We start from the raw sequence: 115,343 nt of genomic DNA, 5'->3' as shown, positions 1-115,343 counted from the left end.
GCTGGCCCTTGGCGCGGGCGGCCGGGGGCGACGGCTGCAGCCGGGAGACGTCGAGCCGGAGCAGCGAGGTGACGACGGCGACGAAACTCGCGGCGTTGAGCAGGAAGCACACGCCGAGTCCGCCGGCCGCGATGACCACACCGGCGACGGCCGGGCCGATCATGCGGGAACAGGAGGCGAGAACCGACTGCAGGCTCACGGCGTTCCGAAGATCCTCCGGCCCCACCAGTTCGAGCATGAACGACTGTCGCGCGGGATTCTCGAAACACTGATTGAGGCCGAGCAGGATCGCCAGGACGTAGACGTGCCACAGGGCCACGGTGCCGGTGACGACGAGCAGCCCCAGGATCAGGGCCTGGACCCCCATGAGTGACTGCAGCCCGATCATGAGCCGGCGTTTGTCGGAGCGGTCGGCGACCACACCGCCGTAGGGACCGAGCAGCAGCATCGGCACGGTCTGCAGGGCGAGCACGATACCGATGGCGGTGGCGGATCCGGTGAGCTGCAGGACGAGCCAGGACTGTGCGACCGTCTGCATCCACGTACCGACCAGGGAGACCGCCTGGCCGCTGATGTAGAGGCGGAAGTTGGGCCCGCGCAGGGCCGCGAAGGTCTGTCCTCGGATGTCGTCGAGCACTGTCACGGATGCGCCTCCTCGCTGGGGGTGGGTCCCGAGTCGGCGACCCGCTCCGACAGTGCTTCGAGCGCGGGCAGCGCCGCGTGGAGGATGTCGAGGTGCTGTTCGCTCAGGTCGGTGAGGTGACGGGCGAACAGGGCGGTGCGGCGTGCGCGCAACTCTGCGGACAGAGCGGCGCCGGCGGGGGTGATGTGGACACGGACGACACGCTTGTCGTCGACGTGGGGGGAGCGGGTCAACAGCCCGTCTTCTTCGAGTTTGCTCACCATGCGCGAACACATGGTGGGGTTGAGCCCTTCGATCTCCGCGAGTTCGCGGACTCCGATCGTCTCGTGGCGGGCGACGGTCGTGAGGAGGGCCGACTGCGAGCGCGTCAACCCTTCCTCCGAGGCGAACATGCCCATGCGGCGGGAGATACGTCCGATGGCGATACGCAGACGGTGGACGTCGTCGGCATCGAACGGCGGAGTAGCGGATCGAGGGGTGTCGTCCGTGCGATCGGACATGGAACCACCTCCGAGAATTATTTGCTTATCGGCAAGCATACTCCTGTCGCGCATGCGGAACACGTGCCCGGAGGGGTGATCAGCGTCGCACGGGGTCCTGGATCTCGCCGGTCACAGGCCGGCGGGGCCGCCGTCGCAGGGCGATCATCAGGCCCGCGGAGATCAGCAGGGCCGTGCCGCCCGCGACCGGTCCCAGGAGGGCGCTCTGCGGGAACAATCCGTCCGCCAGCATCCAGGCCCCGAAGCCGAAGAACAGGGCGGCCGCTCCGAAGCGGATCGCGTTCTCGGGAAGATGCCGGCCCAGCACGGCGCCGGCGATGATGGCCAGTGCGTCGGCCGCGACCATGCCCACGGTCGAGCCGATCCATACTCCGGCCCAGTCGTTGTCGGCTGCGAGGGTGATGGTGGCGAGCATCGTCTTGTCGCCGAGCTCCGCGAGGAAGAACGCCGAACTCACGGCGAGGAAGGCAGAGCGCGCGACGCGTCCGGCCTTGGACTGCTCGTCGTCGTCGAGGGAATCACCGCGCAGCGTCCAGGCGCCGAAGATCAGGAAGGCGATGCCGCCGACGATCGAGATCGCGGCCGCGGGGATCGCAACTCCCAGATAGTGACCGACGGCCACCGACACGAGATGGACCACGGTGGTGGCGAACAGGATTCCGGACAGGACGACCCACCAGCGGTAACGCAGGGCGAAGGTCATCGCCATCAACTGGGATTTGTCGCCGAGTTCGGCGACGAAGATGACGGCGAACGACAGGACGAGTGCGGACCACACGGGTGTTTCCTCCTTCCGGATGGAGGAAACGGGGCTTCCTCCGGACGCCGGACGCACGGTGCGTCGGGCGGCCGAAGGTCTCGCCCACCGGATGCGGATCCGGTCCGCGGGGCCGGGTGATGCCGTCTCGGGCACCGCCAGTATGTCGACCCTGCGATTGGGGGCTACTCCCCTTCGCCGACGACAACGTTAGTCCAGCGAACCGAATTCTGTAAAGGCAATGCTAAGTTTCGGAGAACCGAACTCTCGCTCGCGGGGCGGCCTCACGAGGCGAGCAGCATGGCCAGAATCGCGGTGTCGGGATCTCTGCTCGGATCGACCCCGACCTTGCTGACCAGCGCCGTCACGGTGCCGTCGGGCTCGGCCTCGACCCACGCAGCCCGGTGTTCGAGGCCCAGATGCGGAATGCCGGGCAGCAGTACGCAACCCGACGCGGCACCGGCGTTCTCCGGCAGCGACGGCGTCGTCTCCGACGGCGGATGCAGCATGATCAGCGCCGGCGGCTGATGTTCCGCGAACCGGCCCGGCTGCACGGCCCGCTCGCCCAGCACCGTTCCTTCGGCGAGCACGAGCCCGACCGTCCCGGGTTCGGGATCGTCGGGCAGCTCCTCCTTCACCCCGAACACCGTCGACGTGGGCAGCAGTCCCGGCAACGACGCGATCCGTACCGTCATCGCCAGCACCTGCGCCCACTCCCGGGTGGTCGCGGGCCATCGGCCCGAGACGACGAAGCCTCGCAGCGACCCGTCGGAATGGAATGCGGACAGTTCGATCCGGCTGTGTTCCTCGGCGTTCATCCCACTCCTCCCTCTCGGTCGGTAAGGGGAGAATGCCCGGTTCCGTCGTTGGCACACAAGAGGTGCCGAGTGCCAGTTACCCGCCGTCGCCGATCCGGACCCGCACGATCGCGCCCGTCCGGTCGCGCACGGCGACCTCCGGTCGCCAATCCGAGGAGCTGCACACGAGCAGACTGTCCCCGTCCACCGCCACGGCGTACGGATGGGCCACCTTCACCTCGTCGGTGATCTCGCCCTGCATCGAGACCCGCAGGACCCGCCCGTCGAACGGCGAGGCCACCCACACCCCGTCCTGCGAGTCGATCGCGATGCCGTCCGGGAAGACCGTCGAGTCGAACTCGATCAGGACGCGACGGTCGGTGAGCGATCCGTCGTCCGCGACGGTGAACGCGGTGAGCCTGCCCGGACGGGACCGGGTCTCGGCGACGATCAGGGTGCGTCCATCGCCGGTCGCGACGATGCCGTTGGCGAACTCCAGGTCTTCGGCTGCCACCCGCACGGAACCGTCGGGCTCCACCAGAGCCAGTGCGGCCGGGCGAGCGGGATCCGGGGGCGCACTCGCGTCGCCGTAGTTGCCGACGTACGCGCGCCCCTGCGTATCGACGAACATGTCGTTGAGATGCCAGGTGGCGACGTGCGACAGGTCGGCGTGTTCGACGAGACGGCCGTCGGATTCGAGACGCAGCACCGTGCGGGGCACTCCCGCCGCGATGAGCAGTCGCCCGTCGGGGAGGAATCCGAGACCGGCGGGATGCCCCTCGACGCGCGCGACGACCTCGGCGGAGCCCGTCGCCGGATCGAGGCACAGCACCTCGCCGGCGTACACATCGGAGAACCACAGTCGACCCGCGCGCACGCGGGGACATTCGGGAAAGGCCAGGCCGTCGAGCAAGGTCTCGGGAGTACTCATGGCCGTACCGTAACGGGGCTCACACGGAACGCATGCCCCCCGACCGTTCATCGGGAAAGTGAGGACGGACCCGCAGACGACGAGGGGCGCCGGTGACCCGGCGCCCCTCGTGACGGTCCTGCCTACCTGTCGATCTAGACGATCAGACCGGAGGTGGCGGTGCGGGCACGCTCGAAGCGAGCCTGCACGTCGGCCCAGTTGACGATGTTCCAGAACGCCTTGACGTAGTCGGCCTTGACGTTCTGGTACTGCAGGTAGAAGGCGTGCTCCCACATGTCGAGCATGAGCAGCGGGGTCAGGCCCATCGGGATGTTGCCCTGCTGGTCGTACAGCTGGACGATGATCAGGCGCTGCCCGATCGAATCCCACGCCAGGATCGACCAGCCGGAGCCCTGGATGGAGTTCGCGTTCGCGGAGAAGTGATCGCGGAACTTGTCGAACGAGCCGAACGCGTCGTCGATCGCGGCGGCGAGCTCACCCTCGGGCTTGTCGCCGCCCTCGGGGGAGAGGTTCTGCCAGAAGACGGAGTGGTTCGTGTGACCACCGAGGTGGAAGGCGAGATCCTTCTCGAGCTTGGTCGCCTGCGCCGCCATGGTGCCGTTCTCGCGCGCCTCGGCGAGCTTCTCGAGCGCGGTGTTCGCACCGGCCACGTACGTCGCGTGGTGCTTGGAGTGGTGCAGCTCCATGATCTTCGCCGAGATGTGCGGCTCGAGCGCTGCGTAGTCGTAGGGCAAGTCCGGAAGTGTGTATTCAGCCACGAAGGGTCCCTTCTTCAGCGGGCCGACAAGCCCGTGCAGTTATTGCGTACCGTTTCGGGTTTCCACCCAAAACCATAAGTACACCGTCCGCAACAGCGGCCGTCATGCGGACGTGACCGCCCGACGGCCGGATCGTGCGGTCCCGGCCACCGGGGGGATCCCCGGCAAGCAGCTTCCACCAGCGGGAACAGGCACATATCGGGACCATCGGTAACGACCGCGTGAACGGGACCTTAACATTGGCGCGTGTCTCGGCCCTTCCTGAACGAACCGACACGCGGGGCCGACGCACCGCGTGTGGAACTGCCGGGCGTCGACGTCCTCCGGTTCGTTGCGGTCGCTGCGGTGCTGTATTCGCACATCGCCTTCTACCTGATCGACGACCTCGGCACCGGATGGTGGGGCATCGATCTCGTGTACGAGGTGTTCGTCGCAGGCGCCGGGCTCAATCAGCACCTGTCCTCCGTCGGTGTGTCGGCCTTCATGATGCTGACAGGACTGCTCATCACCCGCTCGGCGATCCGCCAGGACCGCGGAAAGTTCCTGATCGCCCGGGCCGCGCGGCTCCTGCCGGCCTTCTGGGTCTCGATCCTCGCTGCGATCGTGCTCGTGCGGCTCGGGATCAACGGCATGTTCAGCGGGCACACCACGGTCTCGAACTCCGAGGCCTTCCTGTCCTTCTTCCTCGGCGCCTTCTTCCTGAAACCTCAGGTCATCGTGCTGGGCGTGACGTGGACACTCGCTGCCCAGATCTCCTTCTATCTGTGGTGCGTCGCCGGGAGGTCGCTGTTGCGCAGCGCTCCGGTGGCGGTGCCGATGCTCGGTGCGGTGCTGTGCATGCTCGTGCTGCTCTACAACCTGTACGTACCCGAGCCGTACGCGGTCCCGTTCCTGTCGAAGATCGCCTCGACCCTGCCCACCTTGTTCCTGGGCCAGATCGTGTACCTCGGCTGGGCCGGGTTGATCTCCCTGCGCGCGGTGATCGTCGCGCTGCTCACCCAGGTGTCGGTGATCGTGATGGCCACGGACATCCACGTCTACTGGGCGGGCAGCCGGTATCTGTGGACCGTCATGGTCGTCTTCGCCGTCGTGGTGCTGGTCGCCCGTTACGACGGCCGCTTCGCGCGTTCGGGACTCGTCGTGTGGGTCGCGACCCGCAGCTACTGCATCTACCTGACGCACACCCTCGTGATGTACCGGATCTACGAGAACACGGTGGGCACCGTCGGCACGACCGCCGCCGTCGCGCTCCTGGTGCTCGGGTGCGGACTCGTCGCCGAAGTGCTCTATCGCAGCGTCGAGGTGCCCGCCGCGAGGTGGATCAAGAATCGTTGGCTGACACCGAAGCCGGTCGCGGCCGAGGAGCGGGCTGCCGCGATGACACGCGCGTAGCATCGGGTCATGTCCTGGTTCGACGACATCCTGGCCCGTGCCGGTTCGAAGTCGCAGATGGTGGGGCGCGAGGACGCGCTTCCCGGTCGCGCCGAGCCGCTCCCTGTCCCCGAGACGCACTACGTCAACGGCCACCGCATCGTCCCGCCCTTCCCCGAGGGGCTGCAGACGGCGGTCGTCGGTATGGGCTGTTTCTGGGGTGCGGAGAAGGAATTCTGGCAGCTCGACGGCGTGTATTCGACCGCCGCGGGATATGCCGGTGGTTACACGCCCAATCCCACCTACGAGGAGGTCTGCTCCGGCCGGACGGGCCACACCGAGGTGGTACTGGTCGTCTTCGATCCGAAGGTGATCGGTTACGACCGCATCCTGCAGCAGTTCTGGGAGAACCACGATCCCACCCAGGGTATGCGGCAGGGCAACGACCACGGCACCCAGTACCGCTCGGCGATCTACACCTACGACGAGACGCAGATCGAGGTCGCCGAGGCCACCGCGGAAGCCTTCGGCAAGCGACTCGCCGAGGCCGGCTACGGCGAGATCACCACGGAGATCGCGCCGCTCACGCAGTTCTACTACGCCGAGGGCTACCACCAGCAGTACCTCGCGAAGAATCCCAACGGGTACTGCCCCGTCCACGCCACCGGCGTGAGCTGCCCGGTGGGTCTCGGCGCCTGAGCCTGCGCTCACCGCGCCCTCTGTGATGCGGCGCATGTGAGATGGGTTGGTGTGCCTTGAACTTCCCCGGAGGCGCACGCATGCTGGAAATCGGGAGACTCCAGCGGGGGAAGGGCGGCGTGCCGAGATGACGACGAGGGCGGGATACCTGCGTCGCGTACGACGAGGTCTGCGCAGGCACGATCCGCTCGTACGTCGCACCGACCGGATCGAGGCGCGATGCGTCACGTTGCTGGTCGCCGTGATGGTGATGCTGATTCCCGTCGCCCTGTGGGTGTCGGCCACGATGTGGGACTCCCAGCTCGAGCAGGCCCGCGCGGAGGCCGCCGAGCGCGTCACCGTGACGGCCGTCCTCGACGCCGACGCCCGGAGCAACACCACCGGATGGGGCGAGACCGTGAACATCGCCGTCGCACCGGCGAGCTGGGACTGGGGCGACGAAGAACGTCACGCCTCGGTGCAGGTCGACCCCGGCGCGACCGCGGGCACCGAGCTGGAGGTCTGGGTCGACGCGCGTTCGGGCGACTACGCCCGGCCCCCGCTGACCACCTCCGCCGCGAAGTTCACCGCAGTACTGTCCGGTGTATCGCTGTGGACGTTCTCGGCCGCAGCCGCATCGGGTCTGTTCGCGCTCGCACACTGGCGGCTCGAGGTGCGGCGCAGCCGCGAGTGGAGCCGGGAGATCGAAGCGTTCCTCGGCTCCACCAGCAGCTACTGAAATGTCGCGCTACAGGTCGGCGATCGCGGGCATGACCTCGTGGGCCACCAGTTCGAGATGGTCGAGATCGGCGAGGTCGAGGACCTGCAGGTAGATGCGCTGTGTTCCGGCCTGCGCGAACGTCCGGATCTTGTCCACCAGCTCCTGCGGGGTTCCCGCGAGCCCGTTCTCGCGGAGCTCGTCGACCTCACGGCCGATTCGTGCGGCGCGCCGCGCGATCTCGGCCTCGTCCCGGCCGCAGCACAGTACGAGCGCGTTCGAGTAGGTCAGGTCCTCGGGGTCGCGTCCGGCTTCCCGGCAGGCGGCGCGCACCCGGTCGAACAGGGTCGTGGTCTCCTCGACCGATTTGAACGGCACGTTGAACTCGTCGGCGTAGCGCGCCGCCAGGGCCGGCGTGCGCTTCTTGCCCGCACCGCCCATGACGATCGGGGGGTGGGGACGCTGATGCGGCTTCGGCAGCGCGGGCGAGTTCTCGATCCGCACGTGCGTGCCCTCGTACGAGAAGGTCTCGCCCTCGGGCGTCTCCCACAGGCCGGTGATGACCGCGAGGTACTCCTCGAGCCGGTCGAATCGCTCCTTCAGGTTCGGGAAGGGGATGCCGTAGGCGCGGTGTTCCTCCTCGAACCAGCCCGCGCCGAAGCCGAAGTCGACCCGGCCGCCACTCATGGCGTCGACCTGCGCGACGGAGATCGCGAGCGGTCCGGGATACCGGAAGGTGGCCGAGGTGACGAGCGTGCCGAGACGGATCGTCGAGGTGTCCCGGGCGAGACCTGCCAGGGTGATCCACGCGTCGGTCGGCCCGGGCAGGCCTTCGGCGTTCATGGCGAGATAGTGGTCGGAGCGGAAGAACGCGCCGTAGCCGAGTCGTTCCGCGGCCTGCGCGACGGCGAGGAGGTCGTCGTAGGTGGCGCCCTGCTGGGGTTCGGTGAAGATGCGCAATTCCATGACCCGATCATTTCAGTGTTGCCGTCCGCCTGCCTCGCGGGTGCGCGACGAGAGGCTGTGAGATGTCTCGAGTGTGATTCCCCATGCGTAGATGGGCCTGTTGATGAACCTGTGGAAACTGTGGATAACTCCAGCGGTTGGGATTCCTGGGGAGGGCGGTGACCGGTCCGCAGGTCCCACAGGGAAGGCCGGATCGAACCGACCACGCCCACATCGGTTCACACAGCGTGCCACTATTGATGCGTGAGCTTCTCCGACGTGCCCACCGTGTCGGTCGACCTGGTACCCGGCCTCTCCGACGAGGCCGTCCTCCTCGACGTCCGTGAGGACGACGAATGGGAACTCGGGCACGCACCCGGCGCGCTGCACATTCCCCTCGCCGACGTACCCGCCCGCATCGACGAGATCGATCCCGATGCGGAGATCTACGTCGTCTGCAGGCAGGGCGGTCGTTCCCTCGGCGCGGTCGAATATCTCGCCCGCATGGGATACGACGCGATCCAGGTCGCGGGGGGCATGGTGGCGTGGCAGAAAGAGGGACTTCCCCTCGTGTCCGAGCGTGACGACCCGGCGAAGATCTATTGATGTCGGCCTACCAGATCTGTGTGCGCTGTGAGAACCGCTGGCCCGTGACGTACCAGTCGCGACAGTGGTGCCCGGCCTGTCGCGGTGTGCTGCTCTCACCCGTCGCTCCCGACGGCTCGGTTCCTCCGGAGCGACGCAATTTCCGGTGGGTCGCACGGCCCGCCGGGGGAGAACTCTCATCCGGAACGCAGCCGCGTCCGCGGCGGCGCTCGATGTCCGACCCGCCTTCCTACCGTGATATGCCGCGCTGGGGGCTTCTCGATCCGCCCCGGGCGGAGGACGACGAGCCCGACAGAGCCGACACCGCCGCCGATCTCGCACCCACACTGCTCGTCGGCACCGCGGTGGTCTTCGGGCTCGCAGCGGTCGCCGAGGCCGTGCGGTACGGGCTGCTGCTGTTCAATCGCACCCGGCTCGTCGATCCGCTGGCGCTCGCGATATCGGATGCGGCGGTGTGGGCGACCCAGGTGGTGGGCCCGGTCGTCGCGCTGGCCGCAGCGGTCGCCTCCGGCTTCCGTCTGCTCGCTCTGCGCCGGCGCGTCTACGCAGAACGCGGCCTGGCCGACTCGCGCTCGCCGCTGTCCGTCCTGGCCGGCGTCGTGATCCCGGGAGTGAATCTGGCGATGCCGGGTGTGTTCCTGACCGAGATCGGCAACCACGATCCCCGCCTGCTCCGCGCGATCCGCACGTGGTGGGTGCTCTGGGTGATGAACGGGGTGCTCGCCGTCGCGCTCCTCGCGTGGCGTCAGCGCGACACTCTGCAGGCTCGTGCCGACGGTGTCCTGTTCACCGCGGTCCTCGCGGCGCTCGGGGCGGTCGTCGCACTCGCCACTCTGCAGGTGCTGCGCCTGTTCGACGGGGCCGACCTGTGGGGACGGCCGTTGCGACGTCGCCGGTTCACCTACGCCACCGGCCCGGCATGGGCGCCGATCGCGCCCATCGTTCCGGCCTCGACCGGGCGCGACGCACAGGACGAGCCGGGCACCGAGCGCAGCGAGCAGGTGGATACCGAGCACAGCGAGCAGGTGGATACCGAGCGCAGCGAGCAGGTGGACACCGAACGACCCGACCGGGTGGTGACGTCGTGACGCGCAGCGTGTATCCACGTGTCGTCGCCCACCGCGGGGCGTCCGCCGCGCTGCCGGAACACACGCTCGGTGCATACGAACTCGCCTTGAAGGAAGGCGCCGACGGCGTCGAATGCGACGTGCGGCTCACCCGCGACGGGCACCTCGTGTGCGTGCACGACCGCACGATCGACCGGACGTCGACCGGCACCGGCGTCGTCAGCGAGATGACCCTCGAGGAGATGGCGCAGTTCGACTACGGACGGCCCGGGGAACCGGCCGATCTCCTCACGCTGCGGCAACTGCTCGAACTCGTCATGGACTACACGAGTGTGCCGGTGAAGGTCTTCGTCGAGACCAAGCATCCCGTCCGGTACGGCGCGCTGGTGGAGACCGCCTTGCTCGCCGAGCTCTCCCGTTTCGGTCTCGCCACCCCGGCTTCGGCGGATTTCTCGCGGGTGGTGGTGATGTCGTTCGCGGCCGGTGCCGTCTGGAGGATCCGCCGCGCGGCGCCGCTGCTGCCCACCGTGCTGCTCGGGGAGACCTCGCGCTACCTCCGGGGGAGTGCCGCCACCACGGTCGGCGCGACCGCCGTGGGGCCTTCGATCGAGACGCTGCGCGAACACCGGGATCTCGTGGACCGGGCCGCCCTGTCCGGCCGGGCCACCTACTGCTGGACGGTCGACGATCCCGCCGACGTCGAATTGTGCCGCGAGCTGGGCGTCGAGTGGGTCGCCACGAATCACCCCGGGCGCACCAAGTTGCTGCTCGACGCAGCCCTCGATCGCTGAGCCTCCGCCCGACCTCGAGGTGGTGACGCGGGGCGGAGTGTAGGTTGACGCCGTGGCGAAGAAGAGCAAGAGAAACAGCGGACCCAAGCCCGGCAGCAATCGCGCCGCCAAGCTCGAGCAGCGACGACTCGAGCGGGAAGCAGCGGCCGCCGCGACGTCGCGCCCCTTCGAAGGACTCGCCTTCGAATGCGATCTCGTGGCCCTGCGCGAGTTCGTGCCGTCCGCTCTCGCGGAACTGTCCGAGACCGAGGACGGCCGCCGTATCGTGGGCGCGACGATCCTCCCCGGTGGCGTCGCGGCACTGGTCCGCGAGGAGGACGGCAAACCGGTCGCCTATGTCGGCCTGCAGCTCGCCGCCGGTTACGGTCCCGATCCGGCCGGTGAGCTGGCTGCGGCCATCCAGTGGGCCCACACAGCCGAGCCCGGATCGTCGCTGCAGGTCGCGACGGTGGACAACGACACTCCGCCGCTCGCGGATCTGATCGATCCCACGGTTGTGCCCACGATCACCGTGCATCAGGACTTCGACTGGTGGATTCCTGCCGGTGTCGAGCCGAGCGCCGAGATCGCGCACACCGTCAAGCACGCGAACGAAGCTGTTCTGCCCTCGGCGCGGCTCGAAGGTGAAGGCCTGCGCGGCGCGTGGTGGGTCGATCCGGGCGAGAAGGCCCACCTGCGCTGGGTGCGTCCCGAGGACGAGGACGAGCTCATGGCGGCGTTGTCGCGCGTGCATGCCGCAGGTGGTCTGCACCTCGGCGAGGGCTCGCGGTTCGCCGGTTCGTTCCGGACCCACGGACTGCTGGTGCCGGTGTTCGATCTCGACCGTGAGAAGCACCCGGACGAGTGGGTCGCTCCGACGATCGAGTTCGGGCAGCGCCTCGAGGCGGCACTCGCGGTGGACGAGCCGCTCACGGCGGCCGAGCGCCGGTCCCGGGACGGACTGCGCAGCCGCCAGGTCACCCTGCGCTGACCGGTCGGTACACCACGGCCGACGAGCACGAAGGCCACCTCCTGCACGAGGAGGTGGCCTTCGTCGTCCCGGGTGGGCTGTCCCGGATGCGGAGGGTCAGATGGTGCCGCCCGCGGCGAGCGGGGCGTTGCCTCGCGGTTCGCGCGGCTTCGCATTGAGCTCACGGGCTACGAAGTCCTCCAGGTGGAAGAGGTTGTCGCCGGCGCGTCCGGCCACCGTGAGCAGGGTCGTCATCGTCGCGACCTCTTCGACCTGTTCCTGCAGGAACCACTGCATGAACTGCTCACCGAGATAGTCGCCCTCCTCGCGTGCAGTGCGGGCGAGCTCGACGATCTGGTCGGTGACCTTCTTCTCCTGGGACAGTGCCAGCGCGATCGGCTCGCAGGCGTCCTCGAACATCGACTGCACCGCGTCGACACCCGTGAGGTCGACGGCCATGTCGCGGTCCAGGAAGTACTGGACGATCATCATGGCGTGGTTGCGCTCCTCGACCGCCTGCGCGTAGAAGTGCTTGGCGAGCTGCGGGAGGTCGGTGTTGTCGTAGAAGACCGCGATGGCGATGTACTGGTGCGACGCCGTGAACTCGTTACGGATCTGGTCGTGCAGCAGGGTGTGGAACTTGGTCTTGGTCATTTCGCCCATCGTCGTCATGATCACGACGTTAGTGCAGGTCAGCGGGCTTTTCATCCAAGCATTGGCTACCCTCGCACTTCGTAGCCTCGGCTACCCTACGGAATATTCGGGCAGCCTTCCCCAAGATCGAGGGCGGTTCCGGGTGCCCGGTCACGGTGCCGGCGCGAGAAGTTCCGGCGGGATCGGGTCGCCCTGCGAGATCGCCTCGAAGAAAGGCACGGCCCGCGCGCGATCCCACAGCAGGACGTTACCGATGCCGTAGACGTCGTCGAATCCGCCCACCGGAACCGTCGCCGTGACCGTCTCGCCGCGCATCGCCCACGCGAGTCGTGCGAGATTCCACAGGTGGTCGCCGTCGTCGACGCGCAGGGAGGCGGCGGCACCCGACATCAGCGACCACAGGCGGAAGGGGTTGAGGAAGGTTCCGGGGCTTGTCGCCTTGCTCAGCAGCGCCGAGAGGAACAGCCGCTGGTTGTTCATGCGGTCCAGATCGGCGAGAGGTGTGGCACGGGTACGGACGAAACCGAGCGCCTGGGCGCCGTCGAGTTCCTGGCATCCCGGTTCGAGGGTGAGCCCGGCGAGCGGGTCGTCGATCGGGTAGGGGACGCAGAGGTCGACTCCGCCGACGGCGTCGACGATCGAGGCGAATCCTCCGAAGCCGATCTCGGCGTAGTGATCGATGTGCACGCCCGTGGCACCTTCGACGGTCTGCACGAGCAACTGCGGTCCGCCGAGCGCGAAGGACGCGTTGAGTTTGTCCTGCCCGAAGCCCGGCACGCTCACGTACGAGTCGCGAGGCAGCGAGATCATCGTCGTGGCGCCTCCACCGGGCGGGATGTGCACGAGCAGCACGGTGTCGGTGCGATCGGCCCCGACCTCTCCGCCGGTCGCGAGTTCCTGTTCCTGCTCGGGAGTGAGCCCGACGCGACTGTCCGAGCCGACGAGCAGCCAGTTGGTGCCGCGGGTGTCGGCGACGCGGCCGTCGTAGTCGGCGAGCGCGTCGACACGTGCGAGCTTGCCGTCGAGGTAGACCAGACTTCCGCCCAGAACGAGGACGAGCACGACCAGGACCACCGCCAGGCGCTGCAGGATGCGCCGGGCGCCCACGGGTCGCCGCGGAGCGGGTCGTGGCGCGGTGGCGGGAGGACGGCGAGGCGGTCGGGGCGGCGGCGTCTTCCCGCCCGGACCGCGACGGCTCGGAGCAGGTCCGGCGACGCGTTCGGGGCGTTGGGTCGGGGCCCAGTCGCGTCGTGGTGGCGGCGGTGGTTGCTGTCGGGCAGGCCGGGAATGCCGGTCGGGCCGGTAACTCGGCGTCGGTGCCTGCGACCATGCCTGCGGTGGCTGCGGGCGGCCGTCGCGCCGGAGGACCTGAGTGCCCTCGGGGGATGGCGGCATCGGGCGGGGCCGGCGCGGGGGTTCGGCACCGCGTGGGGCGGGCCGTCCGGGAGGAGGGCCCTGCGGGGGAGTTCCCTGCGGTGGCCGTGGCCGGTTGCGAGGGTCGCGAGGGTCGCCGTTCACCTGCACAACTCTACGGTCAGGGCAGCCACGACACCTCTCCCCTCAGTGCCTGATAACCCACGAAGGCGACGGTGTCGATGAGAGCGTGGGCGATCACCAGCGGCCAGAGCTTGCCGGTGCGCTGCCAGTAACGCCCGAAGATCAGGCCCATGACGACGTTGCCGATGCCCCCGCCGAGTCCCTGATAGAGGTGGTAGCTGCCGCGCAGCAGCGCGGAGGCGAGCAGCGACGAGTTCTCGGACCAGCCGAGTCGGCGCAGGCGCGTGATGAGATAGGCGACGACGAGGATCTCTTCCGCCCCGGAGTTCGCGATCGCCCACAACACCTCGGTGGGCAGACGCCACCAGTAGTCCTCGAGCAGGCTCGGCGCGACCGTCAGATTCAGGCCGGCGGCGCGTGCCGCGAGATAGAAGGCGAGACCGGGGAGTCCGATCAGTGCGGCGAGGCCGATGCCGGGCAGCAGGTCCCGGCGGAGTCCGGGGCGGGCGAGGCCGGCGATTCGTGGACCGATTCCGCTGCGCCACAACAGGTACAGGCCCAATGCGCCCCAGGCGAGCAGTCGCACGATGCCGAGGAGTTGTCGTGCGAGATCGATGAATTCCTGGGACGAGCGAGGCGTGTTCAGCGCGACGGTCTGATCCGCCAGCGGTTCCGGTGCGAGCGCCGCCTCGAGCAGGGACAGGATCGAGGAGAGCCCGCTCAGGCCGAAGGTCACGAGCAGAACGATCGTGATCTCGATCCACACGGCACGGCGGGCGGCGGGGTCGAGGGGTGGCTCGGGAGTGCGCGGGGCGGGCCGGAGCCAGTCGCGGAGGGACGTCACCGAAGTGATTGTGCCGGACGGAGGCTGGGCAGGGGTTCGTGCCGGGGACGGTGTCGTGAGCATATCGACTTGACACATTTGCTTGTGACCCATCACACTCGGTTCACCCGACCGATCGATCGCTCGGGTGCGGACGCGGACCGGGAGGTCGGGGGAGGAATCTGCACTGGCGTCGATCCGGACGGGTTCGGGGGGGTATCTCGGATACGCCCCCGCATCGCGGGAGCCGAATCGGAACGATCCATCGCGACGCGCTGTCGGGGACAGTGTGCCGCTCATGCGACCCGAAAGTAGGGACATGAACATCGAAACATCCGAAAAGAACCACGTGGCAACCGATTCGGTGACCCTTGCATCGAAGAGGAAGTCTCTTCTCGCCAGCTCAGTGGGGAACATCCTCGAGTGGTACGAGTGGAGCGCCTACGCGGTGTTCGCGCCCTTCATCGCCGCAGCGATGTTCAACAGCGACAACCCGGTGTCGGCGCTGCTGTCGACCCTCGCGGTGTTCGCCGTCGGCTTCCTGATGCGCCCCCTCGGCGGCATCGTGTTCGGACGCATCGCCGACAAGCGTGGTCGCAAGTTCGTGCTCGTCACAACCATGCTCATGATGGCCGGCGGCAGCCTGGTCATCGGTCTCATGCCGACCTACACGTCGATCGGGGTGTGGGCCTCGGTGATCCTGCTTCTCGCCCGCGTGGTGCAGGGCTTCGCCCACGGTGGCGAGTCGGCGACCGCGTACTCCTACGTGAGCGAGATCGCCCCGGCACATCGCCGCGGCATGTGGGGCAGCGTCGCGTTCGTCGCCATCTTCGGTGGCTCCGTGCTCGCCTACACGATCGGCGGGGTGGTCACCTCCACCCTCTCCGAGAGCGCGGTGGGCGAGTGGGGATGGCGCGTGCCCTTCCTCCTCGGTTTCGTTCTGGCGCTGTTCGCGCTCTACCTGCGGCGGAGTATGGAGGAGAGTGAGGTCTTCCACGCGCAGAACGATGCGGACGACGAGCCGCGCATCCCCCGCAAGGTGGTCGTGCGCGCGGTCCTGCTGATGATCGGCATGACCTCCGGCGTCACGGCAGCGCACTACACCTGGACCTCGTACGTGTCGACCTACGCGATCACGCAGCAGGGCATGAACGCCGACACCGCCTACTGGATGCTCGTCATCGCCCAGGTGATCGCGCTCGTGTCGCTGCCCTTCTGGGGACTGCTGTCCGACCGGATCGGCCGGCGCCCGATGCTGGGTACGTTCGCGGTCCTCATGTTCGCCCTGCAGATCCCGCTGACGTCGATGATCACCTCGTCCGGCTGGACGTTGCTCGTGGCGACCACGATCGCTCTGCTCATCGTGTCGATCCCCGGCGCGATCCTCTCGTGCACCCTCTCGGAGAGCTTCCCGACCCGCCTGCGTACCCAGGCGATCGGATTCGCGTACTCGTTCTCCGTGGCGGTCTTCGGTGGTACCGCGCCCTATCTGAACCAGTTGCTGACCGGATGGGACATCGGCTGGGTCTTCGGGGTGTACATCATGGGCCTGTGCGTCGCGACGGGCGTCGCGTGCCTGATCATGAAGGAAACGAAGGGCATCGACCTGCAGAAGGTCTGAGCGGAACGGTCAGGTGCGGGGAGGCAGGCCGTTGCGGAACGGGCATCCGGCGAGCATGCGCAGTGCGCGGCTCAGGGCCGCGGGGTCGTCGACCGGCTCGTGGAACGGGATCCGCACGTCGTGGTCGTCACCCTCGGACTCCACCCGCAGGCGCAGGCCGTAACGGTCGAGGCCGAGAGGACGGACCCGTCCGCTGCGGTGTGCGGGCGGGAGCCGTCGCGCGATCTGCCGCACGATGTCGCCGTGGTCCTCTTCGAGGTGCCGGAGCCAGCCGGTCTCGAGGGCCGCGAACGGGTCGGGGGCGGCGTCGAGGACGTCGGCGATGTCGACGGCCTCGGCGCCGGTGGTGTCGGCGGCCACGACGGAGTCGAGGGTCAGGCACAGGAGTTCGGAGCGGTGCCCGACGTCGAGGAGTTCGGGGTGGGGCAGGATCTCCGCGATCTCCGCGGCGAGCCGGCGTGGATGGTGGACCGCCTGCAGAGTGCCACTGAGCCAGATGAGCGAACGCACGGGATTGCGCAGCAGGATCGGCGAGTGGTCGGTGAGCTCGAGCATCGCCGGGACGCCCGTGCTTCCCGCCTGCCGGGCGAGTGCGACGGCGAGGCTGTCGTCGGCGACGACGACGGCGACCTGTCCCTCCTCGCGGAGGTGATGGACCGAGGTGGGGATCGGCTCGCAGCCGTCGACGGCGAGTTGCGTGGTGTCGGCGCGGATGAGGGCGGTGCGTACGCGTTCGGCCGTGGTCGGCGCCGGGACGACGGGTGTGGTGGTCTGCATTCCGACCCTCCTTCTCAAGTAGGTGAGGCAAACCTAAGTCATGGTGACGCCGGTCGCAAGGGGTCCGGGGATAGCCTGGACCGGTGCCGATTCCTCTGCCCCTCGGAATGCCGCCCTCCCGCGACGAGCCGCGTGGGCTGCTCGACGCACTGCTCACCCGTCGGCACGACACTCTCGCGAGTGCGCTCGAGGTGAGCGGCCGCATGCTCGCTCCGCCGATCGTTCCGGCCGCCGCCGTGACGGCTCCGCCGAAACGTGAGCTCGTCGTCGAACTCGACGCCTCGGCGGAATTGCCCGCTCCCTCCGGCTGGCGGCCGCTGCGATATCAGATCGACTGTGCGGCAGAGGATCTCGAGAACGTTCTCGCGGTGGTCGCGCCGGCTCCTCTCGTCGTGTACGCGCACGTGCCCGATGCCGCGCTCGCCGACGCCGCCCGTGCGCTCACCGAGGTCGGGCACATCCCCGGTCTCACCTCCGGTCGGGGCCCGGACGCCGTCGCCGATTTCCTGTCCGTGCTCGCCCACGCCGACACCGGCTACGCCGCGCGGGCGGACGGTGCCGCCGACCTGGTGGCCCTGCTCGCCGCGACCGTCGCGGCACTGAGCGGGTTCGATGTGCGCGCCGCACTCGCGGCGCCCGACACCGCCCGCCTGCGAGGGCTGATCCCCGACGCGGCCGCCGCAGTACGGGAGATCCTCCTGACGGTCGAGGTCGACGACCTCGACCGTGTCGTCCGCGAGCTCGAGGCGCTCGATCTCACCGGCGGCTGACGCCCGTCCACGTCGACCCGTCGCCCCGTCGTGTGTCGACGCGGGTTCGTGCGGACTTCGCCTTCCGGCAATGCGCGATGCGTAATCTCGTACACGTGCCACGTATCGCTTTCTTCGGCCCGACGGGGACGTTCACCGAGATGGCCCTCGACCGCTTCGAGAGCCTCGGTGCCTTCGACGTGCTCACGGACGGGTCCGCGGACCCGTCCGTCGAGCGGATCTCCGCGGCCGGCCCGCCGGCTGCCCTGCAACTGCTGCGCGAGCATCGCGCCGACGGGGCCGTCGTCCCCATCGAGAGCTCCGTGGAGGGTTCGGTCCCGCCCACGATGGACGCCCTCGCTCTCGGGCCGCGACTGCAGATCGTCGCGGAAGTCGAGCTCGACATCGCGTTCACGGTGGTCGCCCGCGAGGGAACCACCCGGCAGCAGGTCCGCACGATCGGTGCCTATCCGGTGGCCGCGGCGCAGGTGCGCCGCTGGATCGAGGACCACCTGCCCGGAGCGGAGGTCGTGACGGCGGCCTCCAACGCCGCCGCCGCCGAGGACGTCGCCTCCGGCAAGGTCGACGCTGCGGTGTCCACCGCGCTCGCCGGGCAGCGACTGGGCCTGTCCGTACTCGCCGACGGTGTCGCCGATTTCGAAGGAGCCCGCACCCGGTTCGTCCTCGTGACCCGGCCCCGGCCGGTACCGAAACGCACGGGCGTCGACCGCACCTCGATCGTCCTGCAGCTCCCCAACGAACCCGGTTCCCTCGTGCGGGCGATCACCGAGTTCGCCACGCGCGGAATCGATCTCTCGCGGATCGAATCACGTCCGACCCGCAGGGAATACGGCACCTACTTCTTCCATCTGGACTGTGTGGGACACATCGACGACGCGCTGGTCGCCGAGGCTCTGCAAGGACTGCACCGGTTCGCGCAGGTGCGATTCCTCGGGTCGTGGCCGGCGGTCTCCGAGCACGGCGTCCCGCCGGTGTCGGACGACGAGGATGCGCGGTGGCTCGAAGGGCTGCGGCGCGGAGAGGATCCGCAGTGAGCGGCAGGTTGATCCTGGCCCGGCACGGCCAGACGGTGGCGAACGTCGCCCGCAGGCTCGATACGAAACTCCCCGGGGCGGAGTTGACCGATCTCGGAGTCGAGCAGGCCCGCACCCTCGGGAAGAGGCTCGTGGACCGCGCGCCCACGCTGCTCGTCGCGTCGCAGGCGCTCCGTGCCCGGCAGACGGCCGATCACGCCGCCCCCGCTGTGGAGCTCGAGACGATCGTCCGCGAGGGTGTGCACGAGGTGCAGGTCGGCGAACTCGAGGACCGCAGCGACGAGGAGTCGCACCGGTTGTTCATGAAGGTCTACGAGGAATGGCACAGCGGTGACCTGCGCGCGCGGGTGCCCGGGGGCGAGTCCGCGCTCGACGTCCTCGATCGGTACCTGCCGGTGGTGGAGTCGCTGCGCAGCGATTACCTCGACGCCGGTTCGGGTGACGTCGTGGTCGTCAGCCACGGTGCCGCCATCCGGCTCGTGGCGGCCTATCTCGGGAAGGTGCCGGGCGGTTTCGCCACGGCCAACCACCTCGCCAACACCGAGACGGTCGAACTGCGGCCGGTGGCAGGAGGGGGATGGGACTGCGTGCGCTGGGGTTCCTTCCTCGCGCCCTTCCACGACACCGAACACGGGGGTGCCGACGACCCGATGGGGTGATACCGCGCACCTGGTGCTCCTTCGAGCACGAACCGTACGGGTATCCTCGGGGCGTCCGTGTGAAGTAACGATCGGTAGGTAGGTGCGGTTTCAAATGGGTGCTTCGAGCGACGACGCCGACACCCTCACCGACGGTGGGGCGATTCCGGACTGGCGCGTCCTCGAGCCGATGCAGCTGAGCCCGATCCTCACCGCCGCCCTCGACGCATTCTACGAAACCGGCTTCCACGGCACGTCCGTGCGGGAGATCGCCCGGCGTGTCGGCGTCACCGTCCCGGCCCTCTACTACCACCACGAGAACAAGGAAGGGCTGCTCATCGCCCTTCTCGAGTTGTCCACGAGCGACGTGCTCTCCCGCGCTCACGCCGCCGCCGAGGACGCCGACGGCGATCCGGTGCGCAGGCTCTCCAACGTGATCGAGGCGATCGTGCTGCGCATGACGATGCGTGCCCGTCTCGCCGCGCTCGAGGGGGAGGCGCGCTATCTCAGTCCGGAGAACCGTCAGCGCTACCGGGCGGTCCGCAAGGGCGTCGAGCGGCTGGTGCGCGAGATCGTCGAGGAGGGCGTCGCCGCGGGTGTGTTCGACGTCGACGATCCCGCAGAGACGACGCGGGCCCTGCTCGGCATGTGCCAGTCGATCCCGCGCTGGTATCACGCGGAGGGCACGCTCAGCCCCGAGGCCGTCGCGCAGAAGTACGTGCGGATCGCGCTCAAGACCGTCGGGGTCTGAGACCGGTCGAAGTTCAGCGGCGGTCGAACCAGGTGACCTGTGTGCCGTTGCTGAACTCCTCGCGGGCGGTGACGTCGAATCGCGTGGGGACGAAGTTGCCCGACAGCGCCGGGATGCCGTCGCCCGCGATCACCGGATAGCTCTTGAAGATCAGCCGGTCGATCTCGTCGACCAGTTGCCCTGCGATGTTGCCGCCACCGCAGAGCCAGATATCGAGCCCCTCTTCCGCCTTCAGCTTTCGGACCAGCTCGACCGGGTCGGTGTCGACAATCCGAACCTGCGGATCGTCTACCGGCGCGAGAGTGCGGGACACGACGTACTGCTGCATGTGGCTGTACGGGCTCGTGAGTCCCAGCGAGAGACCGGGTTCGTAGGCGCCGCGCCCCATGATCACCGTGTCCCATTCCTTGTTCGGCGTGTCGACCGGCATGCCGACCTGTTCGCGGAGCGCGGTGGGAACGGCTTCCGGATATCTCGCGCCCATCGCCGCCGCCATGTCGTCGCAGATCGGGTAGAAGTCGTACTCCCCGTTCGGGCCGGCGATGTAACCGTCGAGGGTCACTGCCACGTAGTAGACAAGCTTTCGCATCTTCGACCACCATTCGTAGTACTATGACTGAAGTGGTTCGAAGGTAGTACTACAGATGGAGTGGTGTCAAGTGGTCAGGACGAATCCGGAACGACGAAAGGTCTTGCTGGATGCCTCGATCGAGGTGCTCGCACGCGACGGTGCTCGCGGTCTGACCTTTCGGGCCGTCGACAAGGAGGCCAGGGTACCGGTCGGGACCGCCTCGAACTACTTCGCCAACCGTGACGAGCTGCTCGTCCAGGTGGGGCATCGCTACTACGAGCGACTCGTGCCCGCCGAGGACGTTATGGCACGCTCGCAGGGGCCGCAGACCCGCGAATCCATGACCGAACTGATGACCGAGGTCGTCGACCGGGTCTCCCGGTTCCGCACCGGTTATCTCGCCATCCTCGAACTGCGGCTCGAGGCGACCCGGCGCCCCGAACTGCAGGAACTGCTCACCGAGCGCGTGCGCGCCGATCTGGATTTCAACATCGACAACTACCGGGAGTCGGGATTGCCCGGGGGTGAGGATGCCGTCGTGCTGCTCTATCTCACCCTGAACTGGCTCATTCTCGACCGCCTCACCCTCCCCGGAATCTTCGACGACGAACGCGCCGCGGCATTGGTGCGGACGGCCGTCGAACGCGTGATTCCTGCCGAGTCCTGACGGACTTCGGTGGATCGATACCCGCTGAGCGGGCCTCGATCCACCGAGATACGCCGCCTCAGCGACGGAAGTTCGCGACGCGCTTCTCTTGGAAGGCCGTCACCCCTTCGGCGAAGTCCGGTCCGCCGAGCAGGACGAGCTGACCTTCCCGCTCCCGCGCGAACGCACTGTCGAGTTCGGTGAGCGTCGCGTCGTTGATCGCGTTCTTCGTCGACGCGAAGGCGCCCGACGGTCCGTCGGCGAGCCGCTGCACGAGAGTTTCCACCGCGCTGTCGAATTCGTCGTCGGGCCAGACCTCGGCGATGAGGCCGGACGTGAGCGCCTCGGTGGCCGGAAGCCGTTCGGCGAGCAGGGCCATCTTCAATGCGCGTGCGCGACCGACGGACGCGGCGACCAGTGCGGAGGCTCCGCCGTCGGGCATCAGCCCGATCCGCGTGAACGCCAACAGGAAATAACCCGATTCCTTCGACACGGTGAGATCGCATGCGAGAGCCAGGGATACACCGACCCCTGCGGCCGCACCGTTGACCGCGCCGACGACGGGGCGGGGAAAGGCGCGGATCGCCGCCGCGGCTCGGTTGGCGGCGTCGATCGTGTCGGCTCTCGGGGGTGCGCTCAGGTCGCGACCGGCGATGTCGGCGCCCGAACAGAATGCGCGCCCGGCGCCGGTGAGCACCGCGACGCGGACGGACGTGTCGCCGGCGTACTTCTCGAATGCGTCGGCGATCGCCACGAGGGTCTCGGTCTTCACGGCATTCATCCGCGTGGGCCGGTTCAGGGTGACGCGCAGGACACCGTCGTCGACGGTCGTGTCGACTCCGGGCAGATCGTCGGTCATGTCTTCTCCTAGGATCGGGGCGTGAGATCGAGCGCGACCTTGCCGGTCGCGGAACGGTTCTCGAGCGAACGCAGTGCGGCGGCTGCGTCGTCGAGGGGATGGAGAGCGGGTTCGGGAACGATCAGTGCTCCCTCGCGCAGCAACGGCTCGAGCACCGCCCACTGCCGGGCGGGATAGTCGGGGACGGTGCGGAGGTATTCGCCCCACCCGGCGCCGACGACCGAAATATTCTTGAGCAGAAGGCGATTGACCTTCACCGTGGGGATACTCCCGCCGGTGAATCCGAGAACCACGGCACGCCCGCCCGGAGCGAGACTGCGCAAGCTGTCGGTGAAGCGGTCTCCGCCGACCGGATCGAGCACGATGTCCACTCCGCGACCTGCGGTGAGCTCGAGGACGCGGTCCTTGAAGCCGTCGGCGGGGACGGTGTGGGTCGCGCGGTTGGCCTTCGCCACCGCGGCCTTCTCCTCGGTGCTCACCACTGCGATCGTCTCGAGTCCGAGAGCCGCTGCGACCTGGAGTGAGGCCACGCCGAGTCCGCCGGCGGCGCCGTGGACGAGGACGGTCTCCCCGGGCCGGTAGCGGGCGCGCTCGTCGAGCGCGAAGTGCGCGGTGAAGTAGTTCATGAGCATCCCGGCAGCGGCGGTGAGCGAGACGCTGTCGGGCAGGGGGAACACCAGCTCCTCGGGAAGCGCGACGGTCTGCTGCCACGCTCCGGCGACGGACAGCACCGCGACGCGTTGTCCGGCGGTGAGGGCGCTGCCGGCGGGCGCGCTGCGTACGATGCCGGCGCCCTCGGCGCCGAGGGTGCAGGGCAGGGGCCGGATCGTCTGGTACGCGCCGGTGGTCTGCAGCAGGTCGGGGAAGGACACCCCGGCGGCATGCAGATCGACGACGACGAGCGAGCCGTCGGTCTCGGGTTCGGGGATGTCGGCCACCCGCACCGCGGCGGGGCCTGCGTGTTCGATCAATTGTGCTGCGCGCACGGGCGTCTCCCTCGATCAGGTTCGTGGTCCATCACTATCAGAGTCGTTTAGCGTGCGCTAGCTCTCCGACACCATTGACCGAGCGTTAGGTCCGTGGTAGAGCTTTTAGCGATCGATAAGTACGCCGCTCGGGGATATCTCGTCGCCCCGCCGCTGCACCTTTCGAAAGGAACGTCATGACCAACGCTGTCATCGTCGACGTGGTCCGCACCGCGGTCGGGAAGGGCAAACCGGGGGGCGCGCTGTCCGGTACCCATCCCGTCGAACTCCTCGCCCACGTCCTGCGTTCGCTCGTCGAACGCAACGGCATCGACCCCGCCCAGGTGGACGACGTGATCGGCGGCTGCGTCGCGCAGGTCGGCGAGCAGTCACTCAACATCTCCCGCACCGCGCTGCTCGCCGCCGGCTTCCCCGAGTCGGTGCCCGCGACCACCATCGACCGCCAGTGCGGGTCGAGCCAGCAGGCCGCGCACTTCGCCGCCCAAGGCGTCATCGCGGGCGCCTACGACATGGTCATCGCGTGCGGTGTCGAGTCGATGAGCCGCATCCCGATGGGCACCGCGACCCTCGGCAAGGACACCCACGGCCCGAGCGTGCGCGCCCGCTACCCCGAGGGGCTGGTCAACCAGGGCATCTCGGCCGAACTGATCGCCGCGAAGTGGAAGTTCGATCGCGACACCCTCGACGCCTACTCCGCGCAGTCGCACCAGCGCGCGGCCGCGGCGATCGCCGCCGGGCACTTCGACAAGGAGATCGTCCCCATCGAGGTGACGAACGCCGCCGGTGAGCAGGTCCAGCACACCGCCGACGAGACGGTGCGGGCCTCGACCACCCCCGAAGGACTTGCCGGCCTGAAGCCCTCCTTCTACACGGAGGAGTACGCCGCCCGTTTCCCCGAGGCGCAGTGGATCATCACTCCCGGCAACTCGTCGCCGCTCACCGACGGTGCGTCGGCCGCGCTCATCATGAACGAGGAACTGGCGAACAAGCTCGGCCTCACGCCGCGCGCCCGCTTCCACTCGTTCTCCGTCGCCGGTGACGACCCGGTCTTCATGCTCACCGCTCCGATCCCCGCGACGCAGAAGGTGCTCGCCCGTGCCGGCCTGAGCATCGACGACATCGACGCCTACGAGGTCAACGAGGCCTTCGCGCCGGTGCCGCTCGCATGGGCGCACGAATTCGGCGCCGACCCGGCCAAGCTCAACCCGTGGGGTGGCGCGATCGCGCTCGGCCATGCACTCGGCTCGTCGGGCACCCGCCTGCTGTCCACCCTCGTCAATCACCTCGAGGCCACCGGCGGACGCTACGGCCTGCAGACGATGTGCGAGGGCGCGGGCATGGCCAACGCGACCATCATCGAACGCATCTGACCCACAACCACTCTCGAAAGGGTAGTCAATGATCGTCAACGACAGCGTCGCCGTCGTCACCGGTGGTGCCTCCGGCCTCGGTCTCGCCACCGTCAAGGCCCTGCTGAACGACGGGGCCCAGGTCGTCATCATCGACCTGCCGTCCTCGAACGGTGAGACCATCGCCAAGGAACTCGGCGACCGCGTCCGCTTCGTCGGCGCCGACGTCACCGACGAGGCCGCCGTCACCGAGGCGCTCGACGTCGCCGAGTCGCTCGGCCCGCTGCGGGTCGCGGTGAACTGCGCCGGCATCGGCAACGCCATCAAGACCGTGAGCAAGAAGGGCGCCTTCCCGCTCGACGCGTTCAAGAAGGTCGTCGACGTCAACCTGTTCGGCACGTTCAACGTCATCCGTCTCGCCGCCGAGCGCATCGCGAAGACCGAGCCGATCGACGGCGAGCGCGGCGTCATCATCAACACCGCCTCCGTCGCCGCCTTCGACGGCCAGATCGGCCAGGCCGCGTACTCGGCATCCAAGGGTGGCGTCGTCGGCATGACCCTGCCGATCGCCCGCGACCTCGCGTCGCTGCTCATCCGCGTCGTCACCATCGCGCCGGGCCTGTTCAAGACCCCGCTGCTCGGTTCGCTGCCGGAAGAGGCCCAGGCCTCCCTCGGCCAGCAGGTGCCGCACCCCGCGCGTCTGGGCGACCCGTCCGAGTACGGTTCCCTGGCCGCGCACATCGTGTCGAACCCGATGCTCAACGGCGAGGTCATCCGCCTCGACGGCGCAATCCGTATGGCGCCGCGCTGATCCTGCACCATCCGTGAGAGGAGGGGGTCGATGACGACCCGGGCATTCGAGGCCGAGGAATCCGGCACGCCTCGTGCGGACGTACAGTCCGCGGATTGGCGTGAGTTCCAGCCTCTGGGGCTCGACCCCATCCTCGAACACGCGCTGGAAGCGTTCAGCGAGAACGGCTTCCACGGCACCACCGTGCGCGACCTGGCCCGCCGGGTCGGCGTGACGGTGCCTGCGCTGTACTACCACTACGAGAACAAGGAAGCCGTTCTCGTCACGCTGCTCGACGCCGCCGTCCTCGACCTCATCGACCGTGTGTCGGCGGCGGTCGCGGACGGTGGCGACGATCCGGTCGCCCGCTTCGTCAACGCCGTCGAAGCGATAGTCCTGAACATGACCCACCGCGCACAGCGTTCGGGACTGGATTCCGAAGTGCGCCATATCTCCCCGGAGAACCGTCGAACCTACGCCGCGACTCGCAAGCGTCTCGAACTGATGATGCTCGACCTGGTGCGCGAGGGTGTGGAACAGCAGGTGTTCGATGTCGACGACGTCGATGAGGCCGTGCGAGCACTCCTGGGGATGTTCCAGTCCATCGTCCGCTGGTACCAACTCGACGGACCCCTCACCCCCGCACAGGTCGCGCAGCGGTACATCGTGATCGCGCTGCGAATCGTGGGGCACGATCCGACCACCTGACACCCTCCGAACCATCTCCATCACAAGGAGTCCATGCCGTGCTGACCACCGCCTTCACCGAAACCTTCGGCGTCCGCCATCCCATCGTGCAGGGAGGCATGCAGTGGGTCGGGCGTGCCGAGCTCGTCGCCGCGGTCGCCGAAGCCGGTGCGCTCGGCATGATCACGGCCCTGACGCAGCCGACTCCCGAGGATCTCGCGAAGGAGATCGCCCGCACCCGCGAACTCACCGACCAGCCGTTCGGCGTCAATCTGACGATCCTGCCGGCGATCACCCCACCGCCCTACGAGGAATACCGCCAGGTCATCATCGAGTCGGGTGTCACGATCGTCGAGACCGCAGGCTCGAACCCGGCGCCGCACCTGCCCGACTTCCACGCCGCCGGAATCAAGGTGCTGCACAAGTGCACCAGCGTGCGCCATGCCGTCAAGGCGCAGGAGATCGGTGTCGACGGCATCAGCATCGACGGCTTCGAATGCGCCGGGCATCCCGGTGAGGACGATGTCCCCGGACTCGTGCTCATCGCCGCCGCAGCAGAGAAGATCACCATCCCGATGATCGCCTCCGGCGGTTTCGGTGACGGTCGGGGTCTCGTCGCGGCACTCGCGCTCGGGGCCGACGGCATCAACATGGGCACCCGTTTCATGTGCACCGAGGAATCCCCGATCCACCGCACCATCAAGGAAGCCATCGTCGCGGCGAACGAGACCGACACCGAACTGATCTTCCGCCCGCTGCGCAACACCGCGCGCGTCGCGAGCAACACCGTCAGCCGCGAGGTCGTCGAGATCCTCGACCGCGGTGGGAAGTTCGAGGACGTACGCGAACTCGTCGCCGGTGCCCGCGGTCGTCTGGTCTACGAGAACGGTGACCCCGAGGCGGGTATCTGGACGGTGGGCACCGTGCAGGGCATCATCCACGACATCCCCCCGGCGGGCGAACTCGTCGAGCGCATCGTCGCCGAGGCGGAGAGTCTGATCGCAGAGCGTCTGAGCGGCATGATGTCGCGCGTGAACGCATAGGAGAAGCCATGAAACGCACCCACTTCGACGACGATCACGAGGCGTACCGGGAGACCGTGCGCGAATTCCTCGCCCGCGAGATCGAACCGAACTACGAGCGGTGGGAGGAAGAACGTCTCGTCGACCGGTCGGCATGGATCGCGGCCGGCAAGTCCGGCATCGTCGGCCTCGGAGTTCCCGAGGAATTCGGTGGTTCGGGGGTGACCGACTACCGCTTCCGGCATGTCGTGCAGGAGGAGATCGCCCGGACCGGCACGACCTCCTTCGGTGCGGGACTCGCCCTGCAGGACGACATCACGATCCCGTACATCCTGCACCTCGGCACCGAGGAACAGAAGGCCCGCTGGTTGCCGAAACTCGCCACCGGCGAACGCATCGGTGCCATCGCGATGACCGAACCCGGTGCCGGATCCGATCTGCAGGGCGTGAAGACCACCGCCGTGCGCGACGGTGACGACTGGGTGATCAACGGGCAGAAGACGTTCATCACGAACGGCATCCACTCGGACCTCGTCATCGTGGTGTGCCGGACCGATCCGAGTGCCGGCTCCAAGGGGCTCTCCCTCGTCGTCGTCGAGCGCGACACGCCCGGTTTCGGCCGGGGCCGCAAGCTCCACAAGGTCGGGCTCGCCGCACAGGACACGGCCGAGCTCGTATTCGAGGATGCACGCGTTCCCGCGGAGAATCTGCTCGGTACCGAGGGCCGCGGGTTCGTGCACCTGATGGAGAATCTCCCGCTCGAACGTATCGGGATCGCCGTCAGTGCGATCACCTCCGCGCGTGCGGCCTACGAGTGGACCGCGCAGTACGTCTTCGAGCGGAAGGCTTTCGGCCGGGCGATCGGCGACCTGCAGAACACCCGGTTCGTGCTCGCCGAGATGCTCACCGAGATCGAGATCACCGAGTCGCATGTCGACCGCTGCGTGCTCGCACTGAACGCCGGTGAGCTCACGCCGGTGGATGCGTCGAAGGCCAAATGGTGGGCGACGGAACTGCAGAAGCGCGTGGTCGACCGCTGCGTGCAGCTGCACGGCGGATACGGATACATGATGGAGTACCCGATCGGCCGCGCCTATGTCGATGCGCGCATCCAGACGATCTACGGTGGCACGACCGAGATCATGAAGGAGATCATCGGCCGCGACATCGCCTCGAAGTACGCCTAGAAGTCGGCGTACGACCGGATGACACGGATCGGCCGGGAAGAAGGGGACTCGATGTTCGACCTGACAGGCAAGCGCGCTCTCGTCACCGGTGGCTCCGCCGGGATCGGCCTCGGCATGGCACGCGGTCTCGCCCGCGCCGGCGCCGATGTCGTGCTGTGGGGCCGGAGCGAGGACAAGCTCGCCGACGCGGCGGCGGACATCGGCCGGTTCGGCGGGCAGGTGGCCACGCGGTCGGTCGACGTCTCCGACGAGCAGGCCGTGACCGACGGCGTCGCGGCCGTCGTCGACCTGCTCGGCGGGCTCGACGTGGTGGTGGTCAACGCGGGGATCGGCTCGTCGCTGCAGAAATTCCACGAATCGACCACCGCGCGGTACCGCGCGGTCCTGTCCACCAACCTCGACGGTGCCTATTTCACGATGCGGGAGACCTCGCGGGTGCTGGTCGAGCAGGGCACCGGAGGCTCGATGATCGTCACGTCGAGCCTCGGTGCGCTGCAGGGAGCCGGGCGCAACCAGCCGTATGCCGCGAGCAAGGCCGCGGTGCTCGCGCTCGCGAACGGATGTGCCGTCGAATTCGCGCGGCACCGGATCCGGGTGAACAGCGTGCTGCCCGGCTGGATCGCGACCGACATGACCGGCGAACTGCAGGATTCCGACGCCTTCAACTCCCACGTGATCTCCCGGGTGCCGATGGGACGGTGGGGCACACCCGAGGATTTCGAGGGCATCGCCGTGTATCTCGCCGACGATGCGTCGTCCTTCCAGACGGGCAGCTCCACGCTCGTCGACGGTGGCTACAGCCTGTTCTGAGACGCCTACGATGATCCGGTGACTCAGGACCGGGTGATTCGTGTCAGTGCCGTCGTTCTCCGCAACGACGCAGGTGAAGTGCTCACTGTGCGGAAGAAGAACACGGCCCGGTTCATGCTGCCCGGCGGAAAACCCGATCCGGGGGAGACGCCCGCCGAGACCGCCGTCCGTGAGTGCGCCGAGGAACTCGGTGCGGAGCTCGATCCGGGATCGCTGCGCCTGATCGGGGTCTTCGACGCGGACGCCGCCAACGAACCCGGCTACCGGATCGAGGGAACGGTGTACGAGCATCCGCTCGTGGAGGTCGCCGGAGCCTCCGCCGAGATCGAGGAGACGCGGTGGCTGGATCCCGGCGTCGTTCCCCTGCCCGGCGACCTGGCGCCGTTGCTCGAACATCACGTGCTGCCGACGCTCGCGGAGTAGGCCACCGCGCGGATAACGACGTTCCCGGAGAGGTATTGCGCTGTTCTCCCGGATCGGGAAATGTGGTGAGGGCAGTCACATACGACCTCACCGCATACGACCTCACGGAAGGCTTCCCATGGCGCTCACCGCTCTGCTCGAACTCGAATTCAAGGCCGACTCCCTCGACGACGCGAAGAAGGTCATGACGCGCGTACTCGACGAGACCCGGCAGTTCGACGGATGCGAGGGCATCGAGATCCTCGTGGATCAGCAGAACGAGGCGCGCTGGGTGGTCGTGGAGAAGTGGCGTTCGGCAGAGCACGACGCCGCCTACCGCACGTTCCGGGCGGGCGAGGGCGCGATCACCGATCTCGGACCTCTTCTGGCCGGAGCGCCGAAGCTCGCGCACTACACCGCCCTCTGACCCGGGTCTCGCCGGTGCCCGGTGACGAGGTCACCGGGCACGGACGATAGGGTGACCCGGGGCGGACGGATGCCGTTTGCCTCGAAGTGACATCGACTGTGGAGGTAACCGGGCATGTTGGAACTCTTCGGCGTCATCGTCGTGTGGCTCACCGTGGCCATCGTCGTCCTCGGGACCATCATCATGTTCGTCGTCTCGACGATCAACCCGCACTTCGGCCAGCGCAAGGCCAAGGGCGCGAGCCTTGAGAAGACCCCCGCCGCACGCGACAGCAGGTAGCACCCCGCCCGGTACCGCCCGACCGCGTAGAGCGCCTCAGCCCCAGCCCAGCTGGTGCAGGCGCTCTTCGTCGATTCCGAAATAGTGCGCGATTTCGTGGACGACGGTGACGAGCACCTCGTGTACGACATCCTCGTCGGTCTCGCAGATGTCGAGGATCGCGTCGCGGTAGATCGTGATCGTGTCCGGTAGCGATCCCGCATAGTGACTGTCGCGTTCCGTGAGCGCGATGCCCTGATACAGACCCAGCAGATCCGGTTCCTCGTCGTGCCGCGGTTCGACCAGGATCACGACGTTGTCGATCGCCTGCGCGAGTTCGTGGGGGATCTCGTCGAGTGCCTCCGAGACGAGCTCCTCGAAATGCTCGTCCCTCATGTCCACCGGCATGTCACGACCCCGGCAGGGGGACGGCGCCCGGCAGCGGCGTCGGCAGCGACCGTCCTTCCGGCACGGGTGGTGGTGCGACGGGAGGCTGACCGTCGATGAGGATGTCGCCCTTGGCGCTCCCGGTGATCGACGAGAAGCCGCCGCCTTCGACCTGCTTGCCGATCGAACAGTTCACGCGACGACTGCCGGCGAGCCAGCTGTCGTAGTCGAGGTTGTCCCAGAACAGCGTCAGCGTCTTGTTGCGCAGCGCGTTCGGGTCCCCCAGATACTCACCGACCAGACGCGTGCAGGTCTCCTCCAGATAGCGGTCCTGGTCCTCGATGCTCGGCAGGCCACCGGGGAACTGCGCGGCCAGGTCGACGACCGCGACCACCTCGAAGGCGTGCGGTTTCGAGCACTCCACCGGGTCGGCGGGGACACCGTTGTTGATCCCGATGCACACCCCGACATCCCACGCGCGTGACTGGTCCTGGTCGGCGACACGACCCTGGATGGGGAGCAGGTTGCCGGTGGTCGAGGAGAACTGCAGGCCGCACCGCAGGGTGCGCTCACCGGCCGCCCAGCCTGCTTCGCCGGGATTGATGAGACCGACACTGAACTTGCCGTGCGGATCGAACCGGCCGTCGAGATAGTCCAGTGCCGCGGGCGCACACAATTCGTCGCGGAGCTCGGTGAAGCGCGTCACCGAGGGGAACCGCGAGCCCGGCCCCCACTCGGTGCCGGGATACATGCTCAGGTCGATGTCGGCCACCACCTCGAACAGGTGGGTCTCGGCGCAGTCGACCTTCGCGAGGTCGCTCGCATCGAGGGCGCTCCAGGTGAGGCAGTCCCCTGCGGTGGCGGTTCCGAACGCTTCCCCCGCGACTGCCCCGGTGGTGCTGACGCCTGCGCTGCCGCTCTCGCCTCCGCCGTCGGCACCCTCGAAGCCGGCGACGACGAAGGTGGCGATCGCCGCGAGCACGGCACCGGCCGCGACGAGAACCAGGGCGCGGCGGGTCAATCGCGCCGAGGGTGGGCGCCGATCGGGCTGGGGCTTGTTGTCTTCGGCCATCACTTCCATCATGCCTGTCCGGGGGAACGCAGGTAGTTTCGGCGTATGGCCGACGACCCGATCGATCCGCACATCCTGGAGATCGCCCAGCACACCTTCGACGCAGCGCGTGGGGGAGACGTCGAGACCCTCACCGCGTACGTCGACGCCGGCGTCCCGGTGAACCTGACCAACGAGACAGGGGACACGCTCCTCATGCTGGCGTCCTATCACGGGCACGCCGAGGCCGTACAGGCCCTCGTCGATCGGGGAGCCGATATCGATCGTCTCAACGATCGCGGCCAGTCACCCCTCGCGGGCGCGGTGTTCAAGGGCGCCGACGACGTCGTGCGGGTGCTGAGCGAGGCCGGAGCGAACCCGCGTCACGGACACCCCACCGCCGAGGACACGGCGAAGATGTTCGGGCGCGACCACTACCTCGAATACTGGCAGCGGTAGGCTTCGAAGTCGTGATCGACCTCAAGTTCCTCCGCGAGAATCCCGACACCGTCCGCGAGTCGCAGCGCATGCGGGGGGAGGACCCCGGTCTCGTCGACGCTCTGCTCGAAGCCGACGCCTCCCGCCGTGCCGCGGTCCTCGCCGGCGACAACGCGCGCGCCGAGCAGAAGGCACTGGGCAAGAAGGTCGGCAAGGCGTCCCCCGAGGAGCGGACCGCGTTGCTCGACGGCTCGAAGGAGCTTGCCGCCCGGGTCAAGGAACTCGAGGCCGAGCAGAACGCCGCCCAGGAAGCCTTCGAGCGGGCCCACCTGGCCATCTCCAACGTCGTCGCCGAAGGCGTGCCCGCGGGCGGCGAGGACGACTTCGTCACGCTCGAGACCGTGGGCGAGCTGCCCACCTTCGACTTCGAGCCGAAGGATCACCTCGCGCTCGGCGAGTCGCTGGGGCTGATCGACATGGAGCGTGGCGCCAAGGTCTCGGGTGCGCGCTTCTACTTCCTCACCGGTTACGGTGCACTGCTGCAACTGGGTCTGCTGCAGCTCGCCGCGCAGAAGGCCACGGCGAACGGGTTCACGATGATGATCCCGCCCGTGCTCGTGCGCCCCGAGGTCATGCAGGGCACCGGTTTCCTCGGTCAGCACGCCGACGAGGTGTACCGGCTCGAGGAGGACGACCTCTACCTCGTGGGCACCTCCGAGGTGCCGCTGGCGGGCTACCACTCCGGCGAGATCCTCGACCTGTCCACGGGGCCGAAGCGGTACGCGGGCTGGTCGTCGTGCTTCCGTCGTGAAGCGGGAAGCTACGGCAAGGACACCCGCGGCATCATCCGAGTGCACCAGTTCGACAAGGTCGAGATGTTCGTCTACTGCAAGCCCGACGAGGCCGCCGCCGAACACGAACGACTGCTGGCCTGGGAGCGGGAGATGCTCGCCGCCATCGACGTGCCGTACCGCGTCATCGACGTCGCCGCCGGTGATCTCGGCTCGTCGGCGTCCCGCAAGTTCGACTGCGAGGCCTGGGTGCCCACGCAGGAGCGCTACCGCGAGCTCACGTCGACCTCGAACTGCACGACCTTCCAGGCCCGCCGCCTGAACATCCGGTACCGCGACGAGAACGGCAAGCCGCAGACCGCCGCGACTCTCAACGGCACGCTCGCGACCACCCGCTGGCTCGTCGCTCTGCTCGAGAATCATCAGCAGGCCGACGGCTCGGTGAAGGTTCCCGAGGCCCTCGTTCCGTTCGTGGGTCGCGAGGTGCTCGAACCCCAGGGCTGATCTCGGCCTCGAGCCGCGCGGCCGAGCTCAGCGCAGGATGAGGCAGGTGGACGACGCCGTCGCGAGCAGGCGGCCGTCCGCGTCACGGGCCTCTCCTCGCGCGGTCGCGGTGCGACCTCCCGTGTGTTCGCAGAAACCCTGCACCCGGACGATGCCTCTGCCGGTCTGCACCGGCCGGATGTAGCGCACCTGCAGGTCCAGCGTGGTGTAGCCGACGCCGGCCTCGAGAGTACTCGCGACACAGAAACCCATCGCGGTGTCGAACAGTGTGGCGAGCACTCCGCCGTGGATGCTGCCCACGGCGTTCGCGTGGAACTCCCGGGGCTCGATGGTGACCTCCGCGAAACCCTCCCGCGCGTCGGTGACGGTGAAACCCAGGGTCCGGGCGGTGGGGTGGTGCGGGATCGTCCCGTCGATCACGCCGCGGAGGAAGTCGAGGCCGTGCATGTCGCGGTTGGCCGCCGACGTCGGTGCCGGATCCTCCCAGGTGTAGGTGCGCTGCCGCTGCCGTTCCTCGTCCGTACTCACGGTGACCGACCGTATCCGATGGTCCGGGCCGTGACATGCGGGGCCGGACGTGCCATTCTCGTCTCATGCGCCGACGACGTTGATCCGACCCGGTGAGGTCGCCCATGGCGCGGGTGGTCGCGTACGCGTCCGTCCGCGAGTTCGTGCCGCTCTACGGCCTGTACGCCCTGCTGTTCGAGGACCACGGTCTCGACGCGGCCGCCATCTCCTCGTTGTTCGTCCTGTGGTCTGTCGTCGCGTTCGTCGCGGAGGTGCCTTCGGGGGCATGGGCCGACACCGTGTCTCGGCGCGGCCTCCTGATGGGCAGCGGGGTGCTGTTCACCGCAGGGTTCACCACATGGCTGGTCTGGCCCACCTATTGGGGATTCGCGCTCGGTTTCGTCCTGTGGGGCGTGAGCGAATCGATGAAGTCCGGCACCTTCGAGGCGCTCGTCTACGACGAACTCGCCGCGCGCGGCGAGGAGCATCGCTACGCGGCCGTGATGGGCTACGCGAACGCCGGTGAGACGACGTGCGTGCTGCTCGCGATCCTCACGGCGGCCCCGTTGTTCGACCTCGGCGGATACGCACTCGTCGGGTGGGTGTCGGTCGCGATCACCGTCGTCGGCATCGCGCTCGTGGGGACGCTGCCCGCGGCTCCGAAAGCAGAGGCCACCGACGAGATCGACGGACATGGTGACACCGTCCTCGCGCGCTACATGTCGTCGCTCCGCACCGGGGCGTCCGAGATCCGCACCGACCGGGCGGTGCGCCGATCGGTGGTCCTGGCAGCGGCGCTGCTCGCGTGCCTGGCTTTCGACGAGTACTTCGGTCTCCTCGCGCGTGAGTCCGGTGCGGGCACCGGGTTCGTGCCCGTGCTGGTCGCGCTGACGGCCGCCGGCCAGGTCGTCGGGGCTGCGACGGCCGGGCGGACGGCCTCGATGAGCGGCCGCACGATGGGCGCCCTCGTGGTCTTCGGGTCGATACTGATCGCGGGGGGTGCGCTCGTCGGGGGGATCGCGGGATTCACGGCGATCGGCGTGGGTTACGGCGCTCTGCACAACACGGCGATCGTCGCGGAGGCGCGTCTGCAGGACACGATGTCCGGTCGGGCCAGGGCGACCGTCTCCTCCGTCGTCGGCCTGGCGAGCGAGGTGTTGTCGGTGGCCGTGTTCGCCGGTTATGCGCTCGGCTCGGTGTGGCTGCCCATGTCGGTGCTGGTCGCGGTGACCGTGCTTCCGGTCGTCTGCCTGGGACTGGTCGCGCCGAGGTTGCTTCCTCCGGTGCCGGCCGGCCGGGCCTCCGGGACGTGATGCCCGAGGAGCAGGTCGACGACGAGGGCAGGAAGACGCTCACGCCACTGGATCCAATCGTGACCGCCGGCGAACCACCCTGCTCGGACGGGATGCCCGGCACGATCGAGACGGTCCACGGCCGCGGCGATCTCGTCGAGCATCATCCACTCCAGCGAACCGGCCTCGCAGAGGATGGGCACCGTGCCGCCACGATCGGCATCCGCGATCGTGGGGACATCGCGTCCCTGCTCGTCGTGCCACCACATCGACGGCGACAGGCATGCCGCGCCCGCCACGACGTCCGGGCGGGTCAACGCGAAGTACATCGATGCGAGCCCGCCGTAGGAGCAGCCGCCGACGACGACCGGTCCGTCGGCGAAGGCGAGAAGTTCGTCGCGGAACCGCGGGTTGGCGGTCAGGTCGGAGGCGCGGACGTTGCGGCGCGCACCTTCGGCTGCCACGTGTTCGACGGCCAGCACCCGCGCCGGGGCGGCCGGGCCGTCGAATGCGGAAAGAACTCCGTGGGAGAGAATCTCGTCTCCGTCGAACAGCATCACGGTGTGACGACCGGGGTTCGGTGGCGCATAGCTGTGAACCCGGCGCGGGGTTCCGTCGAGTGTCACGATCGACGTGCGGAGTGTCCCGGCCGGCGCCGCACCGGTCCGCAGCCGCTGCGGAGGCGCATCGGGCGCTGCGCCCTCGCGAGAGCCGGTGGCGTTGCGGCGGAACCGGATCCACCACTCACGTTCGTCCTGGCCTTCAGCGGGTCCTCCGATCGGCGCGTCCGACACGATGAAGGCGTACGAACCGCGCCATCCCGCCGGGACCCGGACCGAATGCGTCCACGACCTGCCGTCCGGATCACGCCGCATCGTGCCTTCGGCGAGCCGGCTGCGGTCGGTCACGCAGTTGACGTCGAGGAACACCGCGCCGGTGGAGGACGGCAGCCGCTCCGCGCCCACGGTGAAGGTAGCGATCCAGCCGTCACCGTCGGCGGTGAACACCGGTGTGCCGTCGCGCTTCACCCGCGACCGGCGTGCGGCCTCGGGCGGAGTGGGAACGCACCGATCGGGCGCGGGCACCCGCTTGCGCGGTGAAGGCGCAGGGACGCGGATGTTTCCGCTCACAGCTTGCTGCTGCGCAGCTCGTGTCCCTTCGACGTCTTGCAGCGCCCGGTCTCGAGATCCCACTGCCAGCCGTGCAGATTGCACGTCAGGGTCGTGCCGTCCACCACACCGAACTTCGACAGGTCGGCCTTCAGGTGGGGACAGCGACGCTGGACCTCGTAGCCGCCGAGCTCGATCGACGCCGAATCGTCGTGGGCTTCGGCGAACCAGCCGTCGGCGTACGCGATGCGTTCGTCGGTCAGGCACTTGAAGAAGGTGTAGAGGAACTCGTTGTAACCGCCGATGCGCCACGCCGTGAAGCGCGTCGACAGGAAGATCGTGTTCACCCAGTCGGGCTCGTCGTCGCGCAGCACCGTACGCACCAACTCGGGCGCGATGCGGAAACCGTAGCGGTACTTGCCTTCTCCCTCCACCGGCTCACGCACGATGCGCTTGGGGAAGTCGAGGACCGCCGTCTCGTCGCCCATCACGAGACCGACGGGATAACCGATGCCGTCGCAGATGAGATCGGACTGCGCCATGATCGGTTCGAACTTCGCCTTGAGCGCGGGCAGCAGCGGCTCGCCCTCGGCCGGGGCCCAGGTGGCCTTCTGCGCCGCGATGACCGGTGCGAAACGCTTCGCCATGTCCTCGATGTAGGAGGCCTTGTCGGTGAAGATCGCCTCGACCTGCTCGTCGGGGATCGGGTGCGTGAGCGTCATGTGCTCACTGCCCTTCAGATCCACCACCGAGCCGGGGATCATCAGCAGTCCGCCGTCGCGACCGTGGATCCGCAACTGCTCGAGGAAGACCTGCTGGTCGGGGAAGATGTTGCCTTCGTCGCCGTGGTCGTCGTTGAGGTCGCGCAGGTCGTCGTCGAGGAAGACCGGCGGGCCGGCCGACGGCACGATCCAGGTGGCGTCGACCTGGTCGATGTAGCTGCGGCAACGATCCATCCCGCGCTGACGCTTCTGCTTGCCGAAATTGGCCTTCGTCTTCTTGGGGATGTCGTAGACCATCGGGTACCAGATGGCCCCCGAGTACTGCAGCAGATGGATGTCGATCTTTCCGAACGCGTCGAGCATCACGTCCATGTCGATCGGCCGCGCGTCGTTCATGTTGAACACGGTGGTCTCACCGTCGGATACGACGAGGCCGGAATCACCGATCGGCCCGTCCGCAGGCGCGCGCAAGGCGATGATCATGATGTCCAGATCACCCTTGGGGCCCGAGACCGTGTGCTTCACCGAATCGGTGGTCTCGAAGAACTTCGTGAAGCCGAGCTTCTCGAGTTCGCGACGCAGATCCGGAACGGGATAGTCGGGCAGCAGGACGGTCGCATCCTTGTTGACGTGCTTGCTCAGCGTGTCGGGATCGAAGTGGTCCTTGTGCAGGTGCGACACGTAGAGATAGTCGACGTCGCCGAGGGCGTCCCAGTCGAGACCCGTGTTGTCGGGGAAGGGCACCCACGAGGCGAAATACGCGGGGGTCACCCACGGATCGCACAGGATGGAGCCCGCCTCGGTCCGGATGTGGAAACCGGCGTGTCCGACGCTGGTGATCTGCACCTTCTGCCTCCTGACGTGCTGACCTACGTGCCTTCCAGGGTAGGGGCAGCCGGAAGAGGCCACTGCGTCGGCACCTCACCACCCCGCCCACGCGGTGCCCGGCCCGATGCGATGGGCACCGTCGAGGAGCCGGGCTAGGCTGACCGCGTGGAACCCTTCTATCGGAGCATCATCGGTGTCGCTCGCACGCTCTTCGCAGCGCAAGGGCTGAAATTCACGATCACCGGGGAGGAGAACATCCCGGCGACCGGCGGGGCGGTGATCGCCATCAACCACACCGGCTACATGGACTTCACCTACGCCGGGATCCCGGCTCGCGCCACGAAGCGGTACGTCCGCTTCATGGCGAAGAAGGAGGTCTTCGATCACAAGATCTCCGGGCCCATGATGCGGGCGATGAAGCACATCCCGGTCGATCGCGGCGACGCGCGCGAGTCCTACCGGCTCGCCGTGGAGGCGCTGCGCGCGGGGGAGCTCGTGGGCGTGTTCCCGGAGGAGACGATCAGCCGCAGCTTCGAGCTCAAGGCGTTCCGGTCGGGCGCGGCTCGGATGGCGAACGAGGCCGGCGTGCCGGTGATTCCCATGATCGTCTGGGGGTCGCAGCGGGTGTGGACCAAGGGGCACCCGAAGCGGCTCGGCCGCACCAACACTCCGATCACGATCGAGGTGGGTGCTCCCATCGCGCCGTACGAGCCTGCGGCGGAGATGACCGCGCAGTTGCACGCAACGATGGAAGCGATGCTCCATCGGGTGCAGGACGGTTACGTGCACGAGCAGGGCGCCTACTGGGTTCCCCGCCGTCTCGGCGGGTCCGCGCCCACCCTCGAAGAAGCGACCGCCCAGGACGAGGCGGCAGCCGCCGAGCGCCGGGCGCGGAAGGCACGCGAACGTGCCGAGCGCGACGGTGTCCGTGCGGACGAGCGCGACGGTGCGACGGGTGACGAGCGTGGTACTTCGGCACAATGACGGAGTGAACGCACAGTCGAGTGGCACATCCCGGCACTCCCGGCCCGACGCCCCGCGTCCCAGCCTTGTGGCGACCGACGTCGACGGTACTCTGATCGACGACAACGAGAAGGTGTCCGATCGCACCCGGGCCGCGGTGCATGCGGTGATCGAGTCCGGAACGCCCTTCGTCCTGGCCACCGGCCGTCCGCCGCGCTGGATCGAGCCGGTGGTCGACGAACTCGGTTATGCGCCGATGGCGGTGTGCGCCAACGGCGCTGTGCTCTACGACAGTGCCACCGACCGTGTGCTCGGTGCCAGGGTGCTCGGGGTCGACGAACTGGCGTGGCTGGCCGACGTGGCCTCGTCGGTGCTTCCGGGTTGTGGACTGGCGGCGGAGCGGGTGGGGGAGAGCGCCCACGATGCGGCGACACCGCAGTTCGTCAGTGCTCCGGGTTACGAGCACGCCTGGCTGAATCCGGACAACACCGAGCTCGCCGAGCACGAGGTCATCGGTGAGCCCGCCGTCAAGCTGCTCGTCCGGCTGCCCGGCGCGACCAGCCGAGAGATGGCGGAGGCTCTCGTTCCGAAGCTGCACGGGCTGGTCGACGTCACCTACTCGACCACCCACGGGCTCATCGAGATATCCGCTGCGGGCGTGACGAAGGCCTCCGGTCTTCGCGAGCTGGCCGGGCATCTGGGTGTCTCCCCCGAAGACCTCGTCGCCTTCGGGGACATGCCCAACGACATCCCCATGCTGTCGATGGCGCACCACGGGGTGGCGATGGAGAACGCCCATCCGGAGGCGAAGTCGGTCGCAGACGAAGTCACCGCCACCAACGTCGAGGACGGGGTGGCCCGCGTTCTCGAACGGTGGTGGCGGTGACTCGTGTCTGCCGGTGCGCTCGCGGTCAGGCTGCGGGCGCCGGCTCGGGTGCCGGTTCCGGCGCAGGTGCCGGTGCGGGTTCGGCTCCGGGTGCAGGAGCGCCCTCGGGGGCGGGCCCTGCGATATCGGCGGGCTGATCCTGCATCGCCTGGTCGTAGGCGTCGTTGTAGGCGCGGAGCACCTTCGTCACCACCCCCGTGACCTCGTTGAAGATCAGCGAGCCGAACTCGAAGTCCGAACGCCATCCGTCCGGTACCCGGTACTCGTCGCTGGTGGGCAACCCCAGCTCACCAGCGTCGAGTCCGTTCTTCTCCCACGCCTTGTAGATCTCGCCGAGCACGGTCCACGTTCCACCGTTGGGTGAGGTGTAGATGGCGCCGTTGACGAAATTGACGTGTTCGAATCCGCTCTTGACTGCGGGAAGGATCGCGGTCAGCGCCTGCCCGAGCCGTCCGAGTTCGCCGCCTTCGGCGAGCCACTTCTGGACCAGCGGATGATCGGTGAAGCGAATGAGATCGTCGACGACTCCCTCGGCGGTATCCGCCGAGCCGGACGCCAGTGCCCCGACGTTGATGTCCGGAATGCTCGGCGACGGGTTCGACGGCTGGGGCTTCGAGGGTTCCGGATTCGACGGTTGCGGGCTCCCGCCGCCCTTCGCCGCTGCTGCGGCGATGTCGCGGATCTTCCCCATCTGTCCGTAGGCGCCGTCACCCGGGCAGCTGGTGTTGCCCACGTCGCGGTGCGCGAAGATGATCGGCAGGTCGACCGCTGTGCCGCGCGGGTACGGAGTGAACGAGGTGCCCTCGGAGTACATGGTGGTACGGCCCTTGGGATCGAGCCCCGCCCGTGCCAGCCGCCAGCCGAGGAACTTGCCGACCGAATCGATCGCGGCCTGCGGCGGTGCCTGGGTCGAGAAGTCGCCCATGATCGCGATGCCGTGGGTGTTCTCGTTGAATCCGCCTGCGTGGGCGCCCTGTACGTTGCGCTCGAGACCGCCGGCGCGCCCTTCGAAGATCTGGCCGTACTTGTCGACGAGAGTGTTGTAGCCGACGTCGCACCAGCCGAGAGTCCGCGCGTGGTAGGCGTAGATCGCTCGCACGATCCCCGCCGATTCGGCCTTCGAGTAGTTGTTGCTACCCGCGGTGTGGTGCACGGTCGCGCCGCCGAGCGAGTCGTCGTAGGTCGGGTTCTGGCACCGGATCGACTCGTCGGCACCCCATTGCTGACGGGTGATCACCTTCAGGCCGGAGTTTCCGAGGGGGCTCGCGATGTCGCCGAGCCGGGCGTCGGTCTCACTGCTGCCGGGGGAGATGAGCACGGCGCTCACCGCTTCCGCGGCGGCCTTCAGGGGATTCTCGCGCAGGGGCTTGGACGAGGAGGCCGGTACGTAACCCAGGTCGGGAGCATCGGCTGCCGGCTCGGCGACCGGGGCGGGTGCCTCGTCGAGAGGTGCGGGGGCCTCGGGTGCGGGAGCCGGTGCTTCCGGAGCGGGAGCGGCCGGAGGAGCCTCTGGGGCGGGAGGCGCCGGGGGAGCGTCTGCGGCGGGAGGTGCCGGGGGAGCTTCCGCGCCTGCGAGATTCGGTTCGGGCCCCGGACGGGGAGTGAGCAGCACCTGCACCGCGCGGGTCGCCCCGACGTAGATCGGTTCCGTGCCGGAGCGTCCCGTCTCCGTGGCGTCGTCGGCGCGTGTCTCGATCGGCTCGGTCACCGTCCACGGTCCCCAGCTGCCGTCGTCCTTCTGCGCGCGGATCAGTGCGTCGGTGGCAGCGACGTCCTCGGCCGCCAGCGCCACGAGGCTGAAGGGAGTGTCGCGGGTGAGTTCCTTGACGGTCGCGCCCACGCGCTCGACGATTCCGCCGTTCGGATCCGGTGCGGTGGTGATCTGGGGAAGTCCGTCGACGATCTCGTGCAGGCTGAGATCCGGCAGGTTGAGTCCGGTCAGTTCCTCGAGCGGAATGACCAGGTCGGGCACCGAGGCGAGGACGATCTCGGCGATGTCGGGTGCTATCGCCTCGACGACATCGTTGGCGGGCCTGATCTCGGTCGACGTGCTGGTCAGCCCGGAGACTGCGAAGGGCGTCGCGACGGCCAGGGCGGCGACGGCACCCAGGACGATCGACGGCTTGGGGCGGCGATGCGGCACTGTTTGCTACTCCCTGTCGTTGATGCTCGGGTCGGACGGTCCCGACTTCGGATCGTCCCTCACGTACCGCGTCCGTGGTTCGGATCGGCCGCGAAAGTTCTGTAACGCGTGATTCCTGTGTTGCTTCTGTGACATTTGTTGCCTAGCTCCGTCACTCTTGTCACACTAGACGCAGCAAACCTTAAGCCTCAACCTGAGCTTGAGGATCGGTCGAAAATGTCCGATATCGCGGATCACGAGTTCGCGCCGAAAGCGACAACGAGGGAGCAACGTCATGGCACGACAGTCCATCGGGCGCAGAGGCAGGATCCGGCGGCGGCGCATCATTCTCGGCAGGCCGCTGCGCAACGGCTGGCGTCCCTCGCTCGCCCGTGCTGCCACGCTCGGGCTCGCCCCGGCACTGCTCCTCGGTGCCGGCGTGGGTGCGGTCGTGCACAGCGGATCGACGAGTACGGATGTCGTGCAGGCTGTTTCGGCCGACACGCCGTTCACCTTCACCGGATTCGGCCACGGTCACGGTCGGGGCATGGGGCAGTGGGGCGCCTACGGCTACGCCCAGGACGGCTGGACCGCCGAACGGATCATCGCCCACTACTACGGCGGTACCGAGCTCGGCACCGTCGAGGATCCGATGATCGCGGTCCGCCTCAGCGCCCGCGACGACCACACCCTCGACGTGTACTCCGACGCCGGGCTCGTCGTCGCCGGCCGGCAGATCGCCCCGGGCGAGGCGGCCCACCTGACGCCCACCCCGGACGGCGGCGCGAACGTCGTCGTCACGGCCGGGTGCAGCGGCGACGTGCTGTGGCAGGCCTCGACCGACCTTCCGTGGGTCGATCCGATCGACCTCGGTGAGGACCGGCCACGCAACGAGCACCTGACACTGTGCTCGGACGACAAGACGTACCGCGGTGCCCTGGGTGTGGTGCTCGACGGTGCCGCCCCGCGGACCGTCAACCGGCTCCACCTGGAGGACTACCTGCGCAGCGTCGTGCCTGCCGAAGCCCTGCCCGGCTGGGCCGACACCGGTGGCGCCGAGGCGCTGCGTGCGCAGGCCATCGCCGCGCGGTCCTACGCGCTGGCCGAGAAGCGCCACGAGAAGTGGCAGACCTGCGACACCACCGACTGCCAGGTCTACGGCGGTTCGGGCGTGGAGGATCCGCGCACGGACGACGGGGTGCGTACGACCCGCGGCACCGTACTGATGAAGAACGGCGAGGTGGTGCGCAGCGAGTTCTCCGCATCCACCGGCGGATACTCGGCGGGCGGCACCTTCCCGCCCGTGGAGGACGAGGGCGACAAGGTCGCGCCCAACCGCGAATGGGCCAAGACCTTCACCGCCGCCGAGATCGGCAGCAAATTCGGCGTCGGCGACCTACAGGCCTTCGAGGTGCTCGCCCGGAACAATCTCGGTGCCGAAGGCGGCCGCGTGACCCGCGTCCGTGTCGTCGGCTCCGACCGCACGATCGAGACGACCGGCGCCGAGGCGCGGACGCGACTCGGACTGCGCTCCGATTGGTTCACCGTCAAGGAAGGAATCGACGAGGACGCCCCGGAGACCACCCCGGCACCCGAGCCCGGCCCGGAGGTCGGCATCGATCCCTTCGGCAGTGGCAACGGCACCTCTCCCATCGAGCAGGCCTATCTGGACCTCGGAGGCGTCGAGAGTGTTCTCGGATCCCCCATCGGTCCCGAACTGATGCTGCCCGACGAGATCGGCAAATTCCGGATCTTCACCGGTGGCGCGATCGTGTGGACGCCGGATCTCGGTGCCCAGGTGATCGACGCGAGTTTCCTGAAGGACTGGTTCCCGAGCACCGGTAGCGCCGAGTAACCCGCCACGACACCTGTCGGCAGTCACCGGCCGGTCGCCCCACCAGGGCGGCCGGCCGGCGTCGTCGTGCGGTATCGAACCGCGCGGTGTTGACATTGACGCAGCGTCAACGTGCACGCTGATTGCAGTCGTAAGGAAGAGGTGAGGACATGCCGCGCGAATGGTCCATCCAGGAACTTGCTCGGACCGCCGGCGTCACCAGTCGCACCCTGCGGCACTACGGCGATGTCGGTGTGTTGCCGCCGTGCCGGACCGGCAGCAACGGTATGCGGTTCTACGACGAGAACGCCCTCGTGCGACTCCAGCGCATCCTGTTGCTCCGCGATCTCGGGCTCGCGTTGCCGGCGATCAAGGAGGTGCTCGCCGGGCACGACGACACCGCGACCGCGCTGCGCACTCACCTCGATCTGCTCGAACACGAGCGCCGGCAGGTGGACCGCCGCATCGAGGCGGTTCGCACGACCTTGGAGAAGACGGAGAGAGGAGAGGAACTCGTGGCAGACGACATGTTCGACGGGTTCGACCACCGGCAGTACCGGGACGAAGTGATCGAACGGTGGGGCGAACGCGCCTACGACGACAGCGACCGCTGGTGGCGCGAGCTGGATGACGACGAGCGCAGTGCCCGGGTGACGCAGGTCGGGCAGCTGAACCGCGAGTGGGCCGAAGCGGCGGAGGCCGGACTGGATCCGGCCGGCCCGGAGGCGCAGGATCTCGCCCGGCGCCACGTCGAGTGGTTGTCGTCGATACCCGGCACGCCCGGCTACGGCACGGCGGAAGGAAGCTCCACGGAGTACGTGCTCGGTCTCGCCGACATGTACGTCGAGGACGAGCGGTTCGCGGCGAACTACGGAGGCCGTGCGGGCGCCGAATTCGTCCGCGACGCACTGACCCACTATGTGTGACGGTGTGACCGCCCTCTCGCCCTCGGCGGACCGAGAGGGCGCCACCGCACCGGGGTCGCATACCCTGGTCTCCCGTGACTGCTGCATCAGCGCCCCAGCCCTCTACCGGTGAGTACGACCTGATCGTCGTCGGCTCCGGATTCTTCGGACTGACGATCGCCGAGCGCGCGGCCACGCAGCTCGGCAAGCGAGTGCTCGTGATCGAACGTCGCCACCATCTCGGCGGCAACGCGTACTCCGAGCCCGAACCGGAAACCGGTATCGAGATCCACAAGTACGGTGCCCACCTGTTCCACACCTCCAACAAGCGGGTGTGGGACTACGTCAACCGGTTCACCGACTTCACGAACTACCAGCACCGCGTGTTCGCGATGCACAAGGGCCAGGCCTACCAGTTCCCCATGGGCCTCGGACTGGTGTCGCAGTTCTTCGGCCGGTACTTCAGCCCCGACGAGGCACGCGCCCTCATCCGGGAGCAGTCCGCCGAGATCGACACCGCCGAGGCGAAGAACCTCGAGGAGAAGGCGATCTCCCTGATCGGCCGCCCGCTGTACGAGGCCTTCGTGCGCGACTACACCGCGAAGCAGTGGCAGACCGATCCGAAGGAGCTGCCCGCCGGCAACATCACGCGGCTGCCGGTCCGCTACACCTTCGACAACCGCTACTTCAACGACACCTACGAGGGCCTGCCGGTCGACGGCTACACCGCGTGGCTCGAGAACATGGCGAAGGACGAGCGGATCGAGGTCCGGCTCGACACCGACTGGTTCGAGGTGCGCGACGAGATCCGCGCCGCGAGCCCCGACGCGCCCGTCGTCTACACCGGCCCGCTCGACCGCTACTTCGACTACTCCGAGGGCCGGCTCGGATGGCGCACCCTCGACTTCGAGACCGAAGTCCTGCCCACCGGCGACTTCCAGGGCACTCCGGTCATGAATTACAACGACGCCGACGTGCCGTTCACCCGCATCCACGAGTTCCGGCACTTCCACCCCGAGCGCGAGACGTATCCGGCCGACAAGACCGTCATCATGCGGGAGTACTCGCGTTTCGCCGAGAACGACGACGAGCCGTACTACCCGATCAACACTCCCGAGGACCGCGAGAAGCTGAGTGCCTATCGCGCCCTCGCGAAGCAGGAGGCCGCGGAGAACAAGGTGCTCTTCGGTGGCCGTCTCGGCACCTACCAGTACCTCGACATGCACATGGCGATCGCGAGCGCGTTGTCGATGTTCGACAACGTCCTCGCTCCCCACTTCGAATCGGGCGCGCCTGTCGCCGGTGATGCCTCATGAGCGCCGCGAAGCACGCGGCGACGGCACCCGGCACCGACGTGCAGGACGGGTTGCTCGGCCGGTCGCTGCTGCAGCGCATCATCCTGCCGCGTCCGGGGGAGCCGCTCGACGTGCGCACCCTCTATCTCGAGGAGTCGCCCACCAACGCGCGTCGCGCCCATGCGACGAGCCGGACGACGCTGGCGATCGGTGCCGAATCCGAGGTGTCGCTGTGCACCTACTTCAATGCTCTGCCCGCGAGCTACTGGCGTCGCTGGAGCACGCTCGACTCGGTGGTGCTGCGACTCGAACTCACCGGTCACGGCCGCGTCGATCTCTACCGCAGCAAGGCGGACTCGAGCCGCATCCACGTCACCGGACGTGAGTTCCGCGGAACGGAGACGATCGTCGAGATCGAAGCCGATCTGGGTCCGTTCGAGGACGGCGGGTGGATGTGGTTCGACATCACCACCGACAGCGAGGTGACCGTGCACGCGGCGGGCTGGTACGCGCCCGTCGATGCTCCCGGCCGCGCCTCCGTCGCCGTCGGTATCCCCACTTTCAACCGGCCGGCCGACTGTGTGCAGGCACTGCGCGCACTCGCATCCGATCCGCTGGTGATGGATGTCGTCGACGCCGTCATCATTCCGGACCAGGGCACCCGCAAGGTGCGCGACGAGGCCGGCTTCGCAGAGGCGGCCGCGCCCTTCGGTGACCGTCTCGTCATCCACGACCAGGGCAATCTCGGTGGCTCCGGTGGTTACAGCCGCATCATGTACGAGGCGCTGAAGACCACTTCCAGCCCGTACATCCTGTTCATGGACGACGACATCGAGATCGAGCCCGACTCGATCCTGCGCGCTCTGGCGCTGTCGCGCTTCGCGAAGAAGCCGATGCTGGTCGGCGGACAGATGCTCAACCTGCAGGAACGCAGCCACCTGCACACCATGGGCGAGGTCATCCACCGCTCGAACTTCATGTGGGGTGCCGCCCCGAACGTCGAGTACGACCACGACTTCGCCACCAAGCCGCTGCGCGACCGGGAGAACTCGAAGCTCCTGCACCGCCGCATCGACGTGGACTTCAACGGCTGGTGGATGTGCATGATCCCGCGCGTCGTCGCGGAGGAGATCGGCCAGCCGCTGCCGCTGTTCATCAAGTGGGACGACGCCGAGTACGGCCTGCGGGCCCGCGAGGCCGGTTACCCGACGGTGACGATGCCGGGTGCCGCGATCTGGCACATGGCGTGGAGCGACAAGGACGACGCCATCGACTGGCAGGCGTACTTCCATCTGCGCAACCGCCTCGTCGTGGCCGCGCTGCACCAGCACGGCGACGCCAAGGCCATGGTGCTCGACACGATCAAGGCCACGATCAAGCACCTCGTATGCCTCGAGTACTCGACGGTCGCGATCCAGAACAAGGCCATCGAGGACTTCCTCGCCGGCCCGGAGAAGCTGTTCGATCTGCTGCCACGCGCTCTCGGTGAGGTGCACGCGCTGCGGAGGAACTTCCCCGACGCGGTGGTGCTGCCGTCGTCGACCGAGCTGCCGATGGCATCCGGCGCCGAGGTCGGCGCTGTGGGACTGCCCGAGGGGGCGGTCGCGAAGGTCAAGCGCCTCGCGAAGGGTGTGCTGCACAACGTGCGCCCCGAGAACCGCGAGCACCACGAGCGGCCGCAGCTGAACGTGCCCACCATCGACGCTCGGTGGTTCCTGCTCTCGCAGGTCGACGGCGTGACGGTCACCACGGCGGACGGCCGGGGCGTCGTCTACCGTAAGCGCGACCGTGCGCAGGCCCAGGCACTGCTCACGGAGGCGCTCCGGTTGCGACGCGAGCTCGCGCGCCGGTTCCCCGAGATGAAGAAGCGATACCGGGACGCTGTTCCCGCCCTGACGAGCAAGGAGGAGTGGGAGCGTGTCTTCGGTATCGGCGACTGACAACACCGCTGCGTCCGCAGGCGACAGCACTGTCGCGTCCGCAGCAGACGGCGAGGCGGAACGTCACTGGAGGAGTACCGACACCGAGGTCCGGGTGCTGCAGACCGTGCAGGCCACCGCCGGTGCCGTGCCCGCGGCGACGACGATCGCCCGGGGCATGTCGCACTTCGGTGAGCATGCTCTCGGCTGGATCGCCATCGGTGCCGCCGGTGCCCTGATCGACCGTCCCCGTCGCCGGAAGTGGGCGAGCGTGGCGGTCGGTGCTTTCGGTGCCCACGCCGCGTCGGTCGTGATCAAGCGGGTCGTGCGACGTCCGCGTCCCGTCGACCCGACGGTGCAGGTCAACGTGTCCACCCCGAGCCGGTTGAGCTTCCCGTCGTCACATGTGACGTCCACAACGGCGGCGGCCGTGCTGCTCGCCCGCGCTACCGGGCTACCCTTTCCGGCGGTACTCGTGCCGCCCATGATGCTGTCGCGCCTCGTGCTGGGTGTGCACTATCCGACGGACGTCCTGGCCGGCGCGGCGCTGGGCGCGGCGTCCGCTGCGGTCGTGGTGCAGGCCGAGAAGAAGTGGGGAGAGCGATGAGCGAGGAGGCGGCGCCCGTACAGGAGGCGCCCAAGACCTTGGCGGCGGGCATCGTCAAGGCGGTCCGCCCGCGCCAGTGGGTCAAGAACGTCCTGGTGCTCGCGGCGCCGATGGCGGCCGGATCGGTCACCGAAGTGGACGTGCTGCTGCCCGTTGCTCTCGCGTTCGTCGTCTTCTGCATGGCTGCCTCGGGCATCTACCTCGTCAACGACGCGATGGACGTCGAGGCCGATCGCGAGCACCCCACGAAACGGTTCCGGCCGATCGCTGCGGGTGTGCTCCCGGTACGGCTCGCGTACATCCTCGCGGTGGTGCTGCTGACCGGTTCCATCCTGCTGTCGTTCCTTGCGAACTGGCAGCTCGCCGTGGTCATGGCGGTCTACATCGCCATCCAGCTCGCCTACTGCTTCGGGCTCAAGCACCAGGCCGTGCTCGACATCTGCATCGTCTCGTCCGGATTCCTGATCCGGGCCATCGCAGGCGGTGTGGCCGCAGAAATCCCGCTGTCCCAGTGGTTCCTGCTGATCATGGCGTTCGGGTCGCTGTTCATGGCCGCGGGCAAGCGCTACGCGGAACTGCGTCTCACGACCCGCACCGGCGCGAAGATCCGCAAGTCGCTCGAGTACTACACGGAGACCTACCTGCGGTTCGTCTGGACCGTGGCGGCGACCGCCGTGGTGCTCTGCTACGGCCTGTGGGCGTTCGAGCAGGACAATGTGGCCGGATCCAACTGGTACGCGATCTCGATGATCCCGTTCGTCGTCGCGATCCTGCGGTACGCGGTGGATGTCGACGGTGGTGAAGCCGGCGAACCCGAGGAGATCGCGCTGAAGGACCGGGTGCTGCAGTTGCTCGCGGTGGTGTGGATCCTGGTGGTCGGCGGTGCTGTCTACCTCTTCTGACGTCGTGCGCGGCGTCGACGACACCGAGGCCGGACCGTTCCGTACGGTTCGGTCCCCCCGGCGTGACCGTTTCGCCGGGGGAGTGTTCGCCACCGGCGTGGTCGTCGCCGCGCTGCTGATGTTCTGGGGAGCCTGGGAGCGGCGCTGGATCGCCGACGACGGACTCATCGTTCTGAGGACCGTGCGCAACCTCCTCGCCGGTAACGGCCCGGTGTTCAACGTGGGGGAGCGCGTCGAGGCCAACACCTCCACGGCGTGGACTTACATCGTCTACGCGGGCGGATGGCTCACGGGCATCCGTCTGGAATACGTCGTGCTCACGATCGCGCTCGTGTTGTCGACGACCGCGATCGTCCTCGCGATGTTCGGTGCCGCGCGGCTGTACCGATGGCGGCTCCGCGCGAGTTCCGCGACCGTGCTGCTCCTGCCCGCCGGTGTCCTCGTCTACATCGCGGTGCCCCCGGCCCGTGACTTCGCGACGTCGGGGCTCGAATCCTGCCTGGTGATCTGCTGGCTCGGCCTGCTGTGGCTGCTCATGGTGCGGTGGGCCACCCCCACCCCGGGACGGGACGGCCCGCTCCCGGGCACGCTGCCGATCCTCGCGACGGCATTCGTCGCCGGACTCGGGCCGCTCGTCCGGCCCGAACTGGCGATCGTCGCGGTGCTCGCGCTGGCGATGCTCTTCCTCGCTCCCGGCCTCGACGTGCGGGTCCGGGTCGCGATGGTCGCGGTGGCAGGTGCCGTTCCGGTCGGCTACCAGGTCTGGCGCATGGGCTACTACGGCCTGCCCTATCCCAATACCGCGGTCGCCAAGGACGCCGGCGGCGCGAAGTGGTCGCAGGGTTTCGACTATCTCGCCAATCTCGTCGTCCCGTATGCGCTCTGGCTGCCGTTGTTGCTCCTCGTCGGTCTCGTCGCGCTCGTCCTGGCGACCGGTCGCGACGGTGCGAGTCGCGCCCGGCGCACCGCCCTGCCCGATCCGCACGACGTGCGGGCCACGGCGGTCAGGGCACAGAACCTGCTGCGCACCCCGACCGCTGTCGTCGTGCTGTTCCTCGGCTCCGGTCTGCTGCTCGCGCTCTACTCGCTGCGTGTGGGTGGCGACTTCATGCACGGCCGGGTGCTTCTGCCCCCGCTGTTCTGCCTGCTGTTGCCGGTCGCGGTCGTGCCTCTGCGGATACCGGAGCGCGCCGAACTCGGGAACAACCGGCCCACGCACGTCGCGGCCGCACTGGGCCTGATGTGGCTCACCACCGTCGTCTGGGCGGCGTTCGCATCCAACACGACAGGCATGACCGAGGGTGCGGTGGTGGGTCGTTCGGGGATCGTCGACGAGAGAGCCTTCTACGCCCTCAACACCGGGCATGCGCACCCCATCCGCGCGGAGGACTATCTGGACTATCCGCGTATGCGGGCGATGGTCGAGGCGATCTCGAACACGCCGAACGGCGGCCTGCTGCTGCCGACCCCTTCCTTCGACGCATGGGACGTGGTGCCGCCGCCGGAGCCGATCCCCCCGGGGGGTGCCGGGCACACGGTGTTCTTCCTGAATCTCGGCATGACGAGCATGAACACCGGACTGGACGTGCGGGTCGTCGATCAGATGGGGCTGGCCTACCCGCTCGCCGCGCACACCGAGCGTCTCGAGGACGGACGCATCGGGCACGACAAGATCCTGTTCCCCGACTGGGTGGTGGCCGATTCGGGCATGGTCGACGTGCATCCGTGGCTGCCGGGCTATCTGGACGAGGAGTGGGTGGCCATGGCGAAGACGGCGTTGACGTGTCCGGAGACGAGGGAGCTACTGGACTCGTCGAGTGCCGAGTTGAGCTGGCCGCTGTTCAAGCGGAACCTGCGCAACGCGTTCGAGTACGCCTCGTACCGGATCGAACGTGTGCCCGAATACGAGATCCAGCGCTGTGACCTGCCCATGCCGCCGCCGCGCGGGTGAGGCCGATCACGAAGATCGACATGGACCGGCAGATCGGGTCTCGATAGGATCACAGCACATCACGGACGAATAACTTTCCGGCAGTGCCCGCTTGATCTTCGATTCAAGAAGGGCCAAAGACCTGTGAAACGAGGGTTTGTCAGAGATCACGCGGTCCTTTACAGTTTTGACCGCAGTGTGACTTGGGGCGGCCTTCCGCGGCCGTCTTCGCCGGAATCCGGGGGACGCGAACGCGGACGCCGCAGACGAGAAAGAGAGCATTGTTCATGCGTTTTGTCCCGAGGTTGAGGCAGGGCCTTCGCCGGCGACTGCTCGGTACCGCCGCCGCGGCCCTGGTCCTCCCCGTGGCTGCCGGCCTTGTCGGAACCACCGCTGCGATCGCCGCACCGGCTCAGGGAGCACCGGTCTCGCACCGCGCACCCGCCGGGGGCTTCGAAGAGGTCTTCGTCGATTCCGACATGGGTCCGATCAAGGTCCAGATCCAGTGGGCCGCGCGCGGTGGCGACGCGGCGCTCTACCTGCTCGACGGCCTGCGCGCGCGGGACGACGCGAATGCGTGGACGTTCGAGACGAACGCCCTTCAGCAGTTCGCGAACGACAACGTCAGCCTCGTCATGCCGGTCGGTGGACAGTCGAGCTTCTACACGGACTGGTATTCGCCCTCCAACCTGAACGACCAGGAAGTCACCTACAAGTGGGAGACCTTCCTGACCCAGCAGCTGCCCGACTACCTCGCCACCCGCGGTGTCTCGCGCAGCAACAACGGCATCCTCGGCCTGTCGATGGGTGGCTCGGCCGCTCTGACCCTGGCCGCCTACCACCGCGACCAGTTCAAGTTCGCGTCGTCGCTCTCCGGTTACCTGAACCTGTCCGCTCCGGGCATGCGTGAGGCGATCCGCGTGGCGATGCTCGACGCCGGTCGTTACAACGTCGACGCGATGTGGGGCCCGCCGTGGAGCCCGGCCTGGCTGCGCAACGACCCCTTCGTCTTCGCACCGAAGCTCGAGGGCCTGTCGCTGTACATCTCGGCCGCCAGCGGTCTGCCCGGCCAGCACGACAACCCGCAGGGCTTCGTCGGCTACTACAACACGGCCAACGGAATGGCGCTCGAGGCGCTGTCCCTCGCACAGACCCGCGCGTTCCAGATCAAGCTCGCCACGCTCGGCATCCCGGCCACCTTCGACTTCCCGGCGCGCGGCACGCACGCATGGAAGTACTGGGAGGACCAGCTGTGGAAGGCACGTCCGCAGATCCTCGAGGCGCTGAACGCATTCTGACGTCAGGGCTGCGGTAGCCCCCCGGGGCCGTTCCGGTACGCACTGTTCGACGACGCCCGCTCACCACTTCGGTGAGCGGGCGTCGTGCTTTCACTGCAATTTCGCATCCGTCACAGCGCGGCACCCCCGATTCGAGGTGCTCTCGGTGTAGAAACAAGATTCGGGACTCCGGTTCCTCGGGTCGGCACATCCAGCCGGGACGCCCTGCCACTGCCCACTGTCGCGATCCATCCGTATCCGCGCAGCGCGGCAGGAACCCCGGCAACGCAGAAAGTGAGCGATGCAGATGCGAACTGAGCTCGAGCACGGCGGGCGACGGATACGGCCGGACGGAAAGACCGCTCGTGCAGGCGGTGCGCGACGAGGCAGGACCCGCGCACTCGCGCTGATCGCGGCCGCCCTCGTCGTTCCGGTCGCAGCGGGCCTGACCACCGTCTCGGTCGCCGCAGCCGACCCGCTCACGACCCAGTCGAGTCCCACGGCCGGCACTGCCGCCGGAGCCACGGTCCGTTCGGTCGACTGGCTCACCGACCGGCGTGTCGCCCTGTGGATCGATTCGCCGTCGATGGGCACCCCCATCCAGGTGCAGTTGCTGCTCGCTCGCGACTGGAACAGCAAGCCCGACGCGCGTTTCCCGTCGGTCTTCATGCTCGACGGCATGCGGGCGCGCGACGACGAGAGCGGGTGGACGCTCGAGACGGACGCCGAATCGTTCTTCGCCGACAAGAACGTCAACGTCGTGCTTCCGGTGGGCGGCCAGTCCAGCTTCTATTCGGACTGGGTCGACCAGAACAACGGACAGAACTACAAGTGGGAGACGTTCCTGACGAAGGAACTGCCCCCGCTCCTCGAACGCGACTGGCGCACCACCGACAAGCGTGGTCTCGTCGGCCTGTCGATGGGCGGCACCGCCGCGATGTTCCTACCCGCACGCAACCCGGGCTTCGCGCAGTTCGCGGCGTCGTTGTCCGGCATCCTCACCACCACCACGCTCGGTATGCCCGAAGCGATCCACTACGCGATGCAGGACGCCGGCGGTTTCGACTCCGAAGCGATGTGGGGTGCCCCCGGCGCCGAGGGCTGGGAAGCGCACGATCCCTACCTGCTCGCCGACAAGCTGAAGGGCGTGAGCCTGTACGTGTCGAGCGGCAGCGGCACCGCGGGCCCGTACGACGACCCGGCCGGCATCCCGGGTGTGAGCACCAACTACGCCGGGATGGGTCTCGAGATCCTGTCGCGCCTGACCTCTCAGGCGTTCGCCACGAAGCTGAAGAAGCACGGCATTCCCGCCCAGATCGTGTACCGCCCCTCGGGCACGCACACCTGGAAGTACTGGGAGTTCGAGATGCACCAGCTGTGGCCGCAGCTCGCGGGGGCCTTGGGTGTGGAGGCCGACAAGCCCGAGTGCAAGGCAACCGGTGCGGTCGGTGATGTCGCGGCGGCGAACACCTGGCTCGGTGACTGCCTCACCCCCGAATACGAGGTGGCAGGTGGCCGCGTCCAGGACTTCCGGTTCGGGCGGGTCTTCTCGTCCGAGGGCGTGACCGTCCCGGTGGCCGGCGCCATCGGTGGCGTCTACCAGGGCGCAGGAGGGCCGGCCGGGCCACTCGGATACCCGACGACCGAGGAACGTGTCGTTCCGGACGGCCGGGGACGGTTCAACCACTTCCGCAACGGCGCGATCTACTGGACGCCGGAGCACGGCGCTCACGCGGTCCGGGGAAAAATCTTCGAGACCTGGAAGAACCAGGGCTGGGAAGGTGGGCCCCTCGGTTATCCGGTGCTCGACGAGGCGGCCACGCCCGACGGTCGCGGTGCGGTGCAGGGCTTCGAGGCCGGCGCGATGTACTGGAGCGAGGAGACCGATGCCCACGCCGTGATGGGCATGATCCTCGGAAAGTACGCCGAGCTGGGCTACGAGACGGGCGTGCTGGGATATCCCCGGACGAGCGAACAGCCGGCCGGGGCAGGCGGGCGGTTCGGTGAGTTCCAGCACGGCCGCATCTACTGGAGTCCGCTCACCGGCGCATGGCCGGTTCGCGGGAAGATCCTCGAAGCCTGGCTCGCGGAGGGCGCCGAGAACGGGCGCCTCGGGTTCCCGATCGGTGACGAGACGCCGATCGAGGGCGGTCAGGGCATCCGGCAGAACTTCGAGCGCGGTTTCGTCACCCTCGAGGGTGACGAGGTGAAGCTGAACCCCTGATCGAACCGGTGACCGGGTCCGCGGTCCGTGCGGCCGGGGGAGGCGGGATGCTCCTACCGGCCGCGTGGACCGCTCTGTAGCCTGGGGCGCACTTGCCCAGTTCGACCCGACATCCGGATGTGAGGACACCACCACATGCCTGCACGGACCCGCTCGCGTTCGACCCGCGTTCTCGGCGCACTCGCCGCTGCCCTGACGGCCACGGCCGTTCTGGCGGCATGCGGAAGCGACGACTCGACCGCGACGAACACCCCGACCACCACCGCTTCCGAGACCGAGACCTCGGCGTCGACCTCCACCTCCGAGTCGGCCACGAAGTCGCCGGAGACCACTGCGGCGGAGACCTCGGACGAGGCCGGGACGAGCAGCGCGCAGCCGGCTCCGGCCGCGCCGGAGGGTGGCGCCGCCCAGGGGTCGGCTCCTGCCGGTTCGCCTGCCTCGGATGCCTTCCTCGAGAGTCTGCGGGCCGAGGGTGTCGAGCCCACGGACGAAGCCGGTGCGGTGAACATCGCCGACTACATCTGCAGCGCCCAGGCGCAGGGCGGGTCGCCGGAGGAGATCAAGGTGTTCGTCACGGCGCTGGTCGGCAGCGATGCCGCCGCGGGTGGGGTCGAGCTGTCCGAGGAACAGGCTTCGTCGACGGCCGATACCTACATCACCGTCGCCGGTGAGACGTACTGCAACTAGAACGACGGGGAACAGCACGAGATGGTCAGGACGAAGCAGCGTCGCGGACGCAGGATCGTGGTCGTGGGGGCGTTGCTCGTCCTGGCGATCGTGCTGGTGCTCTGGTACTTCCTCGCGGGGCGGCTGGACATCCCCTCGCCGGCTCCCGGTCCGCCCGGGCCGGAGGAGACGCAATCGCAGCCGGCATCGTGCCCCGACGTACAGGTCGTCGCCGTCCCGGGAACATGGGAGTCCACGGTGGGCGACGATCCGTACGCCCCGGCGGCCAATCCGCTCTCGCTCATGCTCAACGTGACACGACCGCTGCAGGAACGTTTCGACGCCCAGCGGGCCGACGTCTACACCGTGCCGTACGTGGCACAGTTCTCGAACCCGATCGCGATCCCGCCGGACGGCCAGCAGTCCTACAACAACAGTCGCAGCGAGGGATTCGCGGCGACCACCGACATCCTGGCGCGGCGTTCGGCCGAATGCCCGCTGACGACCTATCTGCTCACCGGTTTCTCGCAGGGGGCGGTGATCGTCGGTGATGTCGCCGCACAGATCGGTGCCGGCAACGGTCCGGTTCCCGCCGACCGTGTCCTCGGCGTCGCACTCGTCGCCGACGGTCGCCGCGACGGGGTTTCGGGTACCGACATCGGCGCTCCCGTCGCCGGGGTGGGAGCAGAGCTCTCGCTCGACGGCCTGCGCCTGCCGGGCATCACCATGACCGGTGCGCGTCCCGGCGGTTTCGGCACGCTCGACGACCGCACCGTCCAGATCTGCGCGCCCACCGACAGCATCTGCGATGCGCCACCGAATGCGCTCAATCCGGCGAACTGGGCGACGGCTGCTCCGCGGCTTCTCGAATACTTCAACAATCCGATCCACGCGATGTACAACACTTATGTGGTCGACGAGAGCGGTACGACCGCTACGCAGTGGATCGTGAACTGGGCTACGGAGAAGATCGAGTCCGCCCCCACCCCCGCGGAGAATTGAGAACACCCCGCGGGTGATAACTCCCACATATTACTCGCCGGTAGTGTCCGATCTCACCACCCGGTACACTCGTCTGACAGTCTGCCTTTAGACTCATCCCTCGGCTGCGTGCCCGGCCGTTCCGGGATCGTGGCGCACGACCACTGCCACAGGAGAAGAGGTTGATGGTGCCAGCGACGGCACGGCGAACGGCCGGTCCCCGCAGGGGGCGTACTCACGAACCACGACGGGGAACGATCCTTGTCACGAGCTCGTGGGTCGGTCTGCCGGTAGCGCCGGGGCACCCTTCTCGCACGGGATGTGTCGGCGGGCTCGGCCGCTCGTCGGCCGTGGCGCCGAAATGATGTCGCACGCAACCGGCTCACCTGCTCGTCTCGCTCGACGGGTGCGAGATGTGTCGACGAAGACGACCGTGTCGTATCTTTGTGTTTCCCGTGAACCGAGGGAAGCGTTCCTCCCGGCTACCGCATTTCGCGGGGGAGCGGGCGATGCCGATCTGTAACATATTCGTGATCTGGGATCGATGGACACGTTCGACGAGTGAACCGCCGGAAGCCGTGGGGGACCGGGTCGGTACGACGATTCGCCAGCGCGGAGGAAAAGTTAGTGGCGCAACCATGTCGAGTGGTTGTGGGATCGCTTCGACAGGGAGAAGGAATTGAGCGTCGGGTTCGAAGAGTTCATCGATGAGAACGGCCGGATCAGGCTGCCGGAAGGGAGGACGCTGCTCGATCATCTCGAGGAGAACTTCGCTTCCAACGGTGACGACCTCGCCTACCGCTACATCGACTACTCGCGGGAACGCGACGGCGAGGTGCACGAGCTGACCTGGGATCAGTTCGGCGTACGCATCAAAGCCATCGCCGCGCGCCTGCAGCAGGTCACCGTCCCCGGCGACCGTGTCGCGATCCTCGCGCCCCAGGGCCTCGACTACGTGGTGTCCTTCTTCGCGGCGATCTACGCCGGCACCATCGCGGTGCCGCTGTTCGATCCCGACGAGCCCGGCCACACCGATCGGCTCCACGCCGTCCTCGGCGACTGCACACCCAGCGCGATTCTCACCGCTACCTCGTCCGCGGCCGGCGTGCGGCAGTTCTTCCGCCCTCTTCCGGCAGCGCAGCGTCCTCGGGTGATCGCCGTCGACGCCATCCCCGACGCGGTCGCCGAGTCGTGGAAGCGCCCGCCGATCTCCACCGACGACATCGCCTATCTGCAGTACACCTCCGGTTCGACCCGCGTTCCCGCCGGCGTCGAGATCACCCATCGGTCGGTGCTGACCAACGTCATCCAGATGGCCGACTCCATCGAGCTCAACGAGTCGTCGCGCGGCGTGACCTGGCTGCCGCTGTTCCATGACATGGGCCTGCTCACCGTGATCCTCCCCGCGGTCGGCGGCAAATACATCACGATCATGAGCCCGCGGGCCTTCGTGGCCCGGCCGAGCCGCTGGATCCGGGAACTCGCCGCGGTCTCCGACGGAGCCGGCACCTTCGCCGCTGCCCCGAACTTCGCGTTCGAGCACGCCGCGGCACGGGCGGTGCCCAAGCCCGGTGAAGAACTCGACCTGAGCAACGTGATCGGCCTGATCAACGGCAGCGAGCCCGTCACCACGTCCTCGATGCGCAAGTTCAACGAGGCGTTCGGCCCCTACGGTCTGCCCCGCACGGCGATCAAGCCGTCCTACGGCATGGCCGAGGCCACCCTGTTCGTCTCCTCCACGCGGCACAGCGACGAAGCGAAGGTCATCTACGTCGACCGCCACGAACTCAACGCCGGCCGGGTCGTGCGTGTCGAGGCGGACGCCGAGAACGCCATCCCGCAGGTCTCCTGCGGATACGTCGCACGCAGCCAGTGGGCTGCGATCGTCGACGCGGAGACCGGAACCGAGATGCCCGACGAGCACGTCGGCGAGATCTGGCTGCACGGTGAGAACATGGGCATCGGTTACTGGGGCCGCAAGGAAGAGACCGACAAGACCTTCCACAACCGCATCACCGAGCGGCTCCCCGAGGGCAGTCACGCCGAGGGCGCCCCGGAGGACGGCACGTGGCTGCGGACCGGCGACTACGGCGTCTACATCGACGGTGAGCTCTACATCACCGGCCGTGTCAAGGACCTCGTGATCGTCGACGGCCGCAATCACTACCCGCAGGATCTCGAGTTCTCGGCGCAGGAGGCCAGCTCCGCGCTGCGTCCCGGTTTCGTCGCGGCCTTCGCGGTTCCGGCCAATCAGCTGCCCCGCGAGGTCTTCGACAACGACGCCTCCGGTCTGCAGTTCGATCCCGACGACGGGTCCGAGCAGCTCGTGATCGTCGCCGAGCGCGCTCCGGGCGCCGGTAAGGCGGATCCGCAGCCGGTCGCCGACGCGGTACGTGCCGCGATCTCGTCCCGGCACGGTGTCACCGCGCGCGACGTGCTGCTCGTGCCGGCCGGCTCCATTCCCCGTACGTCCAGTGGAAAGATCGCACGACGGGCGTGCAAGACCGCGTATGTCGAGGGAACGCTGCGTGGTGGTTACCAGCAGCAGGCGTTCCCGGACAGCGTGTAGAAATGTCCTCTTTCCCGGGTAGCGTGGTGGGTTGATGTCTGACACTGAAATGACCGTTGCGCAGCTGCGCGATTGGTTGCGGAACTGGATCGCCGACGCGACCGGACAGCCGGTCTCCCAGATCGCGGACGACCGTCCGATGGAGGAGTTCGGCCTGTCCTCCCGGGATGCGGTCGCGATGGCGGGTGAGATCGAGGAACTCCTCGGCGTCACCCTCAACGCGACGATCGCCTACCAGCATCCGACCATCGCCTCGCTCGCGATCCGGATCATCGAGGGCGAACCCGAGGCACCGGCGGAGGACGACTCCGCGCTGTACACCCTGGGTGCCGTGACGGGCTCGAAGGACATCGCGATCGTCGGTCTGTCCACGCGCCTGCCCGGGCACGTCGACACGCCCGAGCAGATGTGGGAGTTGCTCGCCTCCGGGCGCGACGGCATCAGCGATCTGCCCGAGGGCCGCTGGTCGGAATTCGAGAACGACCCGGCCGTGTGGGAGTCGATCCGCAAGGCGAACACCCGTGGCGGCTATCTCGACGACGTCAAGGGCTTCGACGCCGAGTTCTTCGCGATGTCTCCGCGCGAGGTCGAGATGGTCGACCCGCAGCAGCGGCTCGCGCTCGAACTGACCTGGGAGGCCCTCGAGCACGCTCACATCCCGCCGAGTGACCTCAAGGGTGGTTCGGTCGGTGTCTTCATCGGCAGTTCCGCGAGCGACTACATGCTGCTCGCCGTCGGCGATCCGTCGGCCGCGCATCCCTACGCGCTGACGGGCACCTCCACCGCGGTCATCGCCAACCGCGTCTCGTACTTCTACGACTTCCACGGCCCGTCGGTCACGCTCGACACGGCGTGCTCGTCGTCGCTGGTCGCCGTGCACCAGGCGGTGCGGGCGCTGCGCGACGGTGAGGCCGATGTCGCCCTCGCCGGCGGTGTCAACATGCTGCTCGCTCCTGCGGGCACCCTCGGTTTCGACGAACTCGGTGTGATGGCCCCGGACGGGCGCATCAAGGCGTTCTCCGCCGACGCCGACGGCATGATCCGCGCGGAGGGCGGCGGTCTCCTCGTCCTCAAGCGACTCGAGGACGCCGAACGTGACGGCGACGACATTCTCGCGGTGATCGCCGGTTCGGCCGTGAACCAGGACGGCCGTTCCAACGGTCTGGCCGCTCCCAATCCCGAGGCTCAGGTGGACGTGCTGCGCCGTGCATATCGCGACGCGCAGATCCTGCCGTCGGGTGTGGACTACATCGAGGCGCACGGCACCGGCACGGTGCTCGGCGATCCGATCGAAGCCGACGCGCTGGGCCGAGTCGTGGGCCGCGGCCGCGAGGACGACAAGCCCGTTCTGCTCGGTTCCGCGAAGACCAATTTCGGTCACCTCGAGTCCGCTGCGGGTGCGGCCGGACTCATCAAGGTCGTCCTCTCGATGCAGCACGACCAGCTCCCCCCGACGCTGAACTACACCGCGCCCAACCCGTACATCCCGTTCGACACCGCCCACCTGAAGGTCATCCCCGAGGGTGCGAAGTGGCCGCGCTACACCGGCCGGGCCGTCGCGGGTGTGTCCGGATTCGGTTTCGGTGGCACCAACGCCCACGTCGTGGTGCGCGAGTACACCGGTCCCGCCGATCTCGAAGCCTCCGAGGCCGAGGTCGAGGTCCTACCGGAGGAGATCCCCGCCGCTGCGGAGACCACCGAGCAGGCGCGCGAGCTGCCCGTCCTGCTCGCCGTCTCTGCCGCGATGCCGTCCCGCCGTCGCCGTGCCGCCGCCGATCTCGCCGACTGGCTCGAGACCGAGAAGGGCAGCACGACGCCGCTCACCGACGTCGCACGCACCCTCGCCCGCCGCAATCACGGCCGCTCCCGGGCGATCGTGCTGGCGAGCAACCACGGCGAGGCCATCGCCGGCCTGCGGGCCGTCGCCGCCGGCAAGCCCGCCCAGGGCGTGTTCACCGCCGACGCTCCCGCCTCCAAGGGCGCGGTGTGGGTGCTGTCGGGTTTCGGCGCCCAGCACCGCAAGATGGCCAAGCAGCTGTACCTGGAGAATCCGGTCTTCGCGGCCGCGGTGGACGAGGTCGACGAGCTGATCTACGACGAGTCGGGCTACTCCATGAAGGAGAAGTTCCTCGACGACGGTCAGGACTACGACGTCGAGACCGCCCAGGTCGGTATCTTCACCATCCAGATCGGCCTGGCGGCGGTGCTGCGTCACCACGGCGCCGAGCCTTCCGCGATCGTCGGCCACTCGATGGGCGAGGCCGCCGGTGCCTATCTCTCGGGCGGGTTGTCGCTCGAAGACGCCGTGCGTGTGATCTGCGCCCGCTCGCGTCTGATGGGCGAGGCCGAAGCCGGGCTCGAGGGCGACGACATCCGGCTCATGGCGCTCGTCGAGTACAGCGCGGCGGAGATCACCGATGTGCTGCCCGACTTCCCGCAGCTCGAGGTGTGCGTGTACGCCGCGCCCACCCACACCGTCATCGGCGGACCGCAGGAACAGGTCGAGGCGATCGTCGCGCGCGCCGAGGCGGAGGAGAAGTTCGCCCGGGTCCTGCAGACCAAGGGCGCGAGCCACACCTCGCAGGTCGATCCGATCCTCGGTGAGCTCGCCGCCGAGCTCGCCGGCATCGAGCCGCACCGCCTGAAGGTCGACCTGTACTCCTCGGTGGATCGGGAAACGCTCTACCGCGCGGGTCACGACGGCATCCACGGGGTCGACTACTGGACCAAGGGCATGCGTCACAGCGTGTACTTCACCCAGGCGATCCGGCAGGCCCTGTCCGACGGCCACACCACCTTCGTCGAGCTCAACGCGAACCCGGCGACGCTCATGTCGGTCGCCGCGACGGCCTTCGACGCCGGAGTGCAGGACGGCCAGTTCGTCCAGACGCTCAAGCGCAAGGAAGACGAGTCGCTCGGCGTCCTCACCGCCCTCGCACAGTTGTACGTGCACGGGCAGTCGGTCGACCTGAAGACCCTGCTGCCGGAAGGCGCGTACGCCGACCTGCCGCGCACCGCCTTCCTCCGGAAGCCGCACTGGGTCGACGCTCGCATCGGTACGGCCGGAAACGGCCGGATGCCGGGCTCCCGCGTCGCCCTGCCCGACGGCCGCTACGTGTGGGAGGTGCAGGCATCGGCCGTCACCGATGCGGCCGAACTGGTGGTCGCGGCGGCCTCGCAGGTGCTCTCCGATGTCACGCTCACCGCGTCCATCCCGCACACCGGTGTTCCCTCGACCGGCACGCTCACCACGACGCTGACCTGCCATCCCGGCGGTGCGTCGCTGCAGGTGCACGCGAACACCGGCGACGGTTTCACGCTCGTCCACGAGGGTGTCGTCACCTCCGGGGAGCCGCTCCCCGCTCCCGTCGCCACGGCGGCCGCGAAGCCGGCCGCGCAGGTCGAGGAGCAGCCGGAGGTCGTCGAATCGTTCGGTGACAAGTGGGATCCGAACGGATCGCAGGCCCTCGAGGACCGTCTGACGCTGATCGTCGCGGAGTCGATGGGATACGCGCCGGAAGACCTGCCGGCCGAGATCCCGCTGATCGAGCTGGGTCTGGACTCGCTGATGGCAGTCCGCATCAAGAACCGGGTCGAGTACGAATTCGACATCCCGCAGCTGCAGCTCTCGGCTGTCAAGGACGCCAGCTTGCGCGACGTCGCGAAGTACCTGCGGTACGCCGTCGAGAACCGCGAAGAGGTCGCGAAGATCGCCGAGCAGCAGGCCGCCGAGAAGGCCGCCGAGCGGGCCGCGGACGCGGAGGAACCCGAATCCGCCGCGACGACCGAGGAGACCGTCCTTCCTCCGGTGGAGGACACCTCGGTGGTCGCCGAGGCCGAGCACATCCTCGACGAGGAAGCACCGGCCGAGTCCGCGACCGTGCAGGAGTCGAGTGGAGTGGACGTGCCGCCGCGCGATGCGGCCGAGCGTCTGACCTTCGCGTCCTGGGCCGTGATCACCGGCAGATCCGCCAAGGGCATCTTCAACCCGCTGCCGAAGCTCGACGAGGCCGCTGCCGAACGGCTCGCCGCGCGGCTGACCGAGCGGACCGAGGGTGAGATCACCGTCGACGACGTGCTCGCGGCGACCACCATCGAGCAACTCGCCGACACCGTGCGCCGGCATCTCGAATCCGCCGACCGCATCGACGGTCTCGTACGCACCCTGCGTCCGCGACGCGAGGGCTCGGATGCCGTGCCGGTCTTCGTCTTCCACCCCGCGGGTGGATCGACCGTCGCGTACGAGCCGCTGCTGCGCCGTCTGCCTGCCCACACCCCGATGTTCGGTTTCGAGCGCACCGAGGGCCCGATCGACACCCGCGCCCAGGTGTACCTGCCGCTCATCAAGGAGATCCAGGGCGACGGTCCGTACGTGCTGTGCGGCTGGTCGCTCGGAGGTGTCCTCGCCTATGCCGTGGCCCGGTTGCTGCGCGAGGAAGGCAAGGACGTGCGGCTCGTCGGCCTGATCGACACGGTCATGGCCGGTGAGAAGGTCGAGGACACGCCCGACGAGATCCGCAAGCGGTGGCAGCGCTACTCGGCCTTCGCGAAGAAGACCTACGGGATCGAAGCTCCGCTTCCGTACGACCTGCTGGCCGAGGCCGGCAGCGACGAGGAGCAGATCGGCATCCTGATGGGTCTGCTCGAGATGAGCGGGGCGCAGATCCCCGGCGGCATCATCGAGCACCAGCGGACGTCGTGGCTCGACAACCGTGCCATCCAGACGGCCGAGCTCGCGCCTTACGGCGGCGAGGTCGTGCTGTACATGGCCGACAAGTACCACGACGACGCGATCGATCTCGAGCCGGCCTTCGGGACCCGGCAACCCGATGGTGGTTGGGGAGAGGTCGTCGCGCATCTCGAGGTCGTGCACGTCGGCGGTGATCACCTGCAGATCGTCGACGAACCGTACATCTCGAAGGTGGGGGAAGACCTGACCCGCAAGCTGGCCGATATCGAGGCCTCGAGGAGCTGAGCGAACAAGTGAGCACCACGGCACAGAAGCTGGCCGAGCTGCGCGAGAAGCTGGAGGTGGCGAAGGAGCCTGCGGGCGAACTCGCCGTCGCCAAGCGCGCGAAGAAGGGGATCCCGAGCGCTCGCGAGCGCATCGACATGCTGCTCGACAAGGGCAGTTTCGTCGAGATCGGGGCCCTGATGAAGACGCCCGGTCGTGACGATGCCATGTACGGTGACGCCGTCGTCGTCGGCCACGGCACGGTCGACGGCCGTCCCGTCGCGGTGTTCTCCCACGACCAGACCGTCTTCGGCGGCAGTGTCGGTGAGATGTTCGGCCGCAAGGTCGCCGCGGTCCTCGACTTCGCCCTCAAGGTCGGCTGCCCGGTGGTCGGTATCAACGACTCCGGTGGTGCCCGCGTGCAGGACGCCGTCACTTCGCTGGCCTGGTACGGCGAGATCGGCAAGCGGCACGAGCCGCTGTCCGGTCTGTGCCCGCAGATCTCCGTGATCGTCGGCAACTGCGCCGGCGGCGCGGTCTACGCACCGATCAACACCGACGTGGTCGTCGCCACCGAAGGCTCCCACATGTTCGTCACCGGGCCCGACGTCATCAAGGCGGTCACCGGCGAGAGCGTGAGCCTCGAGGAACTCGGCGGCGCCCGCCAGCAGGCCGAGTACGGCAACGTCCATCACGTCGCGCCCGACGAGAAGGCCGCCTTCGAGTGGGTACGGCAGTACCTGAGCTACATGCCGTCCAACGCGCAGGAGAAGCCGCCGGTCGTCAATCCCGGTCTCGAACCGGAGATCACCCCCGACGACCTCGCACTCGACACCTTCATGCCCGACGCCGACAACTCCGGCTACGACATGCACGACATCCTGCTCAGGATCTTCGACGACGGCGACTTCCTGGAAGTCCGCGCGCAGACCGCGCCGAACATCATCACCGGGTACGCGCGCGTCGACGGCCGGGCGGTGGGTGTCGTGGCGAACCAGCCGCTGTACCTGTCGGGCGCGCTCGACGCGGCGGCCGCCGACAAGGCGGCACACTTCGTGCGCGTGTGCGATGCCTACGACATCCCGCTCGTGTTCGTCGTCGACACCCCGGGCTTCCTGCCCGGTGTCGAGCAGGAGAAGATCGGCGTCATCAAGCGTGGCGGCCGGTTCCTGTTCTCGTACGTCGAGGCATCGGTCCCGAAGGTGACGGTCGTGGTCCGCAAGGCCTACGGCGGCGGTTACGCCGTGATGGGGTCGAAGCAGCTCGGCGCCGACATCAACTTCGCGTGGCCCACCGCGCGTATCGCCGTGATGGGCGCCGAATCGGCTGTCGCGGTGATCGGCCGCCGGCAGATCGAGGCCGCCGGTGAGGACGCTCCCGCGGTGCGCCAGCAGCTCATCAACTTCTACAACGAGCACGTCGCCACGCCGTACATCGCAGCCGAGCGCGGCTACGTGGACGCCGTGATCGAGCCGTCGACGACGCGTCTCGAAATCCGTAAGGCGCTCACGCTTCTCCGCGACAAGGAAGTGTTCAAGAACCCGCGCAAGCACCACCTGCTGCCGCTCTGAGCGCGTCGTGGGTTACGTCCGCAGACCTCTGCGGACGTAACCCACGATGTGGTCGACCTCGGCCTCGGCGTCGAATTCCGAGGCGTCCTTCCACAGCAGATGCTCCATCGAAGCGAGCAGCAGAATCGACGTCGTCAGCGAATCACGTTCCGGATCGGTCGATCCCAACGCGGCGATAGGTCCGGCGAGGACGCCGGCGAGGGTCGTCTCGAGATCCTCCCGAACCTTCGGTGCATGCGACCTTCCGCCGGCCGACGACACGACATTGCGTGTGGCGGCGGCGATCTCGGGATCCACTGCCTGGGAGAGAATGGCAGCGATCCCGGCGCGCAGGGCGTCCTCCGGCGTGGCGGCCGCCTCGATCTTCCGGCGCAGATATCGGACGAGCCGGTGCCCACCCTCCTCGACGACGGCGTCGACGAAATCGCCCTTGCTCTTGAAATAGCGGTAGAAGGCGTCGTTGGAGAGTCCGGCGGCGGCGACGATGTCCGCCACGCGAGCGGGCGCCCCTCGGACGAGCAGTTCGCGCCCGCATCGGATCAGGGTGTCGACGTCGCGGCTCGCGGCCTCCTGCCGGGGCGACAGGCTGCGATGCACGGCCTGGGATGCGCGCGGCGACAGGTTCGACCCAGCTGGATTCTCGTTGGTCACTTGCTCATTCTAGATAACAGAAACGAGATTCTGCGCCACGCCATCCCCCGGGGCACCTGCTCAGGGGACGGTCCACGTCCCCACACCGGGGAGGTAGGTGAACTCCGAGGCGGTGACGACGGCCACGATGCGGCCCGACCCGGTCTCCGTCCACGGAAACACCCAGTCCGGATTCCCCAACTCGGGGTAGATCGGGAGGGTGACGCTGCCACTGGCGCCGGTGGAAAGGTTCGTCCAGTTCACGACGCAGCCGCACCAGAGACTGCTGTGGAAGGCGGAGAAGCCGGGCCGTTCGGCGTCGACGGACACGCTGACGGCCTCGTTGACGAGTGCCCCGCCGTAACCCGCCGACCCGGTGGCGCCACCACCCGATCCGAACACCGTCGTGAGTGTCGTAGCTTTCACCGGCTCTGCGGAGGCCGCCGGCGCCGCGGCCGTGCCGAGCGCAAGAGCGACACCGAGAACAAGTGTGAATCCCAACTTTCGCGAGGTCGTCATGCAGTGCATGTCGTCTCGCAGGCCACTCCTGTTACCTGTATCTCATTCGTCACTCGTACACGCGCATGGGAGCGGGTTCCCACAGCCCGGACCGCGTCACCTCGGTGGTGGTCAGTTCGGCCGGCTCCGCATTGGGGTAGTACCGCACGTAGCGTTCCAGCGATCCCCAGTCGCGGGCCCAATCGTTCTCCAGATAGGTCGGGACCTGTTCGGGCCGCGCCAGGACCTCCGCGAAGCCGAGCGGGCCACCGTTGTCGGCGGACTGCCAGGTGTCCGTGGACGACACCGCGAGCGGACGGTCGGGCAGGATGCGGTAGTTCGGCATCTCGGCGACACCGGCCCAGTGGTCGAACGGCCGCTGGCAGGGGAACTGCAGGCCCACGGCCCAGTCGAGCAGGAGCGGTTGCTCGGAACCGAGTTGAGCGTCGAGTCGCTCGAGGGTGGGAACGCGCGGCGGGGTGAACGCCAGCCACTGGTCGCCGGTGAGGTTGGGGTCGTTGGCGACGATGCGGACGGCATCGACGTCGCCGGGCAGATCCGCCAGCGGCACCCGCAGGTTGCGCCAGGACGGCGCGGGGCCGATGTCACGCGGCAGATAGGTGCCCTTCGCCTCGACACCTCCGTCGGGCAGGCGGGTGCCGTACTCGACGAGCAGTGACTGTCCGTAGGTGAGCGCACCGGTGTCGTCGTACGACCAGATGCGGCCGGCCGCGGAGATGACGATCAGCGGGGTCTCGTCGGTGATCTCGGGCAGGGCGTACCAGCTCGAGGTGAGGGAGGCGGGTTCCTGCACACCTTCCTGGTAGCTGCCGAGCACCGGTGTGACCGACGGGTCGAGTCCGAAGGGCAGTCGCACGGTGCTGCCGTTGACGGTCTGCGCACCCGAGCCACCCGTGGTGCCGCCACCGGAACCGGTCTCGAAGGTGGGGCCGACGCTCTGATTGTCGGTGTTGCCCTGGCCGGGCTTGACCTCGACGTAGTCGGCGGTCAGATCGGAGGGCACCCCGTCGGGTGTGAAGCCCCGCGGTTCGGCGCCGGCGAGCGGGTCGCCGTTCGCCGGGGGATTCTCCGGATCGACGATCGGTTCGATGCGCCCACTGTTGGGGTCCTCCTCGACGAGCACGTCGTTCGCCAGGCCGCAGGTCTGTCCGGCGACCGCCCCGATGTTGGAACGGGCCAGCGAGTACGCCGGGTACTGGGACACCGCGCCCTTGAGCAGTGACAGCACTTCGAACAGCACCATCACCGCGGCGACGACCGTGAGCGGGGCGGCTGCGAGGGCGCGGATACGCCGGCCCTTCTTCGTCTCCGGCGACTCCGGCGGAGGCGCGTATCCCTCACGCAGGTACTGCCACGCGACGAGCACGAGGGCGAGAGCGAACAGGACGAGGAACAGCGAACTGGACTGGTAGCCGTTGAGCGAGACCGTCTTGTCGAACCACGGCACGCCGTAGCTCGAGACGTACCACCAGCCGTTGATGCCCGCGAACGACACCGCCAGGACGAACAGCAAGCCGGCGAGGAAGATCGTGCGGTTGCGTCGCGAACGCAACGCACTCGCGGACACCACGACGGCCGTGACCGCGGCCAGCGATCCGGCGATGCCGGCGTACGCCCCGAAGTGGTGGGTCCACTTCGTGGGGTTGAACATCATGAAGAAGATCGTGCCGAAGACGATGCCGAGCAGACGCCAGGTCGGGCTCACCGCCACACCGGGGATCCGGCGGCGGCGCAGCAGCACGAACAGCGTCGTGAACAGGCACAGCAGCATCACGAGGAAGGCGAATCGGCGCGGCAGCGAACCGTCGACCGTCTGCACCATCAGGTAGTAGTAGCGGAGGAAGTCGTTCCACCACTCCTCGTTGGGACCGATGATCGTGCGCACGCGCGTGGCCTCGAGGACGGCGGCGAGCGTCTGGTCGGAGAACACCACGACCAGCACGAGCAGTCCGGCCGCACCGATCGGCGCGAGCAGTGGCAGCGTGCCCACCTCGCGGTGGCGGCGCACGATGATCCGCGTCATCGGACGGATACCGGCGATGAGGGCGGCCACACACATCAGGCCCGTCGGCGCCGCGGCGAGTGTGAAGGCACCGATGATCACTGCGGTCGCAGCGGGCAGCAGCCGGCCGGTCGCGATGGCGCGTTCGATCGAGCACCAGGTGAGCAGCGCGCCGAGAGCGACGATCGGCTCGGGCCGCAGGCCGTTGTTGTAGGGCAGCCAGAACGCGAGGAAGACCAGTCCGCCGGTCCACAATGCGATGCGGTTGTGCCGCACGGCCCGTCCGAGGCGCGGTATCACCTCGCGGCTGATGACCATCCAGCAGAGGATCGCGGCGACCAGCGCGGGGATCCGCATCCACGGGCTCGCGGTGGAGATCTTCGCGAACGCGGCGAGTACGTCGTAGTACCAGCCGAAGGGTGCCTCGGGGACACCGAACCAGCGGAAGTAGTTGGCCATGTAGCCGGAGTTCTCCGACACCCGCGCCATCGTCAGCAGATAGCCGTCGTCCGAGGTGTTCGCCCCGAAGAAGTGCCAGCCGACGAGGGTGAGGATCACCACGACGTCGACGCCGGTGAACTTCCACCAGCGTGCCGGCAGGAAACGCCGGTGGCCGCGACCGTCGGTGCCGTCGAGCTTGGCCAGGGCGCCGAGGGCGAGGGCGGTCGACAGCACCGCGAGGATCATCGCGAGCGACTTGACGAGCGTGGGCGACGAGGTGAAACGCGAGTCGACGTCGACGACGACCTCGAGGCCGGGCACAGCGGTCGGCAGGTCGCTGAACACACCCACCACGAGCGGTCGCAGGTCGCCGGTGAGCTCACCGGCGCGCGGGTTGCCGTTCTCGTCGAAGAGACCGACGAACTCGGCGGAGGTGCGTTCGGAATCGGAGACGATCCGCAGTTCGCTGCAGGCGGCCGACTCGACATCGGCGCGGGGCGCGGTCGCGACCACCACGTTGCGATCGAGCACGTCGACGTTCTCGGCACCCACGCGCACGAACATCGCGTTGAGCGCGGCGTCCTGCCCGTTGGTGGGTGCGGTGGCGAGCAGCATGCCGCCCTCGTCGGGCATGTCCGCGATCGCGGCACACGGCACGGTCGCCCGGAATTGCAGGGGTACCTGCGACATGAGAGGAAGCTCGACGTCGGTCGCCGCCGTGTCCTGCGGCCAGGTCATCGTCGTCTCCGTCACCCGCACCGGGAGGAACGGTGTGGCCAGCGCCAAGATCATCCCCAGCAACCCGGCGACGATCGCGACGAGTCGCGCCGTCCGGTACCGGGTGCGAAGGTCCTCGCCGACGGACCGGGTGGCGGTCACGGTGGGCGCGGGTGAGGTCGTCACGTCGTCGGGCACGGGAGTCGATGCTATCCGGCGACGTGGTGTGACGGCACTCGCCCTTATTCCAGGAGGACCGGAACCCCGTCACGGATGCGTCCCGGCGACCACAGGCCGGAGCGGGTCACCACGCCGGTGGTGATCTCCGCCGGCGAGGCCTCGGAGTCGATCGGCCGGTACCGCTCGAGCGATCCCCAGTCGCGGTCCCAGTCGTGGTTCAGATAGGTCGGCACGGTGTCGGCATCGAGCAGCAGCGGGATCCAGCCGAGCGGGCCGCCACCGATGTCGTCCTGCCAGCCGTTCGTCGCGTCCGCCCCGACCCGGTCCGGGAGGATCCGGTACTCCGGGACCTCCGCCACGCCGTTGCGGTGAGCGAACGGCCGCTGGCACGGGAAGGCGAGACCCACCGACCAGTCGATCAGCACCGGAGCGTCGGAGCCCACGACCTCCTGGAGGGTCTCCATCCGCGGCATCCGCGGCGGGGTGACCGCCACCCACTGGTCGGGCGAGAGGTCGCCGTCCGTCACCACCAGCCGGACCGCGTCGGCCTCGGCGGGAATGGCGTCGCTCGGAACGCGCAGGTTGCGCCACGAGGGCGACGGCCCGATATCGATCGGGGCGACGGAAGCGAGCGGTGTCACGTCCTCGCCGGATGTCGTGCCGAACTCGAGTCGGACGTCCTGGCCGGGAGTGATGACCCCGTCGGGGTCGACGTAGCGCACGCGACCGGCGGCCGTCACGACGAGCAGGGGTGTCTCCTCGGTGCGCTCGGGCAGGGCGTACCAGCCGGACTCGAGTTCCGCGGCCTGCTGCACGCCGTTGCGGTGGCTGCCGAGCACGGGCGTGGTCTGCGGGTCGAGGCCGAACGGCAACCTCACCGTGCTGCCGTTGACGCCCTGATCGCTGGTGCGCCCACCACCGGTCCCGGCACTCGTCGAGGTCGTGGTGCCGCCCTCCTCGCTGTCGAGGCTGTTCGCACCACCGGACGTGGTGGTTTCCGCGTCGGCGGTCAGGTCGAGAGCGACCCCGTTCGGGGTGAACCCGACCGCGGTCCCGGCCCCCAGCGCTTCCCCCGGCGCACCGTCGAGGGGTTGCAGCATCGTCGAGTTCGGGTCCGTCTCGACGAGCACGTCGTTGGCGAGAGCGCAGTGGTCACCCGTGAGAGCCGCGGCGTTCGACCGGGCGATCGAGTAGGCCGGGTACTGCGAGACCGCGCCCTTGAGCAGGGACAGCACCTCGAACAGCACCACCGCTGCGGCGATCAGCGTCAGCGGCGCCGACGCCAGTGCCCGCACCGGTCCGCCCCGGTCGGGACGCGCGGCGGTGAACGGTTCACGCAGGTGGAACCACGCTGCGGCGAGCAACGCGAGGACGGCCAGGCCCAGCAGCGCGGTGGAGAAGGCATAACCGGAGATCGACGGTGGCTTGTCCCACCACGGGATGCCGTAGCTCGACACGTACCACCAGCCGTTCGAACCGGTGAACGACATGGCCAGGACGAACAGCACACCGGCGGTGAACAGGGCACGGTTGCGGGCCGACCGGATGCCGACCGAGCCCACCCCGATCGCGGCGAGCGCGGCCACCGAGGCGGCGAGGCCCGCGTACACCCCGAAGTGGTGGGTCCACTTGGTGGGCGTGAGCATCATGAGCAGCAGAGATGCGAAGACGATGCCGAGGATGCGGCGCGACGGCCCGATCGCGGTGCCCGGGATGCGACCCTTGCGCAGGATCAGCATCACGCACACGACCAGGCACAACAACATCACGAAGACGCCGAACCGGCGGGCCAGCGAGCCGTCGGGGGAGACGGTGAGCAGCGCGTCCCAGCGCAGCCTCTCGTCGAACCACGGCACGTTCGGCCCGACGGCCGATCGCACCCGGGTCGCTTCGAGGACCGATGCGAGTGTCTGATCGGCGAACACCGCGATGAGCACCACCGTGCCGGACGCGAGGATCGGGGCGAGCGGGGCGACGATGCCCACGAGATTCCGTCGTGCGACGAGCACCTTCACGAGCGAACGGGCGCCTGCGAGGAGCGCGGCGACGGCGATCAGGCCGGTCGGGCCGGCGGCGAGCGAGAAGGCTGCGAGAAGCACCGCGATCGCAGCGGGTAGCATGCGCCCGGTCGCGACGGCGCGCTCGATCGAACACCAGGTCAGCAGCGCGCCCACCGCGATGATCGGCTCGGGCCGCAGACCGTTGTTGTAGGGCAGCCAGAAGGCGAGGAAGACCAGTCCGGCCGTCCACAGCGACACGCGACTGTGCCGGACCGCGACGCCCAGGCGGGGGATGACCTCGCGGCTGATGACCATCCAGCACAGGATCGCCGCGACGAGCGTGGGCAGACGCATCCACACACTCGACGTCGACATCTGTGCGAACAGGACGAGCACGTCGTAGAACCAGCCGAAGGGCGCCTCGGGGACCCCGAACCAGCGGAAGTAGTTCGCCATGTACCCGGCGTCGCCGGACACCCGGGCCATGTTGAGGATGTAACCGTCGTCCGAGGTGTTCGCCCCGACGATGTGCCAGAGCAGCAGGATGCCCACGACCACGCCGTCCACCGCCGTGAACCGCCACCACCGGGCGGGCAGGAAACGCCGCGCGCGCCGGCCGTCGACCCCGTCGAGACGGTGCAGGGCGAGGAGGGAGATCAGCGTGGCCAGTGCGCACACGATCATCGCGAGGAGCTTGACCGGGGTGGGGGTCGAGGTGAAGCGCGAGTCGAGTTCGGCGCGTACCGACAGCCGTTCGGTGGTCTCGCCGCTCGACTCGACATCACCCGCCGAGCCGCTGAGGTCGGTGAAGACTCCCACCATCTGCGGTCGTTCGTCGCCCTGGATCTCGAGCCCGGCAGGCGGATCCGCGCCCACCACCTGGGCCGCGGTGCGTTCGGAGTTGGACGCGACGGTCACCGCGGTGCACGGCGCGTCGAGGGGTGCGGAGACGAGCACCGAGTTGCGCAGGACCGCCTCGATCGAGCCGGGGGCGCCGTCTTCCCCGGGCACCGCGCGGATCACGAGACCTTCGGCGGTGGCGTCCGGGGAGCCGGGCGGCACGGTCGAGACGAGGGTGCCCCCGTCGGGACCGAGCTGGGCGGCCGCCGCACACGGCACACTCACCCGCAGTGTGAGCGGGGCGTAGGAGACGAGCGGCGCCTCGATGCTCTCGACCGTGCCGTTCTGCGGCCACTGGAGCTCGCTGGTCTCCTGGCGGACCGGCAGGAAAGGCAGGCTCAGCGCCAGGACGAACCCGAGCAGACCCGACACGATCGCGACGATCCGTGCGGTGCGCACGCGCGAGCTCGGATCGGACGAATCGGTTTTCCCGGGCGAAGCGGTATCGACTGGCACAAGCCCCGATGCTAGGCGAGTCGCTTCCGGAGGCGGGTTCGTGTCACTCTTCGAGCAGGCCACCGGGCGCCGCCACCGTTCTGTCCGACCCCGTCCGGAGCCGCGCCGGCGCCACTAGCATCGCTGTCTATGAAGACCTCGACCCCGATCGGGCACGCTCTCCGCAGGGCGGGCATCGGGGAGGTCTGCGACGACTCCACCACCCGTGCGCTGTACTCGTCCGACGCGTCGCTCTACCGGGTCCTGCCGCAAGCGGTGGTCCGGGTCCGCGCGGTCGACGACGTCGCCGCGGCTCTGGACGTGTGCCGCCGCGAAGGTGTTCCGCTCACCTCCCGCGGCACCGGCACCTCGCTCGCGGGGAACGCCGTCGGCCCCGGTGTCGTGCTCGACTTCTCGCGGCATCTGAACCGGGTGCTGTCGATCGATCCGGAGGCGTGCACGGCGCGGGTGCAACCGGGCGTGGTGCCGGCCGATCTCCAGCGGGCCGCGGCCCCACACGGACTGCGGTTCGGGCCCGACCCGTCCACCCACAACCGGTGCACGATCGGCGGGATGATCGGCAACAACGCGTGCGGCGCCCGCGCACTGGGCTACGGGCGCACGTCCGACAACGTCGTCGCTCTCGAGGTGCTCACCGGCACCGGGCACCCCCTGTCGCTGCCCGGTGCCGATCCGATGCTCGAACCTCTGCGGGAACTCGTCGCGCGCGATCTCGCGGCCATCCGTACCGAGTTCGGCCGGTTCGGGCGGCAGGTGTCCGGTTACGCCCTCGAGCATCTGCTGCCGGAGAACGGCTTCGACGTCCGCAAGCTGTTCGTCGGTAGCGAGGGCACACTCGGGGTCACCACCGAGGCAACGGTCCGGCTGGTCGCCGATCCGCCATTCCGCACGATGGTCGTGCTCGGATATCCCGACATCGTCGCCGCGGGAAACGCGGCGCACGGATTGCTGGTCTTCCGGCCCACCGCATGCGAGGGACTCGATTCGCGGATCGTCGACGTGGTCCGGGCTCGGCGCGGACCGGCTGCGGTACCGCCGCTTCCGGCGGGCGCGGCGTGGTTGTTCGTCGAGCTCGTCGGTGACGATGCGGGTGAGCTGCGCGAGCGGGCGGGCGCGCTCGCGCGGGCCGCCGACACGGCGGCCGTGCTGCACGTCGACGATCCGGCCCGTGCTGCCGCCCTGTGGCGGATCCGGGAGGACGGTGCGGGGCTGTCTGCCCGCAGTCCGCGGGGGCTGCCCGCGCACGCGGGCTGGGAGGACGCCGCAGTGCCGCCGCAGTGCGTCGGCGACTACCTCCGCGACTTCGAGGATCTTCTGGCCGGATACGACATCACCGGCTATCCGTACGGGCACTTCGCCGACGGCTGCATCCACATCCGGCTCGACATCCCTCTCGAGGTTCCGGGACTTTTCCGTGAATTCCTCTTCGAGGCAGGCAAACTCGTTGCCGAGTACGGCGGTTCGATGTCGGGTGAGCACGGCGACGGACGCGCCCGGAGCGAACTGCTGCCCCTGATGTACTCCCCGGACGCGCTCGCACTGTTCGCCGCCGTCAAATCGGTCTTCGACCCCGACGACGTCCTCAACCCCGGTGTCCTCGTCGACCCGCGCCCCGTCGACGTCGATCTGCGCGTGCCCGCCGCGCGGAAGGTGCGGGACGGCTTGGCCTTCCGCTATCTCGACGACGACGGCGACTTCACGCAGGCCGTGCATCGGTGCACCGGGGTCGGCAAGTGCCGCGCCGACAACACCGGCATCGGCGGTGTGATGTGCCCGTCCTATCTCGCGACCCGCGAGGAGAAGAACTCGACCCGCGGACGTGCCCGCGCGCTGCAGGAGATGCTCAACGGCACCTTCGTCGACGAATCGTGGCGGTCGCCGGAGCTGCACGAAACCCTCGATCTGTGCCTGTCGTGCAAGGGATGTCTGTCCGACTGCCCGACCGGCGTGGACATGGCGACGTTCAAATCGGAAGTGCTGTACCAGACCTATCGGGGACGGCGGCGCCCGGCGAGCCATTACGGGCTCGGCCGGCTGCCACGCTGGGCCGCGATCGCGTCGCGCGCACCGGCCGCGGTCAACGCTCTGACCCGGCTTCCGGGTGTCGCCCCGCTCGGACTGACCCTCGCCGGGCTCGATCGTCGCCGCCGTGTTCCGGAGTTCGCGCCGCGCACCTTCCGCGGATGGTTCGCCGACACCCTCCCGGACCGGGTTCGCACGGGCGAACCGGTGTTGTTGTTCGTCGATACCTTCACCGAGTACTTCACCCCGGAGGTGGGCATCGCCGCCGTGCGTGTGCTCGAGGCCGCCGGGCACCGCGTGCACGTCACCGGTGAACCCCGATGCTGCGGTCTCACCTGGATCACCACCGGCCAGCTCGACGACGCCCGGCGGATACTCGGCCGCACCGTCGCGCAGCTCTTCCGCAGCGGCATGCCGATCGTGGGACTCGAGCCGTCGTGCACCGCGGTCCTCCGCTCGGATGCGCTCGAACTCCTCGGGTCCGAACCGGCTCGCGTCGTCGCCGAGAGCACCCGCACGCTCGCTGAGTTGCTCGGCGAACGGGAGCTGCCGTCCCTCGAGGGGACCCGGGTCGTGGCACAGCCCCACTGTCACCACCATGCGGTGATGGGATGGGGTCCCGACGCCGCCCTGTTGCACCGGGCGGGAGCCGAGGTGCAGCGACTCGGCGGATGTTGCGGACTGGCCGGGAATTTCGGTGTCGAACGCGGGCACTACGAGGTGTCGGTGGCTGTCGCGCGCACGCAGCTGCTGCCCGCCGTCGAGGCCGCCTCCGACGACACGGTGATCCTCGCCGACGGGTATTCGTGCCGTACACAACTCGCCGACCTCACCACCCGCCGCGGCACCCATCTGGCAGAACTTCTCGCCTCCCGGCTACCCGCGCGATGACTTTTCCCGGCGTTCCCGGTCGATATGTGTGTCACCCACCACGACCATCGGAGAACGTCATGACCTCGACCCACTCCACCCTGCGCAGCGCATCTCATCGCGAGACCGGTGCACCCTCGCGCCCGGCACGGATCGCCGGAGCGATCGTCAGCGGTCTCGTCGTGCTGTTCCTGCTCTGGGACTCCGTCATCCACATCGCGAATGTCACGCAGGTGCAGGAAGCCATGGCCGAGCTCGGATTCGATCCGAGTCTCAACCGGGTCTTCGGCATCGTCCTGCTCGTGTGCCTGATCGCCTACGTCCTGCCGCCCACCGCGATCCTCGGTGCCGTACTGCTCACCGGTTATCTCGGAGGTGCCGTCGCGACGAATCTGCTCACCGAGCAGCCGATCGTGAGCACCACCCTCTTCCCGATCTACACCGGAATCCTGGTGTGGGGTGGATTGTGGTTGCGCGACACCGAAGTCCGGCGCATCATGCCACTGCGTCGGGGATGACGCTCACGCCTCGGACCGCATTCGGTGCTCACGCATCGCTGTTCCGGGTCACCACCACGAACGGACCCACCTCGGTCACGGTGAATCGCGGATCGTCGAACAATTCCTTGGGGAAGGTCACCGTGTAGCGACGCACGTTCGGGTCGTTCGGGTAGACGTCCTCGGCCAGACGCAGTGTGTAGCCCTCGGCGCCCTGTCGGAAGACGACGGCGTCGGGGGCTCGCCACGGCGACTCCTCCCATGCGGCGAGCAGTTCGTCGGGCGACGAGAACTCGGACCACTCCTCGATCGCAGCGGCGCGACCGGAGAAGTCGGCGAGCGGGTTGGCGTAATGCGAGGTCAGCGCCTGGAAACCGAAGTACGGATAGTAGGCGAGGAAGGTCGTGTCGGCTGTCAGGACCACGTGATCGTCCCGTCGGCCGCCGAGCTGGGACATGAGTACCTCGTCCACCTCGGCGTAATAGGCGGCAGCACCGGCAGGTCGCTGGTCGGCGCGCTCACCGTTCCCGTCGGTGTCGGTGTAGGCGACGGCGATCTCACCCGCGAGCACCTGAGGGATGTTCTGCGTGAAGGCCAGAGTGCCGAGAGCGCCTACCGCCACGATCACCCTCCGTACACGCGCGTCGTTGCCGGTCGCACGAACGATCCGGCGGGAGAAGTCGGCGAATGCGAAAGCTCCTGCGGCGGAGAGCAGTACGAGCAGGATCACTTCCAGGCGGAAAGCGAGCAGGGTGTTCCCCAGGGCCGTCATCGCCATCGAGGCGAGGTACCACAGGTAGACGGCGATCACGCCGAGACCGAGTGCCTGTGCCCGTCGGGAGGATGCCGCCCGAGCCACGAGCCATATCGTGCCGAGCAGCGACAGCAGACCGATCAGGGACATGTGGAACATCGGCAACGGTAGTCGCGCACCGGCGTCGGGGAGATAGTGCGTGGCGGTACCGGACTCGGACGGCGTGTTACCGCCGAGGACCTCGAAGACGAACGGCGCCCACACGATCAGGGCGACGAGCATCGCGATCGCGGCGATCACCACGAACCGCAGCAGCACGGGAAGTGCTGCTCGCCACGAATCACCGGCGCGCCACGCGAGCCAGGCGGCGACGACGGCCATCACCGTCACCGCGAAGGCGGCGATACCGAGATAGAGGGTGTAGAAGGTCGCGGCGAGTCCGAGGAACAGACCCGTTCCGACCACGGCGCCCCAGCCCTGCCGACCGCGATCGGCGCCGGGGACGGGCGCGAGGGCACCCCACGCCAGGACGAGCGCCGGCGCGACCAGCAGCGCGATCACCGCCCCGTACGGTTCCGGTGAACCGTAGGCCAGCACGACCAGCGTGGTCGCGGTCGCGGCGAGCACCGCGAGATCGGCGCGTACCAGTTCGGACCACAGCACCAGCGCGACCACTGCGGCGACGGCGATCGAGGCGATCGCGTACGGCTTGAAGGCGGCCCAGCCCTCCATTCCCAGCAGGTCCGCGACGCGTCCGCCCACCCAGAACCATCCGGCCGGATAGAACGACGGCAGGTCGGCGTAGTTCATGTCGTGCAGGGCCGCACTGTCGGTCAGCCGCGTGAGGAACTGGGTGCGGAACTCCTGGTCGACCGAGATGCCGTGCAGATACAGGCGGGTCGCGGCGAGCGGCATCCCGAGGGTCGCGGTGACGAGCCCGGACAGCGCTGCCCACGACAGGACGCGTGCGCCCATCACCCACGTGCGCCGACGCAGCAGATACACCGAGAGACCGAGCGCGGCGAGCGCCGCGAACTGCATGACCGTCGTGACGGCCTGAGTGACGTTCGACGACGTGAAGGCCGGCCACTGCACCGCGTCGAAGGCGAACAACCCCACCGCGGAAACGACGATCGCGACGACCACGGCCACGACGAGGTGGCCTGCGGTCGTCGCGATCTTCCGAAGCGGGGCGACGGGAATGCTGGTGCTGCTCGCGTCTGTCACGGAGCCTGAGCCTACTGACGCCACCGGGAGCGGGGGCGGATCAGATGGGCAGCTTGCGGAACACCGCGCGGGGCAGGTGCCGCAGCACGACCATCACGAACCGGAAGGTGCCCGGTGCCCAGACGATCTCCTTGCCGCGATCGGAGGCTGCCACCGCGAGCTTCGCGACGTCCTCCTTGTTCACGGTCAGCGGGGCCTCGTCGACGTGTGCGCTGAACTGCGTGCGCACCTGGCCCGGCCGCACCACGGTCACCCGCGGGCCGAACGGGCGCAGCGCCTCGCCGAGTCCGAGATAGAAGCCGTCGAGACCGGCCTTGGTGGAGCCGTAGACGAAGTTGGCGCGCTTGACGCGCTCACCGGCGACCGACGACATCGCGATGATGCGCCCGAATCCCTGCGCCTTCATCTTCTCGCCGAGCAGCACACCCACGGACACGGCCGCGGTGTAGTTGACGCCCACGACCTGCACGGCCTTGCGCTGGTTCTGCCACAGTTCCTCGGCGTCGGCGTCGAGGCCGAACGCGACGACGGCGACGTCCACGTCGCCGTCCTTCCACGCCCGGTCGATGACGGCGGGGTGGCTCGCGGTGTCGAGCGCGTCGAAGTCGATCAGGTCGACCTGCGATGCGCCGGCGGCCTTCGCCTGGGCGACGGCGTCCTCACGACGCGGGTCGCCGGGCAGGGCCGCGAGGATCACGCGGGCCGGTGCCTTGCGCAGATACTCCTCGACGATGGCCAGGCCGATCTCGGAGGTGCCACCGAGCAGCAGCAGGGTCTGGGGATTACCGACGGCGTTGATCATCAGTGGAGTTCCAACCTTCTGGACATATCGGAGGCGAAGACGTTGGTGGGGTCGACGGAGCGGCGCACCTTCAGCCACTCGTCGATCCGCGGGTACATGGCGTGGAAGGTCTCCGCGTCGGTGCGCGAGTCCTTCGCGGTGTACAGGCGACCGCCGAACTCGAGGACACGCTTGTCGAGTTCGCGCACGAACTCGTTCAGGCCGGCCTTGATCGGGAAGTCGACGCAGATGTTCCAGCCCTTCATCGGGAAGCTCAGCGGCGCCTTGTTGCCCTCACCGAACAGCTTGAAGACGTTCAGGAAGGAATAGTGCCCCGACTGCTGGATGTCGACGATGATCTTCTTGAACTCGTCGACCGCCTCGGGCGGCACCACGAACTGGTACTGCAGGAATCCGCCCGGACCGTAGGCGCGATTCCACTCACCGAACATGTCGAGCGGGTGATAGAACTGCGTCAGGTTCTGGACCTTGCCGGTGTAGTTGCCCGACTTGCGGTACCAGACCTCGCCCACTGCCGAGAAGGTGTACTTGTTCGCCAGGCCGTTCGGGAAGATGTCCGGGAAGGTCAGCAGGGTCGGCGCGTCGAACTTCAGCGGGTTCTTCTGCAGTTTCTTCGGCAGCTGATCGATCGTCGCGAGGGACCCACGCGAAATGGCGGCGCGACCGAGCTTGGGCGGCGCGGCGACCGCGTCGAACCAGGCGCTCGAATAGTCGTAGTTCTCCTCGGAGCCGTCGCTGTGCACGGCGATCGTCTCGTCGAGCGTGGAGGTGACCACCCCGTCGGCGATGAAGTACGCCGTCTCGGTGGGTGTCATCTCGATGGTCGCGCGCAGGATGATGCCGGTCAGGCCCATGCCGCCGACGGTGGCCCAGAACAGCTTGGAGTTGCGGCCGGTGGGCGTGCAGGTGCGGACCTGACCGTCGGCAGTGAGCAGGTCGATCGACTTGACGTGATTGCCGAAGCTGCCCGCGCTGTGGTGGTTCTTGCCGTGGATGTCGGAGCCGATCGCCCCACCGATCGTCACCTGGCGGGTGCCCGGCAGCACCGGAACCCACAGGCCGAACGGTAGCGCGGCGCGCATCAGCTGGTCGAGGTCGACGCCGCCGTCCACGACCACGCGCCGCGACTCGCGGTCGATGCTGTGGATCTTGTTCAGCGCCGTCATGTCGACGACGAGTCCGCCGGCGTTCTGCGCCGGGTCGCCGTAGGAGCGCCCGAGCCCGCGTGCGATGACACCGCGCCGCAGGTGGGACGGCTTCGACTCGTTGTCTTCCGCGACCCGCGCGACGGCCTGCGCGATCAGTTCGACGTCGGGAGTGGACAGCACCTCTGCGGTGGTCGGCGCGGTGCGCCCCCAGCCGGTCAGGGTGCGGGTCTGGGTGGGGAGCGGCTCGCTCGCCTGCTCCGTAGCTGTCGTGGACATCGGGGTAAAGGCTACCTGCGCCGCTGGGCCCGGCAAGATGCCATTGGTCACGGGGGAGGCTGCTCCGGGCGCTACCCTCGTCTGCGTGCCGGAATCCCACGACCCTGTGCAGCCGCTGCCGGAGCATCATGCTCCGCTCGCGCCCGAACTGCCGCTGACCGATTCGACGGCGGACGACGCACTGGACCTGAAGACGCAGCTCACGCGGTTCGTTCTCACCGGCGGCTTCTCGGCGATCGTCGACTACGGCTTGTACGTGCTGCTCATGGCGCTGGGAGTGACCCGCGACGCCGCCAAGGCCGTGTCGTTCGTGGCCGGCACCACCACGGCCTATCTGATCAACCGTCGGTGGACGTTCAAGGCGCCGCCGAGCCGGCTGCGGTTCGTCGCCGTCGTGCTGCTCTACGCTGTGACCTTCGCCGCGCAGGTCGGCATCAACCGCGTCCTCAACGAATCCCTGGGTGACGAGTGGTGGGTCACCCCGTTCGCCTTCGTCGTCGCCCAGGGTGTCGCGACGGTGATCAACTTCGTCGTCCAGCGAGCGGTGATCTTCCGCATCCGCTGAGCTTTGGTGTTCTCGACCACGTGGAGCGAGGTCGAGAACACCAAATCGTAGGGACGACGGAACCGACCGGCGCCGACATGCGTCGAACCGGGCATGTCACGCACGAGAGTTCATTCCCTCATGTCCCGCCAGGACGGCGTCGTCACCCGCCGGCAGGCGCTCGGTTGTGGGCTCAGCGTCGCCACGATCGACCGCTATGTGCAGTCCGGTGAGTGGCGTGCGGTCGCATCGGGCGTCTATCTGCGTGCCGATCGGGAACGATCCCCCGAGGTCCGATTACGAGCAGCCGTATACGTGGCGGGCGAGGGCGCGACGGCATGGGGGCCGAGCGCCGCGTGGTGGCACGGTGTCCTCGATCGCGCGCCGAAGCGGCAGTTCGTTACCGTGCCGCACCGCCGGGTGGTGAAGGCGCCGTCGGGGGTGCGGCTGCGACGACGAGACCTGCTGCCGGAGGACGTGACGTCGGTGCGTGGGCTGCGCGTCACCGGACTGCCGTTGTCGGTGGTGGAAGCTGCCGTCGAGTTGGAGGACGGATCGGTATTCCTGGACCGTGCACTGCAACGGCACACCACTTTGGGATTGCTCGAACGCGCACACCGCCGTAATCCGGGACGGCGAGGTGCGCGGGCGGCCGAACGTCTCCTGTGTACGGCCAGGACCGGCGGCCACTCCGAAGCCGAACGGATGCTCTACCGGCTGCTGCAAAAGGCTGGCATCGGGGGGTGGCGCCCGCATGTGAGGAGCTGCGGCTTCGAAATAGACGTGGCGTTCGAGGCAGAACGGGTCGCCATCGAGGTGGACGGCTGGGCATGGCATCGCGACTCGGCTCGGCATCGTCGCGACGTCGAGCGTCAGAACGTGCTGGTCAACGCAGGCTGGCACGTCCTCCGCTTCACGTGGCATGCCCTCACTCACGACCCGGACGGTGTGATCCGTCAGATCCGGCAGGCACTCTCCTGAACAGGAATTTCGGTGTTCTCGACCGCGTGTGGCGAGGTCGAGAACACCAGATCTGTCAGAAACGGGGGAGACGACCCGCGGCGTGGGCGTCGGCCAGGGTGGGGGCGGCACGGTCCTTCGCGGACAGTTCGTAGGTCAGCGACCTGCCGTCGGGCCCGGTTGTGGGCCAATGGATTCCGATCTCCGGATCCAGTGGGTGCACTTCGTGCTCACGCTCGGGGTCGTAGCCGGTCGAGCACAGGTAGACGACGGTCGAGTGGTCCTCGAGGGCGAGGAAGCCGTGACCGAGACCCTCGGAGAGGAAGACCGCCCGCCGGTCCTGCGTATCGAGCAGCACCGAATCCCACTGCCCGAAGGTCGGTGATCCGACACGCAGGTCGACGACGACGTCGAGCACCGAGCCCGACACGCACGTGACGTATTTCGCCTGTCCGGGAGGAACATCCGCGTAGTGGATGCCCCGCAGCACTCCGGCCGCGGAGACCGAGCAGTTCGCCTGCGCCAGGTCCAGGGGGCGGCCCACGGCGTCGCCGAAGGTCTCCTGCTTGAACCATTCGAGGAATACACCCCGGTCGTCGCCGAACTGTGTCGGGGTGATCTCCCACGCCCCGGCGATCCCGAGTTCCCGGTAGTGCACCTAGTGGTCCTTTCCTCGTTCGAGCAGATCGAGCAGATAGCTGCCGTATCCCGACTTCACCAGAGGCTCCGCCGCGACGCGCAGTTGCTCGTCGTCGATGAAGCCCAGCCGCCACGCCACTTCCTCGGGCGCGCCGATCTTCAGTCCCTGCCGCTGTTCGATGGTGCGCACGTAGTTCGACGCGTCGAGCAGCGAATCGACGGTGCCGGTGTCGAGCCAGGCGGTGCCCCGAGGCAGCACCTCGACCTGCAGCTTCCCTGCTTCGAGATAGGTTCGGTTGACGTCGGTGATCTCCAGTTCGCCCCGGGGTGAAGGCTTCAGCGACCGGGCGATCTCGACGACGTCGTTGTCGTAGAAGTACAGCCCCGGCACCGCGAAGTGCGACTTCGGGTCCTCGGGTTTCTCCTCGAGCGACAGTGCGCGGCCGGTGGAGTCGAATTCGATCACCCCGTAGGCCGACGGATCGGAGACCCGGTACGCGAAGACCGCACCGCCGTCGACGTCGGCGAACCGGACGAGCTGTGTGCCCAGGCCCGGCCCGTAGAAGATGTTGTCGCCGAGGATCAATGCGACCGGCTCACCACCGATGTGGTCGGCGCCGAGCACGAAGGCCTGCGCCAGACCGTCGGGCGACGGCTGGATCGTGTAGGTGATGTCCACCCCGAACTGCGTGCCGTCGCCGAGCAGCCGCCGGAACTGTTCGGCGTCGTGCGGGGTGGTGATCATGAGGATGTCGCGGATCCCGGCGAGCATGAGTGTCGAGAGCGGGTAGTAGATCATCGGCTTGTCGTAGACCGGCAGGAGCTGTTTGCTGACGCCCTGGGTGATCGGGTGCAGACGCGACCCCGTCCCACCCGCGAGGATGATTCCGCGCATGCGGATCATCGTGCCATCCACGCGGCCGGGGGATAGTGGATAGGGTTTCGCACATGAGGTTGCTCGTGACCGGTGGTGCCGGTTTCATCGGTGCGAATTTCGTGCACCTGACCGTGGCGGAACGACCCGACACGCAGATCACCGTGCTCGACAAGCTCACCTATGCCGGCAACCGCGCCTCTCTGGACCCGGTCGCCGACAAGATCACCTTCGTCGAAGGTGACGTCGCCGACGCCGAGCTGGTCGACCGGCTCGTCGCCGACAGCGATCTGGTGGTGCACTTCGCCGCCGAATCCCACAACGACAACTCCCTGGCGAACCCGGCTCCGTTCGTGCACACCAACCTCGTGGGCACCTTCACCCTGCTCGAAGCCGTCCGCGCCCACGACGTGCGATATCACCACATCTCCACCGACGAGGTCTACGGCGACCTCGACCTCGACGATCCGGCCCGGTTCACCGAAGCCACCCCCTACAACCCGTCGAGCCCGTATTCGTCGACCAAGGCCGGCTCGGATCTGCTGGTCCGAGCGTGGGTGCGCTCGTTCGGCGTCCGCGCGACCCTGTCGAACTGCTCGAACAACTACGGCCCTTACCAGCACGTGGAGAAGTTCATCCCCCGGCAGATCACCAACGTGCTCACCGGGGTGCGGCCGAAGCTGTACGGCACCGGTACCAACGTGCGCGACTGGATCCACGTCGACGACCACAACAGCGCGGTATGGACGATCATCGACGAGGGCGAGATCGGCGAGACCTATCTGATCGGCGCCGACGGTGAGACCGACAACCGCACCGTCGTCGAGACCGTCCTCGAGCTGTGCGGCAAGGACAGGACCGAGTTCGACTTCGTCACCGACCGGCCCGGCCACGACCTGCGTTACGCCATCGACGCGACCCGTCTGCGCACCGAACTGGGCTGGCAGCCCCGCTACCGCGACTTCCGTGAGGGCCTGGCCGCCACCATCGCCTGGTACCGCGACAACGAGCAGTGGTGGATGCCACACAAGAAGACGACCGAGGCCGTCTACGGCCGCACCGAACGTGTTCTGGACCGATGACCTGCGCCGTCGAGGGGCCTGCGCGCAGGGGGCGAAACACCGCCGAGATGCGTGCACAGCCGGGAGCGAGTCGTTTCCGCTGCTACTGTCGCATCGAAAACAGCGGACCGACCACGAGCGGGGAGTAGCCCGATGGAGCAGGAAGCTGCCGGCGACACGAGCACGATCGGACACGATGCGGGCGCGCTGGACGAGGTTCTCACCGAGCCCGTACGACGCGATCGGCTGATCGTTCAGCGTGGGGTCTTCGCGTCTCTGTCGCCGCGCGTGCCGGAGAAGATGTACGTCCACACCAAGGGTGATGCGGCCTCCGACCGTTACGGCCTTCAACTCGCCGACGGCGCCTCCGCCCACACCAACACGTACTTCGGGCGGTTCCCCGCGACGTTCTGGCAGCGCTGGACCGACGTGAAGACCGTCGACCTGCAGCTCACCTACGGCTGCTCCGGGACCGCGAAGTTCACGATCTGGGCGTCCGACGCGCGGGGACGTGAGCGGATCGTCAAGGTCGAGACGGTGTCGGGCTCGGGTGAGCTCGACCTCGAACTCCCTGTCGAGCGGTTCGTCGACGGCGGCGCGATGTGGTTCTCGGTCGAGGCCACCAACGGTTCGGTGCTCGTCTCCGACGCGCGCTGGACGGTGCCCGCCCCCGAGCATCTGCGTCCCGCTGCCGTGGTGATCTGCACCTTCAACCGCGCCGACGACTGCACGGTCACGGTGGGCACACTCGCCTCGGACGACGGCGCGATGGCCGACATCGAAGCGGTGTGCATCGTCGATCAGGGCACCGACCAGGTGCGGTCGCGGCCGGCCTTCGCGGAGGTCGCCGACAAGCTGGGCGACAAGCTGATCTACCTGACGCAGCCGAATCTCGGTGGTGCAGGCGGCTTCTCGCGCGGCATGTACGAGATCACCGGGTCCGCGAACGCGCAGCACGCCAACGTCATCGTCATGGACGACGACATCCTGTGCGAGCCCGAATCGGTGTTGCGGCTCAACGCTTTCGCCAACATGACAGTGCAGCCGACGATCGTCGGCGCGCAGATGCTGTCGCTGAGCAACCCGCAGGTCCTGCACGTCTCGGCCGAGCGTGAGGTGCTCGACGAGATCACCGCCGGCGCATTGACTCCGGGCGCGCGGATGGGCATCGATCTCGTGAAGAAGAAGCAGGACATGCGTTTCGACGCCGGCTGGAACGGCTGGTGGACCTGCCTGCTGCCCGCCGAGATCATCGCCGACTGCGGACTGCCCATCCCGCTGTTCTTCCAGTGGGACGACATCGAATACGGCATCCGCGCCCGGTTCGCGGGACATCCCACGGTCACCCTCCCCAATGCGGGTGTGTGGCACGCGGACTTCTACCTCAAGGACTACGACGACTGGGCGCGCTATTTCAGCATCCGCAACGGCCTGATCGTCTCGTCCATCTACGGACGCTTCGACGGCAACGACATCTCCCGCTATCTCTTCCGCAAGATCGGTGAGTTGATCGTCTCGATGCAGTACGGCCTCGCCGCGACCTTCATCAAGGCAGCGGAGGACTTTCTCGCCGGCCCCGACTTCCTGTACGACGGCGGACAGTCGGTCCTGAAGGAACTGCGCGAGTTGCGCGACCGCTATCCCGAGACGAAACCGCTGCCGGCCGCGCAGGTGGGCAAGGAATCCGATCCGCACACGCAGATGTCGGTGTGGGAGTTCGAACCCGACAAGAAGCGCGAGGGACTCGTGCTGCTCAAGCGCGCGGTGCAGCAGTTCGCCGGCAAGGTCGACCGCCGATCGGTCACCGTGCCCGCACACTTCGCGTCGTGGTGGCACGTGTCGCTGTTCGACAAGGCGGTCGTCACCGACGCCTCGCAGAACGCGGTGCGGGTGCGTCATCGCGACAAGGACACCGCCGTCGACCTCGCGAAGCAGGCCGCGAAGGTGTGCTGGCAACTCCGCAAGGAAGCGCCCCGGATGAAGACGGTATGGCAGGAGGCACTGCCCAAGCTCACGAGCCGTGAGAACTGGGCACGGCTGTACGGCATCGACGGCTAGTCCGTGAAGGCGTGGTCGCTTCCCCTGCTCGTCGGGGTTGCGACCGTGCTCGTCGCCGGGGCGTTCTCGTGGGTTCCCTCGCTGTGGTGGGACGAAGCCGCCACGATCTCCGCCGCCGATCGGCCGGTGGACGAGTTGCTCCGCGTGCACACCCGGATCGACGCGGTCCACGGCCTGCACAACCTGCTGCTGCACTACTGGTTCTCCCTGGTCGGCGTCGACGAGTTCACCGCCCGCCTTCCCGGTGCGGTGGCGCTCGGCGTGGGTGCTGCGGCCGTCGCCGCGACCGGCCAGGTGCTCGCGGGACGCCGCGTGGGGATCGCCGCCGGAGTGCTGTTCGCCCTGTCTCCCCGCGTGACCTGGGCGGCGACCGAAGCGCGGTCCTATGCGTTCGTCGTGGCGCTGGTTGCGGTGCTGTCGCTGCTGGTCGCGCTCGCGTGCACGACCGGCCGCCGACGCTGGTGGGTGCTCTACGCCCTCGCGCTGCCGATCGCGACGATGATGTTCGTGTACTCCGCGACGGTCGTCGTGGCCCACGCCGTCACCGTCGCTGCACGTTCCCGTGAACGGGCCGCTTTCGTTCTCTCCGCAGGGATGGGGATCGCGCTCTCGGTCCCGTTCGTGCTGCTCGCGTTCTCGCAGGCGAAGCAGGTGGCGTGGATTCCGCCGCTCGACTCGATGATCGTCCGCACGATCGCTCTCGACCAGTGGTTCCCGCAGGCCCCGGGGACGGCCGCACTGTGCGCGGCGATCACCGTGGCCGGAGTGATCGTCGCCGCCCGCCGGGGCGTGCTCCCGGGAGAGCGCACCCTGCTGTGGCTCGCGGTGCCGGCTTTCGCTGTGCCGATGACCTTGCTGCTGGTGTATTCACTCCTCGCGGAGAACATGTACCTCGAGCGGTATCTCGCGTTCACCGTTCCCGCGATGGTGCTGCTCGTCGGCTGGGCTGCCGCCCGCGTCGCCACGCAGTGGTGGTCGATGCTGGTGGTGCTCACGGCCGTCGCCGTCACAGCGGCTCCCGCCTACGTGCAGCAGCGGCAACTGTTCGGCAAGCCGGGCGGGATGGATTACAGCGCGATCGCCGACCGGCTGATCGAACGCTCCGAACCCGGGGACTGCGTCGCGTTCGAGCCCCGCGTCTCGTGGGCCCCGACGTCACTGCGCGCGGTCGTGGATGCCCGGCCCGACGCGGTGGAGGGTCTCGACGACGTAGGCCTCGGCCGTGATGCCGTCGACCGCGTCAACCTGTGGTCGACCGACGCCTCGCCGTCGGAACTCGCCGACCGCGCGGCGGCGCGATGTGAGGTGCTGTGGGTGGTCGCCGACGGGGAGCGGGAGGCCGGCTTCCGGGTGTGGCATCCGAACAACGTGTGGTGGCGCTTCGAGCCCCACCGGTTCACCGACACCGAGACCTACCGGGCGCTGGAGTCCGCGGGTTTCCGGATCACCGACAGGGAACCGATCCACCGGTCCCAGCTGATCCGGCTCGAACCGGCTCAGACCCAGTAGGCGACGCGCGAGCGGTAGTTGCGCATCGCGAGCAGGGCCACACCCCAGCCGACGACGGTGATGATCAGGACGATGACCCAGTGGTAGAGCTGCTGGTCGCCGCCGAGCAGCGGTGTCCGCACGATGTCGAGGAAGTGGTAGAGCGGATTGATCTCGGCGATCCGCGCCCGGTCCTCGTTGCCGGTGCCCTCGAGGGTCTTCTCCGTCCAGATGATCGGCGTCATGAAGAACAGCAGCTGGACGATGCTGCTGAGCAGCGGCGCGATGTCGCGGTAGCGGGTCGCGAGGATGCCGAAGACCAATGACACCCACACCGCGTTGATGGCGATCAGCGCGAGGGCGGGGATCGCCGCGAGCGCCGTCCAGTGCAGCTGACGGGGGAAGACGATGAGGATGCCGATGTAGATGACGATGTTGTGCGCGAACAGGATCATCTGCCGCCACACCAGCCGGTAGACGTGCACGCTCAGCGGCGTGGGCAGCTGTTTGATCAGGCCCTCGTTGGACATGAACACGTCCGCGCCCTCGAGGATCGACCCCTGGATCAGGTTCCAGATGATGAAGCCGAGCGCGACGTACGGGAGGAATTCGGGCACGTCGAGGTTGAACAGGGTGCCGTACAGCACACCCATCGCGATCGCCGTGACACCCGTCGCGATGGTGATCCAGATCGGCCCGAGGACCGACCGCCGGTAGCGCTGTTTGATGTCCTGCCAGCCGAGCAGCAACCACAGTTCACGGTGGTTGAAGCCTTCGCGCAGATCCTGGAACGCGCGCCGGAACGAGCGTGAGGACGACTCGATGGGGTGGTCGTCTACGGTGAGGGCATCAGACACGGATCCCGAGCCTACCCGCGGTGGAAAAGCGGCATCCAGCGGCGCAGGATCGATCGAGCCAGCATGCTGTATCCGGACGGTGTACCCATCGACCGAGCACCGGGAGACAGCATGACGTCGATCCTTCCTGCAGGGGTCGTCTCGTGGAGGTGAACACGCAGAGCACGCTGCTGCTCGTGCTCGACCTGCTCGGCACCTTCGCGTTCGCGCTCAACGGAGCACTCACCGCCGTCCGGGTCATCCGGATCGACATCGTCGGGGTGGTGACGCTCGGAATGATCACCGCCCTGGGTGGCGGCATCCTGCGCGACATCATGATCGACGACCTGCCGCCGTCGACCTTCAGCGACTGGCGGTATCTCACGGTCGCCGCGGCCGGCAGTCTCCTCGCGTTCTTCGCGCGCCGGCTGGAGCGACTGTCCACACCCATCACGGTGTTCGACGCGGCCGGTCTGAGCCTGTTCGCGATCACCGGTGCGGGCAAGGCCCTGGACTTCGGTCTCGGCCCGATGCAGGCGGTCATCCTCGGCACGATCACCGGTGTCGGCGGCGGCACGGTGCGTGACGTCCTCGTCCGGCGCGTACCGGTCGTGCTGACCAGCGAGCTCTATGCGATCCCCGCGATCGTGGGGGCGACCGTCCTCGTCGTCTGTGACCGTGCCGGTGTACCCGGCCTGCCCGCGGCGCTCGGTGCGGCGGCGCTGTGCTTCGCGATACGGATGATCGGGGTCCGCTACGACCTCCACGCTCCGAGGCCACAGGGCTTCGACGACCCCGATCGGCCGAAGCGGACGTAATCGGCACCGCTCCTGTACACCCCTCGCAGCGGCGACCGTCCGCATATTCTCGGAAGACGGTTCCACGCGAAGCATCGGACAGGATGTGGCGGACATGGATGGGAAGACCGGATCAGCGGAGGTCTGGTCGTCGGAGCGGTTGTTCGCGGGCCCCGGGGACGCCCGGGAACGTTTCCGCACCACCGACTGGTCGGCCACCCCGCTGGGGCCGGTCGAATCGTGGCCCGCGGAGCTGCGTATGGCGGTGCGCACGGTGATCCCGTCCGAGGTACCGATGCTGTTGTGGTGGGGACCCCAGCTGGTGCAGATCTTCAACGACGCGATGACGCCGATGCTCGGCGACAAATATCCCGCGGCGGTCGCGCAACCGGCTCCCGAGTGCTGGCACGAAGTGTGGGACGAAGTCGGTTCCCGCGTCGAACGCGCGATGGACGGCACCGCGACCTTCGCCGAGAACGAACTGCTGTTCATGCAGCGGCACGGCTATGTGGAGGAGACCTACTGGACCTTCTCCTACAGTCCGATCCGCGACGAGTCCGGCGGTGTGGCCGGAGTGTTCGTGGCCACCACGGACATCACCGCCCGGGTGCTCAGCGAGCGGCGGTTGGAGGCCCTGAGCCGTCTGGGCACGGTCGTGATCGTCGACTCCGGTGCGTCGGTGGTCGACACGTGCCGCAGTGCCGTGGAGGCATTCGTGCCGAGCCGCCGGGACGTTCCGGTCGCGGCGATCTACCTCGACAGCCGGATACTCGACGACGCGCCCGAGTCCACCCGCTGGACCCGCATCGCCTCGGTGGGCACACGACCCGGGGTCTCCTTCACGCTCGGCTCGGACGAGGATTCGGCGTTGTCGGAGGCGGCGGCCGCATCGGCACCGATCGTCGTGTCGGGGATCGCCGGGGCATGCCCGGAGCTGCTCGATCCTCGGCGAGCGCTCCGTGATCATCCGATCGACAGTGTGCTGCTCTCACCCCTGAGGATCTCCGGCCGCGACAGCCCGCGCGGAATTCTCGCGGTGGGCCTGAGTCCGTACCGGGTGTTCGACACGGCCTACGCCACCTTCCTCGAGCTCGTGACCACCAAGATCTCGGGTCTGCTGAGCGATGCCTCGGCCATGGATGCCGAACGCCGGCGAGCCGACGCGCTCGCGGCGCTGGATGCAGCCAAGACCCGCTTCCTCGAAACCGTCAGTCACGAATTCCGCACGCCGTTGACCCTGCTCCTCGGGCCCCTGCACAGCGTGCTCGACGGCGAGCCGGCCGTGACCGAGGAGCAGAGGCAGTCGCTCGAGACCGCCCGGCGCGCCGCGATCCGGCTGCGGCGCCTCGTCGATTCACTGCTCGAAGTGACACGAGGGGAGGCCTACCCGACACGGGCGGCCGTGCAACCGGCAGATCCGGCGGCTCTCACGTCGGAGTGCGTCGATCTGTTCACCGAAGCGGCACGCAGAGCCGGGCTCTCCTTGAACAGCCGGATCGCCGACGCGACGGCCGAGCACATGCAGCTCGATCCTCAGATGTGGTCGCACATCGTGCTCAACCTGCTCTCGAACGCCGTCAAGTACACGCACACCGGATCGATCGAGGTGGACCTGGACGTCGACGAGGACGACCGGCTGGTCCTGAGAGTCACCGATACCGGCGTGGGCATACCGGAAGCCGAACTCGACCATGTCTTCGAGCGATTCCACCGGGTGGAGAGTGCCGGTGGACGTAGCCGGGAAGGGATCGGATTGGGCCTGTCCCTCGTCTCGGACTGGGTCCGTGCCCTCGGCGGAAGGATGGCTGTCACCAGCGAAGTGGGACGCGGCAGTACCTTCACCGTGAGTGTTCCCCGCGTCCTCACGCCCGCCTCGAAGGGCGCGGCGGACAGGGTGCCGGTGGATCTGAGCGCGCTGTACCTCGGTGAGGCCGACCGCTGGGAGCCGGCACCCGGACGTTCTCGCGAGGCGGTGACCGAGTCCGCCTCACCGGAAGGGAAGGCCCCGGACCGGCCGCGGATCCTGGTGATCGAGGACAACCGCGACATGCGGGACTATCTGGTGCGGTTGCTGCGGCACGAGAACTGGGATGTCGACGCGGTGGGGGACGGCGATACCGCGCTGGATCGCATCCGGTCGCAGCCCCCGCACCTCGTCCTGAGCGACATCATGCTTCCCGGCCGGGACGGCGTGGCGCTGCTCGAGGAGATCCGCAAGGATCCCGCGACGTCCCGGCTGCCGGTGCTCCTGCTGACCGCTCGAGCCGGTGCGGAGGCCGCGATCGGTGGCCTGCGCACCGGCGCCGACGACTACATCACCAAACCCTTCCACCCCGACGAACTGGTCGCCCGTGTGCGCGTGAACCTCGAACTGTCCTGGCTGCGAGAGCAGTTGCTCGTCACGAGCGAGCGCGAATCCGACCAGTTGAGAGAAGCTCTGGAGACGCGCTCGACCCTCAGCAAGGCCGTGGGGTTGATGATGGCCACCTTCCGATGCGACGCCGAGACCGCCTTCGACAAGCTCGTCGGATTCTCCCAGCACCGCAATGTCAAGGTGCGTGAGATCGCCGAGCAGATCGTGGGCGACTACACCGCCTCGATCGCCGATTCCTCGGCGTGAGCGTCAGGCCTGGGCGTACAGTTCGTCGATCTCCACCGCGTACTTGGCGTCGATCGGCTTGCGCTTGAGCTTCATCGTCGGGGTCAGTTCGTCGCCCGAGGGTTCCCAGACGCTCGTCAGCACCGTGTACTTCTTGATCTGTTCGACCCGTGACAGTTTGGTGTTGGCCTCCTCGACCGACTTGGCGACGGCCTCGAGCACCGCGGGGTGCCGGGTGAGCTCCTCATGGGTGCCTTCGAGTCCGTGTTGTTCGGCGAAGACGGTCAGGGCGTCGGGGTCGAGTGCGAGCAGTGCGACGTTGTAGGGACGATCGTTGCCGATGGCGACGGCACCTCCGAGCATCGGGCACGCGGCGCGCAAGGTGCCTTCGATGTTGGCGGGCGACATGTTCTTCCCCGCCGCATTGACGATGATCTCCTTCTTCCGGTCGATCAGCCGCACATAGCCGTCCGCGTCGATCTCGCCGATATCGCCCGTGTGCAACCAGCCGTCCGAATCTATTGCCTCCGAAGTCTTCTCGGGATCATTGCGGTAACCCTTCATGAGCAGCGGGCCCGAGACGAGCAGCTCGCCGTCCTCGGCGACCTTGACGGTCGCGCAGGGTACGGCCTGCCCGACCGTGCCGATGCGGATGGCGCCGGGCCGGTTCATCGTGACCACACACGAGGTCTCCGACATCCCCCACACTTCCGAGCACGGAATTCCCAGGGCGAGAACGAATTCGAGCACTTCCGGTGAGATAGCCGCAGCGCCGGTGACGGCTGCGCGTACCTGGTCGAGGCCGAGTTTCGCGCGGATCGAGGACAGCACCAGCCTGTCGGCCACCGCGTGCTGCAGTTCGAGTGCGCGGGGGACGGGCTTGCCGTCGGACTGCAGGCGCGCGCGTGTGCGTCCGACGTCGATCGCCCACAGCGCGAGCTTCTTCTTGACGGGGCTGGATTCCTCCGCGAGTGTCTTGTCGATCGCGGCCTTGAGCTTGTACCAGACCTGGGGCACGGCACCGAACAGAGTCGGACGCAGGCTCGGCAGCACCGTGATCGCCTGCTTGAGATCGTCGAGCGTGGTGATCTGCATACCGCTGTACAGGCTCGAATAGTGCGAGCCCCAGCGATTGGCGATGTGGGCGTCGGGCAGATAGGACAGGATCCGGTCGTCCGGGCCGGTGGGGAGATACGAACTCGTCGCCTCGAGCTCGGCGAGCAGGTTGGCATGGGTGAGCTCGACACCCTTCGGTGGCCCGGTGGTGCCGGAGGTGTAGATGAGGGTCAGCAGGTCGGACGGCTGCACGGCCTTCCACGCGGCTTCGAAGTCGAAGGACGGATCGGCGGCGGCTTCGAGGTCGGCGAGCGACAGCGTGCCCTCGGGCTTGCCGTCGACGCAGATCAGGTGCTCGACGTTCGTATCGCCGAGCGCCTGCCGCAGCACGGGGACGAACTGTTCTTCGGTGATCATCACCCGGTTGCCGGCGTTGCCGAGCACGTACGCGATCTGCTCGGCGGTCAGTGAGTTGTAGATCGAGAACGGCACCGCGCCGAGATGGATGGCGGCGGTGTCGAGGAGGTGGAATTCGGGCCGGTTGGTGAGCATCAGGCCGACGGTGTCACCGCGTTCCACGCCGAGTCCGGCGAGACCGGCTGCGAGACGGGCGACACGTTCGGCGTACTGACGCCAGGTGTAGCGGACGGAATCGTCGGGGGTGCGCAGCGCGATCGTGTCCGGATATGCCGCGGAGGTGGTCTGGAAGGCTTCGCACAGAGTCGACGGGGTGGTGGCGCGAGGGGTCATCACTACTCCAGAGGTCGAGTGTGGCGACAGCGTAAGGCGAACTGGCAACGCGTGTGGTCGGATTTGCCTGATTGTGTCCTGCCGTCTGCCCCTGATCCCATCGGAGCCGGATCGTCCTCTGGGCGCGGCGGTGTAACGACTCGTGACGCCGGGTCGATTCGCAAATGATCGAAATACGCAAAGTCTGCAAAACGGACGGATGAACGCGCCTTGTGCCGATTGTTCCACGGCGGAGATCGCGAACTCGAAGGAGACCACTGATGACCGATCCCCTGGGGAATCGGGACCCGAGTCCGAAGTTCCAGCGCGATCTGGAACCCGGCGAACTCGAGGAATTGAACCGCCTGCGCGCGTGGAGAGAGCACCAGGAACGCGAGGAACACGCGCGTCGCCTGGAAGAACATCATCGGCAACTGACACACGACGAACAGCAGCGACGGCTCGCCGATCAGCAGCGGAGACTGTACGAGCAGCAACAGCCGAACTTCGCCCAGCAGCCGGCCTATCCCTATCCGCCTCCGCAGCCGTACGCGCCCGTCCAGCAGGTCACGGTCAACAACGTCAAGCGTGCCGACTGTCCGCACCTTCTGCACCTGGTGCTCACCGCGATCACCTGCGGAGCGTGGCTGCCCGTGTGGATCATCCACGCCATCATCGTCGCCGCGAGGAACTGAGCCCGGCATCCCGCGTCGAAGAGGCCGGGCAGGTGCGGGATTCGAGGAGGTCCTGTCCGGGCGTCCGTGACGTCACGGACGCTCGAACTTCTCCTCACGGCCGAGCCTGCGCAACCGGATCCACTCGCGTAGTCCCGCCGGGTCGCGGCGGGTGACGAGGAAGTACCAGCCGAACCGCACCCATTCCTGCGGCAGCAGCCGTCGCAGACCCGGCTGCGACAACAGGTAACCGCGGTTGCGGTAGGTGAAGAACCGCTTGGTGTCGTTGTCCGGATACTGCGTGTGCATCCGGCCGCCGAGGATGGGCTTGAACTCGTCGGCTCCGTCCGGATGCAGATATGCCGTCTGCAGGCAGGTACCGAACGGCAACCCCGACCGCACGAGCCTCCGATGCACCTCCACCTCGTCGCCCCGGACGAACAACCGCAGGTCGGGGACGCCCACCGCATCGATCGCCGCAGCGGTGAAGAGCGCACCGTTGAACAGCGACGCGATGCCGGGGAGCAGGTCCTCGTCGCCGAGTTCGTGACGCCACCGTCGCCACACGACACCGCGACGCAGCGGGAAGGCGAGACGGTCGGGCCGGGCGATGTCGCACACGACCGGCGACACTTCGGCCAGGCCGTTGCGGTGCGCGCAGTCGAGCAGCGTCGCGAGCACGTCGGGACCCTCGGGACGGCCGTCGTCATCGGCGAGCCAGACGCGGTCGGCTCCCAGGGACAGGGCGTAGAGGATGCCGAGGGCGAAGCCACCCGCACCGCCGAGATTGTGCTTGGACCCGAGATAGGTCGTGGGCAGATCCACGGCCTCGACGAGTTCCCGGACGGCCTGCTCGTCGCCGTTGTCGACCACCACGAGATGGTCGAGCGGGCGGGACTGCGAGGCAAGTACTTTCAGAGAGTCGGCCAGCAGTTCACGCCGGCGATGCGTGACGACGACGCCGATGATCCGCTCGTCAGGCACCGTTCGTACCTGCCGGGGCTGCGGTCTCCGAGCCGGACTTCGCGTTCCTCTCGAGTTCGAGTTCGTGGAGGACCGTGCGCACATGGTCGCCGGCCTCGTCGCCCTCGTACGCGCGGACGACCTGCTCGATTCCGCCCCGCTCACGGATCTGCCCGTGATCGATCCACATCGCCTGGTCGCACAACTGGGCGAGGAACTCGTTGGAATGGCTCGCGAACACCAGGATGCCCGAGCGGGCGACGAGATCCTGCAGTCGCACCCGGGCCTTCTTCATGAACTCCGCGTCGACGGCACCGATGCCTTCGTCGAGAAGCAGGATCTCGGGATCGATGCTGGTGACCACGCCGAGCGCGACACGCACACGCATACCGGTCGAATACGTCCGCAGCGGCATGTTGAGGTAGTCGCCGAGTTCGGTGAACTCGGCGATCTCGTCGACCTTCGCCAGCATCTGCTTGCGGCTCATCCCGAGGAACATTCCCCGGATGATGATGTTCTCGTAGCCGGAGATCTCCGGGTCCATGCCGACGCCGAGGTCGAAGACCGGCGCGACGCGTCCCGTGACCCGGGCGGAGCCGCGGGTGGGTTCGTAGATCCCGGAGAGCAGGCGCAGCAGGGTGGACTTGCCCGCACCGTTGTGGCCCACGAGGCCGACGCGGTCGCCCTCCTGCAGCGACATCGTGATGTCGCGCAGAGCTTCGACGACCACGACGTCGGAGTTGTTGCGGCCGATCGCTCCGCCCGCCTTACCCAGGAACGCCTTCTTCAAGGACCGGGTCTTGGCGTCGAAGATGGGAAAGTCGACGCACGCGCCGCGCGTTTCGATGCTGACCCGACTCACGATGCTGCTCCAGACGCTGACACGGGACCCGAGCGTACCCGTCGTGGCGCTGCCGAAGCCCGGGGCGTACCGCCGGGGCTACAGGTACTGGCCGGTCCCGGGATGGGTCTGACCGGGAAGCGGTTGGTCGTGGCCACCGCGGCCTCCCTGCGCGAGCCCGGGGGGAAGCGCGCCCTGCCGCATCTGTTCGAGCTGGGCCCGAGCGGCCATCTGCTGCGCGAAGAGGGCGGTCTGGATGCCGTGGAACAGACCTTCGAGCCAGCCGACGAGCTGGGCCTGCGCGATACGCAGCTCCGCGTCGGACGGCACCGACTCCTCGTTGAACGGCAACGCGAGCCGCTCGAGTTCCTCGCGCAGGTCCGGGGCGAGGCCCTGACCGAGCTCGCGGATGGACGACAGATGGATGTCCTTGAGCCGGGTACGGCTGGCCTCGTCGAGCGGAGCCGCCTTCACTTCCTCGAGGAGCTGCTTGATCATGGTGCCGATCCGCATGACCTTCGCCGGCTGCTCGACCATGTCGGTGAGCGATTCGCCCCCGCCCTCCGCCGGTTTGCCGTCCGGCTGAGGGTCGGTGTCCGTACGGGCCGCCTCCTCGCGGGAGACACGGGTGGGCCGGCCGTCGGGGCCGATCACGAAAACGTGGTCGTTGTCCGGATGCGTCATGAGTACATTCTCCCCTTTCCCCTCTCGGGGCGCCCGGTGGCCCGACGGCCCCGGGAATGATCGCGGGTACTCGATCGAGCCTACCGAGACAGGCGGTTCCCGGGCAGGCACACCGCCTGTCGATTGACATCGGGACCTAGAGTGTCTGCCATGGCTTACGACGTTGCCCGGATCCGGGGGCTGATCCCCTCGCTCGGCGACGGTTGGATCCACCTCGATCCTCGGGCCGGTATGCAGGTCCCCGACGCGGTCTCGCGCACCGTGTCCACTGCCTTCCGGAACTCGGCCGCCTCGGCGACGGGACGGCACCTGTCGTCGCGTCGTAGTGCTGCGATCCTCGAGGACGCGCGCGTCGCGATCGCGGAACTCGTGGGCGCCGATCCGGCGGGTGTCGTCCTCGGGCCGAGTCACGCGGTACTGCTCGCCTGGCTCGCCGAGGCGCTGAGCTCGAGGCTCGGCCTCGGTACCGGCATGGTGCTGTCGAGGCTCGACGACGAAGCGAACATCGCTCCCTGGCTGCGGGTCGCCAGCCGCTACGGCGCGCAGGTGCGCTGGGCGGAGGTCGAGATCGAGACGTGCGACCTGCCGACCTGGCAGTACGAGGAACTCATCACCCCGACCACCCGGCTCGTCGCGCTCACCGCGGCCTCGTCGATCGTCGGCACCGCCCCCGATGTGCGGGCCGTCGCCGATCTCGTCCACGAGGTGGGCGGGCTCATGGTCGTCGACGCAGCCGGTGCCGCGCCGTACGCCCACATCGACCTCGACGATCTCGGAGCCGACATCCTCACCGTCGACGTGGCCGCCTGGGGCGGACCGCAGATCGGTGCCCTCGTGTTCGCCGACTCCTCACATCTCGACCGGGTCCCCGCGATGTCGCTGAACCCGCACGCGCGCGGCGCCGAACGCCTCGAAGTGGGTGGGCACCAGTTCGGCCTGCTCGCCGGGATCTCCGCGTCGATCGATTTCCTCGCCTCGCTCGACGACGCCGGCGGGTCGCGTCGCGAGCGTCTCGACATCTCCATCAGCTCGATGCAGAACCATCAGGATCTGCTGTTCGATCGCCTGATGAGACAGCTCGACAGCCTCACCGGAGTGATCGTGCTCGGTCGCGCGTCGAGCCGTGTCCCGACCCTCAGTTTCACCGTGGACGGCATTCCGGCCGAGAAGGTCGCCGCGCATCTCGCCGATCGCCGTATCGCGACGGTGCCGAGCAGCCGCGGATCGAGCCGGCTCCTCGATTCCCTCGGTGTCAGCGACGAGGGGGGAGCGGTGAGTATCGGCCTCGCCCCCTACACCACGAGTTTCGAGGTGGACCAGCTCGTCCGCGAGCTGCGCAATCTCTAGTTGCGTTCGACCCGCAGGACGACCTTCCCGACGGTCTCCGGGCTGTCGAGCAGCTCGTGTGCCCGCGCGGCTTCGGTGATGGGCAGTTCCGCGTGCACGATCGGCTGCACCTTCGCCTCCTCGATGAGCGGCCACAGGTGAGCGCGCACCGAATCGATGATCGCGCTCTTGCCCGACGGTCCCGAATCGGGACGGCCCCGCAGACCGGTCGCGATGACGTGACCTCGCTTGGCGAGCAGCTTGCCCAGATGAAGTTCGCCCTTCGTGCCGCCCTGCATGCCGATCACCACGAGGCGGCCGTCGGGAGCGAGCACGTCGATGTTCCGGGACAGATACTTCGCGCCCATGTTGTCGAGTACCACGTCGGCACCACCGAAGGCGTTGCGGACCTCGGAGACGAAATCCTGCTCCCGGTAGTCGATCGCGAGGTCGGCGCCGAGTTCGCGGCACCGGTCGAGCTTGCCCGCGGATGCCGTCACCGCGACCTTCGCCCCGAGCGCCTTACCGACCTGGATGGCGTGTGTCCCGATACCTCCGCCTCCGCCGTGGACGAGCAGGACATCGCCGTGGGTCAGGCCCGCGGTCATCACGACGTTGGACCACACCGTGCATGCGATCTCGGGCAGGGATGCCGCGACCGCCAGATCGACGCCCTTCGGTACCGGCAGCAGCTGGGAGGCGGGCACGGCGACCTTCTCGGCGTAGCCACCGCCGGTGAGCAGCGCACAGACCCGATCGCCGATCTTCCATCCGGTCACGCCCTCGCCGAGTTCGGCGATCACGCCGGAGCATTCGAGACCGAGGATCTCGCTCGCCCCCGGCGGAGGCGGATACAGTCCCCGCCGCTGCAGCAGGTCGGCGCGGTTGACCGCTGTCGCCGCGACATCGAGAAGTACGTGGCCGGGTGCGAGTTCCGGGTCGGGCTGCTCGGTCCACCGGAGAACTTCTGGACCACCGGGTTCGGTGGCGACGATTGCATACATGTGTTGGACGCTATCGCGTGTGGCCCGATGAGGGGACGGTCACTCCGGTCGTGTCCTGCCCCGGCTGCCGGAACCGGCAGCCGGTGATCGCTCGCACTACCGGCATTACACTCCCCGCGTGAGCGAACGAGACGAGCCCAGGTGGTTGAACGCGAAGGAACAGGAGGCCTGGCGCCTCTACATGGACGGCAACAACCGCCTGATGAACGTCCTCAACCGCTCCTTGAACGACCGGCACGGCCTCTCGCTTGCGGAGTACCGGATCCTCGTCATGCTCACCGAGGCTCCCGACGGCGCTCTGCGGATGAGCGACCTCGCGGACGGTGTGCTGTCCTCTCGTAGCCGTCTCACCCATCAGATCCGCCGGATGGAGCAGGAGGGAATGGTCGTTCGCAGCTCGTGCCCGGAGGACGGCCGCGGCGTGCTCGCCACCATCACCGACGAGGGCAGGCGCCGGCTGGGGGAGGCCGCACCCACCCACGTCGACGATGTGCGCGCCCACCTCATCGACCTGTTGTCGGCGGACGAGCTCGACATACTGGCCCGGATCTTCACGCGCGTCGAGGAAGCGCTCGACCGCTGACACCGCGAATCGGTTAGGATCTGCCACGGAAGCGTGGCAGAGCGGCCGAATGCACTCGCCTTGAAAGCGAGCTTGGGTAACACCAACGGGGGTTCAAATCCCTCCGCTTCCGCAGTTCGGGTCAGAAGTAAGCAGGCCCCCAGTAAAGCTCGCAGCCCGGGTGCACAGTCACCCGGGCTGCGAGCTTTACTTCTGCCCTGCGAGCTTCGTCAGCTCGGCCCGGCGAGTACCGCCTGCTCCACGGCGGAGATCGCGCCGTCGTGCCAGGGCTCACCGTGGCCGGGAAGAACATGGGTCGCGCCCGTGTCGGCGATGGCCGCCAGCGACGCGAGAGCGGTGGTGCTGTCGGCGGTCGCAGCACCCGAGACGATCTGCGGACCGCGCCGCCCGGTGTACGGATCGAGGGTCACGATCGCATCGCCGACGATCACGGTGTCGCGATCCGGAAGACTCAACGCGCAGTGCCCGTAGGTGTGCCCGGGAGTGTGGAGGGGCACGGGCCTGCCCGGCAGAGACAGAGCCTCCGACGTGTGGAAGAGGCTCACGTCGTCGAGACCCCGCACCCACAGTGCGCCCGCCACGGTCATCCGTGCGAGCACCGGGACGGAGCCGGGATACCGGACGGGATAGAGCAGGCGGTTGCGTTCGTGCCGGTAGCGGTAAGGATGTGCGGCCAGGAACTTCTCGTCGCGATGCGCCCAGACCGGCACGTGCCACTGCTCGTGCAGCCGCTTCGCCGAACCGACATGGTCGAAGTGGGCGTGGGTGAGAACGATGCCGCGCACGTCGTCGACACGCCTGCCGATCCGCGCGACAGCCTCTTCGATGCGACCGGCCGTCGCGGGCAGTCCCGTGTCCACGACGGTGATACCGTCGTCGTCCTCGATCAGATAGACGTTGACATCTGCGTGCGCGAGACGATGCACGCCCGGCGCGACATCCGTGTGGAACATGGCGACCTTTCGCTCGGGAAGTGCATGCGACGTCAGCTGTGGCCGTCGATCTCGTCCGCGATGAACGACGCCCACGACTTCACGTCCTCTTCTCCCACGGAAGGATCGAACGACCGGTAATCGCGTGCCGCGAGGTTCGACACCAGATCCGGCGCTTCCGTGGAGCTTTCGTCGCTCGCGGCGAACAGCCACACGAGTTGCTGGCTCAGGCCGGAGGCGTAGGAGGTCAACGTCTCGACCGTCTCCGGCGAGTACTCCCCGTCCTCGACGTCTCCGCCGAAGACGATTCCTTCGAACTCCTCCGCACGTTCGAGGTCGGCGACCTCTCCGAGGGTGGCCTCGATCTCCCGCTCCGCCAGGGCATCGGCGACCAGCCGGGCGATCTTCTGTGTCGGACCATCGGCATTGTCCGTGACGATGAGAACGGTCATGTGGTCTCCATCGGATTCGACGACTCGGTGCACTTGTGCGTTCCCGGTCCCGGAGGGGAGGAAACATACGCCGGTGGCGTCGCCGTCAGCGCGACGAGCCGAGTGCCCGCACTCCCGGCGCACCCGACCGGCGGACGAACTCGCAGTCGCCGAGCCGTTCTGCCGGGCCGAGTTCCAACGACAGGTCGACGGTGGCGGCGAGGCGGTAGGGCCTGCTCTCGATCACGTCCCCGATCGCGCGTCGCAGGCGCGACACCTCGGCGCGGACCGAGACGGCGTGATCGTCGTCCCCGTAGAGGGCCCGGCTGAGCCCCGCGACGGTCGTACCCTCGTGGCCGCGGTCGTGCAGCAACAGCAGGATCTCGGCCTGACGCGCGGTGACGACGGTCCGCCACGTGTCCTCGTCGCCGCACACTTCGACGGTCGGTGACGAGGACACGTGCAGGATCATCCGCAATGTCGAGGTCGATGCGGGTCCGCGTAACAACCAGCCGTGCGAAAGGCGTTCGGGTACGCACAATCCCATTCCCGGCACGGTCAGAGGGAGGGATCGTCTCGGAACCGCGACACGCTCGGCGGCGATTCCGGAGGCGTGCGCGACCCAGCCGTCGTCGTCGACGAGCAGTACCGGTCCCCGAGCCGACGAGAGGAGAGGGGCGGCCTCGGCGCGGAGTCGTTCGAGGCGCACCTCGTGCCGTCGCCACAATTGGGATTCGGCCAGCCGGACGGCGGTGCCGACGAGGGCGATGACGGCGGGGTGCAGGGTCAGTGCGGGACCGCTGACGTCGACGATGCCCAGCAGGTCGCCGCGGATCGGATCGTGGATCGGCGCTGCGGTGCAGTACCAGGGATGCTGGGTCGTCTCGAAGTGCTCGCCCGAGAACAACTGGACGGGTGCGGCCTCCGCGAGGGCGGTGCCGACGGCGTTGGTGCCGACGGTCGACTCGGTCCACACGGCGCCCTCCTGGAAACCGAGCGTGTCCGCGTGCGAGCGGATCCGGGCCGATCCGCTGCGCCAGAGGATCACGCCGTCGGCATCCGTCACCACCAGGAGCAGGTGGGAAGCGTCGGCGACGGGTGCGATCACCTGCTCGAGGTCGCCGATCACCGCGGACAGGGCGGAGGCCCGGCGTCGCTGCTCGATCTCCGAAGCGGGGAGGCGACTGCGCTCGTTGCTGCCGGTGGGATCGAGACCCGCGTCGAGGACGCGCTGCCACGAACGTGACACCAGCGCCCGCGGCCGCATCGCCGATCGGGTTCCGCCGATCACCGCATCGTGCATCCGCATCAACTCGCGCGCGTAGCGCGACAGGTCGGTGCCGGGCGCGATCGCGCTGAACGTGGTCACTGTCCCCTCTTCCTCGTCGTTCTCGGAGCATAGGTCGCGGATGTGTGCTGCGCCACAACTCGGTGTTCGTGCAACGTGACGCAACGCTTGCCCGCCCCCGGGTCGGTGGAGTGTCCTGGATCACACGATAACGGGAAAGGACCGACCATGACCGACATGCTCGAACAGCCCGCGAACACCGGATCTGCGACTCCCGATCAGCGCGTCGACGCCTGGTTGGAGGCTTTCGGCACCGCCCTCACGCGCCGGGACGTCGACGCGGTGGCCGGCCTGTTCGGTGCCGACTCCTTCTGGCGCGACCTCGTCGCCTTCACCTGGAACATCAAGACCGTCGAAGGACGCGAGGGCGTGGCGGACATGCTGCACGCGCGACTTGCCGACACCGACCCCAGCGGCTTCCGCGCCACCGAGCCTGCCTCCGAAGAGGACGGAGTGGTCGGTGCCTGGATCGCGTTCGAGACCGCGGTGGGCCGAGGGGTGGGCCATCTGCGGTTGAAGCGCGACGACGACAGCGGGGAGGACCGTGCCTTCACGTTGCTGACGACGATGCAGGAACTGAAGGGCCACGAAGAGGGCACGGGGCAGCGGCGTCCCCGCGGCACGGAGCACGGGGCGAACAAGCACCGCGTCACGTGGTCGGAGCAGCGCGAGATCGAGGAACGCGAACTCGGGTACACGCGTCAGCCGTACGTCGTGATCATCGGTGGCGGTCAGGGTGGGATCGCGCTCGGCGCGCGGATGCGGCAGCTCGGGGTTCCGGCGCTCGTGCTCGACAAGCACGATTGTCCCGGCGACCAGTGGCGGGGGCGCTACAAGTCGCTGTGCCTCCACGATCCTGTCTGGTACGACCATCTGCCGTACCTGCCCTTCCCCGACAACTGGCCGGTCTTCGCGCCCAAGGACAAGATCGCGGACTGGCTCGAGATGTACACGAAGGTCATGGAGGTCCCGTACTGGTCGAAGTCGGAGTGCACCTCGGCGAGCTACGACGAGGCGACGGGGGAATGGACCGTCCACGTGCTGCGCGACGGCGAGCCGGTGGTTCTGCGTCCGCACCAGCTGGTGATCGCGACCGGCATGTCGGGTAAGCCGAACATCCCGGAATTCCCCGGTGCGCACCGCTTCCAAGGCGAGCAGCACCATTCCAGTGCGCATCCCGGCCCGGACGCCTATGCCGGCAGGAAGGTCGTCGTGATCGGCGCGAACAACAGCGCACACGACATCTGCGGCGCATTGTGGGAGGTCGGTGCGGACGTCACCATGGTGCAGCGGTCCTCGACGCACATCGTCCGGTCCGACTCGCTCATGGAACTCGGCCTCGGCGACCTGTACTCCGAACGAGCCCTCGCCGCGGGCGTCACGACACAGAAGGCGGACCTGACCTTCGCGTCCCTGCCGTACCGGATCATGCACGAATTCCAGATCCCCATCTACGACAGGATCCGCGAGCGGGACGCCGACTTCTACGACCGTCTCGACAAGGCCGGTTTCCTGCACGACTGGGGTGACGACGGCTCCGGGCTGTTCATGAAGTACCTGCGCCGGGCGTCCGGCTACTACATCGATGTCGGTGCCTCGGAGCTCGTCGCGAACGGCGACATCGCGCTGGCCCACGGCAACGTCCGCGAGCTCACCGAGACCTCCGTCGTCCTCGAGGACGGTACCGAACTCGCCGCCGATCTCGTCGTCTACGCGACCGGCTACGGGTCGATGAACGGCTGGGTCGCCGACCTGATCTCCCAGGAGGTCGCGGACAAGGTCGGTAAGTGCTGGGGATTGGGTTCCGACACCACCAAGGATCCGGGCCCCTGGGAGGGGGAACAGCGCAACATGTGGAAGCCCACCCGTCAGGACGGTCTGTGGTTCCACGGCGGCAATCTGCACCAGTCGCGGCACTACTCGCTGTACCTGGCGTTGCAGTTGAAGGCGCGCTACGAGGGGATCCCGACCCCGGTCTACGGATTGCAGGAGGTGCACCATCTCCGCTGATCCCGGAGCTCCCCGTCGCTCTCGCCCACACGGCGAGGGCAAGGGCGCTTCCGCACCGATGCGTCACGAATCGAAAGATGGGTATTAGGGTCCCGTCCAGGTTTGCTTGACCGGCGCCGGGAGTGACGGTGAGATCACTCCAGGTCGTCGGGGGGAACGGGAGTTCATGGTGAAGAAGCTTGCGGCGACGGTCGCGCTGGCGTTGATGCTGCCGATGGGCGGTGCGACGTTCGCTCATGCAGCGCCGGCGGCGGCGACGATCGACCGCGCCGAGCGCGTGAACGACACGCAGACGAGGCTGTTCGTCCACTCGCCCGCGATGGACCGGCTGGTCCAGGTTCAGGTGCTGCATCCCGCCCAGGAGGGTTCGCGCCCCACCCTGTATCTGCTCGACGGAGTCAGTGCCGGTGAGGAGTCCGAATTCCGCGAGAGCACGTGGACGCAGCGCACCGACATCGAGGAGTTCTTCGCCGACAAGAACACCAACGTCGTGCTTCCGGTGGGAGGTACGGCGAGTTACTACACCGACTGGAACGATTCGGATCCCGTCCTCGGGGTCAACAAGTGGGAGACCTTCCTGACCGAGGAACTGCCTCCGCTGATCGACGCCCGTTTCGGGGGCAACGGTGTCAACGCGGTCGCGGGCCTGTCGATGGGGGCGACGGGGGCGATGTCGCTGATCACTCGCAACCCCGACCTCTACGAGGGAGTGGCGGCGCTGAGCGGTTGCTACGACACCTCCCAGGATTCCTCACGGGATTCGGTGCGGGGAACGATCGCGTACAAGGGTGGCAACCCCGACAACATGTGGGGCCCGCCGGAGGACGCGGCGTGGGAGGAGCACGACTCCTATCTGCTCGCCGAGCGCTTGAGGGGGAAGAAGATCTTCCTCAGCACCGGCAACGGGTTGCTCGGCCCGCACGACATCGGCACCGAGCAGGACGTGCTCACCGTGGGTGCCCCGCTCGAGATCGGCACCTTCGTGTGCACCATCACCTACGATCGTCGTCTCCGCGAGCTGGGGATACCCGCGCAGGTCGTCTACCGCCCGTGGGGAACGCACTCGTGGGGTTACTGGCAGGACGACATCAAGGCCGCCTGGCCGACGCTCGCCGACGCACTGGGGCTGCGCTGACCGCACCCGTCAGCACAGACGGATGTCAGTGCAGACGGATGCGGTCCACAGTCGGCGGTTCCACCTGCGAGCGGGTCGCCAGATAGGTGTTGAGGGCATCCAGTTCCTTGCCCGCGCCCGTCCGTCCGTGGGCTTCCGTGAACACGCCGAAGCCGTCTCCGCCCTGGGCGAGGAAGGTGTTCACCACCACCTTGTACATGCGCTCGTCCTGCACCGGTTCACCGTCGATCGTGATCGCCCGGACACGTTCTCCGCGTACGGCGAGGCGGTCGAGGGTGTACCGCAGGTTGTGCGAGGGTGCCAGGATGCGCTCGGTGTCCGGGCCGACGGGCGCTTTCTGGAACTGCTGCTCGAGCAGTGCGTCGAGTTGGGCGCCGGTGAGGTCGAGCACGTGCAGCATGTTGGCGAAGGGCTGCACAGCATAGGTCTCCCGATACGAGACGGTGCCGTCCCCGGTGAGGAGATCGCTGCGGAGACCGCCGGTATTGGTCAGTGCGATCTGCGCCCCCAGATGACGCGCGGCAGCGAGTTGCGCGTCTGCGACGAGATTGCCCAGGGGTGACTCGCCGCTCGTCGTCGTCCGGCGCGTGACGTCCGCACGGATGCGGGCGACGGGGCGGTTCGCGACTTCCGCGGACGCGGCCACCGCACGCTCGACGAACTCCAGGGTGGTGGGGTCCGGATCGATGTCGTGTGTGACGACCTGGGTGAACACGACGGTCCTGTCCCGCACCACGTCTCGGCTCTGACGGTCGATGACGAGATCGGCGACGGACAGGATGCGCCCGTGTGATGCGCCCTGCACGACCGTGCGGGGACGGCCGGCCGGATCGGCGTAGGTGCAGTTGAAATGCCGATCACCGTCGGAGGTGACGATGAGATCCACGAGGGGAGAGACGGATGTGGCGATCGCAGCGGGCCCCCGATCTCCGCTCGGACACGGATCGTCACCGTCGGTGGTGCCGATGTCGCCTTTGTAGAGCACGACGATCGACCGGACTCCGAGGGATTCGAGTATGCCGGCGGTGCGATCGACCGCGGATATCTCGTCCTCGAACTGCAGGCCGGTGATCGCGTCGGGCCGGATGATGTCCGGGGTGTTGCTCGGCAGGACCCCGATGACACCGACGGGGACGCCGTCGACGTAGTCGATGCTGTAGGGGAGGGCCGCGGGTGCTCCCTCGGCGGTGGTGAGGTTGGCGCCGAGGATCGGGAAGTTCGCGCCCTCGAAGGCCGGAGCGTATCGGCAGCCTTCCAGAGGGTGGCATCCTCCGTCCCGCAACCGTGTGAATTCGGCGTAGCCGCGGTCCAGTTCGTGATTTCCCAGGGCCGCTGCGGTGAGGTCGAGTTCGTCGAGCAACGCGATGGTCGGTTCGTCGTGGAACAGTCCCGACTCGAGCGGAGACGAGCCCCACGTGTCGCCCACCGCATAGAGCACGGAGTGGTCGGCCTGCTCCCGGAGTTGCCGGACGTAGGCGGCGAGATAGGCGGCGCCGCCTGCGGGAACCGACACACCGTCCGACCGCACGACTTCACCGTGCAGTCCCTGGGGTGGCAGCAGGTTGCCGTGGAGATCCCCGAAGGCGATCACCCGGAGCGGGATGGTGTTCGGACCGGTCGCGTGTGCCGGCGCCGTACCCCCCGCAGCGACGAGAGCGCCGGCGACTGCACAGACCGACAGGGCACGGCGTACCTTGCCAGCCCCCATGCAGTCCTCCGACTCGGTCAGATCCGATCGTCCGAGTCTGTCAGGGTCCGGTCACGCGGCCGATACCCGACCATAACGGTTGGGTCTCTTCACGGGCTCAGACGATGCCGGCGAGCGCCCGTCCCTGTCCGGTGGCGAAGGCGAGGAACAGGTCGTTCTCGTGCGGGTCGCCGATCGTCACGCGGGTTCCTTCTCCGGTGAAATTGCGCAGGACCATACCCGCCTCGGCTGCGGCATCCGCGAAGGCGGTCGATCGTTCGCCCAGCGGTAACCAGAGGAAGTTCGACGCACTCGCCGGAACGTCGTAACCCGCATCGAGAAGCGCACTGCGGACCCGCTCCCTTTCGGCGACGACACCCTCGGTGCGTGCGAGCAGTTCGTTCGCGGCCTCGAGCGAGGCGACGGCCGCCCGCTGGGCGAGAGCGTTGACCGAGAAGGGGGTGTGGACCTTGCTCAGAGCGACCACCACGGACGGATCGGCCACCGCGTATCCCACACGCAGACCCGCGAGGCCGTAGGCCTTGGAGAACGTACGGAGCACGACGACGTTGCGCCGGCCCTCGGCCAGTTCGAGGCCGTCGGGCAGATCCTCGCCGGGTTCGGGCCGGACGTACTCGAAATACGCCTCGTCCAGCGCGACGACGATGTGTTCGGGTACCGCATCGAGGAACTGCTCGAGCTCCGCCTTGCCCAGCAACGACCCGGTGGGATTGTTGGGATTGCACACGAAGATCAGCCGCGTGCGATCGGTGATCGCGGCGAGCATGGACTTCAGGTCGTGGCCGTGCTCCGCGGTGTTGGGAACACGCACCGCTGTCGCGCCGGCCACGGCCGTGATGATGGGATACGCCTCGAACGAGCGCCACGGGAATATCACCTCGTCGCCCGCGTCGCAGGTGATCTGTACGAGTTCCTGGCACAGGCCGACGGACCCGCAACCTACGGCGATCCGCTCGGCCGGCACGCCCAGCCGATCCGCGAGCGTTGCGACGAGGTCGGTCGCGCCGTTGTCGGGATAGCGGTTGAGGCCGGCGGTGGCCTCCGCGATCACCTCTCGGACGCTGGGGAGCGGACCCATCGTCGTCTCGTTGCTGGCGAGCTTCACCGCGCCCGGGAACGAGCGGCCGGGAACGTATGCGGGGATCGATTCGAGGTCGGGGCGGATCCGTGGAGTCACGTGGTGATTATGCGCCTCTCTCTGCGCCCGGCGACCGGCCGACTGCCGGGAGGCTGATGAAGGCCGCCCACCCGCAAGCCTCTGACCAGCCGTTTTGCGTTTCCCTGCGAGGCATGTGTAATGTTTCGATCCGGCGGTTCGAGAGCATCGAATCCCCGAGGAGGCGTGCCAGAGCGGCCGAATGGGACTCACTGCTAATGAGTTGTCCCCCTTACCGGGGACCGGAGGTTCAAATCCTCTCGCCTCCGCCAGTCGGTGTAACCTCACCGATGACAAGTGAATACACATGCGCCCGTAGCTCAACGGATAGAGCATCTGACTACGGATCAGAAGGTTAGGGGTTCGAATCCCTTCGGGCGCACACACGAAAACCCTCACCGGCTCGGCCGGTGGGGGTTTTCTCGTCGTAAGGGACGGTTCACACCAGCTTCGTGATGATCCTCTCCGCGAAGTCCTCGATGGGTGCCCGGTACTGCTCGGCGGTACCGAGGAGGTGATCGTGATCTCCCGAATGGGTGGCTTCCCAGTTCGCCCAGGGTGACACCATGACGCCGGTGATCCCGATCTTCTCGGCGCGCCGGTACAGATCCACGGACGGTTCGTCGCGGAGTCCGAGGATGAACTCGAAGGGTTCGTTCTCGCGTCCGTACTCGCGGCGGTAGCCGTTGATGCGGTCGATCCACTGTTCGGCCACGTCGATGGGATAGGCGGTGCCGACCCAGCCGTCGCAGTAGCGCGCGGCCCGTCGGAGTGCCGGCGTGGATTCGCCGCCGCACAGGATGGGAACAGTGGCCGGCGGGTGGGGCTCGATGGTCATCTCCGGGATGTCGTAGTACTCGCCCTGGAACGAGACCCATCCGCCCTTCCACAGTTCGCGCAGCGCGCGGATCATCTCGTTCAGACGCGGACCGCGATTGTCGAAGTCCTGGCCGAGGAGTTCGAATTCCTCCCGCATCCACCCGGCGGACAGGCCGATGGAGACGCGCCCGCCCGCGATCGCCGCGGCTGTGCCGACCTGCTTGGCGACCTCGAGGATCGGTCGGGACGGCGCGATGTAGACGTTGTTGCCGAAGTGCAGCTTCTCGGTCACGGCAGCCATCGCGCCGATGAGTACCCAGGCGTCCGGCCATTCGGTGTCCGGTGACCAGAACGGCTTGCCGCTCTCGTGGCCCGGATAGACGGTCTTCAGTTCCCGAGGGTAGATCAGGTGGTCCGAGACGAGCATGCCGTGGAATCCCGTCTCGTCGAGCATGCGGGCGACGGCCGGCATCTCGGCGGTTTTCATGAACGCTGTGCCGCTCCAGAACCTCACGCTTGTGTCCTCCGAACCTCGATGTCCGCCGCCGAGCGGCGTGAAGAGTGATATTTACCTTCTCAAGAACAACGTTCTACCAGAGCATGTGATCGCAGTCACCGTCTGTGGTCCACCCCTCTGCGGGTTCTTCCCGTCGAGTGAACGGTCCGTCTTCCGGAACGACCTCCCGACGTCATCTCCTGCCCGCCTCCGCTCAGGAGTGGGTCGTCCGGAATCAGGCCGGTACTGCAGGAGAAAGCCCTCTATTGACGGGGCCGCTCGACCGGAAGTAGATTTCGAACACTCTCGAAAAGTTAACGACAATTCGCACGACGGCCCGGCAGTGGCGGTCGCGCTCTGCGGGGAGAAGACATGGAACTAGCGTGGTCAGAGGCCGACGCCGCTTTCCGGGACGAGGTGCGCTCGTTCCTCGAGGAGAAGCTGACGCCCGAGCTGCGGCGGGCCGGACGACTCGCGACGAGCGTGTACTCCGACCACGAAGCGAGCATGGAGTGGCAGCGCATCCTCCATGAGCGTGGATGGGCGGCACCAGCCTGGCCGGTCGAATACGGCGGATGCGACTGGTCGCAGACCCAGCACTACATCTTCAGCCGCGAGTCCATCCTCGCCGGTGCGCCGTCGCTCTCGCCCATGGGTATCCGGATGGTCGCCCACGCGATCGTCGCGTACGGCACCGAGGAGCAGAAGGACTTCTTCCTGCCACGGATCCTCACCGGCGAGGTCTTCTTCTGCCAGGGATACTCCGAGCCCGAAGCAGGATCCGATCTGGCCTCGCTCAGCATGGCCGCCGTCGACGACGGCGACGACCTGATCGTCACCGGCAGCAAGATCTGGACCACGCACGCCACCGAGGCGAATTGGATGTTCGCACTCGTGCGGACGTCGAAGACCGGTCGCAAACAGCAGGGCATCACCTTCCTGCTCATCGACATGACCTCTCCGGGCATCGAAATCCGGCCCCTGGTCATGACTTCCGGCGAGGAGGTGCAGAATCAGGTCTTCTTCGACGGTGTGCGCGTTCCGAAGACGAACGTGCTCGGGAAGATCGACGACGGCTGGACCGTCGCGAAGTACCTGCTCGTCTTCGAACGTGGTGGAGCGGCGGCGGCTCCCGCTCTGCAGGTGATGGCCGAGCGGATCGCCGCGGCCGCGGCCGAACAGCCGGGCCCGTCCGGCGGCGCACTCGCCGACGATCCGGCGTTCTCCGCCAAGCTGGCCGAGGCCCGTATCCGGACCGAAGTGCTCGAGATCCTCGAATACCGCACTCTGGCAGCCTTGTCCGCGGGTAAGGATCCCGGCCCGGCGTCGTCGATGCTCAAGATTCTCGGCACCGAGCTCAGTCAGACGATCACTCAGCTGACCCTCGAGGCGGCGGGTCCGCGCGGCCGGGTCTATCAGCCGCACATCACCGCTCCCGGTGGGCCGGTGGCCGATTACGTCCCTCCCGCCGACGGTTACGTCAGTGGCGAGGAATGGCAGGCCGTCGCGCCGCTGCGTTACTTCAACGACCGTGCCGGGTCGATCTACGCCGGCAGCAACGAGATCCAGCGAAATATTCTCGCCAAAGCAGCATTGGGGCTCTGATGGACTTCGGTTTGAGCAAGGAGCAGGAGCTCCTTCGTGATTCGGTCACCAAGTTCCTCGCCGGTCGCTACGACCTGGCGCACAGCCGGAAGGTCGCGACCACCGGCGAAGGGTGGCAACCTGAGGTGTGGCGCGCATTCGCCGAGGACCTCGGCATCCTGGGGGCCACCCTTCCGGAGGACGTGGGCGGGATGGGTGGAGGCCCGGTCGAGCTGATGGTCGTTTCGGAAGCGCTCGGGCACGCACTCGTCATCGAGCCGTACGTCGACACGGTCGTCCTCGGAGGCGGACTGCTCGGTCGCGCGGGGGTCGAGCGAGCCGGTTCGGTCCTCGAGGCGATCGCTGCCGGTGAAGCCGTCACGGCCTTCGCTGCGACGGAGCCCATCTCCGGATACGTCCTCCACGACGTGTCCACCACGGCGCGTCGAGAGGGTGACACATGGGTGATCGACGGTGAGAAGACCGTCGTCACGAGCGCGCCGCTGGCGACACATCTGCTCGTGACCGCGCGCACCTCCGGTGAGCGCACCGACACCGACGGTATCTCGCTGTTCCTGGTGGACTTCGACTCTGCCGATCCGCCGGCCGGTGTGGAGATCCACTCCTACCGCACGATCGACGATCGACGTGCCGCCGACCTGGCCTTCACGGGCTTGCGGCTGCCCGCCGACTCGCTGCTCGGCGAGGAGGGTGGCGCCTGGCCGTCCGTGTCCCGCGGAATCGACGAAGCGACGGCCGCCGTCGCGGCCGAGGCCGTCGGTCTCATGCGCAAGGTGCTCGCCGACACGGTCGAGTACGCCAAGCAGCGGCAGCAGTTCGGCCAGCCCATCGGTAGCTTCCAGGCACTCCAGCACCGCATGGTCGACATGTACATGGAGGTCGAGCAGGCGGTCTCCGCGGCCTATCTGGCCGTCCTCCATCTCGACAGCGACGACGTCACCCGGGCTCGGGCGGTCTCGGCGGCGAAGGCGACGATCAGCCGGGCTGCGCGTTTCGTCGGCCAGAACGCCGTCCAGCTGCACGGCGGGATGGGAATGACGGAAGAGCTCGCCGTCGGGCACTACTTCAAGCGCCTGACTGCGATCGAGTACGAGTTCGGCACTGCCGAGCAGCACATCGCTCGCTACGCCCAGCTCACGAAGGCCTGACCGGAACGACGCCGGAGCCGGGGTAGGGGCGTCACCCCTGCGCCGGCCCTGCGTCCGTTTCCGGGGGTGACGACAGAACGGCCTCCACGCGCGTCGCGGCAGTGATGGGGTCCTCGTGCTCCCACACGCGCACCACCGTCCATCCTGCGGTCTGCAGACGCTCGTCGGTGTCCCGGTCGCGTTGCACATTGGCCGCGAGCTTGGCGGCCCACCACTCGGCGTTGTTCTTCGGGAAGGTCGCATGCTGCGGACAGCTGTGCCAGAAGCAGCCGTCCACGTACACGGCGACCCGATGACGAGGGAAGACCAGGTCGGCTCGTCGCCGCATCCCCGGCAGCGGAGCCTTGTCGACGAAGAACCGCCGGCCACGACGATGCAGTTCCCGGCGCAATGCCACTTCCGGGACGGTATCGCGCCGACGCTGCCGGCTCATCCGCGCACTCGTACGCGGATCCGTCGAGGGCCGCTCCGACGACGCCATCACGCTGTCCTAGGCCGCCACCTGCGGAAATCCACCCATGCGTTCGAGGTGGTTCTCGACATCGTCGAGGAAGCCCGGCAGGAAGCGCAGGTTGCCGGAGCGTGCGCGACGGAGGAAGCCTGCGGTCGCCCGAGCGGACAGCAACCGTGCGTCGAGGAGGAATCCTCCGAGGTCCTCGTAGGGGGCTTGGACCGGCCACTGCGATTCGTGCACCCGGAACGCCTGGCCGCGAACGCCCCACGCGGCGGTCGGCCACGGGTCGCCGGGACGTAGGGGAGTCTGGTGATCGGAGCTGTACTCGATCGGGTGGTTCAGCCGATGTCCGACCCACGATGCCATCCGCACACTGACCGCATTGCCGACGAGACGCCACCGATGCCCGGGACGGACGCCGGGAGCTTCGGTGGCGGGGGCGGTCCAGTCGGCATCGAAACCCTGGAGTCGCTCCGCATCGGTGAGTCCGGGAGTCACGATCTCGCCGGAAGGCAGGCGCACCGCGGGTGGGCTCGCGATCCCGAGGGTCGAACCACCCTTGAGGGTCGGTACCGCGTTGACCGCCCAGCCGAGACCGCGCACACCCTCGGTCCAGTAGAAGCCGCAGGGGAACAGTTCGGGATCGCCTTCGTCGGGCATCCCGGCGTCCTCGCCGAACAACACCGTGCGGGGATCGTCCGTGCGGGAGGCGACCATCAGAACCCGATGGCGTCGCTGGGGGAGACCGAACGCGCGGGCATCCACGACGCGGTAGGCCCACATGTATCCGAGTTCCTCGAATGCATCGGTGATGTGACGCATCGCCGCACCCCGGCCGAGCTGCAACATGAAGGGGACGTTCTCCACGACGAGCCAGCGCGGGCCGTTCTTACGTTTGGCGAGGCGGAAGACCTCGTCGACCAGTCCGGACTTCGATCCGGTGATGCCGGCGGTGCGTCCGGCCTGGGACAAGTCCTGACACGGGAATCCGGCCGCGACGAGTTCGGTGCCGCGGGGAAGGGAACGGAGGCGGGTGACATCCGGATGGAGCGGGACCTCGGGAAAGCGGTGGCGCAGAACTGCCTGAGCACCCGGTTCGATCTCGCAGAGGAGTTCGGTATTCCAGCCGTGGCGGCCGAGCCCGAGCTCGAGGCCGCCGATACCGGCGAACAACCCCACCATGTTCCCCGTCGACGTCACGGCACCCTTCCTCGCTCAACTCAACGGTGAACGTTACTCGAGAACGGGGACGATCCGTGAGCGGATGCGACGAGCACCGTCTCGTACGTGCCACGCGGCTCGATCCGGAGCCGGTAGAAGGGGGAAGAAACTGCCGATGACCAGGCGATTTGGTGTTCTCGGAAGTGTTCGCGTAACTTATTCCAGGTCAGAGCGACACGGACACCGACCCGGGCCGAAAGGAACGGGACAACGAGGTTGGACGAAGGCGCCTGCGAATATGATGACTCCGAATCTTCTGGTAAGGTTTCGAGTCGCCCCTGGTTCCGGAAGTCACACAGACTTGCGTCTGTGAGCAGAAGGAAGTAGGCTGGAACAGTTGCCTCAGAACGGGTTGGACTTCGGTCCGAAACGGAATGATGTGTGCGTGTTCTTTGAGAACTCAACAGTGTGCCGATGAA

Annotated in this window: 99 protein-coding genes, 3 tRNA genes and 1 pseudogene (1 of these 103 running past the window's edge); 60 read left to right on the top strand and 43 right to left on the bottom strand. The window is 68.0% G+C overall.

The window, feature by feature from the left end:
• The 6 genes from MOM01_RS00515 to MOM01_RS00490 form a co-directional block, all read right to left on the bottom strand.
• Positions 1–643: the 5' portion of an MFS transporter gene (locus MOM01_RS00515; protein WP_241383435.1), read on the bottom strand. 605 nt of this gene lie to the left of the window's left edge; the window shows 643 of its 1,248 coding nt (coding positions 1–643); the start codon lies at positions 641–643; its stop codon lies off the left edge, out of view.
• Entirely contained in the window at positions 640–1,143 is a 504-nt protein-coding gene (locus MOM01_RS00510; protein ID WP_241383434.1) for a MarR family winged helix-turn-helix transcriptional regulator, read from the bottom strand. Before MOM01_RS00510 ends, MOM01_RS00515 begins: the two co-directional genes overlap by 4 nt.
• A gap of 79 nt (positions 1,144–1,222) precedes the next feature.
• Positions 1,223–1,921 (bottom strand): TMEM165/GDT1 family protein, encoded by a 699-nt coding sequence (locus MOM01_RS00505; RefSeq protein ID WP_241383433.1) that lies wholly within the window; start codon positions 1,919–1,921, stop codon positions 1,223–1,225.
• Positions 1,922–2,184: 263 nt separating this feature from the next.
• Positions 2,185–2,718, bottom strand: coding sequence for a peptidase (locus MOM01_RS00500; protein ID WP_241383432.1), 534 nt, complete (start codon positions 2,716–2,718; stop codon positions 2,185–2,187).
• A 76-nt stretch (positions 2,719–2,794) separates the two neighbouring features.
• Positions 2,795–3,628, bottom strand: coding sequence for an SMP-30/gluconolactonase/LRE family protein (locus tag MOM01_RS00495; protein WP_241383431.1), 834 nt, complete (start codon positions 3,626–3,628; stop codon positions 2,795–2,797).
• Positions 3,629–3,762: 134 nt separating this feature from the next.
• Complete coding sequence (locus tag MOM01_RS00490) at positions 3,763–4,386, bottom strand: superoxide dismutase (RefSeq protein ID WP_241383430.1); 624 nt, start codon at positions 4,384–4,386, stop codon at positions 3,763–3,765.
• A 297-nt stretch (positions 4,387–4,683) separates the two neighbouring features.
• On the opposite strand from MOM01_RS00490, the gene MOM01_RS00485 reads away from it, so the two are divergent.
• From MOM01_RS00485 to MOM01_RS00475, 3 genes are all read left to right on the top strand, one after another.
• Entirely contained in the window at positions 4,684–5,778 is a 1,095-nt protein-coding gene (locus MOM01_RS00485; RefSeq protein ID WP_241384018.1) for an acyltransferase family protein, read from the top strand.
• 9 nt (positions 5,779–5,787) lie between these two features.
• Positions 5,788–6,456, top strand: coding sequence for a peptide-methionine (S)-S-oxide reductase MsrA (gene msrA, locus MOM01_RS00480; protein ID WP_241383429.1), 669 nt, complete (start codon positions 5,788–5,790; stop codon positions 6,454–6,456).
• Between the two features lie 127 nt (positions 6,457–6,583).
• Positions 6,584–7,174 (top strand): Rv1733c family protein, encoded by a 591-nt coding sequence (locus tag MOM01_RS00475; protein WP_241383428.1) that lies wholly within the window; start codon positions 6,584–6,586, stop codon positions 7,172–7,174.
• 9 nt (positions 7,175–7,183) lie between these two features.
• Here the strand turns inward: MOM01_RS00475 and MOM01_RS00470 are convergent, their stop codons facing one another.
• Positions 7,184–8,119, bottom strand: a complete 936-nt coding sequence (locus tag MOM01_RS00470; protein ID WP_241383427.1) for an LLM class F420-dependent oxidoreductase — start codon at positions 8,117–8,119, stop codon at positions 7,184–7,186.
• A 243-nt stretch (positions 8,120–8,362) separates the two neighbouring features.
• Between MOM01_RS00470 and MOM01_RS00465 the strand changes: the two genes are divergently transcribed.
• The 4 genes from MOM01_RS00465 to MOM01_RS00450 are packed head-to-tail and all read left to right on the top strand — an operon-like array spanning position 8,363 to position 11,532.
• Entirely contained in the window at positions 8,363–8,704 is a 342-nt protein-coding gene (locus tag MOM01_RS00465; protein ID WP_241383426.1) for a rhodanese-like domain-containing protein, read from the top strand.
• Complete coding sequence (locus MOM01_RS00460; protein ID WP_241383425.1) at positions 8,704–9,792, top strand: DUF4328 domain-containing protein; 1,089 nt, start codon at positions 8,704–8,706, stop codon at positions 9,790–9,792. Before MOM01_RS00465 ends, MOM01_RS00460 begins: the two co-directional genes overlap by 1 nt.
• A complete protein-coding gene (locus MOM01_RS00455) occupies positions 9,789–10,562 on the top strand; it encodes a glycerophosphodiester phosphodiesterase family protein (protein ID WP_241383424.1) in 774 nt (257 codons plus the stop codon). Before MOM01_RS00460 ends, MOM01_RS00455 begins: the two co-directional genes overlap by 4 nt.
• Positions 10,563–10,614: 52 nt before the next feature.
• On the top strand, positions 10,615–11,532 hold the full coding sequence (locus MOM01_RS00450; protein ID WP_241383423.1) for a DUF5926 family protein: 918 nt from the start codon (positions 10,615–10,617) through the stop codon (positions 11,530–11,532).
• Positions 11,533–11,628: 96 nt separating this feature from the next.
• On the opposite strand, the gene MOM01_RS00445 is transcribed toward MOM01_RS00450, so the two are convergent.
• The 3 genes from MOM01_RS00445 to MOM01_RS00435 form a co-directional block, all read right to left on the bottom strand.
• On the bottom strand, positions 11,629–12,174 hold the full coding sequence (locus MOM01_RS00445) for a ferritin (RefSeq protein ID WP_374112251.1): 546 nt from the start codon (positions 12,172–12,174) through the stop codon (positions 11,629–11,631).
• Between the two features lie 141 nt (positions 12,175–12,315).
• Positions 12,316–13,560 carry an LCP family protein gene (locus MOM01_RS00440; protein ID WP_241383421.1) on the bottom strand — a complete coding sequence of 415 codons (1,245 nt, stop codon included), beginning with the start codon at positions 13,558–13,560 and terminating at the stop codon, positions 12,316–12,318.
• Positions 13,561–13,699: 139 nt separating this feature from the next.
• Positions 13,700–14,506: a CPBP family intramembrane glutamic endopeptidase gene (locus MOM01_RS00435; RefSeq protein WP_374112238.1), complete on the bottom strand. Its 807-nt coding sequence runs from the start codon at positions 14,504–14,506 to the stop codon at positions 13,700–13,702.
• Positions 14,507–14,804: 298 nt separating this feature from the next.
• Between MOM01_RS00435 and MOM01_RS00430 the strand changes: the two genes are divergently transcribed.
• Positions 14,805–16,106 carry an MFS transporter gene (locus MOM01_RS00430; RefSeq protein ID WP_241383420.1) on the top strand — a complete coding sequence of 434 codons (1,302 nt, stop codon included), beginning with the start codon at positions 14,805–14,807 and terminating at the stop codon, positions 16,104–16,106.
• A 9-nt stretch (positions 16,107–16,115) separates the two neighbouring features.
• Here the strand turns inward: MOM01_RS00430 and MOM01_RS00425 are convergent, their stop codons facing one another.
• Entirely contained in the window at positions 16,116–16,883 is a 768-nt protein-coding gene (locus MOM01_RS00425; RefSeq protein WP_241383419.1) for a DUF2470 domain-containing protein, read from the bottom strand.
• Positions 16,884–16,990: 107 nt separating this feature from the next.
• Here MOM01_RS00425 and MOM01_RS00420 point away from each other — a divergent pair, with 107 nt between their 5' ends.
• From MOM01_RS00420 to MOM01_RS00405, 4 genes are all read left to right on the top strand, one after another.
• The gene (locus MOM01_RS00420) at positions 16,991–17,653 is read left to right on the top strand and encodes a hypothetical protein (protein ID WP_241384016.1); all 663 of its coding nucleotides are present in this window, start codon (positions 16,991–16,993) and stop codon (positions 17,651–17,653) included.
• Between the two features lie 95 nt (positions 17,654–17,748).
• Complete coding sequence (gene pheA / locus MOM01_RS00415; protein ID WP_241383418.1) at positions 17,749–18,687, top strand: prephenate dehydratase; 939 nt, start codon at positions 17,749–17,751, stop codon at positions 18,685–18,687.
• Positions 18,684–19,346: a histidine phosphatase family protein gene (locus MOM01_RS00410; RefSeq protein WP_241383417.1), complete on the top strand. Its 663-nt coding sequence runs from the start codon at positions 18,684–18,686 to the stop codon at positions 19,344–19,346. The genes pheA and MOM01_RS00410 overlap by 4 nt, the downstream gene beginning before the upstream one ends.
• A gap of 94 nt (positions 19,347–19,440) precedes the next feature.
• Positions 19,441–20,076 (top strand): TetR/AcrR family transcriptional regulator, encoded by a 636-nt coding sequence (locus tag MOM01_RS00405; protein WP_241383416.1) that lies wholly within the window; start codon positions 19,441–19,443, stop codon positions 20,074–20,076.
• Positions 20,077–20,089: 13 nt separating this feature from the next.
• Here the strand turns inward: MOM01_RS00405 and MOM01_RS00400 are convergent, their stop codons facing one another.
• On the bottom strand, positions 20,090–20,665 hold the full coding sequence (locus MOM01_RS00400) for a dihydrofolate reductase family protein (protein ID WP_241383415.1): 576 nt from the start codon (positions 20,663–20,665) through the stop codon (positions 20,090–20,092).
• Between the two features lie 70 nt (positions 20,666–20,735).
• On the opposite strand from MOM01_RS00400, the gene MOM01_RS00395 reads away from it, so the two are divergent.
• Positions 20,736–21,314, top strand: a complete 579-nt coding sequence (locus MOM01_RS00395; protein WP_241383414.1) for a TetR/AcrR family transcriptional regulator — start codon at positions 20,736–20,738, stop codon at positions 21,312–21,314.
• Positions 21,315–21,372: 58 nt separating this feature from the next.
• Here the strand turns inward: MOM01_RS00395 and MOM01_RS00390 are convergent, their stop codons facing one another.
• A complete protein-coding gene (locus tag MOM01_RS00390; RefSeq protein WP_241383413.1) occupies positions 21,373–22,152 on the bottom strand; it encodes an enoyl-CoA hydratase in 780 nt (259 codons plus the stop codon).
• An 8-nt stretch (positions 22,153–22,160) separates the two neighbouring features.
• Positions 22,161–23,138: an NADPH:quinone oxidoreductase family protein gene (locus MOM01_RS00385; protein WP_241383412.1), complete on the bottom strand. Its 978-nt coding sequence runs from the start codon at positions 23,136–23,138 to the stop codon at positions 22,161–22,163.
• A 176-nt stretch (positions 23,139–23,314) separates the two neighbouring features.
• Here MOM01_RS00385 and MOM01_RS00380 point away from each other — a divergent pair, with 176 nt between their 5' ends.
• The 9 genes from MOM01_RS00380 to MOM01_RS00340 all read left to right on the top strand — a co-directional run bounded on the left by MOM01_RS00380 (position 23,315) and on the right by MOM01_RS00340 (position 30,091).
• Positions 23,315–24,508 carry a thiolase family protein gene (locus MOM01_RS00380; protein WP_241383411.1) on the top strand — a complete coding sequence of 398 codons (1,194 nt, stop codon included), beginning with the start codon at positions 23,315–23,317 and terminating at the stop codon, positions 24,506–24,508.
• Positions 24,509–24,536: 28 nt separating this feature from the next.
• Positions 24,537–25,298 (top strand): 3-hydroxyacyl-CoA dehydrogenase, encoded by a 762-nt coding sequence (locus tag MOM01_RS00375; protein ID WP_241383410.1) that lies wholly within the window; start codon positions 24,537–24,539, stop codon positions 25,296–25,298.
• A gap of 30 nt (positions 25,299–25,328) precedes the next feature.
• Positions 25,329–25,985: a TetR/AcrR family transcriptional regulator gene (locus MOM01_RS00370; protein WP_241383409.1), complete on the top strand. Its 657-nt coding sequence runs from the start codon at positions 25,329–25,331 to the stop codon at positions 25,983–25,985.
• Positions 25,986–26,023: 38 nt separating this feature from the next.
• The gene (locus tag MOM01_RS00365; RefSeq protein ID WP_308196947.1) at positions 26,024–27,007 is read left to right on the top strand and encodes an NAD(P)H-dependent flavin oxidoreductase; all 984 of its coding nucleotides are present in this window, start codon (positions 26,024–26,026) and stop codon (positions 27,005–27,007) included.
• 8 nt (positions 27,008–27,015) lie between these two features.
• The gene (locus MOM01_RS00360) at positions 27,016–28,173 is read left to right on the top strand and encodes an acyl-CoA dehydrogenase family protein (RefSeq protein ID WP_241383408.1); all 1,158 of its coding nucleotides are present in this window, start codon (positions 27,016–27,018) and stop codon (positions 28,171–28,173) included.
• Between the two features lie 51 nt (positions 28,174–28,224).
• The gene (locus tag MOM01_RS00355) at positions 28,225–28,983 is read left to right on the top strand and encodes an SDR family NAD(P)-dependent oxidoreductase (protein ID WP_241383407.1); all 759 of its coding nucleotides are present in this window, start codon (positions 28,225–28,227) and stop codon (positions 28,981–28,983) included.
• A gap of 18 nt (positions 28,984–29,001) precedes the next feature.
• Positions 29,002–29,406, top strand: a complete 405-nt coding sequence (locus MOM01_RS00350; RefSeq protein WP_241383406.1) for an NUDIX hydrolase — start codon at positions 29,002–29,004, stop codon at positions 29,404–29,406.
• Positions 29,407–29,524: 118 nt separating this feature from the next.
• Positions 29,525–29,812 (top strand): putative quinol monooxygenase, encoded by a 288-nt coding sequence (locus MOM01_RS00345; protein WP_241383405.1) that lies wholly within the window; start codon positions 29,525–29,527, stop codon positions 29,810–29,812.
• Between the two features lie 114 nt (positions 29,813–29,926).
• Positions 29,927–30,091, top strand: coding sequence for a hypothetical protein (locus MOM01_RS00340; RefSeq protein ID WP_241383404.1), 165 nt, complete (start codon positions 29,927–29,929; stop codon positions 30,089–30,091).
• A 36-nt stretch (positions 30,092–30,127) separates the two neighbouring features.
• On the opposite strand, the gene MOM01_RS00335 is transcribed toward MOM01_RS00340, so the two are convergent.
• Entirely contained in the window at positions 30,128–30,466 is a 339-nt protein-coding gene (locus MOM01_RS00335; RefSeq protein WP_241384014.1) for a metallopeptidase family protein, read from the bottom strand.
• Between the two features lie 13 nt (positions 30,467–30,479).
• A complete protein-coding gene (locus MOM01_RS00330; RefSeq protein WP_374112250.1) occupies positions 30,480–31,538 on the bottom strand; it encodes a septum formation family protein in 1,059 nt (352 codons plus the stop codon).
• A 36-nt stretch (positions 31,539–31,574) separates the two neighbouring features.
• Between MOM01_RS00330 and MOM01_RS00325 the strand changes: the two genes are divergently transcribed.
• Together MOM01_RS00325 and serS are read left to right on the top strand one after the other, a co-directional pair.
• Positions 31,575–31,967 (top strand): ankyrin repeat domain-containing protein, encoded by a 393-nt coding sequence (locus MOM01_RS00325; RefSeq protein WP_241383402.1) that lies wholly within the window; start codon positions 31,575–31,577, stop codon positions 31,965–31,967.
• Between the two features lie 11 nt (positions 31,968–31,978).
• On the top strand, positions 31,979–33,241 hold the full coding sequence (gene serS, locus MOM01_RS00320; protein ID WP_241383401.1) for a serine--tRNA ligase: 1,263 nt from the start codon (positions 31,979–31,981) through the stop codon (positions 33,239–33,241).
• Between the two features lie 27 nt (positions 33,242–33,268).
• Here serS and MOM01_RS00315 read toward each other — a convergent pair whose 3' ends face one another.
• Positions 33,269–33,769: a PaaI family thioesterase gene (locus MOM01_RS00315; protein ID WP_374112237.1), complete on the bottom strand. Its 501-nt coding sequence runs from the start codon at positions 33,767–33,769 to the stop codon at positions 33,269–33,271.
• A 104-nt stretch (positions 33,770–33,873) separates the two neighbouring features.
• Here MOM01_RS00315 and MOM01_RS00310 point away from each other — a divergent pair, with 104 nt between their 5' ends.
• Positions 33,874–35,061 carry an MFS transporter gene (locus MOM01_RS00310; protein ID WP_241383400.1) on the top strand — a complete coding sequence of 396 codons (1,188 nt, stop codon included), beginning with the start codon at positions 33,874–33,876 and terminating at the stop codon, positions 35,059–35,061.
• A gap of 32 nt (positions 35,062–35,093) precedes the next feature.
• Here MOM01_RS00310 and MOM01_RS00305 read toward each other — a convergent pair.
• Both MOM01_RS00305 and MOM01_RS00300 read right to left on the bottom strand, forming a co-directional pair.
• Positions 35,094–36,005, bottom strand: a pseudogene (locus MOM01_RS00305) (alpha/beta hydrolase-fold protein); the annotation flags it as partial.
• A gap of 161 nt (positions 36,006–36,166) precedes the next feature.
• Entirely contained in the window at positions 36,167–37,717 is a 1,551-nt protein-coding gene (locus tag MOM01_RS00300) for a Rieske 2Fe-2S domain-containing protein (RefSeq protein WP_241383399.1), read from the bottom strand.
• A 147-nt stretch (positions 37,718–37,864) separates the two neighbouring features.
• On the opposite strand from MOM01_RS00300, the gene MOM01_RS00295 reads away from it, so the two are divergent.
• Together MOM01_RS00295 and MOM01_RS00290 are read left to right on the top strand one after the other, a co-directional pair.
• Positions 37,865–38,683 carry a lysophospholipid acyltransferase family protein gene (locus tag MOM01_RS00295; protein ID WP_241383398.1) on the top strand — a complete coding sequence of 273 codons (819 nt, stop codon included), beginning with the start codon at positions 37,865–37,867 and terminating at the stop codon, positions 38,681–38,683.
• A 4-nt stretch (positions 38,684–38,687) separates the two neighbouring features.
• On the top strand, positions 38,688–39,548 hold the full coding sequence (locus MOM01_RS00290) for an HAD family hydrolase (protein ID WP_241383397.1): 861 nt from the start codon (positions 38,688–38,690) through the stop codon (positions 39,546–39,548).
• Positions 39,549–39,573: 25 nt separating this feature from the next.
• On the opposite strand, the gene MOM01_RS00285 is transcribed toward MOM01_RS00290, so the two are convergent.
• Complete coding sequence (locus MOM01_RS00285) at positions 39,574–41,691, bottom strand: N-acetylmuramoyl-L-alanine amidase (protein ID WP_241383396.1); 2,118 nt, start codon at positions 41,689–41,691, stop codon at positions 39,574–39,576.
• Between the two features lie 274 nt (positions 41,692–41,965).
• Here MOM01_RS00285 and MOM01_RS00280 point away from each other — a divergent pair, with 274 nt between their 5' ends.
• The 14 genes from MOM01_RS00280 (at position 41,966) to MOM01_RS00215 (ending at position 65,304) form a co-directional block, all read left to right on the top strand.
• The gene (locus MOM01_RS00280; protein WP_241383395.1) at positions 41,966–43,525 is read left to right on the top strand and encodes a SpoIID/LytB domain-containing protein; all 1,560 of its coding nucleotides are present in this window, start codon (positions 41,966–41,968) and stop codon (positions 43,523–43,525) included.
• Between the two features lie 149 nt (positions 43,526–43,674).
• Positions 43,675–44,430, top strand: a complete 756-nt coding sequence (locus MOM01_RS00275) for a MerR family transcriptional regulator (RefSeq protein WP_241383394.1) — start codon at positions 43,675–43,677, stop codon at positions 44,428–44,430.
• A gap of 74 nt (positions 44,431–44,504) precedes the next feature.
• The gene (gene glf, locus MOM01_RS00270) at positions 44,505–45,725 is read left to right on the top strand and encodes a UDP-galactopyranose mutase (protein ID WP_241383393.1); all 1,221 of its coding nucleotides are present in this window, start codon (positions 44,505–44,507) and stop codon (positions 45,723–45,725) included.
• Positions 45,722–47,644, top strand: coding sequence for a glycosyltransferase (locus MOM01_RS00265; RefSeq protein ID WP_241383392.1), 1,923 nt, complete (start codon positions 45,722–45,724; stop codon positions 47,642–47,644). The genes glf and MOM01_RS00265 overlap by 4 nt, the downstream gene beginning before the upstream one ends.
• 94 nt (positions 47,645–47,738) lie before the next feature.
• Entirely contained in the window at positions 47,739–48,230 is a 492-nt protein-coding gene (locus MOM01_RS00260) for a phosphatase PAP2 family protein (protein ID WP_241384012.1), read from the top strand.
• Entirely contained in the window at positions 48,227–49,132 is a 906-nt protein-coding gene (locus MOM01_RS00255; RefSeq protein ID WP_241383391.1) for a decaprenyl-phosphate phosphoribosyltransferase, read from the top strand. Before MOM01_RS00260 ends, MOM01_RS00255 begins: the two co-directional genes overlap by 4 nt.
• A 4-nt stretch (positions 49,133–49,136) precedes the next feature.
• Entirely contained in the window at positions 49,137–51,083 is a 1,947-nt protein-coding gene (gene zomB / locus MOM01_RS00250; protein WP_308196946.1) for a flagellar motor control protein ZomB, read from the top strand.
• Between the two features lie 266 nt (positions 51,084–51,349).
• The gene (locus tag MOM01_RS00245) at positions 51,350–52,360 is read left to right on the top strand and encodes an alpha/beta hydrolase (protein WP_241383390.1); all 1,011 of its coding nucleotides are present in this window, start codon (positions 51,350–51,352) and stop codon (positions 52,358–52,360) included.
• Between the two features lie 280 nt (positions 52,361–52,640).
• Entirely contained in the window at positions 52,641–54,563 is a 1,923-nt protein-coding gene (locus MOM01_RS00240; protein WP_241383389.1) for an alpha/beta hydrolase-fold protein, read from the top strand.
• A 135-nt stretch (positions 54,564–54,698) separates the two neighbouring features.
• Positions 54,699–55,250 (top strand): DUF732 domain-containing protein, encoded by a 552-nt coding sequence (locus tag MOM01_RS00235; RefSeq protein ID WP_241383388.1) that lies wholly within the window; start codon positions 54,699–54,701, stop codon positions 55,248–55,250.
• 21 nt (positions 55,251–55,271) lie between these two features.
• Complete coding sequence (locus MOM01_RS00230) at positions 55,272–56,231, top strand: cutinase family protein (protein WP_241383387.1); 960 nt, start codon at positions 55,272–55,274, stop codon at positions 56,229–56,231.
• A 658-nt stretch (positions 56,232–56,889) separates the two neighbouring features.
• Positions 56,890–58,779, top strand: coding sequence for a long-chain-fatty-acid--AMP ligase FadD32 (gene fadD32 / locus MOM01_RS00225; protein WP_241383386.1), 1,890 nt, complete (start codon positions 56,890–56,892; stop codon positions 58,777–58,779).
• Positions 58,780–58,828: 49 nt separating this feature from the next.
• Positions 58,829–63,754, top strand: a complete 4,926-nt coding sequence (pks13, locus tag MOM01_RS00220; RefSeq protein WP_241384010.1) for a polyketide synthase Pks13 — start codon at positions 58,829–58,831, stop codon at positions 63,752–63,754.
• Between the two features lie 8 nt (positions 63,755–63,762).
• Positions 63,763–65,304, top strand: a complete 1,542-nt coding sequence (locus MOM01_RS00215; protein WP_241383385.1) for an acyl-CoA carboxylase subunit beta — start codon at positions 63,763–63,765, stop codon at positions 65,302–65,304.
• Positions 65,305–65,316: 12 nt separating this feature from the next.
• Here the strand turns inward: MOM01_RS00215 and MOM01_RS00210 are convergent, their stop codons facing one another.
• The 4 genes from MOM01_RS00210 to MOM01_RS00195 are packed head-to-tail and all read right to left on the bottom strand — an operon-like array spanning position 65,317 to position 73,149.
• Positions 65,317–65,955 carry a TetR/AcrR family transcriptional regulator gene (locus tag MOM01_RS00210; RefSeq protein WP_241383384.1) on the bottom strand — a complete coding sequence of 213 codons (639 nt, stop codon included), beginning with the start codon at positions 65,953–65,955 and terminating at the stop codon, positions 65,317–65,319.
• 60 nt (positions 65,956–66,015) lie between these two features.
• Positions 66,016–66,453 (bottom strand): hypothetical protein, encoded by a 438-nt coding sequence (locus MOM01_RS00205; RefSeq protein WP_241383383.1) that lies wholly within the window; start codon positions 66,451–66,453, stop codon positions 66,016–66,018.
• A gap of 49 nt (positions 66,454–66,502) precedes the next feature.
• The gene (locus MOM01_RS00200) at positions 66,503–69,811 is read right to left on the bottom strand and encodes an arabinosyltransferase domain-containing protein (RefSeq protein WP_241383382.1); all 3,309 of its coding nucleotides are present in this window, start codon (positions 69,809–69,811) and stop codon (positions 66,503–66,505) included.
• Between the two features lie 44 nt (positions 69,812–69,855).
• Positions 69,856–73,149: an arabinosyltransferase domain-containing protein gene (locus MOM01_RS00195; RefSeq protein ID WP_241383381.1), complete on the bottom strand. Its 3,294-nt coding sequence runs from the start codon at positions 73,147–73,149 to the stop codon at positions 69,856–69,858.
• A gap of 129 nt (positions 73,150–73,278) precedes the next feature.
• Here MOM01_RS00195 and MOM01_RS00190 point away from each other — a divergent pair, with 129 nt between their 5' ends.
• Together MOM01_RS00190 and MOM01_RS00185 are read left to right on the top strand one after the other, a co-directional pair.
• Positions 73,279–76,062, top strand: coding sequence for an FAD-binding and (Fe-S)-binding domain-containing protein (locus MOM01_RS00190; protein WP_241383380.1), 2,784 nt, complete (start codon positions 73,279–73,281; stop codon positions 76,060–76,062).
• Positions 76,063–76,121: 59 nt separating this feature from the next.
• Positions 76,122–76,559: a DoxX family protein gene (locus tag MOM01_RS00185; protein ID WP_241383379.1), complete on the top strand. Its 438-nt coding sequence runs from the start codon at positions 76,122–76,124 to the stop codon at positions 76,557–76,559.
• Between the two features lie 28 nt (positions 76,560–76,587).
• Here the strand turns inward: MOM01_RS00185 and MOM01_RS00180 are convergent, their stop codons facing one another.
• The 3 genes from MOM01_RS00180 to MOM01_RS00170 are packed head-to-tail and all read right to left on the bottom strand — an operon-like array spanning position 76,588 to position 80,745.
• Entirely contained in the window at positions 76,588–78,519 is a 1,932-nt protein-coding gene (locus tag MOM01_RS00180; RefSeq protein WP_374112236.1) for an arabinofuranosyltransferase, read from the bottom strand.
• Between the two features lie 40 nt (positions 78,520–78,559).
• Positions 78,560–79,321: a decaprenylphospho-beta-D-erythro-pentofuranosid-2-ulose 2-reductase gene (locus tag MOM01_RS00175; RefSeq protein ID WP_241383378.1), complete on the bottom strand. Its 762-nt coding sequence runs from the start codon at positions 79,319–79,321 to the stop codon at positions 78,560–78,562.
• Positions 79,321–80,745: an FAD-binding oxidoreductase gene (locus MOM01_RS00170; RefSeq protein ID WP_241383377.1), complete on the bottom strand. Its 1,425-nt coding sequence runs from the start codon at positions 80,743–80,745 to the stop codon at positions 79,321–79,323. Before MOM01_RS00170 ends, MOM01_RS00175 begins: the two co-directional genes overlap by 1 nt.
• A gap of 37 nt (positions 80,746–80,782) precedes the next feature.
• Between MOM01_RS00170 and MOM01_RS00165 the strand changes: the two genes are divergently transcribed.
• Both MOM01_RS00165 and MOM01_RS00160 read left to right on the top strand, forming a co-directional pair.
• Positions 80,783–81,310 carry a GtrA family protein gene (locus MOM01_RS00165; RefSeq protein ID WP_277609070.1) on the top strand — a complete coding sequence of 176 codons (528 nt, stop codon included), beginning with the start codon at positions 80,783–80,785 and terminating at the stop codon, positions 81,308–81,310.
• A 120-nt stretch (positions 81,311–81,430) separates the two neighbouring features.
• The gene (locus MOM01_RS00160) at positions 81,431–82,270 is read left to right on the top strand and encodes a type IV toxin-antitoxin system AbiEi family antitoxin domain-containing protein (protein ID WP_241383376.1); all 840 of its coding nucleotides are present in this window, start codon (positions 81,431–81,433) and stop codon (positions 82,268–82,270) included.
• A gap of 55 nt (positions 82,271–82,325) precedes the next feature.
• Here MOM01_RS00160 and rfbC read toward each other — a convergent pair whose 3' ends face one another.
• Entirely contained in the window at positions 82,326–82,907 is a 582-nt protein-coding gene (gene rfbC / locus MOM01_RS00155) for a dTDP-4-dehydrorhamnose 3,5-epimerase (RefSeq protein WP_241383375.1), read from the bottom strand.
• Positions 82,908–83,783, bottom strand: coding sequence for a glucose-1-phosphate thymidylyltransferase RfbA (gene rfbA / locus MOM01_RS00150; protein WP_241383374.1), 876 nt, complete (start codon positions 83,781–83,783; stop codon positions 82,908–82,910).
• 53 nt (positions 83,784–83,836) lie between these two features.
• Between rfbA and rfbB the strand changes: the two genes are divergently transcribed.
• The 3 genes from rfbB to MOM01_RS00135 all read left to right on the top strand — a co-directional run bounded on the left by rfbB (position 83,837) and on the right by MOM01_RS00135 (position 88,390).
• Positions 83,837–84,844, top strand: a complete 1,008-nt coding sequence (rfbB, locus tag MOM01_RS00145; protein WP_241383373.1) for a dTDP-glucose 4,6-dehydratase — start codon at positions 83,837–83,839, stop codon at positions 84,842–84,844.
• A 132-nt stretch (positions 84,845–84,976) separates the two neighbouring features.
• Positions 84,977–86,881 (top strand): glycosyltransferase, encoded by a 1,905-nt coding sequence (locus tag MOM01_RS00140; protein ID WP_241383372.1) that lies wholly within the window; start codon positions 84,977–84,979, stop codon positions 86,879–86,881.
• Between the two features lie 3 nt (positions 86,882–86,884).
• Positions 86,885–88,390, top strand: a complete 1,506-nt coding sequence (locus tag MOM01_RS00135) for a glycosyltransferase family 39 protein (RefSeq protein ID WP_241383371.1) — start codon at positions 86,885–86,887, stop codon at positions 88,388–88,390.
• Here MOM01_RS00135 and wzm read toward each other — a convergent pair.
• Entirely contained in the window at positions 88,378–89,226 is an 849-nt protein-coding gene (wzm, locus tag MOM01_RS00130) for a galactan export ABC transporter permease subunit Wzm/RfbD (RefSeq protein ID WP_241383370.1), read from the bottom strand. The two genes, MOM01_RS00135 and wzm, sit on opposite strands and share 13 nt — an antisense overlap.
• Positions 89,227–89,375: 149 nt before the next feature.
• Between wzm and MOM01_RS00125 the strand changes: the two genes are divergently transcribed.
• Positions 89,376–90,023, top strand: a complete 648-nt coding sequence (locus tag MOM01_RS00125) for a trimeric intracellular cation channel family protein (RefSeq protein WP_241383369.1) — start codon at positions 89,376–89,378, stop codon at positions 90,021–90,023.
• 94 nt (positions 90,024–90,117) lie between these two features.
• On the top strand, positions 90,118–92,622 hold the full coding sequence (locus MOM01_RS00120) for an ATP-binding protein (RefSeq protein WP_241383368.1): 2,505 nt from the start codon (positions 90,118–90,120) through the stop codon (positions 92,620–92,622).
• Positions 92,623–92,625: 3 nt separating this feature from the next.
• Here the strand turns inward: MOM01_RS00120 and MOM01_RS00115 are convergent, their stop codons facing one another.
• Positions 92,626–94,407: an AMP-dependent synthetase/ligase gene (locus MOM01_RS00115; protein ID WP_241383367.1), complete on the bottom strand. Its 1,782-nt coding sequence runs from the start codon at positions 94,405–94,407 to the stop codon at positions 92,626–92,628.
• Positions 94,408–94,667: 260 nt separating this feature from the next.
• Between MOM01_RS00115 and MOM01_RS00110 the strand changes: the two genes are divergently transcribed.
• A complete protein-coding gene (locus MOM01_RS00110; RefSeq protein WP_241383366.1) occupies positions 94,668–95,081 on the top strand; it encodes a hypothetical protein in 414 nt (137 codons plus the stop codon).
• Between the two features lie 72 nt (positions 95,082–95,153).
• On the opposite strand, the gene glfT1 is transcribed toward MOM01_RS00110, so the two are convergent.
• The 3 genes from glfT1 to MOM01_RS00095 all read right to left on the bottom strand — a co-directional run bounded on the left by glfT1 (position 95,154) and on the right by MOM01_RS00095 (position 97,548).
• Entirely contained in the window at positions 95,154–96,044 is an 891-nt protein-coding gene (glfT1, locus tag MOM01_RS00105) for a galactofuranosyltransferase GlfT1 (RefSeq protein ID WP_241383365.1), read from the bottom strand.
• Positions 96,037–96,888 carry a galactan export ABC transporter ATP-binding subunit Wzt/RfbE gene (wzt, locus tag MOM01_RS00100; protein ID WP_241384007.1) on the bottom strand — a complete coding sequence of 284 codons (852 nt, stop codon included), beginning with the start codon at positions 96,886–96,888 and terminating at the stop codon, positions 96,037–96,039. The genes glfT1 and wzt overlap by 8 nt, the downstream gene beginning before the upstream one ends.
• 75 nt (positions 96,889–96,963) lie before the next feature.
• A complete protein-coding gene (locus tag MOM01_RS00095) occupies positions 96,964–97,548 on the bottom strand; it encodes a bacterial proteasome activator family protein (RefSeq protein ID WP_241383364.1) in 585 nt (194 codons plus the stop codon).
• A 150-nt stretch (positions 97,549–97,698) separates the two neighbouring features.
• On the opposite strand from MOM01_RS00095, the gene MOM01_RS00090 reads away from it, so the two are divergent.
• Positions 97,699–98,895 (top strand): cysteine desulfurase-like protein, encoded by a 1,197-nt coding sequence (locus MOM01_RS00090; protein ID WP_241383363.1) that lies wholly within the window; start codon positions 97,699–97,701, stop codon positions 98,893–98,895.
• Here the strand turns inward: MOM01_RS00090 and MOM01_RS00085 are convergent.
• Entirely contained in the window at positions 98,892–99,878 is a 987-nt protein-coding gene (locus MOM01_RS00085) for an NAD(P)H-quinone oxidoreductase (protein WP_241383362.1), read from the bottom strand. The two genes, MOM01_RS00090 and MOM01_RS00085, sit on opposite strands and share 4 nt — an antisense overlap.
• A gap of 181 nt (positions 99,879–100,059) precedes the next feature.
• Here MOM01_RS00085 and MOM01_RS00080 point away from each other — a divergent pair, with 181 nt between their 5' ends.
• Complete coding sequence (locus MOM01_RS00080; RefSeq protein ID WP_241384006.1) at positions 100,060–100,461, top strand: MarR family winged helix-turn-helix transcriptional regulator; 402 nt, start codon at positions 100,060–100,062, stop codon at positions 100,459–100,461.
• A gap of 27 nt (positions 100,462–100,488) precedes the next feature.
• A tRNA-Ser gene (locus tag MOM01_RS00075) sits at positions 100,489–100,573 on the top strand.
• Positions 100,574–100,670: 97 nt separating this feature from the next.
• Here the strand turns inward: MOM01_RS00075 and MOM01_RS00070 are convergent.
• From MOM01_RS00070 to MOM01_RS00060, 3 genes are all read right to left on the bottom strand, one after another.
• Positions 100,671–101,414, bottom strand: coding sequence for an MBL fold metallo-hydrolase (locus MOM01_RS00070; protein ID WP_241383361.1), 744 nt, complete (start codon positions 101,412–101,414; stop codon positions 100,671–100,673).
• A 32-nt stretch (positions 101,415–101,446) separates the two neighbouring features.
• Positions 101,447–101,845 carry a flavodoxin domain-containing protein gene (locus MOM01_RS00065; RefSeq protein WP_241383360.1) on the bottom strand — a complete coding sequence of 133 codons (399 nt, stop codon included), beginning with the start codon at positions 101,843–101,845 and terminating at the stop codon, positions 101,447–101,449.
• An 85-nt stretch (positions 101,846–101,930) separates the two neighbouring features.
• Positions 101,931–103,193: a GAF domain-containing protein gene (locus MOM01_RS00060; protein WP_241383359.1), complete on the bottom strand. Its 1,263-nt coding sequence runs from the start codon at positions 103,191–103,193 to the stop codon at positions 101,931–101,933.
• 147 nt (positions 103,194–103,340) lie between these two features.
• Here MOM01_RS00060 and MOM01_RS00055 point away from each other — a divergent pair, with 147 nt between their 5' ends.
• On the top strand, positions 103,341–105,182 hold the full coding sequence (locus MOM01_RS00055; RefSeq protein ID WP_241383358.1) for an NAD(P)/FAD-dependent oxidoreductase: 1,842 nt from the start codon (positions 103,341–103,343) through the stop codon (positions 105,180–105,182).
• Between the two features lie 166 nt (positions 105,183–105,348).
• Positions 105,349–106,317, top strand: coding sequence for an alpha/beta hydrolase (locus MOM01_RS00050; RefSeq protein ID WP_241383357.1), 969 nt, complete (start codon positions 105,349–105,351; stop codon positions 106,315–106,317).
• Positions 106,318–106,342: 25 nt separating this feature from the next.
• Here the strand turns inward: MOM01_RS00050 and MOM01_RS00045 are convergent, their stop codons facing one another.
• Both MOM01_RS00045 and hisC read right to left on the bottom strand, forming a co-directional pair.
• Positions 106,343–108,025: a bifunctional metallophosphatase/5'-nucleotidase gene (locus tag MOM01_RS00045; protein WP_241383356.1), complete on the bottom strand. Its 1,683-nt coding sequence runs from the start codon at positions 108,023–108,025 to the stop codon at positions 106,343–106,345.
• A gap of 97 nt (positions 108,026–108,122) precedes the next feature.
• Entirely contained in the window at positions 108,123–109,202 is a 1,080-nt protein-coding gene (hisC, locus tag MOM01_RS00040; RefSeq protein ID WP_241383355.1) for a histidinol-phosphate transaminase, read from the bottom strand.
• A 159-nt stretch (positions 109,203–109,361) separates the two neighbouring features.
• Between hisC and MOM01_RS00035 the strand changes: the two genes are divergently transcribed.
• Positions 109,362–109,453: transfer RNA gene (locus tag MOM01_RS00035), tRNA-Ser, on the top strand.
• A gap of 37 nt (positions 109,454–109,490) precedes the next feature.
• Positions 109,491–109,563: transfer RNA gene (locus MOM01_RS00030), tRNA-Arg, on the top strand.
• A 57-nt stretch (positions 109,564–109,620) separates the two neighbouring features.
• On the opposite strand, the gene MOM01_RS00025 is transcribed toward MOM01_RS00030, so the two are convergent.
• Positions 109,621–110,514, bottom strand: a complete 894-nt coding sequence (locus tag MOM01_RS00025; protein ID WP_241383354.1) for a TIGR03619 family F420-dependent LLM class oxidoreductase — start codon at positions 110,512–110,514, stop codon at positions 109,621–109,623.
• A 354-nt stretch (positions 110,515–110,868) separates the two neighbouring features.
• Here MOM01_RS00025 and MOM01_RS00020 point away from each other — a divergent pair, with 354 nt between their 5' ends.
• A complete protein-coding gene (locus MOM01_RS00020; RefSeq protein WP_241383353.1) occupies positions 110,869–112,101 on the top strand; it encodes an acyl-CoA dehydrogenase family protein in 1,233 nt (410 codons plus the stop codon).
• On the top strand, positions 112,101–113,249 hold the full coding sequence (locus tag MOM01_RS00015) for an acyl-CoA dehydrogenase family protein (protein ID WP_241383352.1): 1,149 nt from the start codon (positions 112,101–112,103) through the stop codon (positions 113,247–113,249). Before MOM01_RS00020 ends, MOM01_RS00015 begins: the two co-directional genes overlap by 1 nt.
• Positions 113,250–113,280: 31 nt before the next feature.
• Here the strand turns inward: MOM01_RS00015 and MOM01_RS00010 are convergent, their stop codons facing one another.
• The gene (locus tag MOM01_RS00010) at positions 113,281–113,730 is read right to left on the bottom strand and encodes a very short patch repair endonuclease (RefSeq protein ID WP_277609068.1); all 450 of its coding nucleotides are present in this window, start codon (positions 113,728–113,730) and stop codon (positions 113,281–113,283) included.
• Positions 113,731–113,739: 9 nt separating this feature from the next.
• On the bottom strand, positions 113,740–114,885 hold the full coding sequence (locus tag MOM01_RS00005; RefSeq protein WP_241384005.1) for a DNA cytosine methyltransferase: 1,146 nt from the start codon (positions 114,883–114,885) through the stop codon (positions 113,740–113,742).
• Positions 114,886–115,343: the final 458 nt, after the last annotated feature.

This window comes from Rhodococcus sp. CH91 (genome assembly GCF_022554085.1).
Lineage (GTDB): Bacteria > Actinomycetota > Actinomycetes > Mycobacteriales > Mycobacteriaceae > Rhodococcus.
The sequence above is the reverse complement of the archived record's forward strand: the minus strand, read 5'-3'. Positions and strand labels throughout refer to the sequence as shown.

Bases quoted from the DNA above. Each gene is read 5' to 3' on its own strand.
- MOM01_RS00510 (WP_241383434.1), bottom strand. From the start codon at position 1,143: ATGTCCGATCGCACGGACGACACCCCTCGATCCGCTACTCCGCCGTTC.
- MOM01_RS00500 (WP_241383432.1), bottom strand. From the start codon at position 2,718: ATGAACGCCGAGGAACACAGCCGGATCGAACTGTCCGCATTCCATTCC.
- MOM01_RS00495 (WP_241383431.1), bottom strand. From the start codon at position 3,628: ATGAGTACTCCCGAGACCTTGCTCGACGGCCTGGCCTTTCCCGAATGT.
- msrA (WP_241383429.1), top strand. From the start codon at position 5,788: ATGTCCTGGTTCGACGACATCCTGGCCCGTGCCGGTTCGAAGTCGCAG.
- MOM01_RS00475 (WP_241383428.1), top strand. From the start codon at position 6,584: ATGACGACGAGGGCGGGATACCTGCGTCGCGTACGACGAGGTCTGCGC.
- MOM01_RS00470 (WP_241383427.1), bottom strand. From the start codon at position 8,119: ATGGAATTGCGCATCTTCACCGAACCCCAGCAGGGCGCCACCTACGAC.
- MOM01_RS00460 (WP_241383425.1), top strand. From the start codon at position 8,704: ATGTCGGCCTACCAGATCTGTGTGCGCTGTGAGAACCGCTGGCCCGTG.
- MOM01_RS00445 (WP_374112251.1), bottom strand. From the start codon at position 12,174: ATGGGCGAAATGACCAAGACCAAGTTCCACACCCTGCTGCACGACCAG.
- MOM01_RS00440 (WP_241383421.1), bottom strand. From the start codon at position 13,560: ATGCCGCCATCCCCCGAGGGCACTCAGGTCCTCCGGCGCGACGGCCGC.
- MOM01_RS00430 (WP_241383420.1), top strand. From the start codon at position 14,805: ATGAACATCGAAACATCCGAAAAGAACCACGTGGCAACCGATTCGGTG.
- MOM01_RS00425 (WP_241383419.1), bottom strand. From the start codon at position 16,883: ATGCAGACCACCACACCCGTCGTCCCGGCGCCGACCACGGCCGAACGC.
- MOM01_RS00420 (WP_241384016.1), top strand. From the start codon at position 16,991: ATGCCGCCCTCCCGCGACGAGCCGCGTGGGCTGCTCGACGCACTGCTC.
- MOM01_RS00405 (WP_241383416.1), top strand. From the start codon at position 19,441: ATGGGTGCTTCGAGCGACGACGCCGACACCCTCACCGACGGTGGGGCG.
- MOM01_RS00400 (WP_241383415.1), bottom strand. From the start codon at position 20,665: ATGCGAAAGCTTGTCTACTACGTGGCAGTGACCCTCGACGGTTACATC.
- MOM01_RS00390 (WP_241383413.1), bottom strand. From the start codon at position 22,152: ATGACCGACGATCTGCCCGGAGTCGACACGACCGTCGACGACGGTGTC.
- MOM01_RS00380 (WP_241383411.1), top strand. From the start codon at position 23,315: ATGACCAACGCTGTCATCGTCGACGTGGTCCGCACCGCGGTCGGGAAG.
- MOM01_RS00375 (WP_241383410.1), top strand. From the start codon at position 24,537: ATGATCGTCAACGACAGCGTCGCCGTCGTCACCGGTGGTGCCTCCGGC.
- MOM01_RS00370 (WP_241383409.1), top strand. From the start codon at position 25,329: ATGACGACCCGGGCATTCGAGGCCGAGGAATCCGGCACGCCTCGTGCG.
- MOM01_RS00360 (WP_241383408.1), top strand. From the start codon at position 27,016: ATGAAACGCACCCACTTCGACGACGATCACGAGGCGTACCGGGAGACC.
- MOM01_RS00355 (WP_241383407.1), top strand. From the start codon at position 28,225: ATGTTCGACCTGACAGGCAAGCGCGCTCTCGTCACCGGTGGCTCCGCC.
- MOM01_RS00345 (WP_241383405.1), top strand. From the start codon at position 29,525: ATGGCGCTCACCGCTCTGCTCGAACTCGAATTCAAGGCCGACTCCCTC.
- MOM01_RS00340 (WP_241383404.1), top strand. From the start codon at position 29,927: ATGTTGGAACTCTTCGGCGTCATCGTCGTGTGGCTCACCGTGGCCATC.
- MOM01_RS00335 (WP_241384014.1), bottom strand. From the start codon at position 30,466: ATGAGGGACGAGCATTTCGAGGAGCTCGTCTCGGAGGCACTCGACGAG.
- MOM01_RS00330 (WP_374112250.1), bottom strand. From the start codon at position 31,538: ATGGAAGTGATGGCCGAAGACAACAAGCCCCAGCCCGATCGGCGCCCA.
- MOM01_RS00325 (WP_241383402.1), top strand. From the start codon at position 31,575: ATGGCCGACGACCCGATCGATCCGCACATCCTGGAGATCGCCCAGCAC.
- MOM01_RS00310 (WP_241383400.1), top strand. From the start codon at position 33,874: ATGGCGCGGGTGGTCGCGTACGCGTCCGTCCGCGAGTTCGTGCCGCTC.
- MOM01_RS00280 (WP_241383395.1), top strand. From the start codon at position 41,966: ATGGCACGACAGTCCATCGGGCGCAGAGGCAGGATCCGGCGGCGGCGC.
- MOM01_RS00275 (WP_241383394.1), top strand. From the start codon at position 43,675: ATGCCGCGCGAATGGTCCATCCAGGAACTTGCTCGGACCGCCGGCGTC.
- MOM01_RS00265 (WP_241383392.1), top strand. From the start codon at position 45,722: ATGAGCGCCGCGAAGCACGCGGCGACGGCACCCGGCACCGACGTGCAG.
- MOM01_RS00255 (WP_241383391.1), top strand. From the start codon at position 48,227: ATGAGCGAGGAGGCGGCGCCCGTACAGGAGGCGCCCAAGACCTTGGCG.
- MOM01_RS00245 (WP_241383390.1), top strand. From the start codon at position 51,350: ATGCGTTTTGTCCCGAGGTTGAGGCAGGGCCTTCGCCGGCGACTGCTC.
- MOM01_RS00240 (WP_241383389.1), top strand. From the start codon at position 52,641: ATGCAGATGCGAACTGAGCTCGAGCACGGCGGGCGACGGATACGGCCG.
- MOM01_RS00235 (WP_241383388.1), top strand. From the start codon at position 54,699: ATGCCTGCACGGACCCGCTCGCGTTCGACCCGCGTTCTCGGCGCACTC.
- MOM01_RS00230 (WP_241383387.1), top strand. From the start codon at position 55,272: ATGGTCAGGACGAAGCAGCGTCGCGGACGCAGGATCGTGGTCGTGGGG.
- pks13 (WP_241384010.1), top strand. From the start codon at position 58,829: ATGACCGTTGCGCAGCTGCGCGATTGGTTGCGGAACTGGATCGCCGAC.
- MOM01_RS00205 (WP_241383383.1), bottom strand. From the start codon at position 66,453: ATGACGACCTCGCGAAAGTTGGGATTCACACTTGTTCTCGGTGTCGCT.
- MOM01_RS00190 (WP_241383380.1), top strand. From the start codon at position 73,279: ATGAAGACCTCGACCCCGATCGGGCACGCTCTCCGCAGGGCGGGCATC.
- MOM01_RS00185 (WP_241383379.1), top strand. From the start codon at position 76,122: ATGACCTCGACCCACTCCACCCTGCGCAGCGCATCTCATCGCGAGACC.
- MOM01_RS00175 (WP_241383378.1), bottom strand. From the start codon at position 79,321: ATGATCAACGCCGTCGGTAATCCCCAGACCCTGCTGCTGCTCGGTGGC.
- MOM01_RS00170 (WP_241383377.1), bottom strand. From the start codon at position 80,745: ATGTCCACGACAGCTACGGAGCAGGCGAGCGAGCCGCTCCCCACCCAG.
- MOM01_RS00165 (WP_277609070.1), top strand. From the start codon at position 80,783: ATGCCATTGGTCACGGGGGAGGCTGCTCCGGGCGCTACCCTCGTCTGC.
- MOM01_RS00160 (WP_241383376.1), top strand. From the start codon at position 81,431: ATGTCCCGCCAGGACGGCGTCGTCACCCGCCGGCAGGCGCTCGGTTGT.
- rfbA (WP_241383374.1), bottom strand. From the start codon at position 83,783: ATGCGCGGAATCATCCTCGCGGGTGGGACGGGGTCGCGTCTGCACCCG.
- rfbB (WP_241383373.1), top strand. From the start codon at position 83,837: ATGAGGTTGCTCGTGACCGGTGGTGCCGGTTTCATCGGTGCGAATTTC.
- MOM01_RS00140 (WP_241383372.1), top strand. From the start codon at position 84,977: ATGGAGCAGGAAGCTGCCGGCGACACGAGCACGATCGGACACGATGCG.
- MOM01_RS00120 (WP_241383368.1), top strand. From the start codon at position 90,118: ATGGATGGGAAGACCGGATCAGCGGAGGTCTGGTCGTCGGAGCGGTTG.
- MOM01_RS00115 (WP_241383367.1), bottom strand. From the start codon at position 94,407: ATGACCCCTCGCGCCACCACCCCGTCGACTCTGTGCGAAGCCTTCCAG.
- MOM01_RS00110 (WP_241383366.1), top strand. From the start codon at position 94,668: ATGACCGATCCCCTGGGGAATCGGGACCCGAGTCCGAAGTTCCAGCGC.
- MOM01_RS00095 (WP_241383364.1), bottom strand. From the start codon at position 97,548: ATGACGCATCCGGACAACGACCACGTTTTCGTGATCGGCCCCGACGGC.
- MOM01_RS00090 (WP_241383363.1), top strand. From the start codon at position 97,699: ATGGCTTACGACGTTGCCCGGATCCGGGGGCTGATCCCCTCGCTCGGC.
- MOM01_RS00085 (WP_241383362.1), bottom strand. From the start codon at position 99,878: ATGTATGCAATCGTCGCCACCGAACCCGGTGGTCCAGAAGTTCTCCGG.
- MOM01_RS00080 (WP_241384006.1), top strand. From the start codon at position 100,060: ATGGACGGCAACAACCGCCTGATGAACGTCCTCAACCGCTCCTTGAAC.
- MOM01_RS00070 (WP_241383361.1), bottom strand. From the start codon at position 101,414: ATGTTCCACACGGATGTCGCGCCGGGCGTGCATCGTCTCGCGCACGCA.
- MOM01_RS00065 (WP_241383360.1), bottom strand. From the start codon at position 101,845: ATGACCGTTCTCATCGTCACGGACAATGCCGATGGTCCGACACAGAAG.
- MOM01_RS00055 (WP_241383358.1), top strand. From the start codon at position 103,341: ATGACCGACATGCTCGAACAGCCCGCGAACACCGGATCTGCGACTCCC.
- MOM01_RS00050 (WP_241383357.1), top strand. From the start codon at position 105,349: ATGGTGAAGAAGCTTGCGGCGACGGTCGCGCTGGCGTTGATGCTGCCG.
- MOM01_RS00045 (WP_241383356.1), bottom strand. From the start codon at position 108,025: ATGGGGGCTGGCAAGGTACGCCGTGCCCTGTCGGTCTGTGCAGTCGCC.
- MOM01_RS00020 (WP_241383353.1), top strand. From the start codon at position 110,869: ATGGAACTAGCGTGGTCAGAGGCCGACGCCGCTTTCCGGGACGAGGTG.
- MOM01_RS00015 (WP_241383352.1), top strand. From the start codon at position 112,101: ATGGACTTCGGTTTGAGCAAGGAGCAGGAGCTCCTTCGTGATTCGGTC.
- MOM01_RS00010 (WP_277609068.1), bottom strand. From the start codon at position 113,730: ATGGCGTCGTCGGAGCGGCCCTCGACGGATCCGCGTACGAGTGCGCGG.
- MOM01_RS00005 (WP_241384005.1), bottom strand. From the start codon at position 114,885: ATGGTGGGGTTGTTCGCCGGTATCGGCGGCCTCGAGCTCGGGCTCGGC.